The organism is Geothermobacter hydrogeniphilus, from assembly GCF_002093115.1.
Taxonomy (GTDB): Bacteria; Desulfobacterota; Desulfuromonadia; order Desulfuromonadales; family Geothermobacteraceae; genus Geothermobacter_A; species Geothermobacter_A hydrogeniphilus.
Window position 1 is genome coordinate 57,672 of sequence record NZ_NAAD01000001.1, and the last position, 115,343, is coordinate 173,014.

At 57.5% G+C, this 115,343-nt stretch carries 98 protein-coding genes and 2 tRNA genes (2 of these 100 cut by a window edge); 81 read left to right on the plus strand and 19 right to left on the minus strand.

What is annotated here, in order from left to right:
* From rnc to holA, 21 genes are all read left to right on the plus strand, one after another.
* Nucleotides 1-606, plus strand: partial view of a ribonuclease III gene (gene rnc, locus B5V00_RS00255; RefSeq protein ID WP_085008315.1) — the 3' portion only. 75 nt of this gene lie to the left of the window's left edge; the window shows 606 of its 681 coding nt (coding positions 76-681); its start codon lies beyond the left edge, outside the window; its stop codon occupies nucleotides 604-606.
* The gene (locus B5V00_RS00260; protein WP_085008317.1) at nucleotides 603-1,634 is read left to right on the plus strand and encodes an elongator complex protein 3; all 1,032 of its coding nucleotides are present in this window, start codon (nucleotides 603-605) and stop codon (nucleotides 1,632-1,634) included. Before rnc ends, B5V00_RS00260 begins: the two co-directional genes overlap by 4 nt.
* On the plus strand, nucleotides 1,624-2,523 hold the full coding sequence (gene era, locus B5V00_RS00265; protein WP_085008319.1) for a GTPase Era: 900 nt from the start codon (nucleotides 1,624-1,626) through the stop codon (nucleotides 2,521-2,523). Before B5V00_RS00260 ends, era begins: the two co-directional genes overlap by 11 nt.
* Nucleotides 2,524-2,622: 99 nt before the next feature.
* Entirely contained in the window at nucleotides 2,623-3,936 is a 1,314-nt protein-coding gene (gene der, locus B5V00_RS00270) for a ribosome biogenesis GTPase Der (protein ID WP_085008321.1), read from the plus strand.
* Nucleotides 3,937-4,198: 262 nt separating this feature from the next.
* Nucleotides 4,199-5,917: a response regulator gene (locus B5V00_RS00275; RefSeq protein ID WP_085008323.1), complete on the plus strand. Its 1,719-nt coding sequence runs from the start codon at nucleotides 4,199-4,201 to the stop codon at nucleotides 5,915-5,917.
* A gap of 54 nt (nucleotides 5,918-5,971) precedes the next feature.
* Nucleotides 5,972-6,349 carry a response regulator gene (locus tag B5V00_RS00280; protein ID WP_139800600.1) on the plus strand — a complete coding sequence of 126 codons (378 nt, stop codon included), beginning with the start codon at nucleotides 5,972-5,974 and terminating at the stop codon, nucleotides 6,347-6,349.
* Between the two features lies 1 nt (nucleotide 6,350).
* Nucleotides 6,351-8,426 carry a chemotaxis protein CheA gene (locus tag B5V00_RS00285; protein WP_245803878.1) on the plus strand — a complete coding sequence of 692 codons (2,076 nt, stop codon included), beginning with the start codon at nucleotides 6,351-6,353 and terminating at the stop codon, nucleotides 8,424-8,426.
* A complete protein-coding gene (locus B5V00_RS00290) occupies nucleotides 8,419-9,225 on the plus strand; it encodes an ExeA family protein (protein WP_085008326.1) in 807 nt (268 codons plus the stop codon). The genes B5V00_RS00285 and B5V00_RS00290 overlap by 8 nt, the downstream gene beginning before the upstream one ends.
* A 39-nt stretch (nucleotides 9,226-9,264) precedes the next feature.
* Entirely contained in the window at nucleotides 9,265-10,044 is a 780-nt protein-coding gene (locus B5V00_RS00295; RefSeq protein ID WP_085008328.1) for a chemotaxis protein CheW, read from the plus strand.
* On the plus strand, nucleotides 10,026-10,394 hold the full coding sequence (locus B5V00_RS00300) for a response regulator transcription factor (RefSeq protein ID WP_085008330.1): 369 nt from the start codon (nucleotides 10,026-10,028) through the stop codon (nucleotides 10,392-10,394). Before B5V00_RS00295 ends, B5V00_RS00300 begins: the two co-directional genes overlap by 19 nt.
* The gene (locus tag B5V00_RS00305; RefSeq protein ID WP_085008333.1) at nucleotides 10,391-10,921 is read left to right on the plus strand and encodes a chemotaxis protein CheW; all 531 of its coding nucleotides are present in this window, start codon (nucleotides 10,391-10,393) and stop codon (nucleotides 10,919-10,921) included. The genes B5V00_RS00300 and B5V00_RS00305 overlap by 4 nt, the downstream gene beginning before the upstream one ends.
* A 35-nt stretch (nucleotides 10,922-10,956) precedes the next feature.
* Nucleotides 10,957-11,808, plus strand: a complete 852-nt coding sequence (locus B5V00_RS00310; protein ID WP_085008942.1) for a response regulator — start codon at nucleotides 10,957-10,959, stop codon at nucleotides 11,806-11,808.
* Between the two features lie 15 nt (nucleotides 11,809-11,823).
* A complete protein-coding gene (locus tag B5V00_RS00315; protein ID WP_085008334.1) occupies nucleotides 11,824-13,836 on the plus strand; it encodes a HEAT repeat domain-containing protein in 2,013 nt (670 codons plus the stop codon).
* Nucleotides 13,837-13,842: 6 nt separating this feature from the next.
* Nucleotides 13,843-14,718, plus strand: a complete 876-nt coding sequence (locus B5V00_RS00320) for a CheR family methyltransferase (RefSeq protein WP_085008336.1) — start codon at nucleotides 13,843-13,845, stop codon at nucleotides 14,716-14,718.
* Nucleotides 14,715-15,773, plus strand: coding sequence for a chemotaxis-specific protein-glutamate methyltransferase CheB (gene cheB / locus B5V00_RS00325; RefSeq protein WP_085008338.1), 1,059 nt, complete (start codon nucleotides 14,715-14,717; stop codon nucleotides 15,771-15,773). The genes B5V00_RS00320 and cheB overlap by 4 nt, the downstream gene beginning before the upstream one ends.
* 108 nt (nucleotides 15,774-15,881) lie before the next feature.
* Entirely contained in the window at nucleotides 15,882-16,709 is an 828-nt protein-coding gene (locus B5V00_RS00330) for a GAF domain-containing protein (RefSeq protein ID WP_085008341.1), read from the plus strand.
* A 17-nt stretch (nucleotides 16,710-16,726) separates the two neighbouring features.
* Nucleotides 16,727-17,107, plus strand: a complete 381-nt coding sequence (locus B5V00_RS00335) for a response regulator (protein ID WP_085008944.1) — start codon at nucleotides 16,727-16,729, stop codon at nucleotides 17,105-17,107.
* A gap of 101 nt (nucleotides 17,108-17,208) precedes the next feature.
* Nucleotides 17,209-17,427 (plus strand): translation initiation factor IF-1, encoded by a 219-nt coding sequence (infA, locus tag B5V00_RS00340; protein WP_085008343.1) that lies wholly within the window; start codon nucleotides 17,209-17,211, stop codon nucleotides 17,425-17,427.
* Nucleotides 17,428-17,618: 191 nt separating this feature from the next.
* On the plus strand, nucleotides 17,619-20,180 hold the full coding sequence (gene leuS / locus B5V00_RS00345; protein ID WP_085008345.1) for a leucine--tRNA ligase: 2,562 nt from the start codon (nucleotides 17,619-17,621) through the stop codon (nucleotides 20,178-20,180).
* Nucleotides 20,177-20,704, plus strand: a complete 528-nt coding sequence (gene lptE / locus B5V00_RS00350) for an LPS assembly lipoprotein LptE (RefSeq protein ID WP_085008347.1) — start codon at nucleotides 20,177-20,179, stop codon at nucleotides 20,702-20,704. Before leuS ends, lptE begins: the two co-directional genes overlap by 4 nt.
* Nucleotides 20,705-20,715: 11 nt before the next feature.
* The gene (holA, locus tag B5V00_RS00355) at nucleotides 20,716-21,705 is read left to right on the plus strand and encodes a DNA polymerase III subunit delta (RefSeq protein ID WP_085008350.1); all 990 of its coding nucleotides are present in this window, start codon (nucleotides 20,716-20,718) and stop codon (nucleotides 21,703-21,705) included.
* An 84-nt stretch (nucleotides 21,706-21,789) separates the two neighbouring features.
* Here holA and rpsT read toward each other — a convergent pair whose 3' ends face one another.
* Nucleotides 21,790-22,059 carry a 30S ribosomal protein S20 gene (gene rpsT / locus B5V00_RS00360; RefSeq protein ID WP_085008352.1) on the minus strand — a complete coding sequence of 90 codons (270 nt, stop codon included), beginning with the start codon at nucleotides 22,057-22,059 and terminating at the stop codon, nucleotides 21,790-21,792.
* A 246-nt stretch (nucleotides 22,060-22,305) separates the two neighbouring features.
* Here rpsT and murJ point away from each other — a divergent pair, with 246 nt between their 5' ends.
* The gene (gene murJ, locus B5V00_RS00365; protein WP_085008354.1) at nucleotides 22,306-23,880 is read left to right on the plus strand and encodes a murein biosynthesis integral membrane protein MurJ; all 1,575 of its coding nucleotides are present in this window, start codon (nucleotides 22,306-22,308) and stop codon (nucleotides 23,878-23,880) included.
* Between the two features lie 91 nt (nucleotides 23,881-23,971).
* Here murJ and B5V00_RS00370 read toward each other — a convergent pair whose 3' ends face one another.
* Complete coding sequence (locus tag B5V00_RS00370; protein ID WP_085008356.1) at nucleotides 23,972-24,445, minus strand: tRNA (cytidine(34)-2'-O)-methyltransferase; 474 nt, start codon at nucleotides 24,443-24,445, stop codon at nucleotides 23,972-23,974.
* 142 nt (nucleotides 24,446-24,587) lie between these two features.
* Nucleotides 24,588-27,815 carry a c-type cytochrome gene (locus B5V00_RS00375; protein WP_085008358.1) on the minus strand — a complete coding sequence of 1,076 codons (3,228 nt, stop codon included), beginning with the start codon at nucleotides 27,813-27,815 and terminating at the stop codon, nucleotides 24,588-24,590.
* Between the two features lie 320 nt (nucleotides 27,816-28,135).
* Between B5V00_RS00375 and B5V00_RS17075 the strand changes: the two genes are divergently transcribed.
* On the plus strand, nucleotides 28,136-28,279 hold the full coding sequence (locus B5V00_RS17075; RefSeq protein ID WP_172399553.1) for a hypothetical protein: 144 nt from the start codon (nucleotides 28,136-28,138) through the stop codon (nucleotides 28,277-28,279).
* Nucleotides 28,280-28,299: 20 nt separating this feature from the next.
* Here the strand turns inward: B5V00_RS17075 and B5V00_RS00385 are convergent, their stop codons facing one another.
* Complete coding sequence (locus B5V00_RS00385; RefSeq protein WP_085008362.1) at nucleotides 28,300-29,589, minus strand: homocysteine synthase; 1,290 nt, start codon at nucleotides 29,587-29,589, stop codon at nucleotides 28,300-28,302.
* Between the two features lie 423 nt (nucleotides 29,590-30,012).
* Here B5V00_RS00385 and B5V00_RS00390 point away from each other — a divergent pair, with 423 nt between their 5' ends.
* The 50 genes from B5V00_RS00390 (at nucleotide 30,013) to B5V00_RS16805 (ending at nucleotide 91,311) form a co-directional block, all read left to right on the plus strand.
* Nucleotides 30,013-31,470, plus strand: coding sequence for an Rqc2 family fibronectin-binding protein (locus B5V00_RS00390; protein WP_172399554.1), 1,458 nt, complete (start codon nucleotides 30,013-30,015; stop codon nucleotides 31,468-31,470).
* Nucleotides 31,471-31,553: 83 nt separating this feature from the next.
* A tRNA-Leu gene (locus B5V00_RS00395) sits at nucleotides 31,554-31,640 on the plus strand.
* A 512-nt stretch (nucleotides 31,641-32,152) separates the two neighbouring features.
* Nucleotides 32,153-32,326, plus strand: coding sequence for a hypothetical protein (locus B5V00_RS17080; RefSeq protein WP_172399555.1), 174 nt, complete (start codon nucleotides 32,153-32,155; stop codon nucleotides 32,324-32,326).
* Between the two features lie 48 nt (nucleotides 32,327-32,374).
* Entirely contained in the window at nucleotides 32,375-33,043 is a 669-nt protein-coding gene (locus B5V00_RS00400; RefSeq protein ID WP_085008366.1) for a Crp/Fnr family transcriptional regulator, read from the plus strand.
* Nucleotides 33,044-33,514: 471 nt separating this feature from the next.
* A complete protein-coding gene (locus B5V00_RS00405; RefSeq protein ID WP_085008368.1) occupies nucleotides 33,515-36,088 on the plus strand; it encodes a PAS domain S-box protein in 2,574 nt (857 codons plus the stop codon).
* A gap of 133 nt (nucleotides 36,089-36,221) precedes the next feature.
* A complete protein-coding gene (locus B5V00_RS00410; RefSeq protein WP_085008370.1) occupies nucleotides 36,222-38,390 on the plus strand; it encodes a sensor histidine kinase in 2,169 nt (722 codons plus the stop codon).
* On the plus strand, nucleotides 38,387-40,981 hold the full coding sequence (locus B5V00_RS00415) for a PAS domain S-box protein (RefSeq protein WP_172399556.1): 2,595 nt from the start codon (nucleotides 38,387-38,389) through the stop codon (nucleotides 40,979-40,981). The genes B5V00_RS00410 and B5V00_RS00415 overlap by 4 nt, the downstream gene beginning before the upstream one ends.
* Before the next feature lie 20 nt (nucleotides 40,982-41,001).
* Nucleotides 41,002-41,847, plus strand: a complete 846-nt coding sequence (locus B5V00_RS00420) for a response regulator (RefSeq protein WP_085008374.1) — start codon at nucleotides 41,002-41,004, stop codon at nucleotides 41,845-41,847.
* A gap of 15 nt (nucleotides 41,848-41,862) precedes the next feature.
* A complete protein-coding gene (nosR, locus tag B5V00_RS00425; RefSeq protein WP_085008376.1) occupies nucleotides 41,863-43,197 on the plus strand; it encodes a response regulator c-di-GMP phosphodiesterase, NosR family in 1,335 nt (444 codons plus the stop codon).
* Between the two features lie 168 nt (nucleotides 43,198-43,365).
* Nucleotides 43,366-44,058 carry a GTP-binding protein gene (locus tag B5V00_RS00430; protein ID WP_085008378.1) on the plus strand — a complete coding sequence of 231 codons (693 nt, stop codon included), beginning with the start codon at nucleotides 43,366-43,368 and terminating at the stop codon, nucleotides 44,056-44,058.
* Nucleotides 44,055-45,362 carry a sensor histidine kinase gene (locus tag B5V00_RS00435; protein ID WP_085008380.1) on the plus strand — a complete coding sequence of 436 codons (1,308 nt, stop codon included), beginning with the start codon at nucleotides 44,055-44,057 and terminating at the stop codon, nucleotides 45,360-45,362. Before B5V00_RS00430 ends, B5V00_RS00435 begins: the two co-directional genes overlap by 4 nt.
* Nucleotides 45,352-47,832, plus strand: a complete 2,481-nt coding sequence (locus tag B5V00_RS00440; protein ID WP_245803880.1) for an ATPase, T2SS/T4P/T4SS family — start codon at nucleotides 45,352-45,354, stop codon at nucleotides 47,830-47,832. Before B5V00_RS00435 ends, B5V00_RS00440 begins: the two co-directional genes overlap by 11 nt.
* Nucleotides 47,829-48,407, plus strand: a complete 579-nt coding sequence (locus B5V00_RS00445; protein ID WP_085008384.1) for a response regulator — start codon at nucleotides 47,829-47,831, stop codon at nucleotides 48,405-48,407. Before B5V00_RS00440 ends, B5V00_RS00445 begins: the two co-directional genes overlap by 4 nt.
* 87 nt (nucleotides 48,408-48,494) lie before the next feature.
* A complete protein-coding gene (locus B5V00_RS00450) occupies nucleotides 48,495-49,289 on the plus strand; it encodes a substrate-binding domain-containing protein (RefSeq protein ID WP_139800601.1) in 795 nt (264 codons plus the stop codon).
* A gap of 2 nt (nucleotides 49,290-49,291) precedes the next feature.
* Complete coding sequence (locus B5V00_RS00455) at nucleotides 49,292-50,731, plus strand: HAMP domain-containing protein (protein WP_085008387.1); 1,440 nt, start codon at nucleotides 49,292-49,294, stop codon at nucleotides 50,729-50,731.
* Nucleotides 50,732-50,885: 154 nt separating this feature from the next.
* Nucleotides 50,886-52,019, plus strand: a complete 1,134-nt coding sequence (locus B5V00_RS00460; RefSeq protein ID WP_139800603.1) for an alpha/beta hydrolase — start codon at nucleotides 50,886-50,888, stop codon at nucleotides 52,017-52,019.
* Nucleotides 52,016-53,308, plus strand: coding sequence for a multiheme c-type cytochrome (locus B5V00_RS00465; RefSeq protein WP_085008391.1), 1,293 nt, complete (start codon nucleotides 52,016-52,018; stop codon nucleotides 53,306-53,308). Before B5V00_RS00460 ends, B5V00_RS00465 begins: the two co-directional genes overlap by 4 nt.
* An 89-nt stretch (nucleotides 53,309-53,397) precedes the next feature.
* Nucleotides 53,398-53,775 carry a nitrous oxide-stimulated promoter family protein gene (locus tag B5V00_RS00470; protein WP_085008393.1) on the plus strand — a complete coding sequence of 126 codons (378 nt, stop codon included), beginning with the start codon at nucleotides 53,398-53,400 and terminating at the stop codon, nucleotides 53,773-53,775.
* 67 nt (nucleotides 53,776-53,842) lie between these two features.
* Nucleotides 53,843-54,550, plus strand: coding sequence for an ATP-binding protein (locus B5V00_RS00475; RefSeq protein WP_085008395.1), 708 nt, complete (start codon nucleotides 53,843-53,845; stop codon nucleotides 54,548-54,550).
* 151 nt (nucleotides 54,551-54,701) lie between these two features.
* Nucleotides 54,702-55,367, plus strand: a complete 666-nt coding sequence (locus B5V00_RS00480) for a DUF4126 domain-containing protein (protein ID WP_085008397.1) — start codon at nucleotides 54,702-54,704, stop codon at nucleotides 55,365-55,367.
* Nucleotides 55,368-55,371: 4 nt separating this feature from the next.
* Nucleotides 55,372-55,983, plus strand: a complete 612-nt coding sequence (locus B5V00_RS00485) for a lysophospholipid acyltransferase family protein (RefSeq protein ID WP_085008398.1) — start codon at nucleotides 55,372-55,374, stop codon at nucleotides 55,981-55,983.
* Between the two features lie 237 nt (nucleotides 55,984-56,220).
* Entirely contained in the window at nucleotides 56,221-56,628 is a 408-nt protein-coding gene (locus B5V00_RS00490) for a bacteriohemerythrin (RefSeq protein WP_085008400.1), read from the plus strand.
* Between the two features lie 53 nt (nucleotides 56,629-56,681).
* Nucleotides 56,682-57,467 (plus strand): PilZ domain-containing protein, encoded by a 786-nt coding sequence (locus B5V00_RS00495; protein WP_085008403.1) that lies wholly within the window; start codon nucleotides 56,682-56,684, stop codon nucleotides 57,465-57,467.
* Between the two features lie 797 nt (nucleotides 57,468-58,264).
* Complete coding sequence (prsT, locus tag B5V00_RS00500; RefSeq protein ID WP_085008405.1) at nucleotides 58,265-60,922, plus strand: XrtA/PEP-CTERM system TPR-repeat protein PrsT; 2,658 nt, start codon at nucleotides 58,265-58,267, stop codon at nucleotides 60,920-60,922.
* A gap of 73 nt (nucleotides 60,923-60,995) precedes the next feature.
* Complete coding sequence (locus B5V00_RS00505; protein ID WP_085008407.1) at nucleotides 60,996-62,360, plus strand: TIGR03013 family XrtA/PEP-CTERM system glycosyltransferase; 1,365 nt, start codon at nucleotides 60,996-60,998, stop codon at nucleotides 62,358-62,360.
* Between the two features lie 2 nt (nucleotides 62,361-62,362).
* Nucleotides 62,363-63,187 (plus strand): polysaccharide biosynthesis/export family protein, encoded by an 825-nt coding sequence (locus tag B5V00_RS00510; protein WP_085008409.1) that lies wholly within the window; start codon nucleotides 62,363-62,365, stop codon nucleotides 63,185-63,187.
* A 3-nt stretch (nucleotides 63,188-63,190) separates the two neighbouring features.
* Nucleotides 63,191-64,684: an XrtA system polysaccharide chain length determinant gene (locus tag B5V00_RS00515; RefSeq protein WP_085008411.1), complete on the plus strand. Its 1,494-nt coding sequence runs from the start codon at nucleotides 63,191-63,193 to the stop codon at nucleotides 64,682-64,684.
* A gap of 17 nt (nucleotides 64,685-64,701) precedes the next feature.
* Complete coding sequence (locus B5V00_RS00520) at nucleotides 64,702-65,511, plus strand: polysaccharide biosynthesis tyrosine autokinase (RefSeq protein WP_085008413.1); 810 nt, start codon at nucleotides 64,702-64,704, stop codon at nucleotides 65,509-65,511.
* A 1-nt stretch (nucleotide 65,512) separates the two neighbouring features.
* The gene (locus tag B5V00_RS00525) at nucleotides 65,513-66,793 is read left to right on the plus strand and encodes a porin family protein (RefSeq protein ID WP_085008415.1); all 1,281 of its coding nucleotides are present in this window, start codon (nucleotides 65,513-65,515) and stop codon (nucleotides 66,791-66,793) included.
* Entirely contained in the window at nucleotides 66,793-67,938 is a 1,146-nt protein-coding gene (locus tag B5V00_RS00530; RefSeq protein WP_085008417.1) for an XrtA/PEP-CTERM system-associated ATPase, read from the plus strand. Before B5V00_RS00525 ends, B5V00_RS00530 begins: the two co-directional genes overlap by 1 nt.
* 24 nt (nucleotides 67,939-67,962) lie before the next feature.
* Entirely contained in the window at nucleotides 67,963-68,838 is an 876-nt protein-coding gene (locus tag B5V00_RS00535; protein WP_085008419.1) for an XrtA system polysaccharide deacetylase, read from the plus strand.
* Nucleotides 68,839-68,883: 45 nt separating this feature from the next.
* On the plus strand, nucleotides 68,884-69,849 hold the full coding sequence (locus B5V00_RS00540; protein ID WP_085008421.1) for a formyl transferase: 966 nt from the start codon (nucleotides 68,884-68,886) through the stop codon (nucleotides 69,847-69,849).
* A complete protein-coding gene (locus B5V00_RS00545) occupies nucleotides 69,834-70,865 on the plus strand; it encodes a FemAB family XrtA/PEP-CTERM system-associated protein (protein ID WP_085008423.1) in 1,032 nt (343 codons plus the stop codon). Before B5V00_RS00540 ends, B5V00_RS00545 begins: the two co-directional genes overlap by 16 nt.
* Before the next feature lie 13 nt (nucleotides 70,866-70,878).
* A complete protein-coding gene (locus B5V00_RS00550; RefSeq protein ID WP_085008425.1) occupies nucleotides 70,879-72,174 on the plus strand; it encodes a DegT/DnrJ/EryC1/StrS family aminotransferase in 1,296 nt (431 codons plus the stop codon).
* Nucleotides 72,141-72,992, plus strand: a complete 852-nt coding sequence (locus B5V00_RS00555; protein WP_085008427.1) for an exosortase/archaeosortase family protein — start codon at nucleotides 72,141-72,143, stop codon at nucleotides 72,990-72,992. The genes B5V00_RS00550 and B5V00_RS00555 overlap by 34 nt, the downstream gene beginning before the upstream one ends.
* A complete protein-coding gene (locus B5V00_RS00560) occupies nucleotides 72,989-73,651 on the plus strand; it encodes an exosortase C-terminal domain/associated protein EpsI (RefSeq protein ID WP_085008428.1) in 663 nt (220 codons plus the stop codon). The genes B5V00_RS00555 and B5V00_RS00560 overlap by 4 nt, the downstream gene beginning before the upstream one ends.
* The gene (locus B5V00_RS00565; protein ID WP_085008430.1) at nucleotides 73,651-74,805 is read left to right on the plus strand and encodes a GNAT family N-acetyltransferase; all 1,155 of its coding nucleotides are present in this window, start codon (nucleotides 73,651-73,653) and stop codon (nucleotides 74,803-74,805) included. The genes B5V00_RS00560 and B5V00_RS00565 overlap by 1 nt, the downstream gene beginning before the upstream one ends.
* Nucleotides 74,792-75,955, plus strand: a complete 1,164-nt coding sequence (locus B5V00_RS00570; RefSeq protein WP_085008432.1) for a radical SAM protein — start codon at nucleotides 74,792-74,794, stop codon at nucleotides 75,953-75,955. Before B5V00_RS00565 ends, B5V00_RS00570 begins: the two co-directional genes overlap by 14 nt.
* A gap of 8 nt (nucleotides 75,956-75,963) precedes the next feature.
* On the plus strand, nucleotides 75,964-77,148 hold the full coding sequence (locus tag B5V00_RS00575) for a DUF362 domain-containing protein (protein ID WP_085008434.1): 1,185 nt from the start codon (nucleotides 75,964-75,966) through the stop codon (nucleotides 77,146-77,148).
* Between the two features lie 54 nt (nucleotides 77,149-77,202).
* Nucleotides 77,203-79,002, plus strand: coding sequence for an ABC transporter ATP-binding protein (locus B5V00_RS00580; protein WP_085008436.1), 1,800 nt, complete (start codon nucleotides 77,203-77,205; stop codon nucleotides 79,000-79,002).
* A gap of 19 nt (nucleotides 79,003-79,021) precedes the next feature.
* Entirely contained in the window at nucleotides 79,022-80,086 is a 1,065-nt protein-coding gene (locus B5V00_RS00585) for a glycosyltransferase (RefSeq protein WP_085008438.1), read from the plus strand.
* Nucleotides 80,087-80,097: 11 nt separating this feature from the next.
* Nucleotides 80,098-81,306 (plus strand): glycosyltransferase family 4 protein, encoded by a 1,209-nt coding sequence (locus B5V00_RS00590; RefSeq protein ID WP_085008440.1) that lies wholly within the window; start codon nucleotides 80,098-80,100, stop codon nucleotides 81,304-81,306.
* Between the two features lie 19 nt (nucleotides 81,307-81,325).
* Complete coding sequence (locus tag B5V00_RS00595; protein ID WP_085008442.1) at nucleotides 81,326-82,468, plus strand: glycosyltransferase family 4 protein; 1,143 nt, start codon at nucleotides 81,326-81,328, stop codon at nucleotides 82,466-82,468.
* Nucleotides 82,469-82,478: 10 nt separating this feature from the next.
* On the plus strand, nucleotides 82,479-83,486 hold the full coding sequence (locus B5V00_RS00600; protein ID WP_085008444.1) for a polysaccharide deacetylase family protein: 1,008 nt from the start codon (nucleotides 82,479-82,481) through the stop codon (nucleotides 83,484-83,486).
* Between the two features lie 5 nt (nucleotides 83,487-83,491).
* Nucleotides 83,492-84,730 (plus strand): carboxylate--amine ligase, encoded by a 1,239-nt coding sequence (locus tag B5V00_RS00605; RefSeq protein WP_085008446.1) that lies wholly within the window; start codon nucleotides 83,492-83,494, stop codon nucleotides 84,728-84,730.
* Between the two features lie 14 nt (nucleotides 84,731-84,744).
* A complete protein-coding gene (locus tag B5V00_RS00610; protein WP_172399557.1) occupies nucleotides 84,745-85,869 on the plus strand; it encodes a glycosyltransferase in 1,125 nt (374 codons plus the stop codon).
* Between the two features lie 147 nt (nucleotides 85,870-86,016).
* Entirely contained in the window at nucleotides 86,017-87,345 is a 1,329-nt protein-coding gene (locus B5V00_RS00615; RefSeq protein ID WP_085008450.1) for an O-antigen ligase family protein, read from the plus strand.
* Complete coding sequence (locus B5V00_RS00620) at nucleotides 87,342-88,982, plus strand: arsenate reductase/protein-tyrosine-phosphatase family protein (RefSeq protein WP_085008452.1); 1,641 nt, start codon at nucleotides 87,342-87,344, stop codon at nucleotides 88,980-88,982. Before B5V00_RS00615 ends, B5V00_RS00620 begins: the two co-directional genes overlap by 4 nt.
* Nucleotides 88,983-89,960 carry a glycosyltransferase family protein gene (locus B5V00_RS00625; protein ID WP_085008454.1) on the plus strand — a complete coding sequence of 326 codons (978 nt, stop codon included), beginning with the start codon at nucleotides 88,983-88,985 and terminating at the stop codon, nucleotides 89,958-89,960.
* 16 nt (nucleotides 89,961-89,976) lie between these two features.
* Nucleotides 89,977-91,311, plus strand: a complete 1,335-nt coding sequence (locus B5V00_RS16805; protein ID WP_139800604.1) for a phenylacetate--CoA ligase family protein — start codon at nucleotides 89,977-89,979, stop codon at nucleotides 91,309-91,311.
* Here B5V00_RS16805 and B5V00_RS16810 read toward each other — a convergent pair.
* Nucleotides 91,308-92,867, minus strand: coding sequence for an Ig domain-containing protein (locus B5V00_RS16810; RefSeq protein WP_139800605.1), 1,560 nt, complete (start codon nucleotides 92,865-92,867; stop codon nucleotides 91,308-91,310). The two genes, B5V00_RS16805 and B5V00_RS16810, sit on opposite strands and share 4 nt — an antisense overlap.
* Before the next feature lie 578 nt (nucleotides 92,868-93,445).
* Between B5V00_RS16810 and B5V00_RS00630 the strand changes: the two genes are divergently transcribed.
* Genes B5V00_RS00630 through prsR form a run of 4 tightly spaced genes read left to right on the plus strand, consistent with a single transcriptional unit; the run spans nucleotide 93,446 to nucleotide 99,337 of the window.
* The gene (locus B5V00_RS00630; protein WP_245803881.1) at nucleotides 93,446-94,570 is read left to right on the plus strand and encodes a glycosyltransferase family 4 protein; all 1,125 of its coding nucleotides are present in this window, start codon (nucleotides 93,446-93,448) and stop codon (nucleotides 94,568-94,570) included.
* A 10-nt stretch (nucleotides 94,571-94,580) separates the two neighbouring features.
* Nucleotides 94,581-95,711, plus strand: a complete 1,131-nt coding sequence (locus tag B5V00_RS00635; RefSeq protein ID WP_085008458.1) for a glycosyltransferase family 2 protein — start codon at nucleotides 94,581-94,583, stop codon at nucleotides 95,709-95,711.
* A gap of 22 nt (nucleotides 95,712-95,733) precedes the next feature.
* A complete protein-coding gene (gene prsK / locus B5V00_RS00640; protein WP_172399558.1) occupies nucleotides 95,734-97,875 on the plus strand; it encodes an XrtA/PEP-CTERM system histidine kinase PrsK in 2,142 nt (713 codons plus the stop codon).
* A 52-nt stretch (nucleotides 97,876-97,927) separates the two neighbouring features.
* On the plus strand, nucleotides 97,928-99,337 hold the full coding sequence (prsR, locus tag B5V00_RS00645; protein WP_085008462.1) for a PEP-CTERM-box response regulator transcription factor: 1,410 nt from the start codon (nucleotides 97,928-97,930) through the stop codon (nucleotides 99,335-99,337).
* Nucleotides 99,338-99,395: 58 nt separating this feature from the next.
* Here prsR and B5V00_RS00650 read toward each other — a convergent pair whose 3' ends face one another.
* From B5V00_RS00650 to B5V00_RS00660, 3 genes are all read right to left on the minus strand, one after another.
* Nucleotides 99,396-100,238, minus strand: coding sequence for a fibronectin type III domain-containing protein (locus B5V00_RS00650; RefSeq protein WP_085008464.1), 843 nt, complete (start codon nucleotides 100,236-100,238; stop codon nucleotides 99,396-99,398).
* Nucleotides 100,239-100,798: 560 nt separating this feature from the next.
* Entirely contained in the window at nucleotides 100,799-102,184 is a 1,386-nt protein-coding gene (locus B5V00_RS00655; RefSeq protein WP_085008467.1) for an ATP-binding protein, read from the minus strand.
* A 280-nt stretch (nucleotides 102,185-102,464) separates the two neighbouring features.
* Nucleotides 102,465-102,539: transfer RNA gene (locus B5V00_RS00660), tRNA-Val, on the minus strand.
* A gap of 283 nt (nucleotides 102,540-102,822) precedes the next feature.
* On the opposite strand from B5V00_RS00660, the gene B5V00_RS00665 reads away from it, so the two are divergent.
* From B5V00_RS00665 to B5V00_RS00680, 4 genes are read left to right on the plus strand one after another with little or no spacing between them, the layout of a single operon-like run.
* Entirely contained in the window at nucleotides 102,823-104,421 is a 1,599-nt protein-coding gene (locus B5V00_RS00665) for an NERD domain-containing protein (protein ID WP_085008469.1), read from the plus strand.
* A 33-nt stretch (nucleotides 104,422-104,454) separates the two neighbouring features.
* A complete protein-coding gene (locus B5V00_RS00670; RefSeq protein WP_085008471.1) occupies nucleotides 104,455-105,033 on the plus strand; it encodes a class I SAM-dependent methyltransferase in 579 nt (192 codons plus the stop codon).
* A 1-nt stretch (nucleotide 105,034) separates the two neighbouring features.
* Nucleotides 105,035-108,148 (plus strand): DEAD/DEAH box helicase family protein, encoded by a 3,114-nt coding sequence (locus tag B5V00_RS00675; protein WP_085008473.1) that lies wholly within the window; start codon nucleotides 105,035-105,037, stop codon nucleotides 108,146-108,148.
* Nucleotides 108,149-108,189: 41 nt separating this feature from the next.
* A complete protein-coding gene (locus B5V00_RS00680; protein WP_085008475.1) occupies nucleotides 108,190-108,420 on the plus strand; it encodes a hypothetical protein in 231 nt (76 codons plus the stop codon).
* Nucleotides 108,421-108,434: 14 nt separating this feature from the next.
* Here the strand turns inward: B5V00_RS00680 and B5V00_RS00685 are convergent, their stop codons facing one another.
* From B5V00_RS00685 to B5V00_RS00735, 11 genes are all read right to left on the minus strand, one after another.
* Complete coding sequence (locus B5V00_RS00685; protein WP_085008477.1) at nucleotides 108,435-109,730, minus strand: MFS transporter; 1,296 nt, start codon at nucleotides 109,728-109,730, stop codon at nucleotides 108,435-108,437.
* A 133-nt stretch (nucleotides 109,731-109,863) separates the two neighbouring features.
* Nucleotides 109,864-110,184, minus strand: coding sequence for a CxxCxxCC domain-containing protein (locus B5V00_RS00690; RefSeq protein ID WP_085008479.1), 321 nt, complete (start codon nucleotides 110,182-110,184; stop codon nucleotides 109,864-109,866).
* Nucleotides 110,177-110,932 carry a hypothetical protein gene (locus B5V00_RS00695; protein WP_085008481.1) on the minus strand — a complete coding sequence of 252 codons (756 nt, stop codon included), beginning with the start codon at nucleotides 110,930-110,932 and terminating at the stop codon, nucleotides 110,177-110,179. Before B5V00_RS00695 ends, B5V00_RS00690 begins: the two co-directional genes overlap by 8 nt.
* Before the next feature lie 33 nt (nucleotides 110,933-110,965).
* Nucleotides 110,966-111,592, minus strand: a complete 627-nt coding sequence (locus B5V00_RS00700) for a LysE family translocator (protein WP_085008483.1) — start codon at nucleotides 111,590-111,592, stop codon at nucleotides 110,966-110,968.
* Between the two features lie 21 nt (nucleotides 111,593-111,613).
* On the minus strand, nucleotides 111,614-112,060 hold the full coding sequence (locus tag B5V00_RS00705; RefSeq protein ID WP_085008485.1) for a hypothetical protein: 447 nt from the start codon (nucleotides 112,058-112,060) through the stop codon (nucleotides 111,614-111,616).
* The gene (locus B5V00_RS00710; RefSeq protein ID WP_085008488.1) at nucleotides 112,041-112,493 is read right to left on the minus strand and encodes a DUF302 domain-containing protein; all 453 of its coding nucleotides are present in this window, start codon (nucleotides 112,491-112,493) and stop codon (nucleotides 112,041-112,043) included. The genes B5V00_RS00705 and B5V00_RS00710 overlap by 20 nt, the downstream gene beginning before the upstream one ends.
* A gap of 85 nt (nucleotides 112,494-112,578) precedes the next feature.
* On the minus strand, nucleotides 112,579-113,070 hold the full coding sequence (locus B5V00_RS00715; protein WP_245803882.1) for a cupin domain-containing protein: 492 nt from the start codon (nucleotides 113,068-113,070) through the stop codon (nucleotides 112,579-112,581).
* On the minus strand, nucleotides 113,070-113,417 hold the full coding sequence (locus B5V00_RS17355; protein WP_085008490.1) for a TraR/DksA family transcriptional regulator: 348 nt from the start codon (nucleotides 113,415-113,417) through the stop codon (nucleotides 113,070-113,072). The genes B5V00_RS00715 and B5V00_RS17355 overlap by 1 nt, the downstream gene beginning before the upstream one ends.
* Before the next feature lie 106 nt (nucleotides 113,418-113,523).
* Complete coding sequence (arfB, locus tag B5V00_RS00725; protein ID WP_085008492.1) at nucleotides 113,524-113,943, minus strand: alternative ribosome rescue aminoacyl-tRNA hydrolase ArfB; 420 nt, start codon at nucleotides 113,941-113,943, stop codon at nucleotides 113,524-113,526.
* Between the two features lie 8 nt (nucleotides 113,944-113,951).
* Nucleotides 113,952-114,314, minus strand: coding sequence for a cupin domain-containing protein (locus tag B5V00_RS00730; RefSeq protein ID WP_085008494.1), 363 nt, complete (start codon nucleotides 114,312-114,314; stop codon nucleotides 113,952-113,954).
* Nucleotides 114,311-115,343, minus strand: partial view of a TlpA family protein disulfide reductase gene (locus tag B5V00_RS00735; RefSeq protein WP_085008495.1) — the 3' portion only. 77 nt of this gene lie beyond the right edge of the window; 1,033 of the gene's 1,110 nt are visible here — the last part of the coding sequence; its start codon lies beyond the right edge, outside the window — the gene reads right to left on this strand; the stop codon is at nucleotides 114,311-114,313. The genes B5V00_RS00730 and B5V00_RS00735 overlap by 4 nt, the downstream gene beginning before the upstream one ends.

Consider the following 115,343-nt stretch of genomic DNA (forward strand, 5'->3'; position numbering starts at 1 on the left):
TCCTATGCCAACGAGCACCGTCCCGAAGAGGCGCAGGACAACGAGCGGCTTGAGTTTCTCGGTGACGCGGTTCTCGACCTGGTGGTCAGTGAAGCACTGCACAGCCGACAGCCGCTTCTCAGCGAAGGGGAGATGACCAGGATTCGTGCCGAGGTGGTCAGTGAAAAAGGACTCAGTTTCCTGGCGCGCGACCTGGGTGTCGGCAAGCGGTTGCGGTTGGGCCGGGGGGAGGAGTTGACCGGCGGTCGGGACAAGGACAGCCTGTTGGCCGACGCGACCGAGGCCTTGTTTGGAGCGGTCTTCTGCGACGGCGGATTCGACGCGGCACGGAAGGTGATTCTCGGGTTGCTGGAGCAGTTGATCACGCGCGCCGTCGACACCAAGTCAGGTCTGGACGCCAAAACCCGCCTGCAGGAAATTCTGCAGGCGCGCCATGGCCAGTTGCCGAGTTATGTTCTGGCCGGCAGTGAAGGGCCTGACCATGACCGCAGTTATCTGGTTGAAGTCCGGTTTCAGGGGGAAACGATCGCCGCCGGACGCGGCCGAACCAAGAAACAGGCGGAACAGCAGGCCGCCGCCAGAGCTCTGCGGCAGCTGGAGTCGTGAAGTGCCGGTCGATTTACCCGATTTTCCTGTCCCGTTATGGCTGTCGCAGCCGGTGCGTCTATTGCCGGCAGGAAATACATTCTGACGGCGACCGGTCCTGGAGCCCGGAGCAGGTTCAGCAGACGCTGGCGACCTGGCTGCCGGAACGCGGAGCCGGCGAGATCGCTTATTACGGCGGCAGTTTCAGCCTGTTGCCGTTATCCCTGCAGCGGGCGTACCTGGATGTTGCCGGTGTCTTTGTCGCAGCCGGCCGCGTCCGGGGGATCAGGATTTCAACGCACCCCGCAGGGCTGGGCGACGCGCAGCTTGAAATCCTGCACGGCCGGCCGGTCAGTTGCGTGGAGGTCGGCTGCCAGAGTTTCTCCGACCGGGTTCTTGAACGGGCCGGTCGGGGGCATGACGCGGCCGATATCCGGGCCGGGGTGGCGCGCCTGCATTCCCTGAAGGTCAGGATCGGTCTGCAGTTGATGCCCGGGTTGCCGGGCGGGGACCGGGCCGAGGCGCTGGCATCCCTGCGTCAGGCCCTGCAGTTGCGGCCCGACTTTATCCGCATCTACCCGACCGTCGTGCTGCCCGGAACGCCGCTGGAGGAGATGCTGCTCCGTGGCCGTTACCGGGCCTGGAGTCTGGATGAGGCGGTTGAAACCTGTGCTGACATGCTGCTGACCTGTCTGCGGGCCGGGATTCCGGTCATTCGTATCGGCCTGCCGCCGCTGGACGTGCCGGCTGTTGCCGGGCCCCGGCATCCGGCCCTGGGGCAATTGGTCATCTGTCGCCTGTGGCGCCGTGCGCTGGCCGCCGCCCTGGAACAAAAAAATGGTACTATCCAGGTGTCACCCGTCAGCCTGAGTGATGTCCTCGGTCACCGCAGGTCGAATCTCCGTTTTCTGCAGGAGAGATTCGGCCCCCTGGCTGTCAGGACATCCAGGACCCTGGACCGGCATTCTTTTCTGGTCGGTTCCGAACTCTTTTCCTGGCCCGAGATGGCTGCGGCGGGTTCCCATAGTGAGGCATATTATGCAGCATGAAGTTCATCGCGGCGGTTACGTCGCCCTGGTGGGGCGTCCCAATGTCGGCAAATCGACCCTGCTCAACCGTATTCTCGGGCAGAAGATCGCCATCACCTCGCCCAAACCCCAGACCACCCGCAACCGGATTCTCGGCATCCTGCATCGTCCTGATGCCCAGGTGATGTTTCTCGATACGCCCGGCATTCACCATGCGGCCGGCAACAAGCTCAACCGTTACATGGTCAGCCAGGCGCACGGCGCCATGAATGATGTTGACTGCATCATGCTGCTGGTTGAAGCGGACCGCCCGGTGACGGCGGCCGAAGAGTCCGTTATTCGTTCCATCTCCCAGTCCGGTCGTCCGGCACTGCTGGTGATCAACAAGATCGACCGGGTCGCGCCGCCGGCCCTGCTCGACCTGATCCGGCGCTACAGCGAATTGCACGATTTTCTTGAAATCGTGCCGGTGTCGGCTCTCAAGGGAGATGGTATCGAACAACTGCTTGACGCTCTGCTGCCCCATCTTCCGGAAGGTCCGCCGCTCTATCCCGAAGAGATGGTGACCGACCAGCCGGAACGATTCATCGTTGCCGAGATGATTCGCGAGCAGGTGCTGAAAAAACTGCAGAAGGAAATCCCCTACGGGACCGCGGTGCAGATTGAACTGTTCGAAGATCAGCCGGAGCGGGATCTGGTGGAGATCCATGCCGTCATTCACGTTGAACGGGAACCGCACAAACGTATTCTGGTCGGCAAGGGGGGCAGCATGATCCGTTCCATCGGACAGGCCGCCCGGTTCGACATCGAGCGCCTGCTCGACACCAGGGTGTTTCTCAAACTCTTTGTCCGCGTCGATCGCGACTGGACCCGGTCCGATCGCCTGTTGCGTGAATTCGGATACGAGTGACGTGATCAGCAAACTGAAAACTGTAAGCTGTAAGCTGTAAACTATATGAATTAGAGAAGTTCAGGTGTCCTGTGACACTTGGAGAAAGTTGGAGTTTCCATGTTGCCTGTGGTTGCCATTGTCGGCCGGCCCAATGTCGGTAAATCGACCCTGTTCAATCGTCTGCTCGGTCAACGCAAGGCGATTGTCGAGGATGTTCCCGGTGTGACCAGGGATCGCAATTATGCGCGGGTCGATCGTTTCGACCGTCCATTCATGCTGATTGATACCGGCGGGTTCGAGCCTGCCAGCGAAGACCGGCTGCTGACGCAGATGCGGGAACAGTCGCAGCTGGCGATCGAAGAGGCCGATATCATCCTGCTGGTTTTCGATGGTCGTGAGGGGTTGACGCCCTCCGATGAAGAGGTCGCGGCGATGCTGCGCCGGGTTGAGAAGCCGGTGCTGTTCCTGGTCAACAAGATCGATGGTGACAGCCAGGAACTGGCGCTGGGAGAATTCTACAGCCTCGGTCTGGACGACCTGCTGCCGATCTCCTCGGCCCATGGCCGTGGTGTCGGTGAGTTGATCGACCGCCTTCACCAGTTGATGCCGGAAGAGGTGCCTCCGCGGGAATCTGAGCAGGAGACACGCCTGGCGGTCATCGGTCGTCCCAATGTCGGTAAAAGTTCGCTGATCAACAGGATGCTGGGGGTGGAGAGGGTGGTTGCCAATCCAACCGCCGGTACGACACGCGACAGTGTCGACACCCCTTTTGTCTACAACCGTAAAAACTACCTGATGATCGATACCGCGGGCATCAGGCGCAAGGGCAAGGTCAGTCAGAAACTGGAAAAATTCAGTGTCGTCCAGGCGCTGAAAGCGATGGAGAGAGCCCATATCGTGCTGGTGGTGATCGACGCCGGCGAGGGGGTGACGGATCAGGACCTGACCGTTGCCGGCTATGCCGAAGAGAAGGGACGGGCGGTGCTGCTGGTGGTCAACAAGTGGGACCTGGTTGAAAAGGATCACACCACCATGGGGCAGTATATCAAGGACCTGCGCGGCAAATTCAAGTTCCTGCCCGATGCGCCGGTGGTCTTCATTTCCGCCCTGACCGGCCAGCGGGTTTCAAAAATCATGACCGAGGTTGAAAAGCTGAGCGAGGAGTTCAATCGCAAGCTCTCGACCTCCGCCATCAACAAGGTTCTGCAGGAGGCGACGGAAGCGCACCCGCCGAGCATTTTCCGCGGCAAGAGGCTGAAATTCTTTTACGCGACCCAGACCGGGGTGCGGCCCCCGACCATCACCATCTTCGTCAACCGTTCAGACGGGGTGCATTTTTCCTATCAACGCTACCTGGCCAACCAGTTCCGCCGGGCGTTGCGGCTGACCGGGTCACCGTTGCGGATCCGCTATCAGGACCGCCGCCATTGAGGTTGTTCCGAGGCCCAAATCCACCGGCAATTTCGGTATTCGGGTGTCGTCACGGATGAATCTTGCTTCGTTGCCTTTACCGGTTCGGTGCCTCGCATCTCCACCCGTCCCGTCACCCTCGGTTCGCAAAACAGCCGGTGGATTTGGGCGGGGGAAAGGACTTTACTTGTCCCCAACCCTGGGATATATTTATTTTCATTTAATTTTTCGCCTTTCTACGGGTATTCCGGGACCTTTCCCGGCCCCCTGACACCAGAGATTTATGAGTCTAGTCGGTAACCTCGAAGACCTCGGCCTGGGGGATATCCTCCAGATCGTCAGCCTCAGTCGCAAGTCCGGCGTACTGACCCTGAGCAGTCGCGGCCGCGAAGGGAAGGTCATTTTCTATAATGGCCAGGTTATTCGCGCTACCTCCAGTGTTTATCGCGAGAATCTCGGTCATCTGCTGTTGCGCAAGGAACTGGTGGATCTCGATACCCTGCGTCGGGCGCTTGAACTGCAGGCCGGTTCGACGGAGCGGGAGCGGCTCGGCACCATTCTCTCGGAACAGTTCGGGATTTCCCGTGATGCCATCGAAGAGGTGGTCAAAGAGCAGGTGGAGAAGATCGTTTACAGCTTCTTTGCCTGGACCGAGGGCGCCTTTTCCTTCGAACTCGGAGAGCAGGAAGATCCCGCCCAGGTCCATGTCAATCCCCTGCAATTCATGCTCGACCAGGGGCTCAACCCCCAATGGCTGGCCATGGAGGGCAGTCGCATCATCGATGAAAAAAGGCATCGTGGCGAAGATCCCGAAGAGACGCCGATTGAGCCGGTCACCGATCTTGAGGAACTGCTCGGCGATCTGGTCGCTGTCAAGGAACAGGCGGGCGGTGCCGAAAGTGAACTTCCGCTTGACGAAGGAGATCTGCTTCTTGCCCCGACCGGTGATGAAAAACAACCGATTCTGCTGGTTGATGATGACGACTTGACCCGTGAACTGCTCGCCGAGGCGTTGGCGGAACGGGGGCGCAATGTGCGCTCCTTCGCCGATGGTCGTGCCTTTCTCAAGGCACTGGGAGATGTTGCCGGCAGTGGCGGTCGACCGGTTCTGGTCGTGGATCTGATCATGCCGCGCATGGATGGCAGCGGCATCCTCGGCGGCCTGGAGCTGGCCGACCGGATTGCCGATATCTGTCCCGAAGCGAAGGCCTACGTGCTGACCGATCATCCCAATCAGGATGCCGAGAAAAAATTGCGTGAAAAAGGTTTCCCGGCGGTTCTCGCGAAACCGAAAAAAGATGTTCTTCGCTCCGGTGACGGGAAACGGGAACTGCAGCTTTTGGCTGACCGGATCATCGCCGGTGACGGAGCCGGGGAACCCGGCGTCGAGAGGCCGCCATCCGGAGACTATCACAATATCGGACGGGAACTGATCGCCGAGCTGGGGGATGATGCGGGACTCAGCTCTTCCAGGGGGCCTGAGTCGCCCGGACTCCATCTGCTCAAGGGCATGTTGCAGGAACTCAACAACCCGTCCCTTGGCGGCGGTATCATCCTGCTGGTACTGCGGTTTGCCAGCGAGTTGATGAACCGGGCCGTTATTTTCCTGGTCAAGGACGATATTGTCGTCGGGTTGGGCCAGTTCGGCATCGAACTCAAGAGTTCCTCCGCGGACCTGAATGTTCGCCGCATTGCCATTCCTCGTCAGGAATCGTCGGTTCTGGCGTCGGCCCTGAAAATGATGACGCCGCTCAAGGCCGAGCCCGGCGAGACCGAGTGGGATCGTTACCTGCAGGAACAGCTGGGGGGCGGTCGCCCCAAGGAAATTTTCCTTGGGCCGATCCTCAGCGAAGGCAAGGTGGTGGCCCTGCTTTATGGCGACAACCTTCCGGAAAAGACCCCCATCGGTGATACTGAATCGCTGGAAATCTTTCTTTCCCAGGCCGGTTTGGCGATGGAGAAGGCGCTGCTTGAACGACGTTTGAAACTGCAGGATGTATGAACGATGAAGTTGGCGTTGCTTGTTCCGAACCGGTGCTGATCGAGAGAGGATGCTGTGGCTGCCAAAATCCTGATTGCCGAAGATTCGCCGACCATGCGCTCGCTGATCGTTTCGACCATTGCCGCCCTCGGTGACTATGAAATCGTTGAGGCGGCCAACGGCTTTGAGGCCCTGCGGATTCTTCCTCGGGAAAAAGTCGATCTGGTCATCACCGATATCAATATGCCGGATATCAACGGTCTCGAACTGGTCAGCTTTGTCAAGAACAACCCCAATTACCAGAACACTCCGCTGTTTATTATCAGCACCGAAAGCAGTGAGCGTGACCGTGAAAAAGGCATGGCTCTCGGTGCGGATGCCTACCTGGTCAAACCCTTCTCCCCGGAAGAATTGCAGTCCCTGATCCGGCAGTATCTCCCGCAGGAGGCCTGAGGTGAGCGATCATTCCTCATCCCGGGCGATCCACGAGTTCCTCGCCGAGGCCGAAGAGATTATTGAAAATCTCAATCGTGGACTGGTTTCCATGGGAGAGCAGGTTGAGTCCGGAGAGATTGACCCGGATACGGTCAATGCCATTTTCCGTGAGGCCCATTCCATCAAGGGGCTTTCCGGGATGTTCGGCTTTGATGACATCTCCCAGCTGTCCCACCAGATGGAAAACCTGCTCGACAGCCTGCGCCTCGGCAAGTTGTCACTCTCCCGGCAGATGCTCGAGGTCCTGTTCCAGGGAGTTGAAACCCTCGCCCGGCTGGTTTCCGGCAAGGCGGACGATGACGCCTTCCAGCTCGATCTCGGCCCGGTCATGGCTCTTATCGAGAACCTCCTTGAAGGAGAGCCTGATCCTGCCGCCGATCTGCTGGACGGCATCGATCTCGACTCCTCGCTGCTCAATGTCCTGACGGAATACGAGGAACATCGCCTGCGTGAGAATCTTTCGCGGGGACGCCGCCTGCTGCTGGTCAAAGCCAACTTCAGCCTGGCCAGTTTTGACCAGGAACTCGCCGAGTTGACAGACGCCCTCAAGAAAACCGGTGAGCTTATCAGTACCCTGCCGAGTCCCGGAGATGCCGATGATCGCATCGGCTTTCAGCTGCTGGTCGGTACCGACCGGGAATTGTCCGAGGTCTCAGCGGCCATCGATCGCGATTCGGTCAAGTTTGAAGAGGTCCATCGCAAGCCGCCGTCTTCCGGCGCCCATCCGACGACAGCGAATCCGACCGTCACCAACGCGGAGGTAGAGGACGTCGCGACCGGAAGCGAGTTGACCGATCCCGTTGCCGGCGCCGATGAACAGGCCGCGTCACTGCGGTCTTTCAGCCGTACGGTCCGGGTCGATATCGAAAAACTCGACAACCTGATGAATATTGTCGGCGAACTGGTTCTTTCCAAAGGGGCCATCCAGCGCATTGCCGAAGAGATCAAGGACAAGGTCAGCAATGACCTGGCTGCCGATCTGCACAAGGCGACGCGCGGTCTTGAACGCCGCCTTGATGAACTTCAGGCCGGGGTTATGGAGGTGCGGATGGTGCCGATTTCGCAGCTCTTCGACAAGATGACCAGGATTGTCCGCCGGGTCGCCAATGAACACGGCAAGAGTGTTTCTCTTGACATCCGCGGGGCCGAAACGGAGCTTGACAAGTTGATTGTCGAGGATCTGACCGATCCCCTGATGCACATCATCCGCAATGCCATCGACCACGGGATCGAGACTCCCGAGGAGCGCAAGTCCGCGGGAAAAGAAGAAAGGGCCAGGATCTCTCTCCATGCGTCACAGAAAGGGAACCATGTTGTTATCGAAGTTCAGGATGATGGCCGGGGGATTGATCCGCAGCGGGTGAGACAAAAGGCGATCGAAAAAGGACTGATTTCGAGCGAGGTGGTGCTGAGTCGCGAGGAAGTTCATGACCTGCTTTTCATGCCCGGGTTCTCCACCCGCGATGAAGTCAGCGATCTTTCCGGACGCGGCGTCGGCATGGATGTGGTGAAAAACAATATTGCCGCGCTCTCCGGCATGATCGAGATCGACAGCGAGCCGGGGCAGGGGACCACCATGACCATCACCCTGCCGATCACGCTGGCCATCATCAAGGCGTTGATCGTGCGGGCCAGCGGTCAGACCTACGCGGTCCCGATCAACTCGGTTCTCGAGACTCTGATGCTTGATCCCGCGGTGATCGAGACCATTGAGCGCCGGGAAGTGATAGAATTGCGCAACAGCACTCTGCCGTTGCTGCGGTTGAGTGAAGCCTTTGATCTTCCTTTGAACGAACACCATGAAGAGAAGCTCTTTGTCGCCGTGGTCGGCCTGGCTGAAAAACGGTTGGGGATCGTCGTCGATGAGCTGCTCGGACAGCAGGATGTGGTCATCAAGTCCCTGGGGCGCACGCTTTCTTTTGTCAAGGGGATTGCCGGAGCCGCTGATCTCGGCAGCCAGCGGACGATTCTGGTGCTTGATGTCGGCGGCCTGATGAGTGAGGCTCTGCGCGCTGAGGTTGGTGCCCATGTATAAGGAATTTTACGGACTTGCAGAACGGCCTTTCAGCAAAACCCCCGATCCGCGCTTCCTCTACCTCAGCCGCGGACACAAGGAAGCCCTGGCGCGGCTGGTGTACGCCGTGGAAGAGAGTGACCTGGTCCTGCTGACCGGAGAAATCGGCTGCGGCAAGACCACCCTCTCCCGGGCCCTGATTGATGAACTGGAGGAAAACCGCAAGGTGATCCTGTTTATCAATCCGCGGTTGACGCCGATGGAGTTTCTCAAAACCCTGGCTCTTCGGCTGGGGGTGAAGAAGCCGTCCCGCAGCAAGTCCGATCTGCTCGATCAGATCGGTGCTGAACTCTATCGCAGCCATGAAGCCGGGCAATGTCCGGTCCTGGTGATTGATGAAGCGCAGCTGGTGCCGCATAAGGAAACCTTTGATGAAATCAGGCTGCTGACCAATTTCCAGCTGGATGACCAGAACCTGATCTGCGTCGTGTTGATGGGGCAGCCGGAATTGCGCAAGCGCCTGCTGCATCGCGCCTATGAACCGCTGCGCCAGCGCATCGGCATGCAGTACAATCTGCAGCCGCTCTGTCTGGAGGAAACGCGCGCCTATCTGCAGCACCGGCTTCAGGTTGCCGGTGGTGATCCGCAACTCTTCAGTGAAGAGGCGGTACGGGTTGTGCAAGAATTTTCGGGAGGCGTGCCGCGACGCATCAACCATGTCGCCGCCCTGGCCTTACTGGAGGGGTTCGGTCGTGAAGCCCCGCAAATCGACGGCGACGTGATGAATGCCGTGATGGACGAGTTGGCAATGGCCATTTAGCTGTCCGTGCCACGCGGGCAGGGTTGAAAGACTGTTTCTATGGACCTGGTGGAAATTCGCAGGAAAGCCGGACGCAAAAAGCAGGGGCGCAAAGATCCGCGACCGGAACCGTTGACCGCGACGAAGGTTGAAGAATCGATCCCGGAACCGCCGGTCGATGCCGCCGAGGCCGTTACGGAGCCGACCCCTTCTTCTTCCGCGGCTGCGGCCGACGACCTCGAACACGCGCTGGAGACACGGCCCGGGGAGGATGCCCTGGAACAACTTTTCACGGCCCAGCAGGATCTCGCGCTGGCGACCGAAGAGAGTTACCTGCAGGCATTCCAGGGGGGGGACAACGAAACGCGGCTTGATCTGCAGCGGTGGCTGGCATTTTCTCTCGGCAACGAACGATACGCGGTCAATATCGAGTTCGTCAACGAGATCATCAAGCCGCGAGAGGTAACGGAAATTCCCAGGGTGCCGGATTTCCTGCTGGGAATCATCTCGTTGCGGGGTATCATCGTGCCGGTTGTGGATCTGCGGCGTCGGCTGAACCTGGGTGTTGTTGTTGCTGACGATCGGGCCCGGATCCTGGTCTGTGAAGAAAAAGATCGCATTGTCGGCCTGCTGGTTGACAATATTACACAGGTGATTCAGCTCGGTGCAGACGAGATTGAACCACCGCCCGCCATTCTCACCGGGCTGAATCGGGAATTGGTGGAGGGGGTCGGCCGTATCAGGGGCCAGATGGTGATTTTGCTTGATCTGCCGCAGGTCCTGGATATGGAAATGCACGGAACCGAAGAAAGGAGCGGGGCGTGGGAAAGAAAATACTGATTGTTGAGGATGAGGAAAGCCTGCTTAAGCTGGAGAGCATCCTGCTGACATCCAAGGGATTCGAGGTGCGGGGTGTGGCCAATGGCACCGAGGCTCTGGAGGCGATTGCGGAGGAACCGCCGGACCTGGTCCTGCTCGACATCATGCTGCCCGAACTGGATGGTTTCGAGGTCTGTCGCCGCATCAAGGAGCAGGAAGCGACCCGCGGCATTCCGGTCATCATGCTGACGGCCAAGAAAAGCCGCGAGGACATGTCCCGGGGAGAAGAGGTCGGCGCCGACTGGTATATCACCAAGCCGTTCAAGTCGGCCATGGTCATTGAAACCATCCAGCGATTCCTGGCCCGATGAATCCGTTACCGACGATCCGCAAGGATAGCCTTGAAGAGGCTGCCGAGGTGCGCCGGGAACTGCAGCTCGCCTGCTTTCGGGTCGGGGTGCTGCACTACGGACTCGACATCATGCGGATCCGGGAGATTATCCGGCCGCTCAGGATTACTCCGATTCCCAAGTCGCCAACCTTTGTTGAAGGGGTGATCAACCTGCGTGGCGCGGTGATTCCGGTTGTTGATCTGCGGCGGAGATTTGACCTGGACATCCCCCCCGATGACCGTCAAACGCGGATCATCATCTGCGCCCTCGGCGGGCGGGTGATCGGACTGAAGGTTGACGAGGTCGCCGAGGTCCGGCGTTATGTTCGCCAGGACATCCAGCCGGCTCCCCATTTTATCAAGGGGCGGGATGCCGAGTTCTTTCTCGGGGTCTGCCGGAGGGACGAAGACCTGGTGATGATTCTGGATCTGGACCGGGTTCTTTCGTCAGAAGAAAAGATCGACCTTGCGGACCTGCAGTCCGCTGTTACGGCAGAGAAAAACTGAGATCTGCCGGCAACCAGGGAGCTTGATGCTGTTCGATGATTGTTGATTGTCCCGCCTGTTCGGCGCGTTTCCGGTTTGCCGCGGAACGCCATGCCGGGAAACGAATCCGCCTGCGCTGTTCACGCTGCAGGGAAGTCTTTGCCGTTGAGGTCGCCGCCGCTCCCCACGTTCTGGTGGCGCATAGTGACCCGTCTCTGTGCGCCACCGTCACGGATCTTCTCTCCGAGGTTGGAATTTCCAGCGAGACATGCCATTCCGGCAATGATGCTCTGGCCGCGATGGCCCTGCGGCCCCCCGATGTTGCCCTGGTTGATGTCGCCTTGCCCGGACTTTATGCCTTCGAGATCGTCGACAAGGTTCGGGCCCTGCCCGGTCTGGACCGGGTCAAGGTGATCCTGCTCTCATCGGTCTACAATAAGGCGGCCTACAAACGGCGTCCGACGTCACTCTACGGCGCCGACGACTACATCGAAAAACACCATATCCCTGATGACCTGGTCCGAAAAGTACTGCATCTTTCATCCGGACGGCGGCCGGAACCGCCCGGTGGGCCGGAGTCGGAGACTCAGCAGCAGGCCTGGGACGCGGTCAATGAACGACTGCAGCAGGCCGAAAATGAAGAGGTCAGACAGACACGGGGGTTCGATCTCGGACAGGCCCGGCGGCTGGCCAGGATTGTTGCTTCCGATATCGCTCTCTATCATCAGGACAAGGTGGAGGAGGGAATCCGCAGCGGTCGTTTTTTCGACCTGATGGCCACGGAAATCAGGGAAGGGGAACGGCTCTTTATCGAACGTTTCGGTGACCGGAACGGGATCGGCCACCGGCTGTTGCGGGAGGCGTTTGAAGAATTGATCGCCAGCCGAAGGATTGGTGAACAGCAATGAGGGCAGGGGGATTTCATGGCTGATGAACAACAGCTGATGGAAATGTGTTCGGCCACCGGCGAGGAGGAGCGCCTGCAGGGTCTCAAGGGGCTCGGGCGTTATGGCATTGAACGATTCCTGCCGCAACTCTACCGGGCGCTTGGTGATGAAAGCTGGAGGGTTCGCAAGGAGGCGACCGAACTTTTTCTCGCGCTTCCCCGCGCCGGCGAGCTCGCCGGAGATATCATCGAACTGCTGCACTCTCAGGATAATGCCGGGTTGCGCAATACCGCGGTCGATATTCTCGTCCGCCTTGGTCACTGCGCCGTCCCCCGACTGCTTGAAGAGTTGTCCTGTCCCGATCATGACGTGCGCAAATTCATTCTCGATATTTTTGGTGCCGTGAGGGCTGAAGAGGCCATGCCGGGAATGCTTGCGGCTCTCGCCGACAGTGACTCCAACGTTCGGGCCGCCGCCGCGGAAAACCTCGGCCGCATGCAGCTCCCCGAGGCTGTTCCGGCACTGCTGGAAGCCATGGCCGATGCCGACCTGATGTTGCGTTTTACCATCCTGGAAGCCCTGGCGCAGATCGGGGGGGAAGTTTCCGTTGAGGAACTGCTGCCCTACCATGAAGAAAAACTTCTTCGTCAGGCGCTGTTTGACTGCCTCGGTCATGTCGGCAACGGTGACGCGCTGCCGGTTCTGATCGAGGGACTGACTGACAGTATGCGCAATGTGCGCGAAGCGGCCTGTCTGGCCATACAGCGTATCGCCCTGCGTCACCCCGAAATGGTGCAGCGGGTCATGACCCGGCAACGGGAGACCGGTTTTATCGATTCGCTCGGCGAGCTGCTGGCCAGTCGTCGTGTCGATGTCCGACGCGGCGCGGTCCATCTGCTCGGCTGGATCGGTCATGCCGAAACCGCTGAACGGTTGCTGCCCCTGTTGCGTGACGAGGACCTTTCACGGGAAGCGGCCGCGGCTCTGATCTCCATCGGCAGCGAATCGGCCTGTTCCCTGACCGGGTTGTGGCCCGGGGCTGACGCTCAGACACGTGCCTGCCTCGCCTATATCCTCGGCGAGGCCCGCTGTCGTGACTGTGAGGACCTGCTGCTTGCCGCTCTGCAGGATCCGTCTGCCGATCTGCAGCAGGCCGCCGCCCATGCCCTGGGACTGGTTGGTGGTGAGCGGAGCCCGCGGGCTTTGGCGGAGTGCCTGTCGAAGTGTGATCAGCAGGTGGCCGATACGCTGGTCCAGTCCCTGTCGCAGCTGGCCGCGCGCTTCCCGGAGCAGGTGCTGGCGGCCATCGGTCATCTGTTGGAAGCTGAGGCCGAAGCGGTTCGCGCTCAGGCCGTAAGCGTCCTCGGCGCCCTTGCTGACGATCGCGTTGATGCCCTTATCGGCATGGCGCTCAAGGATGTCGCTGCCGCTGTTCGCGCGGCCGCCGTCAGGGCCTGTGATGGTCGTACGGGTGAACGGCAGCGGCAGGCACTGCTGATTGCCCTGACGGACGAAGAGAGCGAAGTGCGCCGCCTGGCTGTCGAGGTGATCGGTGCCGGTGAAGGTGAAGAGGTTGTAGAGGCCCTGCAGCTGGCCATGCAAGATGAGGACATGTGGGTTCGGGCCGCGGCGGTTCGCTCCCTTGCCCGTCAGTCCCCGGAAATAGCTGTTGTTCTGCTGGATCGGGCGTTGTCCGACAAGGTCGGGCTGGTGGTCATCGCGGCCCTGGAAACCCTCGGGGAACTTGACCCCGACGCGGCCTGTTCACGACTGCTCGCCATCCTTGAACACCCCGATGAGGAGGTGGTCAACGCCGCCCTCAAGCAATTGGCCTGTTCCGGCCGTTCTGACTGGGTAGCTGAACGGGGGGAAGCCCTGCTCAATCATGGCAATTGGGAAGTGCGCCTGACGGCTTCCCGGACCCTGGCCGAGCTGGCTCCCGAAACAGCTCTCCGACTGATGGAAAAACGACTCCTGGTCGAAGAAGAAGATCTGGTCCGGCAACAATTCAGTGAATTGATCGACGCGCTGCGCGCCGCGCAAGGATAGTCCCGGATGTTCGTCTTTACTCCAGATATCCCGATGAGCCAGGAAGAATTCAGGCTGTTGCGGGACTATGTCTACCAGTATTGCGGACTGCACTTCTCCGAAGAATCGAAATATATCCTGGAAAAACGGCTGGCCCGACGTCTTCAGCATCATCGGCTGAAATCATTCAAGGATTATTATTACCTGTTGCGCTACAACAGCAGCAAGGACCAGGAACTGACCGAACTGATCAACCTGCTGACCACCAATGAAACCTATTTTTTCCGTGAAGATTTCCAACTGAAAAGTTTCACCGAGGAGATCATTCCGGAAATATGCCGTCGTAAAGAGCAGGAGGGCAACCGTCGCCTGCGTATCTGGAGCGCCGGCTGTTCGACCGGGGAAGAACCCTACACGATTGCCATGCTGCTGCTTGAAAAACCCGAGTTGCGTGACTGGCAGATCGACATCATCGGCACCGACATCAGCCAGCAGGTGCTGAAGGTCGCCCGGCGCGGACTCTACGGGGAAAATTCATTCCGCAGCACTGAAGAGTCCTACCGGAGGAAATATTTTCGTTCGCAGGACGGCAAATGGTTGATCGATGACCGGGTGAAAAAACTGGTCACCATCAGTCATCTCAACCTGTTTGATGCCCCCAGGGTCAGCCTGCTGGGTAAAATGGATGTTATTTTCTGCCGCAATGTCATCATTTATTTTGACCTGGCCGCAAAAAGAAGAGTTATTGAAACCTTTCACCGCCGCCTGCAGCCTCAGGGTTTTCTGCTGCTTGGCCATTCTGAATCACTGATGAATATTTCAACCGCCTTTGAATTGCGTCATCTGCGGCATGACATGGTCTACCAGAAACCTCTTGCCAGCCTTTCAGGGGCCGGCCTATGAGTGAGCGGGTTGTCCGGGTTCTGGTGGTCGATGACTCAGCCTATAACCGGCGCACCATCATCCGGATGTTGGAAGAGATTCCCGGTATCCAGGTGCTGGGGTATGCCTGCAATGGTGAAGAAGGTCTGCGCAAGGTCTTCGACCTCAAGCCCGACCTGATCACTCTTGACCTGGAAATGCCGCGCATGGACGGATTTTCCTTTCTGCGCATCCTGATGCAGAATCGTCCCACGCCGGTCATCGTTATTTCTTCACGCTCCGGCGACGAGGATGTTTTCAAGGCACTCGATTTCGGCGCGGTGGAGTTTGTTTCCAAGCCGAGCGCGCAGATTTCTCCTGAGCTGTTCAATATCCGTGATGACCTGTTGCGCAAGGTACGCGAGGTGGCCGGGACCGATATGCGCAAGGTTCTGCAACGCAGCAAGGCGCGCCATAAAGATGCCGGACTGCCGGCCAGGACATCTCCCAGGGTTTTTCCGAGCGGACTTACCCAGGTGGTGATCGGTGCCTCGACCGGGGGGCCGCCGGCTCTGCAGACCCTTTTTACCGCGATCCGGTCACGGGTCGAGATAGGGTTCGCCGTCTCCCAGCACATGCCGCCCGGTTTTACCAGGGCCTTTGCTGACCGTTTGAACAAAATCGGCTCACTTGAAATCAAGGAGGCGGAAAACGGCGACCTGATGAAGCCGGGGCGGGTTCTTGTCGCCCCCGGCGGCAGGAACCTGACCTTTCGCCGGCGTGGTGGTGACGTGATTGCCCAGGTTGGCGAGCCTTCGCCTGACCAGCGTTACACCCCTTCTGTGGATGCCATGTTTCAATCCTCCAGTGAAATTTTCGGCGATCAACTGCTGGCCGTGGTTCTGACCGGCATGGGCAATGACGGCGCGCGCGGGGTCAGGCTGGTCAAGCAACGGGGCGGACAGGTCCTGGCCGAGGCGGAGGAGTCGAGCGTTGTTTTCGGCATGCCCAAGGAGGCGATTGCCACGGGGATGGTTGATCGGGTCGTTCCGCTTGCTGAGCTCAGTCGCGAAATTCTGATACGCTGCGGTTATTGATCTCCGACCTGAATCATGTGGGTTCATGTATAACAGTGGATATTTTGTCGCTGGATTGCTAGAATACCAAAGATTTACTCATTTTCATTTGCTTTGAGGAGCAGGTATATGGCTGGCATTGAAGATCATCACGGGGGGACCAACCGCGCTGAAGAATTTCTGCAGATCTTTAAGAAGGGTGCCGAATTCACCCAGGATCTGCTCAAGGAAAACGAACGACTGAGATTCCAGATTCTCAAGCTCGAAGAAAAAGAGCGTCAGGAGCCGGGAGCTCCCAGTGACGACGCGACGGTGCGCAAACTGCAGGAGAAAATCGCCGCGCTTGAAGAAGAAAAGGCCCAGATCCTCGATCGTATCAGGGAGGTTGAGGAGGAAAATCTCGATTTCGCCAATCGTTATGTCGATATCGAAAACGAGAACAACATGCTGGCCAATCTCTATATCGCTTCCTACCAGCTGCATTCGACCCTCGATTTCAACGAAGTTCTGCAGATCATCCTCGAAATTGTCATCAATCTGATCGGCGCTGAACAATTCGGTGTCATGCTGCTTGATGAGAAGACCAACTCGCTGCGCGCGGTCGGTTCCGAGGGGATTGAGCGGGATGAACTGCCGGTTATTGAACTCGGTGAAGGGGTCATCGGACAGATGGCCAAAACCGGAGAAAATTATTTTGTCGATGACCTGGAGCATTACCAGAAAGACCTGACCAATCCGATGGTCTGCATCCCGTTGAAAATCAAGGAGCACGTTATCGGTGTCATTGTTATTTACTCGCTTCTGGAGCAGAAAAGCAGGTTTGCCGAAGTTGATTACGAATTGTTCACCCTGCTTGCCGGTCACGCCGCCACGGCCATCTTTTCGTCCAAGCTCTATTCCGAATCGGAACGAAAGTTGACGACGATTCAGGGCTTTATCGATCTGATGACCAAGTAATGGCCTGGGAGGGAAAAATGTCAGCCTTTAAAGTCCTGATAGTGGAAGATTCTCCAACCATGCGCCAGTTGATCGTCTTCGCCCTGAAGAGGATTCGCGGGTTGCAGATCAGTGAAGCCAATGACGGCGTTGACGGTCTGAAAAAACTTTCCGCCGAACGTTTTGACCTGATTTTCACTGACATCAACATGCCGATCATGGATGGCCTGAAGCTGGTCTCACTGGTGAGGAACGATCCCGGCTACAAGGATGTGCCGATTGTCATCATCACCACCGAGGGGGCCAACGAGGATCGTGAACGGGCCCTGGCTCTGGGTGCCAACGAATATATCACCAAGCCGATCCAGACGACCAAGATCATGGACGCCGCCCGGCGTCTGCTGCCGCTTACGGTTTAGCCGGGATTGCGCCGTTGGGCTTGACAACCGGCCCGACTGTCGAGTTAAATAGCCGAAATCCCCGGCGGGCAACAGCACCGCCGGTTTGCAAGGAGGAACAATTGGCCAAAGAAGAAGCCATCGAAGTTGAAGGGGAAGTTGTTGAACCGCTTCCCAATGCCATGTTTCGGGTCAAGCTCGAAAACGGTCATGTCGTTCTGGCCCATATTTCCGGAAAAATGCGCAAATATTATATCCGCATTCTCCCCGGGGACCGGGTCACGGTTGAACTTTCCCCCTACGACCTCACCCGTGGACGGATAACCTACCGGGAAAAATAATCCGTGGCCTGTACCGGGCTCCGGGTTCGTTATGGTCATCATGCCGGGTGGTGGAATCGCCCGGCTGAAACGGAAAAGCCGGCTTGTGCCGGTTTTCCTTTTTACGGCGACCGCGGCGGCTGGAAAATCCAGGGCTGCGGACGTGTCCTGGTCAACACGGGTGATAAGTCAGGATCTATTCAGGAGGACGTATGCAAGAGCGCTATGATGCCGGCGCCATCGAACAGAAGTGGCAGGCCCATTGGGAGAAAACCGGAGCCTTCAAGGCGGAGATGGATCCGTCCCGACCGAAGTACTACCTGCTTGAAATGTTTCCCTATCCTTCAGGCCGGATTCATATGGGGCATGTCCGCAACTATTCCATCGGTGACGTGGTCGCTCGTTTCAAGGCCCTGCAGGGTTTCAACGTGCTGCACCCGATGGGCTGGGATGCCTTCGGCATGCCGGCGGAAAATGCCGCCATTCAGCATGGCACCCATCCGGCCAGGTGGACCTGGGAAAATATCGACAACATGCGTTCCCAGCTCAGGAAAATGGGGCTGTCGTATGACTGGAGCCGGGAGTTCGCAACCTGCGATGAGGAGTATTATCGCTGGGAACAGCTGATTTTCCTGCGCATGCTGGAGCGTGGGCTGGCCTACAAGAAAAGTTCGACCGTCAACTGGTGTCCCACCTGCCGGACCGTGCTGGCCAATGAACAGGTCGAGGATGATTGCTGCTGGCGTTGCGACTCGGAGGTCGAGGGAAAAGAACTGGAACAGTGGTTCTTCAAGATCACCGATTACGCCCAGGAACTGCTGGACGAAATCGACAACCTCAAGGGCTGGCCCGATTCGGTTCTGACCATGCAGCGCAACTGGATCGGTCGCAGTGTCGGTTGTGAAATCAATTTCCCCCTTGAGGGCAGTGAAAAATCGATTCGTGTCTTTACCACCCGCCAGGACACTCTCTATGGCGCCACCTTCATGAGTCTTGCGCCCGAACACCCGATGGCGGCAGAGCTGGTGACAGCCGAGCATGAACAGGAGGTTGCCGCCTTTATCGCCAAGGTGCGTAAACAGGATAAAAACAAGCGTACCGCCGACGATTACGAAAAAGAGGGTGTCTTTACCGGCAGTTACTGTGTCAATCCAGTCAGCGGCCGCCGGATGCCGGTTTTCCTGGCCAATTTCGTTTTGATGGACTACGGCACCGGAGCGGTGATGGCGGTGCCGACTCATGACCAGCGTGATTTCGAGTTCGCCCGCAAGTACGATCTGCCGCTGGTGGTCGTGATCCAGCCGGAGGGTGATGCGCTCGTTCCGGAACAGATGGAAGCAGCCTGGACCGGATCCGGTCGGCTGGTCAATTCAGACCGATTTGACGGTCTGGACAACGAGGCGGCCAAGGAACAAATCGCCGATTATCTGACCGCCGAAGGGATCGGCAAGGCGACGGTGAATTTCCGGCTGCGCGACTGGGGTGTCTCCCGCCAGCGCTACTGGGGTACCCCGATTCCGATCATCTACTGTGACGATTGCGGTACGGTACCGGTTCCGGAAAAGGATCTGCCGGTTGTCCTGCCGCAGGATGTGGAATTGACCGGGGAAGGGGGCAGCCCTCTCGCCCGGACCGAATCCTTCACGGCCGTGCCCTGCCCGCAATGCGGCAAGACCGCCCGGCGGGAGACCGACACCTTCGATACGTTTGTCGAATCCTCCTGGTATTTTGCCCGTTACGCTTCCCCGCGGGAGCAGGAAGCTCCTCTCGATAAGGAGCAGGTCAAGTACTGGCTGCCGGTTGATCAGTATATCGGCGGGGTCGAGCATGCCGTCATGCACCTGCTCTATGCCCGTTTCTTCACCAAAATTCTCCGTGACCTGAAATTTGTCGAGGGTGGTTTCAATGAGCCGTTCACCAACCTGCTGACCCAGGGAATGGTCTGCATGGAGACCCGCTCCTGCCCCGAGCACGGCTGGCTCTACCCCGAGCAGGTCGCAGACGGCAAGTGCAGTCAGTGTGGTCAGCCGGCGGTGGTTGGACGCACCGAGAAGATGAGCAAGTCGAAGATGAATGTCGTTGACCCCGACCATTTGATTGCCCGCTACGGAGCCGATACCGCGCGACTGTTTTCACTTTTCGCCGCTCCCCCGGAAAAAGACCTGGAGTGGAATGAGCAGGGGGTTGAGGGCTGCTACCGGTTCCTCAACCGGGTCTGGCGGGCGGTCTTTGATCATGTCGAACTGCTGCGGCAGGCCGGAGAGCCCGAGGATCTGCCCGGAGCGCCGCGTGACCTTCGTCGACAGACCCACCGCACCATCAAGAAGGTGACCGAGGATGTCGATGGCCGCTTCCACTTCAATACCGCCATCGCCGCGATTATGGAACTGGTCAACGCCATCTACGCGTTCAAGCAAGCGCAGCAGGCCCCGGGTGTGATGAAGGAAGCCCTGGAAACGGTGGTCCGCCTGCTCAACCCCTTCGTTCCGCATATCGCTGCCGAGCTCTGGTGCTGCCTCGGCCATGACGAGGAACTCAATTCCCTCGGTTGGCCGGCATGGGATGAAGCGGCGCTGGTCGAGGAGCAGAAGCAGATTGTCGTTCAGGTCAATGGCAAGGTGCGCGGCAAGGTGCTGGTGGCCGCCGACGCCGACCAGGCAAGCGTGGAACAGGCGGCCCTTAAGGAAGATAACGTGGCCCGTTTTCTGGAAGGAAAGACGGTGCGCAAGGTGATCGTTGTCCCGGGACGGCTGGTCAACGTGGTGGCGAATTGAAGTTCGTTCCGGTCAGAGCATTGTTGCTGGGGGCGTTGCTGCTCTGTCTGCTGGCCGCCGGATGCGGATACCGGTTTCGCGGCCAGGGCAACAGCCTGCCGGGCGGGGTCCATTCGGTTTATATCGAGATGTTTGTCAACCGGACCACCGAGCCGTTTCTTGAAAATCGTCTGACCAACGCCGTAACCCGCCGTTTTGCCCGCAAGAGAGAGGTTGAGGTCGCCGCCCATCGTAGCGGGGCGGAGGCCGTGCTTTCAGGGGAGATCACCGTATACGAGACCGAACCGATTTCCTACGATCGTAACGATAAAGTTACAGAATATCGTTCCATTATGACAGTTACCGTGGTTCTGAGTCGCCTCGACAGCGGGAAGACGCTCTGGAAAGGGACCCTCTCCTGGTCGGAAGAGTATCTGGCTGATGCCGACAAGGCGATTCAGGATGACCGCGAGCTGGCGGCTGAGGTTCAGATCAGTGATCGATTGTCGGACGAGATCCTGTCGCACCTGCTGGAAAACTTTTAAGGTTGTCCGCGATGAAAACCGCTGAATTGCGCCAGGCACTGGAAAAAGGATCCTGCCCGCCGTTGATCTGCCTGTTCGGTGAGGAAACCTTTCGCCGTGACCAGGTGCTGCAGATGATCATCGACCGGGTTGTTCCCGAAGACGCGAGGGATTTCAACCTGGCGGTTTTCCAGGGGAAGGAAGCCTCCGGACAGGCCATGCTTGAGCAGTTGCAGACCCTGCCTGTCTTTTCCCCCCGCCGTCTGGTACTGGTCAAGGATTTTTCGGCGGTGCCGGCCGCCGAAAGTGAAAAACTCCTTGATTATCTCGTCGCGCCGCTCTCGGAAACAATTCTGGTGCTGGTCGCGGACAAGATTGATCGTCGCCGCAAGTTCTTTCAGGTTTTCGGCAAGAAGGGCGTCCTGATCGAGTTCAAGCCCCTTTACCCGAACCAGATTCCCGCCTTTGTTGAACAGCAGGTTCTGGCTGCCGGTAAACGCATGACCGAAGACGCGATGGCTTTTTTCTGCCGCCGGGTCGGAACCAACCTGCAGGAAATTCATGGGGAGTTGGAAAAACTCTGCAGTTATCTCGGAGACCGCAACCTGGTCGATGTCGATGATGTTCGCGCGGTGGTTTCCGATATCCGGGCCGACAGTGTCTTCGACCTGACCAATGCCCTGGGCAAAAAACAGACCAGCGAAGCTCTGCGGCTGCTCGGCCGGTTGCTGGCGGATGGCATGGCTCCGGTGCTGGTCCTCAGCATGATGGTGCGCCACTTCCGCCAGTTGTGGAAGACCAGTGAATTGCTGGCGCAGGGCGGGGGGCGCAAGGACATTGCTGCCGCAATCAGGGTGAACCCCTATTTTGTCGATGGATTGATTCGTCAGGCGCGACAATTCCGGACGGCTCAATTTGAGGCCTGGTTTGAACTTTTTCTGGAGGCCGATCTGAAACTCAAATCGAGCGGCAGTAATCCCCGGGCGATTCTGGAAGCGCTGGTGATGAAACTGGCCACCTGAGCCCGGCAGCAGCAGGCCGATTCAGGAGGACAAAAAAAGGCCCCGAAGACGGGGCCTTTTCAATTCTGGTCAACTGATTGCGCTTCAGGACGCCGACATGGCGTTGACCAACCGGGTCAGGCGGGAGATCTTGCGGCTGGCAGTCGCCTTATGGATGACGCCCTTGGTGGCCGCCTTGTCGATATAGGGAACGGCTTTGGCCAGGCTGGCCTGTGCCGCTTCCGGGTCGCCCGCCGCGACGGCGGTCCGGACCTGCTTGACAAGGGTTCGCATGGTGGAACGGATATGGGTGTTACGGGCATTGCGGATCTGATTCTGGCGGTTGCGCTTCAGCGCGGACTTGTGATTAGCCAATTGGGCCTCCTGTGACAAGCATTGTTTTCTTCAGTGGCCGTTTTATATCACCGGCACCCCCCTTCGTCAAGATAAAAACTGTCAAATGTTAAATAGAAAATACCACAAAAACAAGTAGTTGAATTGCGAATGTCGAGGATTAATAAAAAATAATCCCAGCGACTGATGGTCCTCTTGTCCTGTCCGGCGATATCGCGCCGGAGGAAGTCGTTGCCAGCGCAAAATCCCTGTGTTAATCCTTGCGCCATGACTGATCGCCAACAAATCACCCGATCCACCGGTATCCTCGGCGCGGCCACCGGGCTCAGCCGTATCGGCGGACTGGTTCGTGATGTGGTTGTGGCCGGTCTCTTCGGTGCCGGTTTCGCCACCGACGCCTTTTTCATGGCTTTCACCATCCCCAACCTGCTGCGCCGGTTCTTTGCCGAAGGGTCTCTGACCGCTGCCTTTGTCCCCACTTACAGCGAGATCTATCACCTGCAGGGGGAGGACGAGGCCCGCCGGGTGGCCAATATCTGCTGGACCCTGCTGACCCTGGTCATGGCGGTGGTGGTCGCGGCAGGGATTTTCGCCTCTCCCTGGCTGGTCGGTGCCATCGGTCACGGGTTTGCCGCCACACCGGGCAAATTGGCCCTGACCGATATGCTCAACCGGTTGATGTTTCCCTACATTTTCTTTGTCAGCCTGTTGGCGCTGGCAACCGGCATTCTCAACGTCCGCGGTCATTTTTTCCTGCCGGCGGTTTCACCGCTGGTACTCAATCTTTCGATGATTACCAGCGGGCTGCTGTTTTCCGGCTGGTGTGATCCGCCGATTCTGTCACTGGCGTTCGGGGTTATTCTCGGTGGCCTGCTGCAGTTGTTGATGCAGATTCCCGTTCTGCGCCGGCATCGCCAACTGCCGAAACCCGATTTTCATTTTTTCGATCCGGCGGTCAGGAAAATCACCCGGTTGATGATCCCGGGCCTGTTCGGTGTCGCCATCTATCAGGTCAACGTCATTATCACCCGACTTCTGGCCTCGTTTCTCCCGGAGGGGAGCGTCAGTTATCTTTATTACGGACAGCGTTTGTTCGAGTTCCCGCAGGGGATTTTTATCGTTTCACTGGCCCAGGCGGTGCTGCCGACATTGAGCCGTCAGGCGGCGGAAAATGATCGGCCGGCTCTGGCCGAGTCGGTCCGTTTTGCCCTGATGCTGATGCTGGTCGGTATCCTGCCGGCAACCGTCGGCCTGATTCTCTGCGCCGAACCGGTCTACAGCCTTTTTTTCATGCGCGGTCAGTTCGGCAGCAACGCCGTTCATCAATCGGCCCTGGCCCTGGCGGCCTACGCGCCGGGATTGCTCTGCGTCGGTTTCAGCCGGGTGCTGGCTCCGACCTTTTACGCGCTCAAGGACACCCGGACCCCGGTGCTGATTTCCTTCTGGACCCTGCTGATCAACGTCGGGCTCGGATTGCTGCTGATGGGGCCCATGCGCCATGTCGGGCTGGCGCTGGCTCTGTCCGTCGCCTCGCTGTTCAATGCCCTGCTGCTGGGGGGCGTGCTGCTGCGGCGGTTGCCTGAACTGAACCTCCGGCCGATGTTGCCGGCACTGATGAAACTGATTGTCCCGGTCATGGTGATGGGACTGGCCGTCTGGAGCATTCTCGGCAGCGTTGACTGGCTGCAGCCGGGCAACCTGCTCCACAAGGGGGTTGTCCTCACGCTGGCGGTGACGGCCGGTCTGCTGCTCTATGGCGGTGGTTGTCTGCTGTTCAGAGTGGAGGGGGCCGACCGGGTCGGGGAGATCATCCGCAGGAAGTTGTTCAGGGGGAAGGGGTGAAGCCCGCCCTGTTGCCGGGATGTCGCCGCAGGTTGACAGCCGGGAGGCTGCAGCGGCGGTCGGGCTTCTCGGAAAACGTTTTCAGCCGGATTTAACCAGCGGTCATCCCCAACTGCCGCAACGCCTCGTAGGCGACGATTCCGGCAGCCGTTGAGAGATTCAGGCTGCGGACGCTTTCGGTGAAGATCGGGATGCGGATCGCCCGCCCTCCGGCTTCAGCCAGGATGTCTTCCGGAAGACCTTTGGTCTCCTTGCCGAACACCAGAAAATCCCCTTTTTGATAGTCGACACTTGTGTAGCTGTTTCCGGCCTTCTTCGAAGTGTACCAGAAACGGGCTCGTGGATAAGCGGCCTGCAGTGTCGGGAAGTCATCCCATCGCCGCAGCTGTACGGCAGGCCAGTAATCCAGTCCGGCTCGTTTCAGGTAACGGTCGTCGAGGGAAAAACCGAGCCTGCCGACCAGATGCAGGTGGATGCCGGTCGCGGCGCAGAGGCGGGCGATGTTGCCGGTGTTCGGCGGGATCTCCGGCTCGATCAGGACGATGTGGAGAGGTGGCTGTTTCATGGTGGGGGACTATAGCACAAAGTCGAACAGGCCGGGAGATGGACCTGAATCAATGACTTGTACTCTCTGTCGACAAGGGACTCACCGATCCTGGGTGAAGAAAAAGGGGGACCCGTTCGGGTCCCCCTGGATTACGCAGGGATCAGTCGTCGTCACCGTTCCAGCTTTCGGAACCATGACATTGGATGCTCGAACATTTGCCGTTTGCATAGCTGCCGACCCTGGTTGATCCCCCGCCGATGGTGGCGGCCGGACTGGTTTCAAAGGCCGGAGTGGTCAGGTCGCCGAAGTGGTTGTCCATTTTGGCGGTGTTGTGGCAGACGGTGCAGGCGAAGCCTTCCCGGATATGTTTGGAATGTTTTCCGGAATTGTAGCTGTTGTATTCGCCGGTCCCGGACGCGTGGCAGCTGGTACACTGGCTGTTGACCGCAATCGAGCCGGACCACCAGTCGGGCGTGGTCTTGCCGCCGTGACAGCTGATGTTGCTGCACTGACCGTTCTGATTGTCGGTCGCCGTGGCGTTTTTCGAATCATACGCGGCCGGGAAACCGAGATCTACCTGGCCGTTATGGTCGCGACCGGTGTGACAGACCGAGCAATCGGTGCCGACGCCCGGCAGGGCCTTGTGGGCGGCATGGGCACCGGCGGTATTGGGTGCCGTGCTCCCGTTCGGCGGTTGCCCGTGGCAGGCCGTGCAGTCACTGTAGTCGGACCCGCCGCCACCGGCGTTGCCGGCCGGCAGGGCGTCGGCAATCGCCTGGACCTCGGTGGCGGAGAGGGTTGCGAGGAAGCCCATGCCGCCGGTGTTACCGTCGATGGCATTCTGGATGTCGGTGGCGGTGCGGCCCGGCTTGCTGGTGCTGGCGAGGCTGCCGTGACATCCGGCGCAGTTGCTGCTGTAGAGGGCGGCACCGTCAACCGGTCCCGGGGTCGGAGCCGGGGAAGCGGGCAGGGCGTCGGCGATCGCCTGGACCTCGGTGGCGGAGAGGGTTGCGAGGAATCCCATGCCGCCGGTGTTGCCGTCGATGGCGTTCTGGATGTCGGTGGCGGTGCGGCCCGGTTTGCTGGTGCTTGCGAGGCTGCCGTGACACCCGGCGCAGTTGCTGCCGTAGAGGGCGGCGCCGTCAACCGGTCCCGGGGTCGGAGCCGGAGGAGCCGGCAGGGCGTCGGCAATCGCCTGGACCTCGGTGGTGGAGAGAGTGGCGAGGAAACCCATGCCGCCGGTGTTGCCGTCGATGGCATTCTGGATGTCGGTGGCGGTACGGCCCGGTTTGCTGGTGCCGGCCAGGTTGCCGTGACATCCGGCGCAGTTGCTGCCGTAGAGGGCGGCGCCGTCAACCGGTCCCGGGGTCGGAGTCGGAGGAGTCGGTAGGGCGTCGGCAATGGCCTGGACCTCGGTGGCGGAGAGGGTGGCGAGGAAACCCATGCCGCCGGTGTTGCCGTCGATGGCATTCTGGATGTCGGTGGCGGTACGGCCCGGTTTGCCGGTGTTGGCGAGGTTGCCGTGACATCCGGCGCAGTTGCTGCCGTAGAGGGCGGCGCCGTCAACCGGTCCCGGGGTCGGTGCCGGAGGAGCCGGCAGGGCGTCGGCAATCGCCTGAATCTCCGCGGTGGTCAGGTTGCCGAGATAGCCCATGCCGCCGCGGTTGGTGTCGATGGCTCCCTGGATGTCAGCCGCGGTGCGGCCCGGTTTGCTGGTATTGGCCAGGTTGCCGTGACAGCCGGCGCATTCGTTGTTGTAAAGGGCGATGCCGTCGGGCGGCAGGGTCGGGTCAACCGGGGGGGCTGCCGGCAGAGCATCGGCGATTGCCTGCACTTCCTGCATCGTCAGGTTGCTGAGATAGCCCATGCCGCCGGTATTGCTGTCGATGGCGGCCTGGATCTGGGTTGAGGTACGGCCCGGTTTGACGGTGTTGGCAAGGTCGCCGTGACACCCGGCGCAATTGGCACCATAGAGTGTCGTACCGTCGGCAGGCATGGACCCACCATTATTGCCGCCGCCATTGCCGCTGCCGTTGCTGTTGCCGGCCAGCGCGTCAGCGATGGACTGCACCTCGGTCGCGGTGAGACTGCTGAGAAAATTCATGCCGCCGGTGTTGTTGTCGATGGCCGCCTGGATGGCCGCCGCGCCGCGTCCGGCTTTGCTGCTGGTGTCGAGGCCGCCGTGACATCCGGCGCAATTGTTCGCATAGAGGGTTGTTCCGTCGGCAGGCATGTTTCCGCCATTATTGCCGCTGCCGTTACCCGGGGGCGTGGCGCCGCCGGGGTTGTCGAGATAACCGGTCAGTGCGGTCAGTTCATCGGCGGTCAGATGGCGGTTGTTGTGTCCACCGCTGATCTTGGCCTGGGCTTTGGTTCCCTTGCCGGTCAAATCCATGGTGCCGCCGTTGCCGATGTTATGGCACATGGAACAGTTGTCGGTGAACACGGTCCGGCCGTCAACGGGCGGCATATTGCTGTTGGCATCCTGCCTTTTCTGCACGTAATTGCGAACGACCTGCTGCAGTTGACCCTTCATCAGGTTCAGGTCGGAGGCGAACTGAGCGCGGTCGAAATGCCCGCCGTTGCCCTGCATGTGGGAGCGGGTTTTCTGCACCAGGTTCTGGACCTGGTCAACAGTGGAATGGACCAGGTCGTTCAAATGGAGGGGTTCGGTGAGGGTCGGGTCCGTCGCCAGTTGAGCGGCGAGACTGGTGAACTCACCGCTGTTCAGCATCCCTTTTACCGCCTGACCCATGTCCTGGAGGACTTCAAAATTGGCGGCCGAATTGGCTTCAGCCGGCCCCATGTCAAAATTCCCGGTCGCGACCATGAAGGCGTTGAGAGCCATGTTGGCGCGCAGCTTTTCCAGCCTGCTGTCGGGAACCTGGCCTTTGACGTTGTCCAGACCCAGCATCGGGTTGCTGTAGATCTGGTTTTTATCAACCTGGAAGCCGGCATCGGTCAGCAGTTTGGCGACCTCGGTTTCATTCATGCCGTTGGCGACCAGGGTGGTCATCGGGCTGACAACAATCTGTCCGACATCTTCAGGCAGAACCTTGCGTTTCAGCATTCCTTCGAAGGGGGCACTGACGTGGGTGCCGCGTTGACTGATTTTCAGCCGCACCGTTGAGCCCGGAGTCAGCGCCCTGGGGAAGGTGAACTGCCCCTGGTCGTCGGAGGGCGTGGATGCCGGTTGGAGAATCCTGCCGTCAGCCGAAATTTCTTCGAAGACGGCGCCGACGATGTACGGATCGACGGCGATACCGCTGGTGACGCCGCCGGTTACCGGCGTGCTGCCGGTGGCAGATGATCCGCCATCACTGCCGCAGGCGGCGAGGATGAGGGTGGCCAATGCGGCCAGAATGAGTGTTGCCAATCGTCTTGACATGATCAAAAAGCTCCTTTCAGGATACTTGCCGGCGGACAGATCAAAGTCTGTCCGGATGAAGTTCAGGCTAAAGCTCCCCGTTTCATGAGCAAGGATCCGGCCTGAAAATGGGCTGCCGCGTGTTTCGTGCGGGCAAACGCAGACGATTGCTTTCAGATCAACTTTGGCTGACTGTGCGCATTGACAGGCAAAGTGTCGCGGTTCGCGCAGCGGAAGGTTTCATGGTTTTGATCCATGACCGGATCTGTTATGAATTTCAGGGTGTTGGCCGGGGGCGGTGGAAAAGGTGGTGGTCAGGAGCAGAAGATGGGTGAACAGGAATGTTTGGTGAACAGCAGACGGGTGAACAGGTGAACGTGGAAAGTCTTCAAATAATAACGTTTTTTGGCGATGCTGATGGCGGCGGAATGACGGTTGTCCGTCGTCCGGAAGAGGCGGGAGAAGAAATCGGGGGTGGCCCCTGACGGAACCACCCCCGTGAATGTCAGGACTGGCTGGCCTTGAGCGCCTGGTCGAGATCTGACAGGATGTCGTCGATATCCTCGATGCCGACCGAAACGCGGACGAAATCGGCGGTTACGCCGGCCGCTTCCTGCTCTTCGGCTGAAAGCTGCTGGTGGGTGGTGGTCGCCGGGTGAATAACCAGGGTCTTGGCGTCGCCGATGTTGGCCAGGTGACTGGCGAGCTTGACATTGTCGATGAATTTCGCACCGGCTTCGGCGCCGCCCCTGATACCGAAACCGAGGATCGCGCCCTGCCCCTTCGGCAGGTACTTGCGGGCGCGGTCATAGTCGGGATGGCTTTCCAGACCCGGGTAGTTGACCCAGGAAACACAGGGATGGCCATCGAGAAATTTAGCCACTGCCAGGGCGTTTTCGCAATGGCGCGGCATCCGTACATGCAGGGTTTCCAGCCCCTGAAGGAACTGGAAAGCGTTGAACGGCGACAGGCAGGGTCCCATGTCGCGCAGCAGGGTGAGGCGCATCTTCAGGATGTAGGCGAGTTCACCGAGCGCCTCGTGGTAAACCAGACCATGATAGCTGGGGTCCGGAGTGGTGTATTCAGGGAACCGGCCGCTTGACCAGTCGAATTTTCCGCTGTCAACCACCGCGCCGCCGATGCTGGTGCCGTGTCCGCCGATGAACTTGGTCAGTGAATAGCAGACGATGTCGGCGCCGTGTTCGATGGGACGGAACAGGACCGGGGTGGCGACAGTATTGTCGACGATGAACGGCAGGCCGTTGTCGTGGGCAATGGCGGCCAGGGTTTCGAAGTCATCGACATTGTTTTTCGGGTTGCCGATGGTCTCGGTATAGACCGCCTTGGTGTTGTCGTCGATGGCGGCGGCAACGGCCTGCGGATCCGAGGTGTCGACGAATTTAACCTTGATTCCCATGCGGGCGAAGGTATGGTGAAAGAGATTGTAGGTGCCGCCGTAGAGGTAGCTGCTGGCGACGATGTTGTCACCGGCCTTGGCGAGGTTGAGAATCGCCAGAGTGACGGCCGCCGAGCCGGAGGCCAGGGCCAGGGCGCCGACCCCGCCGTCCATCTCCGCCAGGCGTTTTTCCAGTACGTCGCTGGTCGGGTTCATCAGGCGGGTGTAGATATTCCCCATCTCCTTGAGACCGAACAGGTTGGCGGCGTGTTCCGAGGAATTGAAGGTGTAGGACGAGGTCTGGTAGATCGGGACCGCCCGGGCATTGGTGGTCGGGTCCGTGACTTGCCCCGCGTGCAGGGCCTTGGTGCCGAGTTGATAGCTGGTTTCGTCTGACATGGTCTCTGCTCCCTTGGAAATAATCCTGAATATGACCTGAATCAGTGAGCCCCTTGTTGGCGGAGAACACAAGTCATTGACCTGCCTGGGCTTTCCAGAAATTACCAGCGAACCTGCGGGTGCGCTTCAAATTTTTGAAAACCTCATTCAGGCCAAGCACCTGCACTCTCCATCCAACAGGAACTCACTGATTCAGGTATGAAATCGATTGTGGGAAGAAAAACAAAATAAAGTAAAAAAGTCAAGAAGTTGAAAATTAAAACACATGGAACAGTTGTAGAATTCTGTGACATTCAGCCATGAACTGACAGCAGAGCACCATCTGAGCTGATGTCGGCAATGAAAGGTCTACGTGAACCTGCTGACTCCAGCCAGTACTGATTGTCGGGCATGGATTCATTGCTCCCGGGAAGATTGTTATTTGTGAATATCCTGCTGTTTGAAAAAACGATCGCTGAACTCAGGCCACTGCTTGCCGGGGCCCGGGTCGCCAAGATCCATCAACCGACCGCCGATACCCTGGTGCTTCGGCTGTGGACCGGCAGGGAGAACCTGCGCCTGTTGATCAGTGTCGGGTCCCTGGCCCGCATTCACCTGACCGAAAAAACCTATCCCAATCCCTACACTCCGCCTCGCTTCTGCCAGTTGCTGCGGGCCCGCCTGAGAAGGATCGATGCGATCACCCGGGTCGATGGTGACCGGATTGCCATTCTGGATGTCACCGGTCCGGACGGGTCGCTGCGTCTTTATATTGAACTTTTCGGCTCTCCGGGCAATCTGTTGCTGGTCGATGGGGACGGAATCATCATCGACGCTCTGGTGCGCAAAAAGAGCGATCGGAACGGGCGCTGTCTGCAGCCGGGGGAACGTTACCATTTGCCGGAACCTCCCGGTCGTGTACCGGCCCGGTCGTTTCCCGAGGCACTCGGGGCGCTGGAATCCGTTTCCGGCCGGGCTCTCTGGCTGCGGCTCGATGACTATTATTATCCTCTGCAGTTTCAGGCCGGCCAACTCGGCGATCGTGGTGAATTGCAGCGGGTCGTTGCCCGTGAGCGGAAGCGGCTCACGAAACGCCTCGCCAATATCGCCCGGGAAGGAGAAGACAAGGAATCCTTTGCCGAGCGCCGCCGGCTCGGAGAGTTGCTGCTTGCCAACCTGCACCTGGTTCGCAAGGGAATGGATTCGGTCCGGGTGATTGACTACAGTGACGATCCCCCGGTTGAGGTGGAGATTGCTCTCGACCCGCGCCTGAATCCCCAGGAGAACGCCCAGGCGCTGTTCAAGCGCTACAAGAAAGAGAAGCGTGGCATTGATCATGTCCGGCGTCGCCGGGAAGAAACCGAACAGCAACTGGCCTGGCTCGAACAGGTTCAGTTGGCTCTCGATGAAGCCGTCCTGCCCGAAGATCTGCGGGAGATCGCCGAGGAATTGCGGCAGGCCGGTCTCTACCGCCCGACCCGGCATGAACCGGCGACCCGTCGTCGTCTGAGCGGTGTCCCCACCCTGCGGCGAACGGTCAGTCCGGGTGGACATCCGATTCTCTGGGGCCGGAACAACCGCGCCAACGACTATCTCACCACCCGGGTCGCCGCGGCCCACGATTACTGGTTTCATGCCCGGGGCGTTCCCGGTTGTCACCTGTTGCTGAAGCGCGACAGCCCGCAGGTTGAGGTGGCCGACGACGACCTGCGGCATGCTGCCCGTATCGCTGCTGGTTATTCCCGCGCAAAGGGAGACGGGAAGGTGGAGGTGATCTGCTGCCTGGCGGCGGATGTCTACAAGGTCAAGGGGGCCCACCCGGGGCAGGTCCACCTGCGCCGTTTCGAAACCCTGACGGTGCAGCCTTTGCGGCTGGAGGTCGAAGCCGAAGGTGAATCCTGAACCGGGAATGAAAAAATTCACCTGCGGCGGAAAAATTTTGTTGCATTGCCCGAACCGGTTTGATATAAATTCCCACGCTTCACGCCGAAGTGGTGGAATTGGTAGACACGCTAGGTTCAGGGTCTAGTGTCCGTAGGGACGTGGGAGTTCGAGTCTCCCCTTCGGCACCAGAAAAAGTCAAAGCCCGGTCACGCAAGTGACCGGGCTTTCAATTTGCGCCGAAGGGGGGACTCGAAGCGCAGCGAGCGCGTCCAGTGGACGAAAAGCGGGCAGGGATGCCCGCGTCAGCGAGCGGAGGGGAGCCGACGCAGGCGACGCCGTGATGGCGGCGGCGTAGTGGGCGAGTCTCGGCACCAGAAAAAGTCAAAGCCCGGTCGCGCAAGTGACCGGGCTTTTATCGTATAGCCGAAGGGGAGATTCGAAGCGCAGTGTCGTCCAGCCTGGTTTTCGAAATCGATAACCGGAAAAAACATCCTGTGCTATAGTGGCCCAGAATCCGTGAGCCCCTTGTCGGTGGACAGCACAAGTCATTGACCTGCCTGAGTTTCTCAAAAATCACCAGCGAACCTGTGGGTGCGCTTCAGGTTTTTGGAAATCCCATTCAGTCCAGGTACTTGCAGTCTCCATCCAAGAGGACCTCCCTGATTCAGGGTCGCGCCATCCCCATCCTTCTGGAGGTTCCATGCAATTGTTTATTTTCTGGCTTGTCTTTCCCGCCGCCGCTGCCTCGTTGGCCAAAAGCAAGGGCAAAAGTGTTCCCCTCTGGGTCGTGCTCGGCCTGCTGCTCGGTCCCTTCGCCATTCTGGCGGTGGCCCTGACCAAGTCTGGAGAGGGCGCGGACAAAAGCTATCATTGACGCGTTGACTGTTTTTTATCCCCTGCTCCCATCTCTCGGAAATTGATTATGGATACCAGACAGTTGCTGAAGCAGAATTTCCTCTTTGCCGGTGTCAGCGAAGAGGACCTGGATGAATTGCTGGCGATCTGCCGGAAAAAAAACCACACCCGCGGCGACCTGCTGTTTTCCGATGGTGATGAAGCCGAAGGGTTCTTCATCGTCGGCAGCGGCAAGGTCAAGGTCTTCAAGCTCTCGCCGGAGGGCAAGGAGCGCATCCTGCACATCGTCCACCCCGGTTCCAGTTTCGCCGAGGCGGCCATTTTCGGCAACGGTCTCTATCCCGCCTATGCCGAACCGCTGGAAAAGTCCCAGCTCCTCTTCTTTCCCCGTGACGAATTTCTCGGTCTGCTGCACCGCCGCAGCCAGCTTGCCATCAACATGATCGGCGGTCTCTCCCGCTTTCTGCGCCAGTTTGCCTCGCAGATCGAGGAGTTGACCTTCAAGGATGTGCCGGCCCGCCTGGCGCGCTACCTGCTTGATCTGGCCGGGGATCAGTCATCCTTCGATCTGCCGATTTCCAAGACCCAGCTCGCCTCCAACCTCGGCACCGTCAGCGAAACCCTTTCGCGCACTCTGCGCAAGTTCTCTGATGAAGGCTGTATCAAGGTCGAAGGTAAAAAAATCACCATTCTCGACGCCGACCGGCTCGAAGACCTGGCGGAGAGTTACACCTGAATCAGTGAACCCCTTGTCGGCGGATAGCACAAGTCATTGATCTGTCTGAGGTTCCCAATAATCACCAGCGAACCTTTGGGTGCGCTTCAGATTTTTGGAAACCTCATCCAGACCAAGCACTTGCACTCTCCATCCAACCGGAGTTCACTGATTCAGGTTACAAAGAATAGTCCTTCCTGATCCATCCACATTTAAGTTTCCTCCGCATTCCGCCGAAGAGAGACTGAAACCTGAATCCGCGAGCCCCTTGTCGGCGGACAGCACAAGTCATTGGTCTGCCTGAGCTTCCCAAAAATCACCAGCGAACCTTTGGGTGCGCTTCAGATTTTTGAAAATCTCATTCAGGCCAGGCACTTGCCCTCTCCATCCAACAGGAACTCACGGATTCAGGTGAAAGCTCTGTGACGTTTTCGTTCGTATGCCGTATCCCTGCGTCACCAGGGCAACCGGTAAAACTGGCTGGAGGTCGGGGTGCGAAACTGGATCAGGGCGCGTCTGTCGCGCAAAATTATCTTCTCTGTCACCGGTGTCGTCTGTCTGCTGATGGGGTTGTTCGCCGTGGTCATCGTCAGCGAACGGTCACGGGCGCTCGAAAAACTGATGTTCGACAAGGCCCGCACTGACGCCCTGGTCGGTGCCCGCGCGGCTCAGAACATCCTTGAAGGGCTGGTGACCGACGGTCGGCTGTCGATCGATGATCTTTTCGATACCGACTACCGGCACATTGAATCGGGACCGTTGGCCGGCAGCGCGATTCCCAAATACCACACCCGCTACGATACTCTGCTCGATTTACGCCTCCGTGCCCTTGAAGACACCTTTCTCAACGATGACAGTGTCGTTTTCGCCGTACTGGTCGATCGCAACGGTTACCTGCCGACTCACAACAGCACCTATTCCAGACCTCTGACCGGAGATGATGCGGTTGACATCACCGGTAATCGCACCAAGCGGCTTTTCAACGACCCGGTCGGCCTGCGGGCGGCACGCTTCACCGGAGAAAATGGCGAACCCGTCCTCCGCCAGGTCTACCATCGTGATACCGGCGTCACCATGTGGGATGTCAGTGCTCCGGTTTTTGTCTTCGGCGAACACTGGGGCGGGTTCCGCATCGGCCTGTCGATGCAGAATGTTGAGGCGCAGGTGGCGGCCCTGGTTCGGTTCGTGGTCGGTTCCTTTTGTATCCTGTTCATTGTTGCCGCCCTGACCATCTGGTGGACGGTCAAGGGTGGGACAAAGCGGCTTGATCACCTGACCCGGGAAATCGAAGCTTTTTCCCGTGATGGCAACTTCGGGCGATTGAAAATCACGGCCCCGGATGAAATCGGCACCCTGACCGCCGCCTTCAACCATATGCTCGACTCCCTTGATGCGGTTACCGTCAGTCGCGACTACCTCGACCGCATTCTTGATTCAATGAACGATTCGCTGATGGTGGTGGGGGCCGACGGCACCATCCGCAAGGCGAATCGCGCCAGCTGCAGAATGCTCGGGTACCAATCGGAGGAACTGCTCGGCATGAGCATTGAGAAGATTTTCGCCGAGCGCAGCGATACGGCGGATTCCTGGTTCGATCATTTCATCGACAGCCGCGACGGCGAGCAGGTCGAACTCGAATACCGGACTCGTTCCGGCAATCTGGTTCCGGTCCTCTTTTCCAGCGCCCCATTGACCGGAGAGGACGGAGAGGGCGATGCCCTTATCTGCCTCGCCCAGGATATAACCGACCGCAAGATCGCCGAGGAGAAAATCCGCAGTGGCAAGCGTTTCCTGGAGACGGTACTCGACAGTCTTCAGGAAGAGATGATGATTCTCGACGCGAACAGCCTGATCATTCTCAAGGCCAATAAGGCCTTTGTGGAGTCCTGCGGGGAAAGCTACGAGTCGGTTGTCGGGCAACCCTGCTACAAGCTCACCCATGGTCTGGATCAGCCTTGTGACGGTATCGATCATCTCTGTCCGGTGATGGAGGTGCTTGAATTCGGCAAGGTCGAAATCTGTGAACATCTGCATCACACCCCGGATGGAAATATCCAGTATGTTGAAATTCAGCTGACCCCGGTGATGGATGAAGCGGGTGAACCCCGCTACCTGATTCACATGGCCCGGGATATCACCCAGCGCAAGAGAGCCGAAATGGAGCTGCAGCATTTCGCTGCCGAACTGGAGAACAACAACCTGGCCCTGGCCGAGAAGACGGCCGCGCTGGAAGAGGCCCATTCCGAGTTGAAAGCCAGTCAGTCGCGTATTCTGCAGCAGGAGAAGATGGCCTCCATCGGTCAGCTCAGTGCCGGGGTCGCCCACGAGATCAACAACCCGATCGGTTTCATCAGCAGCAACCTGACCACTCTCGGCAAGTATGCCGGCCGCATCATCGACTACCTCGATGAGCAGGAGCGGTTGTGGCGTGAAAAGGGGAGGAATGAAATCGGTGACGATCTGGCGGCCCTGCGGAAAAAGCTGAAAATCGACTATATCGTCCATGATCTGAAAGACCTGATCGACGAATCCCTGGAGGGGGCCGACCGGGTCAAGAAAATCGTCCTCGACCTCAAGGGATTCTCGCGCGTCGATGATGCCGACTGCAAGGAAGTCGACCTGCATGAATGTCTCGAAAGCACCATCAACATCGCCTGGAACGAGATCAAGTACAAGGCGACGTTGAAAAAGGAATTCGGCGATATCCCACGGCTGCGCTGCTATCCGCAGCAGCTCAACCAGGTGTTCATGAACCTGCTGGTCAATGCCGCTCACGCGATTGAGGACCAGGGAGAAATAACCGTTCGGACCTGGCGGGATGGAGAGGGAATCCGGGTGGCGATTTCCGACACCGGCAGCGGTATTTCAGAGAAGGCCCGCGAGCGGATTTTCGAGCCTTTCTTCACCACCAAGGAGGTCGGCAAGGGAACCGGGCTGGGGTTGTCGATCAGTTACGACATCATCAAGAAACACCATGGCGAAATCAGTGTTGAAAGCCGACTCGGGGAAGGAACGACCTTCACGATTTTCCTGCCTCTGCAGAGCAAGGAGGCGCTCGCATGCTGATACCACGAAGCCCGGGGGAGCGAAATTATTGTTCAGCCAGCAAAAGAGTATCCGCGAAAGCATCAAAGTCCGGTGAAGATGAGTTTCCGACCCTTCACCGTCAGGCTGTCGTTGCGGGCCGGGGAGCGGGGATATGAATCTGCGGCATAAGACATCATTGTTGTTGGGGGTTGTTGTCTCCCTGGCGTTGACAATCAGCGGCTTCTGCATGCATTTCCTGTACGAAAAGGCCCTGCGCGCGTCGGTCTACAGCAGTGTTGACATGGTCGCCCAGAGCACCGCCGCCACCATCGCCAATTACCTCGAGAGCGGTTTCCGCGAGGCCCGGGCGATCGCCGTGACTCTGCCGCTTGACGCCCTGAAAAACAACCACCCCGCGGCTCTGGAAAGGCAGCTCCGGATGATGGCCGAATCCTTTCCGAATTTCCGCAATGGTCTGTTTATTTTGAATGCTCAGGGAGATCTGCTGGTCGACTGGCCGCCCCACCCGGAAAAACGCGGCCGGAATTTCGCTTTTCGTCCCTATTTCAAACGCACCCGCGACGCCCGTCACGGCATTATCGGTGAACCCTACCGTTCGGCCCGTACCGGGCAGCCGGTGCTGACCTTTACCGCCTATCTTCAGGATCGCCAGGGCAATTTTCTCGGGGTCCTGGGCTGCTCGGCGCAGCTGCTCGATCCCGCCGGACTCGGCGCCCTGCGGCAGAAAAGGCTCGGACAGTCCGGGTATATCTATGTCTTCGATATCTCGCGGAAAATCATTCTGCACCCGGATGAGAAAAGAATTCTGGTCAGCGATGTGCCCCTCGGCGCCAACCCGATGTTCGATCGGGCCATCGAGGGAGTTGACGGAGTCGGAGAAACCGTCAACTCCCGTGGCATTTCGATGTTGCTGGCGCTGCGCAGGGTTGCCGGTTCGACCTGGATCGTGGGAGCCCAGGAGCCGCGGGACGAAGCCTTGAGCCATATCAATCGGGTTGAATTTCGGATCGCTCTGGCGGGTCTTGCCTGCGCCCTGCTGGCGGCGATTATCGGCTGGATCGCTGTCGGCCGTTTGATGCGTCCGTTGCGCGACCTGGAAAATATCGTTGAGCATCTTCAGCTCCCGGCAGAAGACGGCGTCGATGACGATGTTAAGGGGAGGACTCCGGGCCGTCTGTTGCCGTTGCAGAAAAATCCCGATATCGGCGGCCTGGCGCGGGTGATCTACGCGCTTTATATGGAGCTGTCCGAGGCGCTGGTCGATTCCCGTAAGGCCAACAGTGAACTGCAGTCGGCTCAGAGTGACCTGGCCCAGGCGCTTGACGCGTCCTGGCAGCTGACCGAACAGCTGGAATCAAATCACCGCATCTTGTCCGAACAGGCGGCCGCCCTCGAAGAGGCCAATCGTCAGCTGAAGGACACTCAATCGCAGATGCTGCAGCAGGAAAAGATGGCCTCCATCGGTCAGCTGGCGGCCGGGGTGGCGCATGAGATCAACAACCCGATGGGGTTTGTCACCAGCAACCTCAATACCCTTGGAAAATACCTTGCCAAGCTCCGGGCCGCCGACAAGGAACAGGCCGCCCTGTTGGCTGATCTGATGGACGAAGAACAGGCCGAAGCCTACCTGCGACAGCGACGCAAGTCCAAGGTCGACATGGTTTTCGAGGATATTCCCGAACTGCTCGATGAATCCCTCGACGGAGCGAAGCGGGTGCGCGATATCGTCCAGAACCTGAAGACCTTTTCGCGGGTTGACCAGGCCGAAGAGACTGAGGTCAACATCAACGACTGTCTCGACAGCACCCTGAAGATCGTCTGGAACGAACTCAAATACAAGGCCGAGGTGAAAAAAGATTTTGGTGAACTGCCGTCGCTCAAATGTCATCCGCAGCAGCTCAACCAGGTGTTCATGAATATCCTCGTCAATGCCGCCCACGCCATCGAAGAGCGCGGCGAAATTCGCATCCGCACCTGGTGCGAGCGGCAGCAGGTCAAGGTTGCCATTACCGACAATGGCTGCGGTATTCCCGACGAGGTGCGGGAACGGATCTTTGAACCCTTCTTCACCACCAAGGAGGTCGGCAAGGGAACCGGTCTCGGAATGAGTATTGCCTACGAAATTATCCAGAAGCACGGTGGGCGGATAGAGATCGACAGCCGGGTCGGTGAGGGAACCACCTTCACCATCATTCTTCCCCTTGATAAAACGGCGGTCGATGATTCTGCAACGGATGATCAGCCTGCTGATCATGGACAGGGAGAGGTCAGGACATGGGAGAAGTTGTTGGAAGAATCACGGACTCAGGAGACCGGATGACCCTCGACTGGAAAACCCTGGCGCGGCTGAATGTGCCTCTGGTCGAGGTGACCGGGGATCATCGTATCGCCCGTTGCACGGCGCGCATGGCTGAGATGCTCGGGCAGACGCCGGACGAACTGATCGGGCGGCCCTGCAATCAGTACTTTTGTCATGGGGCCGATGTCGGTGACGACTGTTTCTGCCTGCAGCCGCTGTCCGCCGAGGGGGAGTTGCCGAGCAGACGGTTTGTTATTCGTGATGGCGACGGGCATTCCAGCCTGCTGGTTGGTCAGGCTCTTCCCCATACCGAAGGCGCGTTTCTGCTGCTGCAGGATATGACCGCGCAGGTTCAGATCCAGCGTCAGCTGCAGCACCATGAGCAGCAGAGCGAATTTCTGTCCCGCGTCTCCAATCGCATGATCACCCTGCCGGCGGATCGGGCTGACGAGGGGATCAATCTCGCCCTGGAAGAACTCGGCCGGTTCCTCCAGGTGGACCGTTGTTACCTGTTTCGTTTCAACAGCGAACGGCAGACCATCAGCAATTGCCACGCATGGGTGTCGGATCGCTGTCGGCCCGAGTTGGAGAACCTGCAGGATCTTCCGGTAACCGGGCTGCCCTGGTTCTGGGAGATCATGGCCGCCCACCGGCCGCTGATGGTGAAGGATACTGCCGACCTTCCGCCGGAAGCGGGCGCTGAACAACAGCTCTGGCGGGAGCAGAAGATCGGGGCGCTGATGGTGGTACCGCTGGTCGAAAATGACCAGGTTTGCGGTTTTCTCGGTGTTGATGTGGTCGCGCAGTGTCGAAGATGGCAGAAATCGGACCAGGAGCTATTGTCTCTGGTCGGCGACCTGGTACGCGGCCTGATTTCCAGGAAGCAGGGCATCGAGGCCCTGGAGAACAGTTCCCGTCGTTTTGCCACCCTGGCCGACGCGGTGCCGGCACTGATCTGGGAAACCGGAGTGGATGGACGGCTTTGTTACGGCAACCGGCACTGGCAGCAGTTTACCGGCTGGACGGCTGAGCGGAGAGACCAGGGCTGGGACGCGTTCGTCCATGCCGATGACCTGGCGAAAATGGTGATCAAGACCGATGCCTGCCTGCAGAAAGGGCGTCTTTTCAGTCTGGAGCTGCGACTGAAACGGGCCGACGGTGAATACCGCTGGATGGAGATCAATGGTGCGCCGATCAAGGCAGGAGACCGGATCTGCGGCATGATCGGTTCCGCCTTCGATATCACCGACCACAAGATGGTCGAGGAACAGTTGCTGGCCCTGAACGATTCGTTGGAACAGCGGGTTGAAGAACGGACCGCTGCGCTGCAGAAACTCAACAATGAAATGCGCACCCTGTCGCAGGCGGTGGAGCAGTCTCCCTGTTCGATTATCATTACTGACCTTGACGGCTGTATCGAATATGTCAATCCCAAGTTCAGTGAAGTGACCGGTTACACAGAGGAGGAGGTCCGGGAGAAGAATCTGCGGGTCCTCAAGGGGGAGGACGGCTGTTCTGACGACAGCCTGCTTTGGAAGACCCTGACCGCCGGAGAGGAATGGCGCGGCGAATTTCACAATCGGCGCAAGAACGGTGAGTTTTTCTGGGAGATGGCCAGTATCACGCCGATCGCCGACAGTGACGGCAATATCCGCCATTACCTGGCGGTGAAGGAGGACATTACCAAACGCAAAGAGCTTGAACAGGCCGTTCTGCACGAGCGGGATGAGCTGCAGGAAGCCCAGCGGGAACTGCAGCGGGCCTACAACGAGCTGAAGGCGACCCAGTCGCAGATGCTGCAGCAGGAGAAAATGGCCTCCATCGGCCAGCTGGCGGCCGGGGTGGCGCATGAAATCAACAACCCGGTCGGATTCATCAAGAGCAACCTGGCGACCCTCGGCAAGTACGTCGACAAGCTGCGCCAGTTCATCGAGTTGCAGGCTGAGATCCTGGCGGAGCAGGTTCCTGCGGAGAAGCGCGAGGCGCTGAAGGCCATGGAGAAGAAACTCAAGATCCGCTACCTGCTCGATGACATTCCCGACCTGATCGCCGAATCCCTCGACGGTGCCGAACGGGTCAAGACCATTGTCCAGAACCTGAAGAGCTTCTCCCGCGTCGACCAGAGTGAATACAGTGAGGCCGATATCAACGAATGCCTGGAAAGTACGATCAATATTGTCTGGAACGAGTTGAAGTACAAGGTCACGCTGGAGCGGGACCTGGCCGAACTGCCGCGCGTCAAATGCTACCCGCAGCAGCTCAACCAGGTGTTCATGAATATTCTCGTCAATGCTGCCCAGGCGATCGAAACCAAAGGGAAAATTGTCGTCCAGACGGCTGTCGAGGGCGCTTTTGTCGTGGTCCGCATCAGCGACGACGGCTGCGGTATCCCGGAAGAAAACCTGGCGCGGATTTTCGAGCCTTTCTTTACCACCAAGGAGGTCGGCAAGGGCACCGGGCTGGGGATGAGCATCTCCTATGAAATCATCAAGAAACATGGTGGTGATATCGAGGTGGACAGTCGGGTCGGCGAGGGGACGACTTTCCGTATCAGCCTGCCGCTTGACGGTGCTCCGGCGCCGGAGACAGATGACGATCAGGTCAGCAACTGACGCGCAGAGAGGATCAGACCATGGAACAGCAGATCAATTTGCAGGAACAACAGGTTCGTATCCTTTGCGTTGACGATGAACGCAATGTCCTGCGGGCTCTGCAGCGGATATTTCTCGATGATGACTATGAGATCTTCACCGCCGAATCGGCCGAAGAGGGATTGACAATTCTGGAGGAGGAAGAGGACTTTCAGCTGGTCATTTCCGATTACCGGATGCCGGGACAGAACGGCGTCGATTTTCTGCGCGAGGTTTGTCGCCGGCGTCCGGAAACGGTTCGTATCGTCCTTTCCGGTTACGCCGATGCCGGGGCGATCGTTTCGGCCATCAACGAGGGTCAGATCTACAAGTTCATTCCCAAACCATGGAACGACGACGAACTGAAAAATACTCTCGACGCCGCCCTGCAGCTCTATTTTCTGCAGCAGCGGAACCGGCAGTTGATGACCGAACTGCAGGAGAGCAACGATAAATTGCAGGAGATGAATGAAAACCTTGAAGAACTGGTGGCTGAGCGAACCCAGAGTCTCGAGTTCAAGAACCAGGCCCTCGGCATTTCCCAGAATATTCTCGACGCTCTGCCGGTCGCGGTGATCGGTTTCGACGTTGACGGCACCATCGTCAAGACCAACCAGGCGTTAAGTGAAATTCTCGGCATGCCCGACCAGCACCTGGTGGGGTTGCCGCGGGCAGATTTTCTGCCGGATTGTCTCAACCGGCTTGTCGATGAATCGGGTGATGAGGGGGCAGGCTGCCGGAAGGTTGAGATCAGCGGCCGAAACCTTCTGGCCTGGGTTTCCCGCATGGCTTCGGGAGATCAGGAGGGGATCATACTGACCCTGGTGAACGGGGATTGCGGCAGTTGACGCGGAGTGAAAACCATGAGTGATGCGAATACCCCCGTAGAGATCAAGGTCCTGTTCGTCGATGACGAGAAGAATATCCTCTCTTCGTTGCGCCGGCTGACCATGGATGAGGATTTCGAAACCCTGGTCGCCGGTTCGGGCGCCGAGGGACTGGAGATCCTGGCGCGGGAAGAGAATATCGGGCTGGTGGTTTCCGACCAGCGCATGCCGGAAATGACCGGTGCCGAGTTCCTCGCCCGGGCGCGGGAGCTGCATCCCGATATCCCCCGGATCGTGCTGACCGGCTACGCTGATGTCAGTGCCGCCATCGACGCCATCAACAAGGGCGGAGCCTGTCGTTACATCAAGAAGCCCTGGGAGGACCAGGAACTGCTGCAGATTATCCGCAGTGAAGTCGACCGTTTTCGCCTGCAGCAGGAGAATAAACGTCTGCAGGATATTATCCGGGCCAAGAATGAGGAACTGGAAGACTGGAACCGGCGACTCAAGGCCCGGGTGTTGGAACAGACCGGCGAGATCCGCAAGAAAAACGAAAAACTCTATGCCCATAACACGCGGCTCAAAAAGACCCTGCGCGGCATTATCGAGGCGCTGTCAAACCTGATTGAACTGCGTGACAAGTCACTCAACAGCCATGCCGAAAATGTCGCGGCTCTGGCCCGGGAGATGGCGACCGGCATGAACCTTCCCGAGGCGGAGAGAGACTGCATCTATGAAGCCGCGCTGCTGCATGATATCGGCAAGATCGGCATTCCCGACGAATTGCTGCACGGCAGGATAGAAGATATGTCGGCTCCTGATGTCGAACGTTACATGCAGCACGCCATCCTCGGGCAGACGGCGATAGACGGCATCATCGATCTGCGTCCCGCCGGGGTGCTGATCCGGCATCACCATGAATGGTATGACGGCAGCGGCTATCCCGAAGGCCGCAGGGGGGATGATATCCCGCTCGGGGCGCGGATCATCGCCATGGCGGATTATGCCGACCGCCTGCTCGGTCCCAGCCCGAGCCAGGCAGCGGTGAAGAAGGCCATCGGTTCGATCAAAGAGCTGTGCCGCAGCCGTTTCGATCCCGAATTGCTGCCGCATCTGGAAAAACCGCTGCTGGAACTTTACGGCCAGGTCGTCTATGCCGACGGCAAGGTCGGTATGATTCTCGATCCCAAAGAGCTGCGTCCCGGGATGCTGCTGGCTGAGGATCTTTACAGCGGCACCGGTCTGATGCTCCTGAAAAAAGGCACCAACCTGCAGGAGCCGCAGATCGAATCGATTCATCGCTACCACCTGCTCGATCCCTTCCCCGGGGGGGTGACGGTGCTGGTGGCAGAGGACGACCTGAATCAGTGAGACCCTTGTCAGCGGACAGCACAGGTCATTGCCCCGCCTGGGCTTCCCGAAAATCACCAGCGAACCCGGGGGGCGCTTCAGATTTTTGGCAATCCCGTTCAGGCCAGGCACTTGTACTCTCTATCGAACAGGAACTCACTGATTCAGGGAACAGAAAGCCGAGGATGCGTGATCGCGTACGATGACATAGAGCGAAAAATGGTTCTCAAGCTGGTCTATTACGGGCCGGCCATGTCAGGAAAGACCACCAATCTGCTGCAGCTTCACGAGCAGTTGCAGCGGAATGGCCGCGGGGATCTGATGGTGCTCGACACCCGGGATGACCGCACCATCTTCTTTGATCTGCTGCCCTTCTTCCTGGTGGCGCCAAGCGGTCTGAAGATCAAGGTCAAGGTCTATACCGTGCCCGGCCAGGTCAAGCATGACGCCACCCGCAAGGCGGTGCTGCAGCGAGCCGACGGAGTCGCTTTCATCGCCGATTCACAGAATCGTGAACGGGCCAACAACGTCAACAGTTTCAGCAACCTGGAGGACAACCTGGCGCTGGTCGGTCTCGATATCGACACCCTGCCGCTGGTGGTGCAGTACAATAAACGCGACCTTCCCGACATTGTCAGTGAAGAGGAGATTCACAACAGCTGGCAGTCGACCGGCATCCCGGTCTTCTGTGCTTCGGCCCTCAAGGGATGGGGCGTGGTGGAGACTTTCCGCCAGCTGGTTGCCCTGACCTACGCGCGGTTGGACAGCCGTTTTCGCCTGGCGGAGAGACATGGTCTCGATCGGGACGCTTTTGTCGCCGGGCTGGTCAGGCCGCGCGGGCCGCGACCGGTGTCGGTGGACGGGGAGGGGAGGTATGAATGAGTGAACGGGAAAATATTGACTATGTCGTCGGAGAAGAGAAACGGCTCATTGACCTGTTGACCGGTGACGATGTCATGCCGCTGCTGCAGGCCGCCTGTCGTGCCGGAGCCAGCCGGGTTGAAGTGCGGGATGCGGCTCAGGGTACCTTGTGGGATCATGGCCTTTCAGCAGGTTCCGTCGGCAGCGGTACGCTGCCCGGGTTTGTCAGCGCCGCTGAGGAACTGCTGGTCGAAGGCGAGCCGGTCGGAGACGTTCGTCTGCTGGCGCCCGAGAGTTGCGCCGGTGTTCTCAAAACCATCCTGGCATTGGTCGGCGGCGCGCTGAATACGGTGATCACCAGTAACCTGAAGAGGATGCTGACAACGGAAATTCATACCCGGGTCATCAACCAGAGCTACGATGAGCTGCTGGCCATCAACGCCCGGCTGACGGAATCGGAGCGAAATTATCGTGAATTGGCGGAAAACCTTGAAACCAGGGTGCAGCAGCGGACCGCTGAACTGAAGCAGGCCTATGCCGGTCTGGTCGCCCAGCAGCAGATGGCCTCGGTAGGGCGGCTCGCCGCCGGCGTGGCCCATGAAATCAACAACCCGCTCGGTTTTGTGCACAGCAACCTGCACTCGCTGCAGACCTACCTGCAGCGCCTGGTCGAAATGCTGCGGTTCTACCGTGCCCGGTACACCGCCGATGGGGAGACGGTCGCTGAAGCCGAGGCGCTGTGGCGGAAACTTAAACTGGATTTCATCCTGGAGGATCTGGATGATCTTTTCCGGGAGAGCATTGACGGTGCCGAACGCGTCAAATCGATTGTCTCCGATCTGAAGAGTTTTTCGCATATCGACGCCCTCGGGGCGGAAAAGATCGAACTGGATGTCGAAGTCGACCGGGCTCTGGGTCTGCTGGCTCACGAAACCCCGCCCGGAACCAGGATTGTCCGCGACTACCGGACCATCACCCCGGTCACCTGTGTCGGTGGGCAGTTGAGCCAGGTTCTGCTCAACCTGTTGCGCAACGCGCTGCAGAGCCGCAGAGAAGGTCTTCTGCTGGAAGTCGCCACCGGTTTTTCCGGCGATCAGGTCTGGTTGTCGATCGCCGATAACGGCAGCGGCATCCCGGAGGAGCTTCGAAGCCGGGTGTTCGAGCCTTTTTTCACCACCCGCGAGGTCGGCGGCGGCATCGGGCTGGGTTTGACGGTGGTCCACAATATTCTCGAACAGTGGGGGGGGCGGGTCGACATTTCCAGTCGACCCGAAGGTGGAACCCGGGTCGAGGTTTGCTGGCCGCGGGGAGCTGATGATGGCTAGGTATGCCGGGCTGTTCAACGGCGCTCCGTTGCCGACCGCCCTCCCTGGGGAAGAGCAAGGACGTTGTTCTCCGCGCGAAGTCGACTCCGTCCGCGCAAACCGGGACGAGAAGGTCTTCAGGCTGCTGTTTGTCGATGACGAAGAGCCGGTTCTCAAGTCCCTGCAGCGGATCTTTCTTGATGAAAACTATCAGATTGTCACTGCGGCCAGTGCCGAGCAGGCTCTCGAACTGCTTGCTTCCCAGTCTTTTCAGCTGATCATTTCCGATCACCGCATGCCGGGCATGAGCGGCGCCGATCTGCTCAAGGAGGTCAAGCGGCAGTGGCCCGAGATCATCCGCATCATGCTGACCGGACACGCCGATGTGCAGTCCATCATGGGAGCCGTCAACGAAGGGGCGGTCTACAAGTTCATCACCAAACCCTGGAATGACGAGGATCTGCGGCTGACCGTCAGCCTGGCCCTGCAGCAGTACCTGCTGATCCAGGAGAATCGCAACCTGCGGCTCGTCACCCGTGAACAAAAAGAGAAGCTGAAAAAGGTCACTCAGCTGCTGGGAGAAAATCATGCTTTCCTTGGCAACCTGCTGGTTCGCGCCGGCCTGATCGAGGAGGCCGATTTCCAGCAGGCGCTGCATGATCGCAGACCGGATGAATTTATCACCGAGACCCTGGCGCGTCTCGGCCTGGCGAGCGAGAACCGCATTTTCAGAACACTGCAGGAACGGCTTCACCTGGAAGGTCTCGACCTGCGGGAGGTCAGTCTCAGCCGTGAAGTGGTCTGCCTGCTGCCGCGGGAGCTGTGTGAAAAACACTGTATGCTGCCGATTCGGCTTGAAGGCCGGGAGATGGCGCTGGCGCTGGCCGATCCGAGTGATATCTACAAGCTTGATGATCTCTCGCGGATGACCGGATTTAAAATCAGACCGATCGTGGCGCGGGCCAGTGAGGTGCGTCAGCAGCTGCTGGCGGTCTATGGCAGTGTTGATGAGCGTGGTGTTGATTTTGACGGCATTCCCGACCTGGAACCGATCGACGAGGTCGATATTGTCATCGAAGATGAGGACTTCGACGAGAATGTCCAGGAGCTGCTCAACTCCTCCGAGGTCCCGCCGATCATTCGTATTGTCAACGCCATCATCTCCGAGGCGATCCGTTACCGGGCCAGCGACATTCATATCGAACCGAAAACCAAGTACACGGTGGTGCGGATGCGCATTGACGGCATGCTGCACGACAAGATCAGAATTCCGGTCGATCTGCATCCGGCGACGGTTTCCCGGGTCAAGATTCTCGCCCGGCTCGATATTTCAGAGCGCCGCGTCCCGCAGGACGGCAGGATTACCGTCAAGTCGGGAACGCGGATGGTCGATCTGCGGGTTTCGACCATGCCGTCGATCAACGGCGAAAAAGTGGTCATGCGCATCCTCGACAAAAGCTCGTCGGTGAAATCTCTCGACGAGCTGGGGCTGCTCGACAGCGATCTGAAAGCTATCCGCGGGCTGACCCGCAAGCCGCAGGGCATCATCATTGCCACCGGCCCGACCGGCAGCGGCAAGACCACGCTGCTCTACTCGCTGCTTGGTGAGATGCTGGACCGCACGCGGAATTTTGAAACCATCGAGGATCCGGTTGAATATTTTCTCGAAGAGGCCAACCAGGTCCATGTCAGGGAAAAAACCGGTCTCAACTTCGCATCGGTGCTGCGCGCCACCCTGCGCCAGGATCCGGATGTCATCCTGGTCGGCGAGGTTCGTGACCTGGAAACCGCTGATGTCGCCTTCAAGGCGGCCCTGACCGGGCACATGGTTCTCACCACGCTGCACACCAACAGCTCCATCGCCTCCATCACCCGGCTGATCGATATCGGCATCAAGCCCTACCTGATCGGCTCCGCCCTCGAAGGCGTCATCGCTCAGCGGCTGGTCAGAACCCTCTGCCCCCACTGCCGACGCCCCGGTGTTCCCGATCCGGAGGTCAGTGAGATGCTGAGGATTTCTGCGCAACTGTTTCCTGACGGCATCTGGACGGCGGAGGGGTGCCGGCGCTGCAATGACACCGGCTATCTCGGGCGGACCGGGATCTATGAAATCTTCATGATGAATGATGATTACCGTCACCTGGTCAGTGAAGGCTGCCGTGAATCCCAGTTGCTCGAAATGGCACGCACCAACGGTTTTAAAACCCTGCTCGAAGACGGGCTGGAAAAGGTTCGGCGGGGTGTAACCACGCTGGAGGAACTGCTGCGGGTTGTCGGTCCGCAGGTGCGCCATGAACGAACCTGTGAAAACTGTCGCCGGGTGATCGATGTCAAATATCTCTATTGTCCCTATTGCGGCAATTTCAAGCACAACGTCTGCATGCAGTGCAGAATGCCCCTTGAAGACGATTGGAAGATCTGCGTCTCCTGCGGAGCGGAACGGACACTGTCACCCCTGCCGGTGAAGTCACAGCGAAAGGAAAAGTCATGAACGAAGACAGGATCCTGCTGGTCGATGACGAGCCCCATGTTCTCAAGGCCCTGACGCGCTGTCTGCTGGATGACGGCTACCGGATCGAAACGGCGCAGAGCGGTGATGCCGCCCTTGAACTGGCCGCCCGCCGGACCTTCAAGGTCGTTATCTCCGACGAACGGATGCCGGGCATGTGCGGTTCCGAATTTCTCACCCTGCTCAGCCTGCGGGCGCCGCAGACGGTGCGCATCCTGCTGACCGGGCATGCCAGCATCGAGGCGGCGATGTCGGCTGTCAACGAGGGTCAGATCTACCGTTTCCTGGTCAAGCCCTGGGATGATCTCACGCTGCGGCTGGCGGTCCGCAGTGGCATCGAAAAATTTGATCTGGAGATGGAAAACAGGCGATTGCTGGCGATTGTCCGCACTCAGGGTCGACAGCTGGTTGACCTGGAGGAGCGGCATCCCGGTGCCGTCCAGGTCGAACGGGGTCGGGACGGCAGTTACCGGGTGCCGGAGTTGAACGAGGATGAAATCGAGGAAATTCTGCGCGAGTGTGCCGTTGAGACGCGGGGACCGGGATCTGCCGGTTGACTTTGACGCCAGATCATCGAAAATGATCAGAGCAGGTTCCCGAACAACCGCAGCGGAGGGGCCCCCTTGGTTCAGGCGTTTCGTTTCATGCTGTTATTGTTTGTCGGCTGCGCTGTCGCGGGGCATGCCGGCACCGCCGCGGGCGAAATCATTTTCATTCCCGGCACCGGGGACAGTCAGAAACTGCTGCGTGATCTCGGGGAACTCTACGGTGCCCGACAGTCCGACCTGGTCATTATCCCGGAAAGCATCGGCAGCAGCGGAGGGATCAGGCAGGTGCTGCGCGGCAAGGCGGTTCTGGCGCGGGTGGCCCGCCGTCTGACCGCGACTGAACGGGCCGCCGGTCTGCGCTGGAAACAGTTCGCTTTTTCACCGGTGGTCTTTGCCACCCATGTTGATCAGAAGGATGTCAGTAACCTGACCACCGCCCAGGTGGAAGCGGTTTTTTCCGGCGTGATCAGAGACTGGAGCGAACTGGGAGGGGGCGCGGGCAAGATCTATCTTGCCGAAAGGGAAGCCGGCGACTCCTGCCGCCTGGTGCTGGCGGAATTTTCCCCGGTTTTCGACCTTGGACGTCCTCCCGTCGGCAAGATTCTCTATTCGACTTCGGAAATGATTCGTGTTCTCATCCGCCATCGTCAGACGCTCGGCTACCTGCCCCTCTCAGCCACGTTTGGCACATCCATCCGCAGCCTGTCATTGAACGGCGTGAGACCCACCGCCGAGAGCCTGCGGGACGGCAGCTATCCGCTCTGGCTGCCGCTGGCAGTGACCTGGAAGGGAGAATTGAAAGGTCCGGCGCGTCGTTTTGTCGATTTCCTGTTTTCCCCCGCGGCACGCGGCCGGATTAAGGCTTTCGGGCTGGTGCCGGCGAGGCCGTGACCATGCTGGTCTCGATCCGTTCCCGGATGATAGCCTCCCATTTCGGGATGATGCTGCTGGCGATGCTGATCCTCGGACCCTCCAGCTATATGCTGATGAAATACTATCTGCAGCAGCAGCGCAGCGCCGACCTGCAGTTTATCGCCAGGCACGTGGCCGGGATGCTGGACCAGCGACTGCTCGACAGCGGCCAGCGTCTCCGGCAGATTGCCGAGGGGAGGGTGGTCAGAGAGTTTCCGGAAACGGCCCGCCTGGCCGCGGCCGGAGAATATTTCAGCCGCTTCCGGCAGCGTTTTCCGGTGATCGCCTACCTTGACGAAAATGGCTGGGAAGAGGTCAAGGTTGTTGAGGGAAAACGCCTCCCCTATCTTGAAGATCAGTCGTCCAACCCGCTTTTCAAACTGGCCAGAAAACACCCCAACCGGGCCCTGCTCGGGCCGTTGGCACCGGCTCCTGAAAACGGGCAGCCGATGCTGACCCTGATTTACGGGATTCAGCGGTATTTCGGTGATGAATTCGTCGGGGCCCTGTTGGCCCGTATGCCGTTGAGTGAGCTTACCCGCATCCTGGATGACATTGAAGTTGGCAAGAGTGGTTACCTGGTGCTGATTGAGAACAGCGGCCGAATCCTTGCCTATCCCGATCCGCAACGCATTATGCAGCAGCTTCCCAAGTCGGCGTTGAGGGAGAAAGCGGTTCGGTCGGCCCTGAACGGCGATGTCGGCGGCCTGGAAGGTACGGTTCTCGGTGTCCATGGCCTGGTGGCCTACGCTCCCCTGCGTCAGCTTGATGCCAGCCTGATAGTGGTTCTGCCCTATGGTGAGTTTATTGCCGGACCGGTTGAGGTCCGGAATACCATCTTTCTGATCCTGCTCGGCATCTCCCTGCTCGGGGTGCTGGTCGCTATTCTGCTCGCCAACCGGTTGACCCGTCCGATTCTTGATCTGACCGCGGCGGCCCTGCGTATTTCCCATGGGGATTTTTCCGCCCGGCTCAAAGATGACGGAGAAGGGGAAATCAGCGCCCTGGTCAAGGCCTTCAACCGCATGGTGCGGGAGTTGCGCAACTCGACCGTGTCGCGACAGTATTTCGATCGTATTGTCGAACATATGCAGCAGGGACTTCTGCTGGTCGGTCTCGACGGCAAGGTTCACAATGTCAACCGCGCGGCCTGCCGCCTGTTCGGGATGGAGGCGGATGACCTGCTCGGCGTGCCCCTGGAACAGCTGATCGCTGAACCGGGGGCCGACCGGACCGACTGGCTGCAGACCCTGCTGTCGAACCCCGGCGTCAGGGAGAGTGAAAAAGTTCTGCTGACCCCTGACGGCCGGGTGCGTGTCAGGCTGAGCTGGACGGTCCTCGAGGATGGCTCGGGCACCGTCAGGGAAATTGCCTGTCTCTTCTCCCCCGTAGCGGACCAACCCGCGAAAGGGAATTCCTGAATCAGTGAGCACCTTGTCGGCGGATAGCACAAGGGGCTCACTGATTCAGGGAATTGACTTTCATCAAGGAGTGTCGGTCGCGAGCCGGTTATGCTGCATGGTGCCGATGTCTCTTTATTTGAGTCCATCACTGAACAGATTTTATGGGATCCGGATGATTCGAAATTGTCGAAGCCTGTTGTTTGTCGCCGTCGTCCTGCTGCTGAGTGCCGCCTGCGCCCCACCACTGCCGCCACCGGAACTTCCGGCCGGTGTTGATCTCCGGGTCCTCGGCCGGTCGCCTGGGGCGATGCTGCTCCGCTGGTCTCCTGATGGCCGTCTGCTGGCTGTCGCTGGAAAGGGACTCGATATCTATGAACCCGCCGGGTCCATGCGTCGGCACCTGCTGGACGAGCAGGTTTCCGCCATCGCCTGGACGTCTGACAGCAGAACATTGCTGGTTGCGGTCGGCACGGCGATGAGCAGCCGTCTGGAAACCTGGAGCCGTGACGGTCGCAAGCTGTCCGGCCGCGATCTGGACGGATACGCGGCCGACCTGTTGCGGACGAAGAATGGTCTGCTGCTGATCGAGGGACGGATGCAAAATTATCGCTTCGGCAGCAATCTCCGGGTCGTGTTGAAGGAGCTTTCCGACCGGGAGGAGGGGCCGTCCCGGGTTCTCTATGAAAACACCCTGCCACCTGATACGGCCGCCTGGCTTGCGCAACATCCTCGGGCGTTGAGCGGAGCGGTCCTCAACCCGACCGGCGATATGCTCGCCTATTTTCAGTTCCGTGACCCGCCGGCTTTTCCCCCCGCCCAGCAACTGATGGTTCGTCATCTGCCGAGCCGGCGGCAATGGAGCGTGGCGGAGCTGTCTCCTCCGGCCGGCAGTCCGGCTTTTACGCCTGATGGAGAGCGACTCCTGGTGGTTGACGGCAAAGGACGTCTGCTTTCGCTGGATATCTGGGACGGGCAGGCCGAGCCCGTCCCGAATGGACCGGGGCGGGCGGTTGCCGTTGCCCGGTTCGGCAATGCGTCGTTGCTGGCCGGTCGCCTGGCAGTGGCAGGGGAAACCACCGGGGTGGCGGTCAAGGTCGATGTGGCCGCCTTTGATCCCGCCGGACGACAGCTTGCCTGGCTGCGTGCCTCGCAACTGGAAGTCCTCGACCTTGCGGCGGGGATGCCGCCGCAAGGCGGGGACGGGGTGCCGACCGAACGCCTTGAGTCTCTTCATGACTGGCGCGCCCGCGGCCTGATCGATGCCGATGACTACCGTATCCAGCGCCAAAGGATGATGAATCAATGAGGATGCTGCTTACCCTGGTGTTGCTGTTGTCGGCGGTGCCGGTTCTTGCCGCCGACCGGGACTGCCTCGACTGTCATCGCGAGGAAACCCCCGCGGCCGTACGCCAGTGGCAACAGAGCGCCCACGCATCTTCTGGTGTCGGCTGCGCCGATTGCCATGGAGAGGACCATGACCTGATCCTGCAGGGCAAGGCCGTTGTCGGTGCCGAGGTCTGTGGTGCCTGCCACCGGCAGGCGCTGGCGGAGCATCGGCGCAGTCGGCATGGCCAGGGACTCCATTCCGGGTGGGGTTGCACCCGCAACATGCCCGATCGCAACAGCGCCGAGTGCGGTTTCTGCCACCAGGAGGGGAGCAGTCTGCCGGTCAGTACCGTTCACTGCGCCCGCTTTCTTGAACAGAGTGGGGAGATGCGGCAGAACGGCTGCAACCGCTGTCACAGCGTCGAAAACAGTTGTGGCAGCTGTCACGGCAATCATCTGACCGATCTTGCCCTGGTCCGTGATCCGCAGGTCTGCGCCAAGTGTCACATGGGTCCCGATCATCCGCAGTGGGAGATGTGGACCGCCAGCCAGCATGGTCAGATCAATAAAGTTCGCGGCCGCGTCGACGGACCCGATTGCCAGAGCTGTCACCTGGCCGCCGGGGGACACGATGTGTCGCGGGGGATTACCGTCTCACCGGGCGGGAAGCCGTATTCCGAACAAGCGGTCAAGGCTGAGCGCAAGGCGATGCTCGCCGTCTGCGTCAGCTGTCACGCGCGCGGTTTTGCCATGCGGGAGCTGCAGCGCGGTGACCGCATTCGCGAGCAGGCGCGGGCTCTCGTTGACCAGGCCCGGGCCATCATCGAGGATCTCAACGATCGCGGTCTGCTGCGGCCGGGACCGGAAGATCGTCCGGCCCATCCCCTGCGCGGCAGGACGCTGGTTCTGGATGGGCAGATGCTCTACGAGAACATCTCCCACATCGAACGATTGTTCTTCAAAATGCAGAAATATGATTTTGCCCGGACCTGGAAGGGGGCTTATCATCAGAACCCCGACTACACCCACTGGTACGGCAACGCCGAACTGAAAATGGACCTGGTCGATATCCGCAGCGAGGCGGACCGCCTGTTGAATTTCGCCGAGCCGAAAACGGGGACGGCTGAACCGGGGGCCGGGCAGGTTCCGGGGGATCCGACGAAAGAACTGGAACGGCTCAGGAAACGCTTTGATCGCGGCGGCATGAGTGACGAGGCGTATCGGGCCGAAAAACAACACCTGCTTGACAACTGGAGCAGGAACAAGTGAATGTGTGCCGTCTCTAGCCATGATGGCTAGGCCCAGGAATTTGATATGAGTCAAGGTCTTGTCGGACGGTGGGGTTGTAGAGTGCAGCAATGAAGACTGTTGCCGGTCAAACGACATCATTGAGCCGCCGGGAAATCAAGGATCTGCTGGTCCTGATCCGTTTCACCGAAGTTTATTGCGCCGCCAAGCATACTGAGCAGCGGCAGCCGTTGCCGGCTGATCTTGAACTGTCCGGTATCGCCGACCTGCAGCGTTACCGCTTCTGTGCCGACTGCGGTGGTTTTCTTCAGTACGCCATCGAACGACGTCTGCGTTGCCCGCTTGATCCTAAACCGGCCTGCAAGCATTGCCAGGTTCATTGCTATAAAGCGGAGATGCGCGAGAAGGTTCGCGAGGTGATGCGGTTTTCCGGGCCCGCCCTGATCAAGCGCGGGCGGCTGGATCTTCTTTGGCATTATTTCTTCTGAACCCACAGTTACAGTTTAACCTGAATCAGGTTTATCCCCTGTCAACCCCGTTCAAGGAGTTTCCACGATGATTCGAGAAGTTGTGAAAATTGATGAAGAAAAATGCAACGGCTGTGGTGAATGCGTGCCCGCCTGCGCCGAGGGGGCCATCCAGATCATCGACGGCAAGGCGAAGCTGCTGGCCGACAATCTCTGTGACGGCCTCGGCGCCTGCTTGGGAGAGTGCCCGATGGATGCTATCAGCATCGAGCAGCGCGAAGCCGACGAGTTTGATGAGGAAGCCGTTGAGGCCCACCTTGGCAAGACCGCTCCCGTGGCTCACGCTCCGACCGGCGGTTGCCCGTCGGCGGCGGTGAAAAGTTTTGCGTCGTCCGCGGAGCCGGCGACCACTGAGGCTCCGAGCCGACCGTCACAATTGCGCCAATGGCCGGTCGAGCTGCAGCTGGTTCCGCCGACCGCGCCCTTCCTGCAGGGGGCGGATGTCCTGCTGGCTGCCGATTGCGTTCCTTTTGCCTACGCTGACTTTCACAAGGATTTTCTCGCTGGTAAAGCTCTGCTGGTGGCCTGTCCGAAGCTGGATGACACCGTTCCCTACCTCGACAAGTTGACCACCATGCTGCAGCAGAGCCATCTCCGCAGCCTGACGGTGATTCACATGGAGGTCCCCTGTTGTGGGGGGCTGGTTGCCCTGGCCCGCCAGGCGATAGCCGCCAGTGGTGTCGAGGTCCCGTTCGAGACCATCAAAATCGGCATCCAGGGAGATCGTCTCGACTGAAACCTGATTCAGGTGAAAGGGTTGTAGTGACGAACCGGAATTTTCCGTCGCGGGAAAATCTTCGATTCACGAAAGGGGCGCTGATCGGGTAATATTCTGAAGCGGTGAGTTCATCATCACTGCAGAATAGGGTCGCAGCAAAGGAGAGAACATGGATCAGCTTGACCAGATCGCCGCCCTGATCGCCTTGACCATGGGCGCCGCCTGGGCCAGCGGCATCAACCTGTATGCCGCCATCCTGATGCTCGGCCTGCTCGGTTCATCCGGCAACCTGGCCCTGCCGCCCAATCTTGAAATTCTGACCAATCCGCTGGTGATTTTTGCTGCCGGGGCCATGTACCTGGTCGAGTTTTTCGCCGACAAGGTGCCTGGAGTCGACAACACCTGGGATGCCCTGCATACTTTTATCCGTATCCCCGCCGGGTCCGCCCTGGCGGCCGGCGCCGTCGGCAATCTCGATCCGGCGGTCGGTCTGGCAGCCGCCATCGTCGGTGGCGGACTGGCCGCGGGAACCCATGCGGCCAAGGCCGGAACCAGGGTGTTGATCAATACCTCGCCCGAGCCTTTTTCCAACTGGGCGGCTTCAATCGGTGAGGATGTCGTTGTGGTGACCGGCCTGTGGACGGCGCTGCATTATCCGTGGCTTTTTATCGCTCTGCTGATCGTTTTTGTCCTGTTGCTGATCTGGCTGCTGCCGAAGCTCTGGAGCGGCATCCGGATGGTCTTGTCCCGGTTGGCCAGCCTGTTTCGGGGCGGGGACAGCAATCCGCCCGCTCCCGGCTCGGGTCCTCCGGTGAGTCCTCCTCATTCGTCCTGAGATCATGTCGTTGCCTCTTTTTGACCCCGCCGTGGTGCCTTCCGGAGTACCTGTTCGCGGCAACCGTTTTTCGCGCTGGTTCGGACGCCTGCTGATGCGTCTCGGCGGCTGGCGCATCGAGGGCCGTTTTCCCGACGCGCCGAAAATGCAGATTATTGTCGTGCCGCATACCTCCAACTGGGATTTCGTTGTCGGCATCCAGGCGGTTATCGCGCTCGGCATTGATGCCCACTGGCTGGCCAAGCACACCCTGTTCGAATCCTGTCTCGGCCCGGTGCTGCGCCGGCTCGGCGGCATCCCCGTCAATCGGCAGGCTCCCCGGGGAGCGGTTGAACAGATCGTTGAACTGTTCAACACCCGCCCCGCCCTGATGCTGGCCATCACCCCGGAAGGAACGCGCCGCAAGGTTCAGCACTGGAAGAGCGGTTTCTACCGCATTGCCTGGCGGGCCGGGGTTCCCCTGGTGCCGGTTTTCATCGATTATCGCCGCAAGGTCATCGGTATTCTGCCGCCCCATCCGCTCAGCGGGGACTATGATGCCGACCTTCCCGTCATTCGCAAGCTGTTCGCCGACGTCACCCCGAAACGTCCTTCCTGTTTTCAGAAGCCGGGTTGATACCGTCATCACAATAAAGCTTTCTCCGCCATCCGCCGATAAGGTCTATACCTGAATCAGTGAGCACCTTGTCGGCGGATAGCACCCGTCATTGATCTGCCTGAGTTTCCCAAAAATCACCAGTGAACCTATGGGGGCGCTTCAGATTTTTGGAAATCTCACTCAGATCAAACACTTGCACCCTCTCTTCAGCAGGAACTCACTGATTCAGGCTATACAGACCTGTCAGGGGGCATTATGGAGATTGTCAAGTGGCGCGCAGAGTACGCGACCCTGGTGGCGGAGTTTGATGAAGAGCACAAGCAGATCGTGCGATTGATCAATGAGCTTTACAACGGCCTGAAGGAAGAACAGGCAGAGGAGGTTGTGAAGGATGCTCTGCAGGAGCTGGTCGAATACACGCATTTTCATTTCGATCATGAAGAGCGGCTGATGAGGCGTTTTCTCTATCCCGGCTATACCGAACAGAAACGTCAGCACGATTCCTTCCGCAGCACTATCAATGATGTCAACGCCATGGTCGAGCAGGGGGTGACCGGGATGGGGCTTCCCCTGCTGCAGATGTTGCGTGAATGGCTTGTGACACACATCCTTGAAGTCGACAAGAAGTATGGAACCTTTTTTCGGGACAAGGGCTTTGGTTGAGTTCTGATGCGGGGCGGACTGATGGTTTCCAGAATTTATCCCGGGGACAGACTGTGAAACAGCGCCAGGTGGTCATGCTGGTCGATGAAAGCCGTTTTTTTATCGACGTCATGCGTCAGTTTTTACGTTATTCACACGTCAAGATTCTTTCCCTCGCGGATCCGCAGATGTTGCCCGAGGTGGTCGTCGAGAAGCGGCCGGACCTGATCTTCCTCGATCGTGGAGCGCCCGGACTGGAGGGTATTCACCTCTGCGCCCGGATGAAGTCGGAGCCCGGGTCGGCAGGGATTCCGCTGGTTATGCTCGCCGAAAACGGAAACGTGCGAGAACGGGATCTCTGTCTCAAGGCCGGCTGCGACGGCTTGTTGACCAAGCCCATTGATCGCAAGGCTTTTCTGGCCATGGGGCGACGCTTTCTGCCGGGGATCGAACGCCGCCAGGAGCGGGTTCTGTGCCACGTCACGGTCTTTTATCGGACCCTCAGTCATCAATATTACGGCCACACGGTCGACATCAGTACCGGCGGCATGTTTATCGAGACTCCTGTCCTGCCGGCTGTCGATGAGCGGCTTCGACTTTCCTTCAATATTCCCGGCGTTGCCGATATGACAGTGGATTTTGAAGCCCGCGTGGTCTGGCTCAACCGATCGGAAAAACCGGCCAGGATCAGTTTTCCGACCGGTTTCGGGGTTGAATTCATCGATCCCAGCCCTCGCGCCCGGAGTCTGATCCGTCAATTTGTCGAGGAACACAGTCCCCGCCAGACGCTGATCCGGGAAAATCAGTGGACTCAGTCCCGGCCGCATCTCCCGCCGCGCGGGGAAACTCACCAATGTTGAAACCGGTCGAGAGTCTTTTCCGGGTGCTGTTGCGCGGTGCCTGTCGCGAACAATTCTGAAGCTTCGGGTCCACTGCGTCGGCCGTCTGCTCCGTCGCCTGTCCATGTCCTTTCTCCCCGGTTGTCGGAAAAACTGACACTTTGCGGCTGATCCTGGTTTTTCCGGAAAATCCCCCCGTTTCAACGTCGAAAAATTTTACAAACCCGTTGTTCTTCTGTCTTGTCTTTAAAAAATACCCTGAAAACAGCTAGTTGTGTCCTGGTATGACACTTGCTTTTTATCGTTGGCAATGGGACGTAACTCTATTTGCGTCTTGCCGTTTTCAAAGTGTTTGAGTTGCTAGATGGTGAAGTAAATACGTATAATCATTAATGTCTGTTCTGATATTCTTTGATTGTGCGTAACATAATTATTGTAAAAAATGACCCATAACGATCTTGTTGTGTTTGTAAAAATGACAAGTCTTATGGGTTTTTGCGTCAAGTATTTATTGTGATCTGTAAAATACTTAATGTTGCGGTTGCATAATCAGTATTAGTCGTTATAATTCAATTCCATTTGCCATGAAAAGGTTTGGTAAAAAGGTTTTCGGGATCAGAGATCGCTTGAGTTTCTGGAATATTCAGTTCGGTTGTGGCGGCATTTGCCGCCGGGGTCAGACAGACTCCGTTTTCAATGATGGTTCGTCTGTATTTTCGGTTGTTGTGTCGTGTTGTAGAGAAGTTCAGGCCAGGTGAATTGCCGATCCCGGAGTACGTTGACTGATCGGTTGTTCCTACAGGTCCAAAGGGGGGAGCATGGCCTTTCGGAAACCTTTCATTTTGACGCTGGTGGTCTTTCTGCTGCTTGCCTGCGGGCAGCAGAGCAAGGAACAGTTGCTGCAGACCGGTGTTGAGCAGATGGCGCAAGGCAATGTGCGTGGTGCCATTGTTCTGTTCAGGAACGCTCTCGAAAAAGACGCCAACTTTTGTGCCGCCCGCTACCAGTTGGCCTCTGCCTACCTGAAAATCGGGAAATTCGATAAGGCCGAGAAGGAGCTCAGCAAGGTTGACCGGCAAAATCCGAATTTTCCCGACCTGCCCCTCAAGTTCGCCAGTCTCTACAACCGGACCAATCGTCCGAAACTTGCCATCCAGGCGTTGAAGGATTTTCACGCCGATCATCCGCAGACGTCGGAAAGTCTCGACCTGCTCGGCCGCGCTCACGCGGTTGCGGGAGATTATGCGCGTGCGGAAAACTATTTCCGCCAGGCTCTGACCCTTGATCCGAACAACAATTCAGCCGCTCTTCACCTCGCCGGAAGTTTATGGAAAATGCAGCAGCCGGAACGCTCCCGGCAACTGTTGCAGGATCTTGCCGCCCGTTCCCCCGATTTCGAACCTGCCTGGCAGATGCTCGGCGATCTTGAAATCCGGACCGGCCATCCCGCCCGTGCCCTTGAGGTTTACCGCCAGTACGCAACCACCCTGAAAGCGGATGCCGGCAGCCTTTTCATGCTCGGTATCCTGGAGCTGCAGGCGGGTGAACGGGGGGCGGCAAAAAAAGTGATCGGCGAATTGTCAAAAAGGTTTTCCCGAGATTATCGAACTGCGCTGCTGAACGGGTTGTTGCTCTACCGGCAGGAGAGGTACGACGATGCCGCACTCGATTTCTCCCGTTCACTGCAACAACGAAAAACCCCGCTGGCCACCTGTTTTCTCGGACTCAGTCAGTTGCAGCAGGGCAAGCTTGAGCAGGCCGTCAGCAGCTTTCAGCAGGTTCTGAACCTGACCCCGGAATCGCAGCAGGCCCGCATTCTTCTGGCCATGACGTTTCTGCGCCAGAAACGGGTTGACGATGCTATCGATCAACTGCGTGCCACCCTTGAGAAATTTCCGGATAACGCCTGGGCCTACAATATTCTCGGCAGCGCGCTGATCGCCAGGGGAGAATTTCAGGCTGGGCTGGAAGCATTGGATGCTGCCCTGAGGATCGACCCGGAACTGGCCGAGGCTCATTTGAAAAAGGGTCTGTTCATGGTGGCCCGCGGTCAGGAAGACGAGGGTGGGGCAGAGCTTGTCAGGGCGGTTGCGGTGTCGCCCGATACCCTCGACAGTCGTCTGCTGCTGGGACAGTATTATCTGCGCCAGGAGAATTTTTCCGAGGCGGAAAAGGTTCTCGCTGCCGGCCTGCGGCAGAATCCCCGGGACGCGCTGATTTACAACGCGCTTTCCGCTGTTGCTTTTGCGCGCGGGAACAGTGGGCAGGGTGTTGACCTGCTGCGGAAGGCGATCGTCTCCAACCCCGATTTCGCCACCCCCTATCTCAATCTGGCCCGCTACTATTTTTCCTCCCGCCTGAACGAAAAAGCCGAACAGGTTCTTCGCCGGCTGCTCGAAAAAGTTCCCCGGCAGCGCCAGGGGACCATGCAGCTCGGCCTGTTGCTGGAGATGCGCGGTGATGAAGAGGCTGCACGAGATCTTTATCAGACGGTTGCCGATGACGGTTGGCCGGAAGGATTTGTCGCCCTGGCGCAACTCCGTGTCGGTCACCGGGACCGGGCCGGCGCGATACGGATTCTTGCCAAGGCCCCTCTGCGGGGACGTGCCGATCTTCCCGGGCAGGCGATGCTCGCGCGGCTCTACCTGGAGATCGGACAATCCGATTCCGCGATTCAGGTGTTTCACGCGATGGAGGCTCTGGTTCCAGGAAGCGGTTATCCGCAAATTGTCAGGTTGTGGCTGGCGGACGGTCAGAAGGGGCGGGCGTTTGATCTCGCTGATCGGGTTGTTCGCGACAATCCGGACAGCCCCTACGGTTATGTTCTGAAAAGTCGCATCCATCTGTTCCTTGGTGACGCGAAGGCTGCCGGGCGGGATATCGCCGCCGGGCTGGAGGCTGTTCCCGGCAATCTGGTCTTGCGGATGAAGGCGGCGGAGATGCTTGGACGGGACGGGGATGAACCCGCGGCATTTCGCGAATATGAGGCCCTCTGGAAACAGCAGCCCGATTTCATCCCGGCCGGATTTGCCGTCGCCGCCTACAACGATCAGCACGGTCGCAAAAAAAGCGCTCTGGAACTCTATCGTAAAATTCTGGAACGGTCTCCGAACTATACCCCTGTGCTCAATAACCTCGCCTACCTGCTGGTCAACAATTATGACAATGATCGCGAGGCGTTCGACCTGGTGCTGCGTGCTTATCGAAACGAGCCGCAGAACCCGGCGGTGCTGGACACACTTGGTTACGTTCTGCTGAAAAAGGGGCAGGTGAAAGAGTCGATTGCCGTTCTTGAGAAAGCGTATCGAACCGATGCGGAGAACAAAACCATCGGTCTGCATCTGGCGGACGCCTACCGTACTGCCGGGAATTACGTTCAGGCACGAAATATTCTGCGGCCGCTGGCCGCGGATGAAAAATTCGCCGAGGTCGGCGAGGTGAGGAAAATGCTGGCGCAGCTTGAGAAGGCTCAATGAATTCAATGACGGTTATCAACGCGGATTCCCGCGGGTTGCGGAAATATTCCGCGACGGAAGGTACGGGGGCACTATGAAGAAGCCGAATCTTATTCTGGCAGGTGGAGATTTTCTCCTGGCGGCACTTATTCCGGCATTGGTGGGGATGTTTCTCGCCATGCGATCGGGGGGCGGCATGCCGGTGTCTTTTTCGCACGGCCTGGGCCAGAGCCTGGTTTTCGGGTTGGCGGTCGTTTTTTCCACCTACTTTGCCGAACTCTACCGGGGGGACCGACGGTTCAGGTGGAAAGAGACCTGTGTCCGGATCCTGATCGCCGGTCTGATGGCGTTTCTGATCCTGCTGCTCTTCTATGCCGTGACTCCCCAGTCGCAGTGGCTGCCGGGGCAGCTTGTCCTGGTGCTGGCCGGTGTCGGTCTGGCCCAGCTTCTGTGGCACTACCGATACCCGATTCTTTTGCGCTTCCCCTGGATATCCCAGAACGTGATGGTTCTCGGGACCGGGGCCCGCGCCCGTGAAGTGGCCGGTTTGATCGACGGTGAGCAGAACCCGTTTGTTTTCAAGGGCTATATTCACCCGGAAAATGTTGTTGATGAGAGCGCTGAAGAAAGTGTCTGTTGCAAGATGGAGAAGCTGAAGGAGCTGATTCGCCGCAACCAGGTGAAAAAGCTGGTTCTTGCCCTGACCGAAAGACGGGGCGTGCTGCCGGTCGGCGATATTCTCTGGTGTAAATTGCACGGTGTCGAGGTTATCGACTCGGTCACCTTCTATGAAAAGGTGACCGGTAAGTTGAAACTTGAGGATATCACCCCGAGCTGGTTCATCTTCTCCGACGGGTTCTGCGTCACCCGCTACGTGCTGTGGCAGAAACGCATGTTTTCGATCCTGCTTTCAGGAGTCGGGATCCTGCTGGCACTGCCGATCTTCCCCCTGGTGGCGCTCCTGATCAAGCTCGAGTCCCCGGGGCCGGTTTTCTTCTGCCAGGAGCGGGTCGGATTCGGCGGCCGGGTTTTCCGAACCTTCAAGTTCCGCACCATGCGCCAGGATGCCGAACAGGAGACCGGAGCGGTCTGGGCGCAGAGCAATGACCCGAGAATTACCCGTGTCGGCCGCTTCCTGCGAAAATCCCGTATCGATGAAATTCCCCAGTTGTTCAATGTCTTCAAGGGGGATATGAGCTTTGTCGGTCCCCGTCCGGAGCGGCCCGAGTTTGTCGCCATGCTCACCCGCAAGATTCCCTACTATGGCAGCCGGCATGCCGTCAAGCCGGGTCTGACCGGTTGGGCCCAGGTCAAGTATCCCTACGGGGCATCGGTCGAAGACGCCCTGGAAAAGCTTCGCTACGATCTTTATTACATCAAGAATTATTCGCCGTTTCTTGACATCGTCATCGTTCTGGAGACGGTCAAGGTGGTCCTTTTCGCCCGTGGGAGCCGATAGTCATGAAACGATTATTCACATTCCTGTCCTGCATGTTGCTGACGTTCCTCGTCGTCGCCGCACCGGCCCTTGCGGGAGACTACCTTATCGGCGACGGGGATGTGTTGTCCATCTCGGTCTGGGGAGTTGAAAACCTCAGTAGTGACGTGGTGGTGCGTCCGGACGGGAAAATATCGATTCCGGCCGCGGGTGATGTCGAAGCGTCGGGTCTTTCTCCTACGCAACTGGGAAAAGAGCTGGAGAAAAAACTTTCAGCGCTGGTCAAAAAACCGTTGGTCACAGTGACCGTCAACACGGTGACCAACAACCGGGTTTACGTTTCCGGGGGAGGAGTGCCGGCCGAGGTGGTTCAGCTGCCGGGACGGACCTCGCTTTTCAAGTTTCTCTGTCGTTTCGGTGACCTGACCGGCGCGGATTTGAAACGTGCCTGGCTGATGCGTGACGGGAAACGGGTGCCGGTAGCGATGGATGCCCTGTTTGTCGACGGGGATCTGTCCCAGGACCTGGTCCTGCAGCCCGAAGACATCCTGTTTATTCCTCCCAACGAGATAAACAAGGTTTATGTCGTCGGCGCGGTCAAGGAGCCGAAGTTCATCATTTACCGGCCCGGGCTTAAAGTGCTCGACGCCATCCTTGAGGCCGGTGGATTTTCGGACTATGCCGACCGCAGCAGGGTGGATGTGCTGCGCAGCAATTCGGCCCGGCTGGGAGACAAGGCCAATGCCATCGAGGTCAATATCAAAGATCTTATCGACAACCGCCGTTTCGATCTGAATCTGGCCCTTAAACCGGGTGACTATGTCACGGTCAAGGAAAGCATGTTCTGAGCCATGAAAGAACTTTTTCGCTATCTTGAAATGATTTATGAGCGCCGGACGCTGTTCGTCCTGACGACGATCCTCGCCACCGTTGTTTTCATCTGCGGCAGTTATCTTCTGCCCCGTAAGTACGAGGCAGACAGTACTGTTTTTATTGAAAAAAGTGTGATCAACAACCTGGTCAAGGGATTGGCGATCACGCCGGATATGGATGACCGGATCCGGGTTCTCAAATACGCGCTGCTGAGTCGCGGCCTGATCACCCGGGTCCTGAAAGACCTGGATATGGATACGCTCCATCCGGATGCCGGGGATTTTCAGGGACTGGTTTCAAGCCTGCAGGTGCGGACCAAGATCGAGGTGAAGGGAAAAGACCTGTTTACCGTATCACTGGTCGACCGGGACCCGAAGTTCGCCCAGCAGTATGTCAATCGTCTTGTCAGCGCCTATGTCGAGGAGAACCTCTCGGGGAAACGAGAGGAAACCTACGGCGCCAACCGGTTTCTGCAGGATCAGCTGACCCATTTCAAGAAAAAGCTGGATACCGCGGAGGACGCGATTATCGCCTTCCGGAAAAAACAGGGGATCTTTCTCTCCCAGGATGAAGCCGGCAGCCTTGCCGATCTCAAGGATTATCAGAAACAGATCGAGCAGATCGGCATTCAGCTCAACACTCTCAAGGCCAGGAAAACCAAACTGGCGGGACAGATGCGCAGCCTGGAGCCGACCATCGCGGTCTTCAGCGAAAAACAGCGTGATGACCGGATCAGTTTCCTGGAGGCACGGCTGCAGCAGCTGTTGTTGACCTATACCGAAAATTACCCGGATGTCGTGCGCCTGAAGGCGGAGATGGAAGATCTGAAAGCCCGGGACGCGATTGTAGACGTCAAGGAACCGGTCAAGTCGCAAATGATGGTCAGCAACCCGGTCTACCAGGATGTTCAGCAGAAAATGCTGGCCATTGAGGCTGAAATCGGCGCCTTGACCAGCCATCGAAAAAGCCTGCGGAAGATCATCGCCGACCGCAAGGCCGCCCTGCAGAATGTCCCGGTGAGCAGGAAAAAACTGGCGGTCTTGACCCAGGAACGGGATTCCTACCGGAAAATTTACCAGGAGCTGCTGCTGCGGCTCGGCCAGGCCGAGGTTTCGAAGCAGATGGAGATCGGTGACAAGGCCACCACGTTCAGGATTGTCGATCCGGCCTATCTGCCGACCCGACCGATTTTCCCCAATCGGATCAAGATGATCTTGCTGGCGGTCTGTGCCGCAATCGGCGTCGGTGCCGGGCTGGTGATTCTGCTTGAGAGCCTGAAAGGAGCGATTCGCTCAGCCGATGAGCTGACCCTTGCCGGGCTGCCGATCATCGGCGTGATCCCGATCATTGTCGACAGTGAGTCGCAGACGGCCCTGGTTCGCGGCAACAGGATACTGGGTATGGTGGTCGTTCTTTATTTTGCCGGAATCGCGACCGTTCTGGCCTGTGAAATGTTTCTTCCCCGGGGTTGAAGAAAGGCGCGGATGTTATGAGTCGAATCGACAGGGCCATCGAGATTGCCGCCGACATTCAGGCACGCAGGGTTCCCGAGTCCGCCGGCAGCAGGGTCGCCGCGGAACGGACCGCGGATCGGGTGGGTTGCTATCCGGTGGTTGCTCCGATTCAGGTTGAATCCGAGTGGCTGGTCGCGCTGCATCAGCCGAACGGGGTCGTTGCCGAAGAATACAAGAAACTGATGACCCAGATCCTGCAGACGATGAGCGAGGGAGCGTGTCGGAACAGCCTGCTGATCACCAGTTCCGTGACCGGCGAAGGGAAATCCCTGACCGCGGCCAACCTGGCGCTTTCCCTGGCGCGGCAACTTGATCACAGCGTGCTGCTGATTGATGCCGACCTGCGGCGGCCTCACCTGCATGAAGTCTTCGGTATCAGGCAGAGTCCGGGGCTGGTGGAATGTCTCGCCGGGGAGGCTGATCTTGCCGAGGCCATGGTACACACCGGGCTTGGCAAACTGGCCATCCTGCCGGCCGGTACGCCCTCCGCCAACCCCCAGGAACTGATTTCCTCCCACCAGATGAAAGCATTCGTCGAAGAGATCAAACAGCGCTACCGGGACCGTTACGTGGTGTTCGACAGCCCGCCGGTGCTTCCCTTCGCCGACGCGACGATTCTCGGACCGCTGGTGGACGGCGTTCTCTACGTGGTGCGGGAGAAAGTGGCCAATATCGTCGAGGTTAGGGAGGGACTGGAGCAGCTGCGGGGAAGCCAGATCCTGGGAACGGTCTACAACTGTGCCGCAAGCCTGAAACGTCCGGGGTATGGAGGCTATGGCTATTGACATGAAACGATCCGGTTGCCGCTGGGGACTGTTTCTGGGCTGCCTGATGACGGCTGTCATCGGCGTGCTGCCGGACAGCACGGCCGAGGCCCGCATGTCGGTGGCCTCCAGCATCACCCTGCGCGAGGAATACACCGACAATGTTTTTCTCGACCCGTTTCGTGAGCAGGACGATCTGATCAGCACCCTTGCCCCGTCTTTGATCCTGGGGCTGGACAATCGGCTGGTGACCGGGGAGCTGACCTATGGACTCGAATTCAGGAAATATCTGGATCACGACGGCCTGGACGAAACCGCTCTGAAGGATATTCAGCGCGGCCAGATGGACCTGATACTGTTGCCGACGGGAGATTTTTCCATCCTCGCCCATGGCATTATTGACCGGGTTGTGATCGATGACCGTCGTGAAATCTCCGACCGCACCAGCCTGGTGAACAAGACCAACCGTTCCCTGGTCAGGCTTCGGCCCCAGTATCGGCGCAACTTCACGCCGACCCTGACGGGGGAACTGGCCTTCCCTTTCGACAAGACCAGGTATGAATCGTCCGCCGGGGACGATACCCAGGGATATGGTGTCGAGTTGCTGATCGAGAAGAGCCTGAGCCCGCGGCTGAACAGTGACCTGAAAGGGATCTGGAGCCGGCAGAAGGCCGACCTGACCGAGGACTACAAACGTCTTGACCTGACGCTCGGCTGTCGTTGGAATCCCAATCCGGTTTGGGGGCTGAGTGCCCGGGGAGGCGCCATTCAACTCGATTATGACCATCGTGACGCCGCCGTCTACGGTCTGGGAACGCTGGAGTTGACCTTTGGCGAGTCGAAACCATGGCAGCTGGTTCTGCTCGGCAGCCAGGACTATCTGCAGTCTGCCGATGACGGCCTGAAAAGAAGACGCAACGCTGAACTGAGACTGGTGCGGGAGGCTCGGCTGAGCGGCGAGCTGGTTTTTTACCAGCTGCTCGACAATTTCCAGGCGGTCGACCGGGAAGACCGCTATTACGGTGGCCGGATGCAGGTCGGTTACCATTTCAGCCGAGCCCTGGAAGGCAGTCTCAGGGGACATTACCGGTACCAGAAATATCTGCCCGAAAATGAACGCGGTCATCGTTATGGCGGCGGCGGTGAACTTGCCTTTTCGGGGAAGATCTATCGCGTCGCCGTCGGCTATACCTACACGGAGAACACGTCGTCAATTTCAACCAACAGTTACCGTGAAAACCTGGTTTACCTGGAAGGCAGCCTGACGTTCGGAACCCGTCCCCCGGCCCGTGGAGAGAAATGATGTATGAGCAGTTTTTTCACCTGCAGTGCAAGCCCTTTGAACTGGTGCCCAATCCGGCTTTTTTCTACCTCAGCCGGACCCATCGCAAAGCGCTCAGTTATCTCGAATACGGCATTCGGGAACGGGCCGGTTTCGTGTTGTTGACGGGAGAAGTCGGTTCCGGCAAGACCACCCTGATTCACAATATTCTCAGTCGGCTTGAGGGGGAAATCGTCACCGCGCGGGTGTTCAACACCCGTGTCGATCCGACCCAGTTGCTGACCATGATCAACGAGGACTTCGGGCTGTCGGTTGAGAACCGGCAGAAAATCGACCTGTTGCGTGATCTCAACGAATTCCTGGTTTCTCAGTACGCTGAACGCCGGCAACCGGTGTTGATCATTGACGAGGCGCAGAATCTGTCTCCCGACAGTCTCGAAGAAATACGCCTGCTTTCCAACCTGGAGGCGGTCGACCGAAAATTGCTGCAGATCGTTCTGGTCGGCCAGCCTGAGCTGAAGACCATCATCCGCCGTCCCGAACTCAGGCAATTGCGCCAGCGGATCAACATCAGCTGTCACCTCGGACCGCTCAACGAGAAGGAAACGGAAGAATATTTTTTCCACCGGCTGGAGTGCGCCGGCAACGCCGCCGCGGTCACCCTGCCGGGCGGTGCCTTCAGCCGCATTCATCGGCGTACCGACGGGTTGCCGCGTCTGGTGAATATTGTCGGGGATTATCTGTTGCTGGCCGCCTTTACCGAGGGGGACGCCGATCTCAACATCGAACTGATCGACGAGGTTCTTGCCGACCTGGCGGACGGTGTGACTTTTGCCGGTTCCTGCGAGTGTGTTGCCGGAACGGTTGATGCCGATGACTGTCATAACCGCCTGAACACCCTGGAAAAAATGATTGGAAAGTCGGAGAACGCTGACAGGGAGCGGGGCTCGATTCAGGAAAGATTGCTGAAACACGAAAATATCCTTCGCAAGGTCATCTCCGGGCAACGGGAACAGCTGGCCGGACTGCACACCGAGCTGGAAAAAGTCTGTCTGCGCATGGAAGGAATCGAGGACCGGCTCGACCGGGTGCTGAAACTCCAGGACCGGGAACGGGGCGCGCACAAGGATCGTGCCCGGACATTACTGGCCAAATTAAGCGGTTGAGCGGCGTCGACAGGCGGAGGAACCATGGCGAATTACCTGAGCATTGATGTCGAGGATTACTTCCAGGTGGCGGCCTTTGAAAAGGTGTCGCCGCCCGGCTCCTGGCCGCAGCGGGAATTGCGTGTCCGGGAGAATACCGACAGGATTCTGCAGATGCTCGACCAGGCGGAGGTCAAGGCTACTTTTTTTGTCCTCGGCTGGATCGCCGAACGTTGCCGGGAGTTGGTCGAAACAATCGCCGCCGAAGGACACGAAGTGGCCAGCCATGGTTACTGGCATCAGCGCGTCGGCACCCGGGACCGGACACTGTTTCGTCAGGACGTGGTCCGCAGCAAACACCTGCTGGAGGATCTCACCGGTCGTCCGGTACTTGGCTATCGCGCGCCGAGCTACTCGATTTCACCGCAGACCGCCTGGGCGTTCGATGAGCTTTACCAGGCGGGCTATGGCTATGATTCCAGTATTTTCCCGGTGCGGCACGATCTTTACGGCTTTCGTGATTTTCCGCGCTTCGCCAGCCGGTTGACGCGCAGCCGGGAGGGCGTCTGGTCGGTCGGCGGTGACACGGCGGATGCCGGTGACGGCGCGCTGCTGGAAATTCCCATCACCACTCTCCGCTATGCCGAACGCAACATCCCGATCGCCGGGGGAGGGTATTTCCGGCTCCATCCCTATGCCTTCACCCGCTGGGGGCTGAACCATATCAATCGGGTCGAGCGCAAACCGTTCGTGTTCTATCTCCATCCCTGGGAACTCGACCCGGAACAGCCGCGTATCGGCGGTGCGGGATGGAAAAGTCATATCAGGCATTACCTGAACCTGGGAAAAACCGAAGGTCGCTTTCGTCGTCTGCTGCGGGATTTCAGCTTTACTCCGATGCGCGAAGCTCTGGCCCTCTGATCTCCAGCGGGGACCGCGTTTACGGAAACGGGTTATTGAGGTCGCATGAAGCCATTGAGAATCGTCATCCTGGTCAGTGAAGACCGGTCCGACATCTACTTCGCCAACCGATTGGCCGAACGTTTTCCGGTGGCGGGTATTTTTGTCGAAACCCAGTATGGAAACACGCCGACGTCCCTGGCTGCGAGACTGAAGAAGGGGCTGGGATACGCGGTTTCTCCCGGCAGGTTGGCGGCCAGGTTCGCGGAACGAAAAATCCTCAGGGATTATGGCCAACTCGCCCATGACGCCTGGCTTTCCACCTGCGGCAGGACGGAAACCCTGGAAGCGATTCCGGAGAACTGCCGCATTGTCCGCACCCGGGGCGTCAGGGATATCAATGATCCACTCTACGTCCGGCAGATCGCATCCCTGCGTCCCGATCTTATCGCCGTCTGCGGTTGTTCGATCCTCGGACCGGAGATTCTCGCCATTCCTCCCCTGGGGGTTCTGAATCTGCACGGCGGTCTGTCGCAACATTATCGCGGCGTCTGGACCACGCTCTGGGCGGTTCATAACGAAGAACCGGAATATGTCGGGGCGACGGTTCACTATGTCAGTTCCGGCATTGATGACGGAGACATCATTTTTCAGGGTCGGCCGGTGATCTGCCCGGGTGACAACCCGGAAACCCTTTACGCCAAGGTTGTCCGGCTGGGAGTGCGGATGATGAACCGCGCCATCGCGGATGTCCGGGACGGGAGGGTTGTACGCCACCCGCTGGAGCGCAAGGGGACCCTGTACTTCAATCGGCAGGTCACGCCGGCTGTTTTGAAATCCGCCCTGGCCAAGATCGATCGCGGCCTTATCGATCACTATCTCGCCGAAAAGGCGCAGCGTGACGAACCGGTGATTCAAACGATGTACGGGCATTTTCAGTCCGATCCGCATCTTGGCCGTCCGCTGTCGACGGTGTCGTCGGTGGAGTGGGCGGCAGCACGGAAGGGGACACGGCCATGCGTATCCGGATAGCCCGGGAATCTGATCGCGAAGGATGGGACAACTATGTGCTGGCCCATCCCGAGGGGGTCGCCTATCACCGTTTCGCCTGGCAGGAGGCGGTGCAGCGGGCCTACGGGTTCCCCGCCCATTATCTGCTGGCAGAGGTGGAGGGGCAGGTGAGGGGGGTGCTGCCGCTGATCGCCTTCAAACAGCCGTTCCGCAGTCCGCGCCTGGTTTCCCTGCCCTACTGTGATCTCGGCGGGGTGCTGGCCGATGACCGGGAAACCGCGTCCGCCCTGGTCGGGGCGGCTCTGCGGAGTGCGGAACAAATCGGCGCCGACGGGGTCGAGATCAGGATGACGGACGAGACGGGGCGGATGGAGACGCCTGGCGCGAAGGTACGCATGGTCATGGACCTGCCCGACAGCGCGGAGCGGTTGCTCGCCGGTTTCAAGGCCAAGCTTCGCAGCCAGGTGAAAAAGCCCGCGCGTGACGGCTTGCGGGCCGAACTCGGCGGGGCCGGGCTGGTGGCCCCCTTTTACCGGGTTTTCGCTGAAAACATGAGGGCTCTCGGCTCGCCGGTCCATAGCCGGGGCTGGCTGGACGCGGTCGTTGCAGGGTATGGCGAGCAGTGCCGGGTCGGCCTGGTGACCACCGCCGATGGAACGGTCGCGGCGGGCGGCATCATGCTGCTGCATGGACGAACCGTATCGATCCCCTGGGCTTCGGCGCTGCGCCGCTACAACAGCTTGAATCCCAATATGCTGCTCTACTGGACCTTCCTCGCCTACGCCGCGGACCATGGTTTCCGCTGTTTTGATTTCGGTCGTTCAACCCCGGATTCGGGGACGTTCAGGTTCAAACGGCAGTGGGGGGCACGCCCGGTGCCGATCGCCCGGGTGCATTACGGCGTTGACGGCAAAAGCGTCCGGCAGGCGACGCCCGGCGGGGCCGCGCGCGGGGTGGCCGGGGCGCTCTGGCAGAAAATTCCGCGCCCGGTCTGTAATCGTCTTGGACCGGTGTTGAGACGCTGCATCAGTCTGTAGAAGGGGTATGGAGATGAGAATCGGACGCACTTTGCCACCGGCCGCCGCACCGCTGAGGTGGAAACATATTGTCGCCGGCTTGAACGGCTGGCGTCGGGGTGCGGATGAAGTGCGGCGTTTCGAGAATGAAATCCGTTCCTTTTTCGATGTGCCTTGCTGTTTTCTTTTGTCCTCCGGCAAGGCGGCGCTGACCCTCATCCTGGAAGCGTTGAAGGCGTTGCACGCGGAGAGGGACGAGGTGTTGATTCCGGCTTTCTGCTGTTACTCGGTCCCTTCGGCCATCATTCGGGCGGGGCTCAAGGTCAGGTTCTGCGACCTCGATCCCGAAACCCTGGATTTTGATTTTGCCTTGCTGGCGCCGAAGTTGAACAACCCGCGACTGCTGGCGGTGGTTTCCGTCCATCAGTTCGGGGCTCCGGCCCGCGTCGCCGAGCTGCTCAGCCTGGCGGCGGGAACGGGGGTCACCGTTATCGAAGATGCCGCCCAGGGTTTCGGCGGATACCAGCGGGATCAGAAGCTCGGCACCCTGGCCCCGGTGGCCCTGTTCAGCCTGGGCCGGGGCAAGGCCCTGTCGACCGTTGAAGGAGGGGTCATTCTCACCCGCGACGCGTCTCTTGCCCGGGTGATCCGTCGTCGGGCGGCAACGCTTCCAGCCTATCGACCGGGCGAAATGCTGCGGCTGCTCGTCTACGCGGTGGCGCTGGTGCTTCTGCTGAAACCGTCCCGTTTCTGGTTGCCGCGTTCCCTGCCTTTCCTGAAGTTGGGTGAAACCCGTTTCGACCCGGATTTCAAGATCCGGAAGCTGTCCGCGTTTCAGGCCGGTCTCGCGCGGGGATGGCGGTCGCGCATTGCCCGGCTGCGGCGGGTCCGTGCGGTCAACTCCTGTCACTGGGCGGAGATCCTGGATGTTTCGGGAGGGCGGCATTTCGGTTCCGTCCGGGTCAATGACATGCCCGCTTTTCTCCGCTTTCCCTGGCGGATCGACGATCCCGAGCAACGGGCCCGGCTGTTGCGGCGCAGTTTTGAAAAGGGCCTGGGAATCGCCGCAACCTACCCGGCTCCGGTCACCGGCGTTCCGGAACTGATGACCGATAACCGGGGTGAAGGCTGTCCGGTGGCAGAGCGGCTCTGCCGGACGCTGGTCACCCTGCCGGTTCACAACCTGATGACGCCACGGGATCTGGCGAACATTGAGTCCAACATTGAAGCCTTCGCAAAGAAGCATCAAACTTTTGAACCGGTGACCGAAGGAGGTCATCGGAGGCGGAGTCCCGAGTGGGAAACAGAACCAGAACAGCTATCCTCCTGATCCTTCTGGCGGCGGTGTTCTACCCGGTTTATCCGGAGTTGTTCTCCGCCTGGATTCATCAGGCCGACAGTTCTCACGGGCTGCTGGTGCCGTTGGTGTCGCTGTACTTTGTCTGGACCTGTCGTGAGCGTCTGAAACAGGCTGAGACGTCCAGTTCGGCAGCCGGGCTGGTGTTGCTGTCGGTGAGCCTGATCGTCTATCTGCTGGCCCTGGTGGGGGATATCGCGGTTGTCGCCCGGGCGATGATCGTCTTCTCCCTGGCGGGACTGGTGCTCTACCTGTACGGCGGAAAGGTTTTCCGGATTCTCGCCTTTCCCCTGTTTTTCCTGCTGTTCATGGTACCGGTTCCGGTTTCGATCATCGGCCTGGTCGCTCTGCCGCTGCAGACGCTGGCGACGATGATCTCCTCGTCCCTGATCCAGTTGTGTTCAATCCCGGTTTTGCGGGAAGGGAACATGCTTTATTTCGTCCAGACCCAGCTGGAGGTGGCGGAGGCCTGCAGCGGCATCCGCTCGATTGTCGCGCTGATCATGCTGGGTACCGTTTTCGTCTACTTCTCGAAATTGGGGACGACCCGCAAGATCATTCTTCTCTGTTCGGCGGTTCCTGTCGCCATGGTTGCCAACATCCTGCGCATCAGCGGGACCGGCATTCTCGCGCATTTTTATGGTGACCAGGTGGCGCGGGGATTCCTGCACGAGTTTTCCGGTCTGGCGGTGTTTATGTTCGGGCTGCTGGTGCTGGGGATGGAAAATGTTCTGCTCAGCAGGGGGCTGAGGTTCTGGCGGCCGAGGTTCATGGACGGGGGGGAAAGATGAACAACAGAACGTTTACCGTCGCGGCGGTGGTGCTGCTGCTGGCCCTGGGTGGCGCCTTTCTCTCCACCACGCGGGGCAGTCCGGTGGTGATCAGCACCAACCTTGAACGGCTGCCGATGGTGATTGACGGTTACCGGGCGGTGGAGGATCGTTTTCCGCAGGCGGTCTACGACGAGTTGAACGCCGACAAGCATGTCTACCGCCACTACAGCGATGCTGAAGGCCACCAGGTGACTCTCTACATCGGGTATTACGGCACCGCCAAGGGAGGACGCACCGGGCACAATCCCTATGCCTGCCTGCCGGGGGCGGGGTGGGCCATTCTCGACTCCGGAAAAGAATCACTGGAACAGCCGGGCGTGGATGGCGGCGGTCCGCAGCAGGTGCGGGTGAATTACATCCTGGCCGGCAAGGATGGTCGTTATGAAACGGTGCTGCACTGGTACCAGACCGACCGGGACAAGGTTCTGGCAACCGGTTTCGAGCAGAACATCCAGCGGTTTCTGGGCCGGGTGCTGCGGAATCGCAATGACGGCGCATTTGTGCGCATCACCACCTCCTGCGACGAAGCAGGGATCGCCGAGGCGAAGAGGCTGACCCGGGGATTCGCCGAGAAGATCCTGGCGCTGCTCCCCGCTTACTGGCCGGAAGAGGGCTGATGACAAAGACACTTGATCTGCAGATTGTCTCCGACCGTGAAGAACTGGAATCTCTCGGCCGCGAATGGAACGCCTGCCTGGCCGCCAGCGCCGGTGAGGTTCTTCACCTGCGGCACGAGTGGTTTCTCGCCGGCGTGGACTGTTTCAATGCCGACAGCGAACTGCATGTCATGCTGGTGCGGGACGGGGAGGGGGTTGTCACGGCGGTTGCGCCGCTGCTCATTGCCCGGAGACGTTATCGCTGGGTGCCGGTGAGAGTTCTCGGGTTCGCTGACAACGGCCAGTCGCCGTTCAACGATTTCATTCTGCGCAAGGGGGCAGAGCGCGAATCCCTGGCCGTGCTGCTGGCCGGTATCGCCGCCTTCAGTCACTGGGACCTGGTCGATCTGCGGAAAATACGTAAGGGCGGTCTGCTGGACAACGCGGTGATTACGGGCGATGTTCTGTCCGGTTTCCGGCGTGGCAGCAAAGAGAATATTGACAGCCCCTACGTCACCATTGACGGCGACTGGGAACGGTTTCTGGCCAACCGATCGACCCGCTTTCGGAAAACTCTGCGCAACAAACTCAACCGGGTTCGCCTGGCCGGCGATGTCTGCGTGCGTCACTACCCGATCGACAGCGGCGACCACGATCTGCTCGACGAAATGTTCCGGGTGTCGGGACGCAGCTGGAAAAGGGAGGCCGGAACCGATCTGCTCGGTAACCCGGCGAGTCAGCAGTTTTACCGCCGCATCTGTCATGCTTTCGGTCCCGAAGGCAGGGTGCTGCTCTGGGTGTTGCTCAAGGGGGCGCAGGTGGTGGCGTTTGAATTTCATCTGCAGGACAACGGTGTCTGCTATCCGATTCGCGCCGATTACGATGCCTCGTTCGGGGACCTGTCGCCCGGCTCCGTCCTTGAATATCACATTCTGAAAAGTCTTTTCGAGGAGGGTGAGGTCCGGGAGTACAACTCCTGCGGCCATCATTATTCCTACCTGCTCAACTGGTCCAGAACCACCAGACAGCACGAGAATGCCGAAGTGTTCAGCCGGGCTCTGAAGATGCGCTTTCTCTACATCCTCGAATACCGGATTCTACCGTTTCTCAGAAAAATGCGTGTGAACCGGGCCGTTCGGTCGGTCAAAAGGTGGATCAGTTATGCGGGCGCGTAAAGTCATCAACGGCATCAGGGTGGTCGGCGGCGATTGCCGGGCGATCGTCAGTCGGGAGATCGGTTTCTACCGGGTCCGGCCGAAGATTGCCACCCTGTTTCTGACCTACCGCTGCGACTCGCGCTGCAAGACCTGCAGCCGCTGGCAGCTGCCTCAGGAACAGCTGGCGGAATGGGAACTCGATTACGACGGCTGGACAATCATCATCGACAAGCTGGCGGCGGCCGGTATCCGGGTGGTCGAGGTATTCGGCGGCAATGTCCTGCTGAGAAAAGAGCTGCTGCTGCAGGTGCTGGCCGGACTGCACGAGAAGGGGATGTCGATTCATCTGCCGACCAACCAGATAGGTCTCGATGACGAGGTGGCCGAGGCGATGGCCCGGTATGTTGACACCGTCTATGTCTCAACCGACGGCCTGCCCGAACAGCAGAATGAGATCCGCGGGCTGGATGACGCCTCGCGAAACGTCGTGCAGGCGATCACCCGCCTGACCCGGGCGCGTGAAAACCAGGGCTCCTGCGCGCGTCCGGTGCGACTGGTCTGCAACTGTACCGTCTCCAGGTTCAACGCCGACGTTCTTGAAGAGCTGGCGGATTACGCGCTGCTGATGGGTTTTGACGAGATCCACTATGAATACGCCGGGGAATTCCTGCCCGAGGATGTCGCGCGGACCCGCCTCGACGGGGTGGTCCCCGATCCGCACTACATCCGGCGTGAGCAGACCATTCTGGTCGATCAGGACGCCGCGGCCGGGGTCAAGGAGGCGATCCGGACCATCAAGAAGAAATTCAGGGACCGGCCGCTGCGCGTGGCGACCATCAATATCGACACCCGTTCCGAGGAGAGCCTGTGGAGCGGGCGGATACCGCACCGGAAATGCTACGTGATGCGCAACGAGGTGACCGTCGACCCGGCGGGGCAGATTGTTCTCTGTCCCTTCATCACCAATGTCGGGCTGGGGGACCTGGTCGCCGACGCGTTCGACACCATCTGGGACAATGCCCGCCACCGTCGGCTGCGCGCTCAGCACGACCGGGGAGGGATGCCGATGTGCGCGACCTGCATCCTCGGCGTGGAACGCAATCCCGGCATCAAGCAATCCCTGAAACGGGTTTATTTTACGCGCATTGAACCGGTGCTGAACAGGTGAGCTGACCGATGATGAAACGACGCCTCTTCCTTCGTTCCCTGCTGACGACCTGCCTGGCGCTGGCCATGCCCTGGCGCTGGTCCGCGCGGGCCGGGTTGACGCGGAGGGATGAGGTCGTGAAACCCGGGGCGCGGGCCGTAAGCCGGGTGCTGCGGGTCCATGATCCGGCGGCGTGTCGTTGGGACTTCGGCCCCGGTGACTACACCACCGGCATCGATTCGGCCGCGGTCAGGCGGATGCTGGCCGCTGGACTGACCGCTTTGACCGGCGCCGCGGATGCCGCGTCTGCCTGGCGGGCGCTGATCCCCCAGCGTCAGGGCGACCGGATCGTGATCAAGCCGAACCTTGGCAATATTCACGTTGGCTACGGGGAGGTGATCATGACCTCGCCGCAACTGCTGGCGGCCCTGGTAGCGAGCCTGCTGGAGGCCGGTTTTCCGGCCGAATCGATCACCGTCTTTGATCTGACGGCGCCGGAAAGTGACGTGATGCGGCAATGGCTCGGGCCCTTCGGTGTGCGCACCGTTTTCATGAAACGGTCGTCAAACCTGTTTGACAAGCTCACCGCCAGGGTGTTCCCGGGGCCCGCCGCGGCCGACAGAGGGGCGCCGGTTGTCATGCGGAACCCGGTTCGCGACAAGCATGGCGCGGAGGTGGAGTGCTTCATGCCCGAAATTCTCACCGAGGCTGACCACCTGATCAACGTGCCGGTGTTGAAGGGACACCAGTATCTGCTGCAGTCGAGCGCGTTGAAGAACCATTTCGGCACCGTGCGCTTCAGCAACCGCAACGCCTACCCGGTGGTGCTGCATGGTGAATATCTTGAATCCCATATCGTCGATCTCAACGACAACCCGCACATTCGCGACAAGACCCGGCTGTGCGTGGTCGACGCCCTGCTCGGGGCCGCCTGTTTCACCCTCGGCGATAACGACCGCCGGCCCTCGCCATGGACATCTCCGGGGCTCGACAGGGTGCCGGGCAGCCTCTTTTTCTCCCGCGACCCGGTCGCCCTGGAATCGGTGATCGGCGACCTGGTGGCGGCGGAACAGCGGGCGAACGGGTTCGAGCCGTTGTCTCACCGCTACCTGCACGAAGCCGCGCAAAGAGGGCTGGGGGTGCATGAGCATCGGGACGGAACGGGTGGCTATGAAAATATAGATTTCAGGGCTCTGGTTATGGGGGCTGTTTGATTCCTTGAAACAATGACCTGGTTGTTGGTCCAGGTTTTAATGTGATGAGGGTTTATGTTCAAAGTTGTCCGAAAAATTTATTCGCTGCTGGATCACAGTGAGCGTCGGCGGTTTCTGGTACTGATACTGTCCATGATCGCGGTCGGGTTGATTGATGTCGCCGGTATTGCCTCGATCATGCCGTTTATGGCGGTAGTTTCCAACCCTGAAGTTGTTTCCAGCAACCATTACCTGCACTGGGTCTATCAGACATTCGGGTTCAGTTCAGAGAACCATTTTCTGATTTTCCTCGGCTTGCTGGTTTTTTTCATGCTTCTGTTCAGCAATGCGATGAAGGCTATGGTGCTGTGGTTGGATCTCAATTTCGCCCATTTCCGCCTTTACAGCCTTTCCCGGCGCCTGTTCAGCAGTTACCTGTCTCAACCCTACGGATTTTTCATCAATCAGAACACTTCGATTCTGCACAAGAATATCCTGCAGGAAGTGGCCAAGTTCACCCATGAAGTGTTGCGGCCGTGTACGCAGATTTTTTCCAGATTGGTCGCAGCCCTGTTCATTTTCGGTTTGCTGCTGGTCATCGATCCATTGCTGGCGCTGATCATCTTTTCCTCGATGGGAACGGTCTACCTGTCGATTTACTTCCTGGCCCAGCGCAGGCTGGTGGTGATTGGTGAAGAACGCTTTGAAGCCAATGCCCAGCGGTCCAAAATTGCCGGGGAGGCTTTTGGCGGCATCAAGGATCTGAAAATTCTGAACCGGGAAGCATTTTTCTTTGACCAGTTCTCAGAACACGCTCATAAGGCTGAGAGCCGCATGGTCGCTCATGGGCTGTTTTCGCAACTGCCGAGTTTCTTCATGGAAGTTGTGGCTTTCGGAGGGATTCTGATTATCGTCATATACTACCTGGTGGTAAAACAGAACATTGGACAAACTCTGCCGGTTATTGCCCTCTACGCTTTTGCCGGTTATCGGCTGATGCCGGCCCTGCAGGGTATTTTTTCGGCGGCCAGTCTGCTTCGTTTCAACCTTCCGGTACTGGATCGACTCCATCAGGACATCAATGCGAACCCATGCGCCCGTCCGATATTGTCACGACAACAGGTTCCAATCCTCCCCTTTAAGGAGAGGATTCAACTACAGGCGGTTACATTTTCTTATCCAGGTTCGGATTGTCCGATTCTTAAATCATTTGATCTGAGTATCGAAAAAAATACCAGTATTGGTTTGGTCGGCGCGACGGGTGCTGGAAAAACCACTGTTGTTGATCTTCTCCTTGGTTTGTTCAGCCCGGACCAGGGACAACTGTTGGTGGACGGGATGCCTGTAAAGGCAGAGACGATGGCTGGATGGCAGCTAAACATCGGTTACGTGCCGCAGTCGATTTTCCTGAGCGACGATTCTCTGGCAAACAACATCGCTTTCGGTGTTCCTGCGGACCAGATCGACATGGCAGCCGTCGAGAGGGCAGGGAAGATCGCGAATATTCATGATTTTGTGATCAAGCAGTTGCCGAACGGTTATCAGACACCGGTAGGGGAACGGGGTGTCAGGCTGAGCGGGGGACAGCGACAACGGATCGGCATTGCCAGAGCTCTTTATCGCGACCCGGCAGTGTTGATCATGGATGAGGCGACCAGCGCCCTGGATGGGATTACTGAAGAAGTGGTGACCCAGGCGATCAGGACTCTTGCCGGGAAGAAAACGATTATCACCATAGCCCACCGTCTGACGACCTTGAAGGATTGCGACCTGATCTATGTCTTGGAAGAGGGGCGAATTGTTGAGCAGGGGAGTTATGAGGAATTGTCGGGTAGCTCAAACAGATTCCGTGCCATGTCAAGATCGGCAATCTGATCTGAGGAGAGTGGTTCAAATGAAAATTATTTACCTGGGGCTTAATGACAGGGAGAAAACGATAAGAAAAATCGAAAACGGTGAATTGCCGTCCAATCAGATGTACGGACTGATTGAGTTGAGAAAAATGGGATTTGCGGTTACACAATCGAGTACGGGGCCAACTGGAAAGTTTGAGAAAATATTTGATAAACTAAACAAAAAATTAGGGACAAATATACCGACATTAAAAGTTGTTACATATATTTATAATAATGATGTCATTGTCGTCAACGGGCCAATATCTACAATAATTACAATACTGTGCAAGATATTAAATAAGAAGATAATTTACCTTGATTCAGTTCTTAGGCCGCAGGCAAATTATTTGAGAAGAATGGTTTACAGGTTAAATATCAAAATGGCCAATGGAACAATTCTTTATTCTGAAGCGCAGAAACAACATTGTTCACAACTTTACAGGGTTCCTGCTTCGTGTTTCAAACTGCTACGATTTTCAATCGATATGCCCTTTTTTTTACGACATGCAGGGCAGACGAAAACTCCAGAAACAGGTGGTGAAAAATATGTTTTGTCTGTTGGTCGGGACCAGGCGCGTGATTATGGAACTCTGATCAAGGCAATGGACGGGATTGGAGTGAAACTTAAGATTGTCACGGTTCCTTATCTTCTAAAAGACGTAAATGTCGATTTGCCATTTGTTGAGGTTTTTGAAAATTTATCTTATGACGAATTGTTTGGACTTTATGAAGGGGCTTCACTGGTAGTGATTCCTTTAAAACGGTGGGGGACACAATATTCTTCAGGTACTACAAGCCTCCTTGAAGCCATAGCGCTTGGCAAACGCATTCTTGCTACAAAATCAGTACCAATGATGGAGTATGCTGATTCAGAAAATGGCGTTGTATATGTAGAGTCTGAAAATATGGGTGAGCTTAGAAATGCCATTATCGATTGTTTGAAAGATAAAAATATAAATAATTACAATTCATTAAATTTAAATAGAGAAATCATTGAATTGTATGACATGAAAAAATTCGCAACACAGTTTGGTGCATACATCGAAGAAATTATGGAAAGTTAGGGTATGTTTTCATGTTGATTTATATTTTTGCAGAACATTATCCAAACCCGTACAAACCGCAGTTTGATACTGAGTTTGCCTATTTTATTCGCCAGGGGCATGAGATCAGAATTTTTGTCAGTGGACAATATTGCAGTACTTTGCATCCACGTGTCAGGGAATACGGATTGGACAAGTTGACATCCTGCTTCCCGACAACTCTAAAGACGTTGCCAGGTTTCCTTGGTGCGATGGTACGGCGATTTTTCGGTTCGCCCCTGCAATATCTGAAACGAAGCGTTGCCATCTTTGACTCCAGGCACTCCCTGAAGATCAATTTGCTCAAGATGGCGAGGATGTTGATGTTGCCGCTTGCCCCCCCGGATCTGTGTTACATCCATAATCTTGCCACTGCGTCGATGGTTGATTTTCTGCCGCATATTTATCCTGCGAGTCGTGTCTTCATGTATTTCCATGGTGGCGAGGTTGGTGGCGTCAACAGGGTGGCCCGGGAGAAAGAACTTTTTTCCCGGATGCGAGTGGTCTTGACAAATACCGATTTCAGTAGAAAACAGGCGATCAGGCGTGGTGCCCCGGATGAAAGAACCGTGGTCGCCCCGGTCTGTTTCGATATGGCAGATTATCCTGATGTTGCTCATAAAAAATATAGAGAATCCGGACTGTTGCATTTGATTTCTATTGGTCGACTCAGTGAAGAAAAAGGATTGCTGCATTCCCTTGAGGCGATTCGGTCTCTGGTTGATGAAGGGGTGCGAAATTTTGTTTACACAATAGTCGGCAGGGGGATGCAGGAACAGGAACTGAAAAAATATGTGCAAACGCATTCCCTGGGCGATTTTGTCAAATTTGCCGGGGAGTTGGACAAGTCACAGGTTGTGGACTGCCTGCGTCGGTCCGATGTCCTGGTTCTGCCGAGTTTGGTAACCGAAACATGGGCGGAAACCCAGGCGGCCGTGGTGCAGGAAGCGATGCTTATGCGGGTTCTTGTTATCGCAACTGAAGCCGGTGGGGTGCCAGAGTCTACGGCACCGGCTTTGCGCCAGTTTTCAGTTCCGGTTGGCGATTCGTGGGCTATTGCTGAAAAGATAAAGCAGATCATGGCTCTGCCGGAAGTTGAAGTCTGCTTGCTGGGTGAGGAGGCTCGTCGTTTCGCTGTCGATCGCTACGATATCAATCTTAACGGGCATAAGTATCTTGAATATGTCGCTGACTGTCTCTGAGCATTTGTGAAAGGTTGACATGGAAAACAATGCTCCCGGAAATATTTTGATTGTCGCGAATTACCCGTCGGATGTCGGGTATGCCTGGTGGCTTATGGAGAATTTCTGGGTGGCAATAGGGGAACAGTTTGGGGCTGCAGGGAAACATACAATTCTGATGTATCCGCAGTTAGGTATGGTCCCGGATAATATCCGGAACTCCGGTATTCGTGTCATTGAGGGATCTTTTATGGGCTCAGGTATCTCCGGACTGTGTTCCCTGGTGAAAACCATTAGGGAGCATCGGGTGAAATACATATATCTAACTGATAGGCCTTATTTTTCTTTCATATATATGATTCTAAGATTGTGCGGAGTAAAAAAAATAGTCAATCATGACCATATGCCTGGTGAACGTAATAATATTATTTTCTATAAAAAAATGATTAAAAAACTTATTCATGATTTTGGAATATTCTCATGTGACTTTTATTTTGCTGTGTCAGAATTTGTCAAAGACAGGCTTGTTAACATTGCATGTGTTCCTGCGGATAAATGTGTCTCTATTCACAACGGCATCAAAATTTTCGACAACGAAAAAACCGATTACGCGAATCGGACGTTCGATATTCCGGAAGGTTCAACCATCATTGTTTCAACCGGCAGGGCTGTCTTCTACAAGGGAATCGACACTCTGATCGAAGTCGCCGGGGAACTGGTCCGTCATAAAAACAGGGAGCATGTTTATTTCCTCTATGTCGGTGATGGTCCTGATATCGATACATTCAAGAGCATGGTTGTTGAGAGGGGACTTTCGTCCCGGTTTATCTTTGCCGGTTACCGCAAAGATGTCAGCAGGATCCTCCCCTCCTGTGACATCGGTATCCAGGTGTCGCACGGGGAGGCTTTCTCTCTGTCGCTCATCGAGTACCTGTGTGCCGGACTGGTCACCCTGGCGCCAGGACACTGCGGCAACGGCGAGGCGATAGACGACGGTCGCAACGGCCTGCTCTTCACGCCCGGTGATGTCGCTGAAATCGTCGAAAAAATTGAATTTGTCCTTGATCACCGGGAGGAGGCGCGCCGCCTGGCCGGGGAGGCGCGGAAGACGGCCGTGGAAAAGTTTTCCCTTGAGGCCTGCAATGAAAAATTCATCGCTCTGTTGCGGCAACAGTTCATCTAGGTGGTGATGCGTGGGATTTAAACGATCGGTCAAATATCATGCTGCCGCCCTGTTCCATGAAACGGGCGTTCTGAAACGCCTTTGTCGGGCGGCTGCCGCGAACGGCGCTCTGGTTCTCGCCTACCACCGGGTTCTTCCGTCGCTGGCGGACGAGAAGCATTACATCCAGCCCGGCATGTATGTCAGCGTGGACAGTTTTGAAAAGCATCTCGACTGTCTGCGTACCCGGTTTAACGTGATCCCCCTTGCCGAGCTGCGGCGACGTCTCTCCGACGGGGAGGATATCTCGGGGTGCTGTTGCCTGACCTTTGATGACGGCTGGCTGGATAATTACCGCTATGCCTTTGCGGTCCTGGAGAAATATCAACTGCCGGCGACGGTTTTTCTGGCGACCGGGTTTGTCGGCAGCGAACGCCTCTTCTGGCCCGACGAGCTTGCCTTTTTTCTCGCCGGGATGACCGTTGAGGAACTGGTGAGAAAAACGCCTGAGCTGGCGGAGCCCTTGAAGAGGAGCGGACACCGTCCCCAACGGCCGGTACCGCTCGATGAGGTGATCGAGTTGCTGAAAACCTGGCCGCAGGACGACAGGGAACGTTTTCTCGCGGTGCTGCGCCGGGATGGCGGGGCGGCTTATCCCGAGCGGCTGTTGATGTCCTGGGACGAAGTCCGGAGCATGCAGGCGAGCGGCCTGGTTGATTTCGGTTCTCATACTCAAAACCATGTGCTGCTCGATCAGGCTTCCGTTCCGGAGGTTGAGCGGGAACTTGAACAGTCCCGTCGTGATATTCATGACCAGCTCGGTGTTGAAACCGATCTGTTTGCCTATCCCAACGGCAATTACACACCGGCTCATCTGTCGGCCCTGACGCGAGCCGGTTACCGGGCCGCGGTGACCACCCGCAAGGGGTGGGTGAGCCGTCGGGACAATCCTTACGAGATCTCACGGATCTGCATGCATGAGGATGTCAGCCATACCATTCCGCTGTTTTTGTCGCGGCTACATTTTCGGGGGTTTTGACGTCGATGAAAGTGCTGATCACAGATGGAAGCAACCGCTCCGCTCTGGCTGCCGTGCGCTCTCTCGGTCGCCGCGGACACGACATCTTCGTCGCCGGCAGCAGCCCCCGGACCCTGGCCTCCTGCTCCCGATTCTGCCGCGCCGCGGTTGAGGTTCCCAATCCTCACTGGCGGGGAGAAGATTATGTCGACGAGATCAATACGTTTGTCAAAAAAGAGGGGATTGATGTCATTCTGCCGATGACTGACCAGACCATCCAGCTGCTCAGCGCCGCCCGTTCCCTCTTCCCGACGGGGGTCGTTGTCGCCTGTCCCGATCATGACAAGGTCCAGGCGGTTTCCGACAAGTACCGTTTGTTCGAGCTGGCCCGGGATCTTGACGTCCCGATCCCGAAAACGATTTTTCTGCGGGGGGCGGATGGCCTGCACGATGTCATCGATCAGATCGAAAGCTACCCGGTGGTGGTGAAGCCGGCCTTTTCCCGGAAAAAGGAGGGGCAGAGCTTTCTGGCGGCCAGTGTCAGTTATGCCGACAGCCGCGAGCAACTGGAATCTCTCTATGCCACCGAACGGGCGCTGCGCTATCCGTCATTGATCCAGGAGAAAATTGAAGGACCGGGGACCGGCCTGTTCACGCTTTTCGACCGGGACCGGCATCTCACACTTTTTTCCCACCAGCGATTGCGGGAAAAACCGCCGTCGGGGGGAGCAAGTGTCGTCTGCCGAAGTGTCCCCCTCGATGAAGAGATGGTTGAGGCCGCGCGCCGGCTGTTGTCCGCCGTTGGATGGCAGGGTGTGGCGATGGTGGAGTTCAAGCGTGACCTGCGTGATGGCAAAGCGAAGCTGATGGAAATCAACGGTCGTTTCTGGGGGTCGCTGCAGCTGGCGGTGACCTGCGGGGTGGATTTCCCGGGATTACTGGTCGATTTCCTCAACGGAAAGCTCATTGACAATCAGGGTGATTATCGCTGTGGCGTCAGGATGAAATGGCTTTTTGGCACCCTGGATCACCTGTTGATCCGACTTCGAAACAGCCGCGAACAGTTGCACCTGCCGGCTGCCGCGCCGTCGAAGGCGGGGGCGGTCATGGACTTTCTGAAGATCTGGGAACAGGACTCCTCTTTTGATGTTTTCGACCCGCGGGACCTTGGCCCTTTCAGGTTTGAGGCGGCCTGCTGGCTGCGCCATGCCGTGGGAAGAAAGCCGAAAATTGAAACCGTGCCATGCCTGGACAGGAACAGGTGACGAGAGGAAATCGGGTGATTCTGCATCTGATAGAAACAGGTGGACCGGGGGGCGCCGAGCAGATGTTGCTGCGGCTGGCGGAGGAATACCGTCGGCGGGGAATCGAGCAGATGGTCTGCCTGCGTAAAGAGGGCTGGCTGGCCGGAGAGGTTCGGCGCCGCAATCTGCCCCTGGTCATCAGTCCTCTCGGGCGCCTGCCCGATCTTGCCTGGTTGCGGCGGATGCGCGGGATCGCCCTCGAGAAAGGGGTCTCCGGGATTCACGCGCATGAATTTGCCATGAATGTCCGTGGCGGACTGTTGGCCTCCCGGTTGCGCGTCCCCTGCGTGGCAACGGTACACGGTCGGGGCTATTTCGATCAGAAGAGGAGCCGTCGTCTTGCTTACCGGGTGACCAGCCGTCTGGCCGGTCTGGTAGCGGTTTCAGAGGATATCCGGCAACAGCTGATCGCGTCGGGGGTGTCTCCGAAACGGGTCAGGGTGCTTGCCAACGGCGTCGATGTCGGACGGTTTGCTTTTGATCCGGAAAAACGCAGGCGGGTCCGGGCCGGGTTCGGATTTACGGACCAGGATGTCCTGCTGGGAAGCGTCGGCAGTTATTACCCGGTCAAGGGGCATCGACATCTCGTGACCGCGATGAAGACGCTGGCCGAAACCTTCAGCCGGGTGCGGCTGGTGCTGGCGGGACAGGGACCGCTGGCTGAAGACCTGCGGAAACAGGCGGCGGGGCTCGGACTGACGTCCAGGGTGCAGGTCACAGGTTATGTCGAAGATACCGTCGGGCTGTTGAGCGCCCTTGATCTGTTTGTGCTGCCATCCCTGTCCGAAGGACAGCCGCTGGCGTTGCTGGAGGCGGGGGCCAACGGCCGCTGCATTGTCGCTTCCCGCGTCGGCGGGGTGCCGGAAATCCTCACTGATCGGGAGAACGCGCTGCTGGTCGAGCCAGGCAGTGCGGATCTGCTGGCCCAGGCCCTGGCGCACCTGATTGCGAACAGGTCAGAGCGGGAGCGCCTGGGCGCAAACGCGGAGCGTACCATCCGCTGTCACTGGTCGATCCGCTCGGTGGCGGACCGCTACCTCGAACTGCTGTTGCCGGATCCTGATCTGAAAAAAAGCGGTCTTGAGCAGGCCCGGGATTGAAGGCGCGACAAGGGCCGGTTTTTTGGTGCAGCGAAGGAATGAAGATTGATACGTACACAACCACTATCTGAGCCTGTTCTGAACAGGAACACTACCGTCCCGGCGGGCACCGATCGCCTTCCCGGAGGAGACCTTCGGGGCGGCGTCGTGTCCGAACGGCAATCCCTTGCCGGTTCGCTGAAATTGATCTGCAGCGGGTTCCGGCATCAGCATGCCGCCTTCATCCTGACGTGTATTTACCTGATTTTTGAATACAACCGGCCGCAGCAGGTTTATCCGGTACTCAACTTCCTGCCCTGGGGGAAGGTGCTGCTGCTGCTCGGGGCATTGTTTGCTTTTGCCGACCGGGATACCGGCGCGCCTCCCGCCCAAGCGGTGCGGCCCATGTCTCTCTTTGCGGTCTGTGTGTTGCTGTCGACTCTGTTCGCTTTTTCTCCGGGGACCGCCGTCAATGACTGGATGATGTTTTTCAGCTGGATGTTCGTGGTGCTGCTGCTCACCAGCGTGGTCAACAGCCGGTCACGACTGTTCCTGTTTATGACGGTCTATTTTCTCGCCAACCTGAAAATGGCTCAGCACGGATTTCGTTCCTGGGCCATGGGCGGTTTCGGGTTCTCCGGGTGGGGGGTGACGGGGTCGCCGGGGTGGTTTCAGAATTCCGGTGAATTCAGCCTGCAGATGGTGGTTTTTCTGCCCCTGGTTTTTTCCTATATCGCGTTTTTCCGTCGCCGGTGGTCGGTCGGGGTGCGCCTGTTCTTCTATCTTTTGGCGGTGATGGCCGTCGGCTCGATTATCGCCTCCGGATCGCGCGGAGCCATCCTCGGCCTGGCCATGGTCGGTCTGTGGTGCCTGCTCTTTTCGCGTCAGCGGGTCAAGGCCCTTATCCTGGTGGTCCTGCTGGGGATCCTGATCAGCCTGGTGATGCCGGCCGGTTTCAAAGCCCGTTTTGACACTGTGGGCAAAGATAAGACGTCTCTTGCGCGGCTGACTTACTGGCAGGCTGGAGTCAGCGCCGTGGGGAAGCATCCATGGACCGGGGTCGGTTTCCGCAACTGGACGGTCTGGGTTCGTGACGAGCATCCGGAGTTGATGAAAAAGGTCGGGACCACTCTGCACGCGGAGGTCATCCACAACACCTACCTTGAGGCGGCGGTCGAACTGGGCCTGCCGGGGCTGGCGGTTTACCTGCTGCTGTTGCTGCAGGTGTTTTTCTCCAACCTGAAGACCGCACGGGTTGCCCGGCTGCTGGATGATCGTTTTCTTGAATCCACGGCCAGGGGGCTGAACGGCGGACTGCTCGGGTTCCTCGCGCCAAGCTATTTCATGTCGGTGCTTTATTATCCCTATGTCTGGATGTTTCTGGTGTTGTCCGTCAGCTGTTCAGTTGTCTGCGGGCGGATGTCTCGCGAAAAACGACTGGCGGCTGCTCCCGCGATGGCGGCCGGGTCAGTGCCCGGCGGCAGGGGGGTGGTATGAAAGGTGTCCGGCTCAAGCCGTCGATAAAGCGCCTGCTGGGCAGTGTCGTGTCAACGGCCGCGGGGCGAAAGCTGGTGAATCGTTGTTCCCCGGGATTCGCCACGGTTTTTCTGCTGCATCGGGCCGCGGGAATCCATCCCGGCATTCATGGCCACGATCCGGAGGGGCTCGAACAGATCCTGATCGGCCTGAAAAAGCGCAGGTTCAACCTGGTTCCCCTGGACGCCGTCGTCTCCGCGGCGCGGGGGACGACGACCCTGCCGAATCAATCGGTGGCTTTTACCATGGATGACGGTTACTGGGATCAGCTGGAAGTCCTGGCGCCGGTCTTTGTCCGCCATGGCGTGCCCTTGACCGTCTTTTTAACAACGGGACTTCTGGACGGGGAGTTATGGCCGTGGGATGCCAAGATTCATTGGTTGATGATGCGGTTTGATCGGCAGCAACTTGAGATTCCAGTGGGGCGGCAACGGATTTGCTGGCCCACCGGATCGGCTCAGGAACGGCGTTCGGCACGCCGAGAACTGCAGGCCATCGCTGCGGCTATATCATCCGAACAATTGCCGTCTTTTCTCTCGTCCTTGGAAGACGCGGTCGGGATTAAGCTCCCGAAGAACGCGCCAGAGGAATTTCAGCCGGCAAGCTGGGATCAGGTCCGGTCGCTTGAGGCCGAAGGGGTGCGTTTTGCTCCTCACACCCATTCCCATCGAATTCTGAGCAGGCTCTCGGAGGAGGGAGCCCGCAGGGAATTGCTGCGCTCGCTGGACAGGGTCAGGTCCTGCACCAAACAAGCATTGCCGGTGATGGCCTATCCGGTCGGGATGGAGGCGCATTTTGGTTCGCGGGAGATGACGCTGGCGAAGGGGCTGGGTTATGCGGCGGCCTTCTCCGTCTGCGGGGAATACCTGCGCTGGAAGCGCGCTGATGGTGTGAGCGACAGCCGCTGTTATTCCATCCCTCGGTACGCGCTCCCGTCGAAGATTTCCGATGCGATGTGGATTGCCGGTGGTGTCGAACTGTTCAAGTGGAGTTCGGTGTCCCTGATGAGTCATATGGGGGAACTGGTGTATGGGCATGGTAGGCGGACAGGGCGTGTAGGTCGCAGGGTTTTTTTGAGAAGCCAATTGAGGAAACTGGCCTTATCCCTGGGGCAGTATTCGAGATTCAGGGAAATTGACCCGGGGCGGATAAAGAGACTGGTTTTCGTTTGTCGGGGGAATGTGTGCAGAAGTCCCTATGCTGAGAAGGTTGCGCAAAGACTTGGATTTCCGGCCGTCAGTTGTGGGACTGAGGTTCTGCATTCATCGCCGGCGGAACAAATGGCTGTTCGCGCGGCACTGATGAGGGGTGAAGATTTGTCAGAGCATATGTCGAAGAGTATTTTTGATAACAATTTTCAATACACTGATTGTCTCATCGTTATGGACCCGTCACAAATACAAGTTGCACAAAAAGTGGCAGATAGAGTTAATTGTCAAGTTTCTTTGTTGGGTATGTGGAATATTCAAAAAACACCAGAGATATACGATCCTTATGGTAGGTCGATCGAATCATTTAATGAATGCTTTATGTTTATCAGTAACTGTATAGACAAATTAGTATTACATTTAAATTCTGATAATGGAATGGTGGATTGAATGATGGAAAATGGAAAAAAAATTTGGATAACATGGGAGCATCAACGTAGGTCTATAGTTTTGTCAAAAGAGTTTGGGTGTAAACTATATATCTATGACAAAAATTATTCAAATAAGGCTCTAAGGTATTTGTCGGCAATCTTATTCACATTTATTGTTGTTATCAGAAACAGGCCGGAAATAATATTTTGTCAGAACCCATCTGTTGTCTTGGCCTTTCAACTTTCATTATTGAAGACATTTTTTACGTATAAACTTATAGTTGATAGGCACTCAAATTTTATGTTTAATCTTGAAGATTCATTTAAAAAGAAAATTTTTACTATTGTTAGTGATTATTCAATAAGGGTTGCGGATTTGACGATCGTAACAAATGAGTTTTTGAAAAATAATTATATCGAGAATAAAAATGGAAGAGGAGTTGTTCTTCAAGATAAGATACCAGACATGGGTAAAATTTTAAAAGAAACTGACAGAAGTAGAAAAACTGTTTTTTTTATTACCTCGTTTAGTAGGGATGAGCCAATATTGGAAGTTCTTGAGGCAATTGATGGTTTAGGTAGCGAATACTATTTTTATTTTTCTGGTGATTACAAAAAGTTGAATGAAGACATCCCAGTAAAGGGTGTGAATTATGAATTTACTGGATTTATTGATGAAGATAAGTTTTGTTCGGTATTGGACTCGTCACATGCCGTTATGGTTTTTACAAAACATGAGCACACATTGACATGCGGCGCTTATGAGGGGTTAGCAAAAGGCAAGCCTCTGATTTTGTCGAATACTAAGGCTATCAAAGATTATTTCAAGTCAGGTAGTGTTTATTGTGATATGAATTCAGCATCAATAAAGAGAGGGATTGTTGAATGCTTTGAAAATTATAGTGAATTGAAGATGCAGGTGTTAGAGTTAAGATTAGAATTGGAAAAATCTTGGAATGAAAAGTTCAATGACATAAGGACATCTATTTTTCAGTAGGCAGTTGGGAGTAATAATGAATAAGAATGTTTCTAAATACTTATTTTATTATCCATCTACTGTAGTAAAGGGTGAGATGGTGTTTAAATATTTAAATGAATATCGAAGTTTTCAGTGGAGAGATATCGATAATATACGATCCTATCAACTCGAAAAGTTGAAGAAAATAATCCGCTTTTCTCGATCTCATAGCGGATTTTATAAAAAACTATATCGTAATATAGATGATGATTTTATTAATAATCTAACGTTCGATAGTTTTAAACATTTGCCGTGTATTGACAAGGTTGATTTGATTAGGTCTGGAAAATGTATGTCAACTTGTTGGAAATATTTTTCTGGAACAAAAACAACGGGTGGGTCGACAGGGCAACCAGTTCGGGTAAAAAAAAATCCAAATGCTCTTGCCCGTGAGAGGGCTGCTACTTGGCGTTCGTATGAGTGGGCAGGTATTGAAGTTGGGGATCGGCAGGCAAGATTTTGGGGGGTGCCGCATTCAGTGTCTGGCCGGGCTAAGGCTTTGTTGACTGATTTTTTGACTAATAGGATTCGTTTGTCGGCCTTCGATTTGTCAGAGGAGAAGATGGCTTTATATTATGAAATGGCAATGTCGTTTAGACCACGATATTTGTATGGTTATGTAAGTGTCTTAAAAATGTTTACAAAGTATATAGAAGATATTAATTTACCAATCATAGATAGTGTAAAATCGATTATTACAACTTCAGAAATATTGACCACTAAAGATTCCTTGTATATTGGTAGTGTGCATGGTTGTAATGTCTATAATGAATATGGTTGTGGTGAGGTTGGGTCAATAGCTCATACTTGTGAAAATGGTAATCTTCATTTGATGGCCGATAATGCATATGTCGAAATATTTGATCAGGGTAATGGTGGAGGCGAGATATATGTTACAGATCTGCATAATTTAGCTACACCATTAATTAGATATCGACTTGGTGATTATGCTATGGCATCAAATGAAAAATGCTCATGCGGCAGGGGGTTGCCAATAATAAAAGCAGTCTGCGGTCGTGCATACGATATGTTGACAATCGAAAATGGAAAAAAAATACATCCAGAAGCTGTAATTTATGTATTCGAAGGTATCCAAAAAGATAAAAATGTTTTTAATCAATTTCAAGTTATTCAAACAGATTTATCTAAAATTACAATTAAGATTGTTCCGGCAGATGAATGGGATGATTCAGTTGTAGATATAATATTGAAAGAACTGAAAAATAATATTTCCAATAGTATTGACTACAACTTTGAATTCTGTTCTGCCATTGACAGAGAAGCGTCAGGTAAAATGCGCATTGTTAAAGGCTTGGTTGAATCCGATTAATAGGTAACTATTTTTAAGTTTGTTGGTGCTGCTATAAATATGGGTTGTTGTTCTAATGATGTCTGCCATCCAGCATAACCAAGGATAGAAATGTAATTGTCAGTAAGATCTCCATTGTTGTCTATTATGTTATCAGAGTAAGAGCCATGAATATTGTTCGATAAAGTGATACAGTTACTCGGATTATTTTTTGACAGTGTTGAATGATACATTAATGGGCTTTTGAAATAATATGAAGGTTCCCCTTGGTATCCGGACCCTGTTATGAAAATATTGTCTTTAATTATAGCGTCTCCGATTTCACCGCATTTTGTCCCATCAACTCTGTCGAACCCTAGATAGCCCGATATTGTATTTCTATAATAGTAAACGTTCTTTTGTGGTTTGTCTGATCTTTGAAAAAAACTTCCTATGTATGAGCTTCCTGTCATCTCGAAAAAGTTAAAAGATATATCAATATCGTTTGTGTAAGCCATAATAGAATTCATTGAATGCCCAAGGACCCATCCTGTAGACATTATAATTTTATTTTTTCTTATTGACATTCTGTCGATATATTCTTTTGGAGATATGGCGCTATTGATACCTGTTACACCCTTTCCTCCAGGTGAATGTATGTAGTTGCTTTCAATAAGTGCTTTATATAGTGAATAAAGGCTTCCGATAGCTGAAGCTCCAGCAAAGTTCTTGAACTCATTGTCTTGTATGACAAAAAACGCACCTGATGGACTTCCCTTGGTAGTATAAATGAATCCTTGGTTTATATTTATTGATTCATTTGATACGAGATTGTTGAAACTACAACGACGTATAGTTTGGTAATTATGGCCTCCATATAATTGGATCGCATATCTTGAAAAATCATTAAAATTCAAGTTATCGAAATATGGCCCAATATTCCAAGAACGTAGAAAATGACCTGCTCCATAGATGTTGACAGTCTCTTCAGGAAAGCCAATCCAGTTGTGTGGAGAGTTATTGAGAGACATCTCATCGTTAGATCCAAATAGTTTGTAGTTGCCTTTTCGAAAGTAAACGATATCAGTTATGTTTTCAGATGTCGTATTGTTTATCAAACTTTGTATGGATGCATATGGTTGATTTATGCTTCCAGTTTCCACTCCACTATAAGAGCTGTCCACAAACAAAAACCCATTCGTCGTTACATCAATAGACCATGTTGTAGATACGGTGGTATTTTCAGAATCTGTCACCGTCAAGGTTATTGGCCCAGCGCTAGACTGTGGGTTCGGCCAGCTGATCTCGCCGGTAGCTGGATTGATGGTCATTCCCGGGGGAGCATTCTTCAGGCTATAGGTAAAGGGATAAAGCCCACCGATTACGGCAGCTCTGATGTTGTATTCAATCCCTGGATATGCCCTGAAAATCCGGTTTGTTGCCGGGATCGCCGGTGAGCCGGTTCCGGCAGGCTTGATATTGATTATCTCAAGCGGGAAAAATGCTGCGTAACTGAATCCGGCTGTCCCCACCACCAGAAAAGCAACCATCAAAAGCAATTGAACAATTGTTGGTTTTTTGTGTTTCCGTGTCTTCATAGCTCAAACCTTTTTCTGCCTGTTTGTTTGTCGGCCCGACCGGCAGTCGTCTGATACGTATCTTGATATGTCGTCCGGACCATATTTCGGCCTGACAATGGTTCCGTGATTCACAGTTCCAACTTCAGGAGGCAGGGGGAGAGGAGGGTAGTGGTTCGTTGGAATACCGGGATGAATCCTAGTCGCAGCTTTCAATCCGGTCAATACGCATTAGCACAGAACTGTTTTTCGTGTATCGACGCCCGTTTCCGGATGATTGCGGTGCTCTTGCTGCCTTGATGTAACAGCAAAAAAAGTGCCATCATTGTGTCGTTGGCGCATTGTTTTCTTAGTGCCGGGAATCATTCGTGTTTTTCGGGTGATTTGTTTTCCGCGCCTTTCCCGTGTCACTTTTTCAGCTGTCCATAGCGATTTTTTGACACTTAAAGACCTCGCACCGTTGTCTAAAACCCTCGTAAGACAGTATTTTTTCGACGAAAAATTATTTCTTTGAGCTTTCAATCAGCGCCGGCTGTGATACGATTTTAACATTCTTGTTTCTATGTCGGGGGGATTGGGTTTTGGTGCGAGTGTGTCATGTGATATCGGGCGACCTGTGGGCCGGCGCCGAGGTGATGGCTTGTCACCTGTTGCGGCATCTGCAGAATGAGCCGGGGATCGCGTTGCGGGTTGTTCTGCTCAACCGGGGGCGCTTGGCTGATGAGTTGCGTTCCGCCGGTATCACGGTTGATGTTGTCGAAGAAAACAACCTGTCGTTCCGGCAGCTTGTCTGTTCCATTCACGCTCTTCTGAAAGCCGCTCCGCCGCACATTCTGCATTCTCATCGCTACAAGGAAAACCTGGTCGTGTTCCTTGTCTCCAGGCGGTTGTCGGGGGTACGTCTGGTCGCTTCGCAGCATGGACTCCCCGAGACACCGGGGGGGCATTCCGGTTGGCGGCACAGAATCAAGTCGAGGATCAACTTCTTTGTCATGGCCCGCTTTTTCCACCGGGTCGTCCCGGTTTCCCGGGACATCATGACCCTTTTTGTCAGTGACCTCGGTTTTTGTGCGGAGCGAATCAGCGTGATTCCCAATGGTGTTGAGCTGCCGGTATTGCCGGACCGGGCGGAGGACGTTGACGTCGTGACGCTGGGATCTTCAGGGAGGTTGTTTCCGGTCAAGGATTATCCCCTGATGGTCCGGGTGGTCAAAGAGATCGGTGCCGCCGAGAAGGTCCGCGCGCTTCTGGCGGGTGAGGGGCCGGAGCGAAGCCGCATCGAACGCGGCATCGCGGAAAACGACCTGGAGGGTGCCTTCCGGCTGGTCGGTCACCTGGATGCCATGGACGATTTTTATCGCGGGCTCGATATCTATCTCAATACCTCGGTGCATGAAGGCATACCGATGACCATCCTCGAGGCCATGGCTCATGGTCTGCCGGTGATTGCCCCCGCGGTCGGCGGCATTCCGGAAATCATCGAGGATGGCGTTGAAGGGTTCCTGGTTGCCGAGCGTTCGCCGAAAAAATATGCCGAGAAATGTCTGCTGCTGATCCGCGATTCACGGTTGCGCAGGCGGATGGGGGCGGCCGCCCGCCAGAGAGTCGAGACCTGTTTTTCGGCTGCCGCGATGGCTGCCGAATACGCGACCTTGTATCGAAGGATGAACAGTACAGCCGAAACGGCGATCGTCGGAGATGTCTCTGATAGGTCCGCCGTCTGAGGGAGGGGCGATGCTGATCCTGTTTTACGGTTCCATTTTCATGATTGCCTTTGCCTACTTCGGCTATCCGTTGTCGCTTCTGCTGTTGTCACGGTTCCGTTCCCGACCGGTGGCGCGGCGGGCGATCGCGCCTTCCGTCACCCTGATCATCACTGTCTTCAACGAGGAGGCGCGCATTCGTCCCAAGCTGGAGAATACCCTCGCTCTTGACTACCCGCGAGAAAAACTGCAGGTCCTGGTCGCCTCCGACGGCTCGACCGACGCGACCAACAGCATTGTCGAAAGCTACCGTGATCGGGGGATTGAACTGCTTCCGGTCAGAACCCGCGGCGGCAAGGAGAATGCCCAGAAAGAGGCCGTTGAGCAGGCGCGGGGGGATGTGCTGGTCTTTTCCGATGTCGCGACCATGCTTGATCCGGAGGGATTGCGGAAGATGGTCGCCAACTTCGCCGACCCCGCCGTCGGCTGCGTCAGCAGCGTTGACCGGGTGCTGGACAAGGAAGGGCGTCCCGGCGGTGAGGGAGCCTATGTCCGCTACGAGATGTGGCTGCGTTCGCTGGAATCTTCGGTGCATTCCCTGGTCGGTCTGAGCGGGTCCTTCTTCGCCGCCAGGCGGGAGGTCTGCAGCGATTTTTCCGCCGACATGCAGAGCGATTTCCGCACCCTGCTGAACAGCATGCGCCTGGGACTCAGGGGGGTGAGTGACCCGCAGGTGGTCGGCTATTACCTTGATGTCGCTGACCAGCGCCGGGAATTCGACCGCAAGGTGCGCACGGTGCTGCGGGGGCTGACGGTCTTTTTTCGCAACCTTGAATTTCTCAACCCCCGGCGCTACGGTTTTTTCTCCTACCAGTATTTTTGCCACAAGCTGCTGCGCTGGCTGGTTCCGCTGTTCATGGCGACGGCCCTGATTTCAAACCTCTGGCTGGCCTCGGGGTCGGTCTTTTACAGCCTGCTGTTCTGCGTCCACTTCGGTTGCTACCTGGCTGTCGGATGGAGCTGGTGGCGCCGGGCCCTGCCGGTCTGGACGCCATTGAAGATTCCCGTTTATTTCGTGGTTGTCAATGCCGCCATCCTGCTGGCCTGGTGGCGGTACCTCGGTGGTCGGCGACAGGTCATGTGGACCCCGTCACAACGGTGACCATCGGTTCAAGGGAGCATTTATGTTCATCCTGATATGTTCAGCGGCCGCGATCTCCATGGCCGGGCTGGGGGCTCTCTACCTGGCTTCGGGATGGCGTACGTCTTCCGACCGGCTGCTGCTCGCCGCTCCGCTGCTGCTGTCGGGGGCCCTTGAACTGTTTGACCTGCTCAGTCTGCGGATTCCGGATTCCCTCTCTCTCTGGTGGCCGGCGTCCTTTGTCTGCGAGAGCCTGCTCGCCCCGGCCTGGCTGCTGGTCGGTCATGCCATGTGCGGCCCACCGGCGAATGCCCGCGTGCGTTACCTCCGGCGGATACTGCTGGGAGCCTCCTTCCTGCTGCTTCCCGTGGCGCTGTTCGGTTCCGGACATCTGACCATGTTCAGCCCCGATTTCGACCAGGAAAGGATCGTGTTTCTGAGTCGGGCCAGTTACCTGTTCTATCTCGGACTGGGATTTTTCCTGGTCAGCGCCCTGGTTCTGCTGGAGCGCGGTCTTGTCTCTCACCAGGGACTCAACCGCTGGCGGGTCAAGCTCGAAACCGTCGGCATCGGCACCATTGTCGCCTCGCAGTTCTTCTTCTACAGCCAGGCGCTGCTGTACCGTTCCCTTGACTACAACCTGCTCCCGGTCCGCTCGGCGGCCCTGGTCCTCGGCTGCGGCATGGTCGTCTATTCACGTCTGCGGCGGGGAGATCCTCCGAAAATCCGGATCTCCCGCCGGATGACCTACCGCTCCATCGTCATTCTGATCGTCGGCCTGTATCTCTTTTCGCTGGGCCTGGCGGGCGAGGGAATGCGCTATTTCGGTAATCATTCACAACGCTACTTTGTCGGTCTGCTCGGATTGTTCGGCGGGGTGGCGGTGCTGATGCTGGTCCTGTCCGGCACCCATCGGCGCCGCCTGCAGGTTTTCATCAACAAGAATTTTTTCAAGGAAAAGTATGACTACCGTAATCACTGGCTCGATTTCACCCGCCGTCTCGCGTCGACCAGTTCGCTGGAGAGCGTGGCCCGGTCGGCGCTGGATTTCTATGTTGAAACCTTTTCCCTCCACGGAGGAGCCATTTACCTGCTGTCGAACGACCGTAATCTCTATCAGCCCTACGTGGTCGTCGATCATTCCCTGCCGACCGAAACGATTGACGTCGACAGTCCTCTCGTCCACCTGTTCCGTGAAAAAGGCTGGGTCTTCAATCGTGAAGACGGTCAGGAGGATATTCTGCAGGTTCATCATGACCTGTTCCGTCCCTATCGCTACAGTTTTGCCGTGCCGTTGTTCGTTGAAGAATCGATCGAAGGAATCATCCTGCTCGGTGAACGGGTTGACCGCGATGAACATCTGAATTACGAAGATTTCGATCTGATGAAGACCCTGGCCGTGCAGACCATGGCCATGCTGCAGAATTATCGACTCGGTGAGCAGCTTTCCATCAACAGGGAACTGGCGGCGATTGGGAAAGTCTCGGCGTTCATCATGCACGACCTGAAAAATCTCGTCACCAATCTCGGCCTGGTTGTTGAGAATTCCAAGGACCACCTGCACGATCCCGAGTTTCAACGGGATATGATCGACACCCTGGATGGCACCGTGGACCGCATGAAGGGGCTGATCGGCCGGCTGCAGAAATTTGGTGCCGGGCAGCCCCTGAATCTCTGCCTGACCGATCTGCGAACCCTCGCCGGCGAAGTGATCGCTGAATTCGCCGCCGGCGGGATAAGGTTTTCCGGTGAGTCGACGCCGGTGCGGGTGGACCGGGCGGAAATACGCAAGGTGCTGCTCAACCTGCTGCTCAATGCCGTTGAGGCATCGACCGGGGAAGAGGGGATCGAACTGCGGGTCTGCAATGAACCCCGACCCTGCATCCTGGTCCGTGACCGTGGTTGCGGCATGTCCGAGGCTTTCATGCGGGACCGGCTGTTCCGGCCTTTTGAAACAACCAAAGACAGCGGTTTCGGAATCGGCCTGTTTCAATGCCGACAGATTGTCGAGGCTCACGGAGGGCGTATCGAGGTCGAGAGCCGGGTCGGCGAGGGGACCGAATTCAGAATTCTGCTGCCTGCCGTGACCTCTCCCGCTGAACAGGTGGAGCGGTCACCGCTTGCGGAAGATCCCTACGCGGCTGCTGATGTTCTCAATGCCGCGCCGTTGCTGAAAAAGGACTGAACCCGGATGGAGACGAACAGATGGCTGTGCGGTTGATGACAGGGGGAAGAAGATGAACAGGCTGCTTATCGTCGATGACAATCCCGAGATCCGCAAGCAGTTGAAGTGGGGGCTTTCCGGTGATTACAGCCTGCTGTTCGCCGAAGACCGGAAGAGCGCGCTGGCCCATTTTCAGCGCTATCAGCCGGCTGTTGTACTGCTGGATCTCGGCCTTCCTCCGGCGGCCGAAGGTGTTTCCGAAGGGATGCAGACCCTGGAAGAGATTCTTGATCGCGATCCGTTCTGCAAGGTGATCGTCGTGACCGGGCGCGATGAGAAAGACCACGCGCTGCAGGCGGTTTCCCTGGGAGCGCACGATTTCTATGCCAAGCCGATCGATCTGACCGAAATCAGGATCATCCTGCAGCGGGTTTTCTACCTGGCCCGCCTGGAAGAAGAGAATGACCGCCTGCAGCAGGAACAGCAGACCTGCGGGCGGGATTCGGGTCTGTTGGGACAATGTCCGCAGATGCTGGAGGTCTATAAAACGGTACGCAAGGTCGCGACCACCGATGTCCCGGTACTGGTGCTGGGCGAGAGTGGTTCCGGCAAAGAGATGGTGGCACGTTCCATTCACTGCCAGGGGTTGCGCCGCGACAAGCCGTTTATCGCGCTGAACTGCGGGGCGATTCCGGAAACACTGCTTGAGGCCGAATTGTTCGGCCATGAAAAAGGGGCGTTCACCGGCGCCATTAAAAAGGTTCTCGGCAAGATTGAATCCGCCGAGGGGGGAACCCTGTTCCTGGATGAAATCGGAGAAATGTCGCCCGCCCTGCAGGTGAAGCTGCTGCGTTTTCTGCAGGACAAGATTATCCAGCGGGTCGGCGGCCGGGCCGACATTCCGGTGGACGCGCGGATTATCGCCGCGACCAATGTCGACATTCACCAGGCCATTGAAAATCAGAGCTTCCGTGAAGACCTTTTCTACCGGATCAGCGTTGTCAGCATCGAATTGCCGCCGCTGCGTGAGCGGGGGGATGACATCCTGCTGCTGGCCAACCTCTTTTTATCCCGTTACGCCACGGAGTTCAATAAACGCATCCGTTCCTTCAGTACCGCCGCGGTGCGCAGCCTCTATGAGCATGACTGGCCGGGAAATGTTCGGGAACTGGAAAACAAGGTCAAGCGGTCGGTGGTGATGAGCGATCGGTCGGTGATCTCGCCCGATGCCCTCGGTTTCAGTGCCCCGCGGGAGGATGAGGAAAGCACCAGGGAGGGTACAACCGCGGTGCCCGGCGAGATGGACCTGGACGGGTTGACGCTCCGGGAAGCGCGCAGCCTGGTCGAGCGGGATCTTCTGCTGCGGGTGATCGAGCGCGAGCAGGGCAACCTGGCGCGCAGCGCCGAAATGCTGGGAGTGAGCCGACCGACCCTCTACGACCTGATAAAAAAACACGGTCTGCCCCACCTGAGCCAGTCCTGAATGGTTTTTTATCAACGACGTGGGGATGTGCTGTTTCAGGGCTGAGTAAAAATATCAGTTATTGCGCCTTGAAGGAGTGCGTCGCACTCGGATAACTGTTCCCCTGGTCATCCACCGCCACGACTTTCCAGTAGTAGTCCTGCCCAGGTTCCAGGTCATAGAGCAGCAGCTGGGTGTCGGTCAGATCCGGCACCACTTCGGTGTACAGGGGGGAGGGAGCGGCGCCGCCCGTGGAATTGCCCGTTACGCTGCCGTCGCTGCCGCAGCCGAATACCAGCAGGCAGGCGGTTGCCGCCAGCCCGGCACGCAGCGGATAGCCCGTTATTCCCTTCATCCGGCTTATAGCGAAGCCGGCAAGGGCGAGCAGGGCCAGCAGGGCGATGGCGGGCGACAGCGGGGGAGTGCTGCTGGAGGGAGGGGCCATCAGTCCCGCGGTCGCTGGATTCAGCTTCGGGTCGGTGCCGTAATAGAGGGTATAGGTGACGTTGTAGCTCGCCGGGGCGCGGCTCCAGACCAGGTTGACCGAGGCGGCTACGGCGCCGGCATCCGCCGGCGAAATCAGCAGCGGAATCCAGGCGCTGGCGACGGTTTCGGAATAGCCGCTTTCCACGTTCAGACTGTTGTAGGCGGTGGCGGCGAAGAAATAGACCTGGCCGTCATCCGGCAGGGTGAGGTCGATGGAGTTCCGGGACGGGTCGGCAACGACGATCGGTGAGGCACCCTGCGGCAGTCCCGTACCGTTGAACGGCAGGCTCTGGTCGCCGGCCTTGTAATAAATCTTGTAGCCGGCAACGTCCGGGTCCTGGCTCGGATCCCAGGTAAGGGTGATGTTTTTGGCGGAAGAAAGGGTGGGGATGCCAATCATCAGGAGCAAAAGCGCAGTAATGATTGATCTCGTCATATGTTTTGTCTTTCCAGACCGATGATCCACGGGGTCTGCGTGGCAATCAGGATGTTCATTTCAGCGATATCTATGCCAAAAGGCCGATTATTCGCACAACTGTCTTGAATCATTGATGTAAAATCTGCCCATGGACTGCGCGGAACATCTCACGTAGTCAGCAGGCAGGCACATTCATCATAAAATTGGCACCGGGCTCTGCTATTTTGCGTCACAGGAGGTGGATCGGGAAGGTGACTGCATATCAATGATCCGAACGTGATTCAGATCGAACTGCGATGGTTGTAAACCATGTCCCGGGATCGGCGCAATACGCATCACCCTGAAAATTCTGTGTGCATATGGACAGTTTGGAGAGATTTTCAATGAAGCTTCTTTTTCTTCACGGACTGGAGTCCGGTCCCCATGGGAGCAAGTACCAGGCGTTGAAGAACAGGTTTGGGATGGTTCTGGCACCGGACTGTACGGGCATCTTTGACGCGGATAAACGCCTTGAGGGAGGGGACGTTGTTTAAACGTTGAATGAAAATTTAACTTCAAAGCTATTCTTTGCATCAATCCTAACGATGGTTTTCATAGCTTTTCACAATCTCATCCAGTCGTTCCACCAGGTAGAGGGGCAGAGAAATGAGAGGATATTTTACCGGCTTACGCTCTTTATTTATGGTGATGATTGTTTCTATCTGCTGAACACTGGGCCGTTGGGTGTCGAACCGGATTGCAAGCGGTGTCTGCTTGCTGCCCATAAACTGGTGCAGGGATTTTAAAGATCCCGTTGCGCCGGATTTTACCTCGATGGGGACAATCTTTCCGCCCAGGGCAACGACAAAGTCCAGTTCCGCGTTGGCCGATTTACCCTCGCGCAGCCAGTAGTTCAATTCCCGGTTTGGCTTGTCGGCAAGCAGAGCCTGCAGGTGCTGGCCGACAAACTGTTCGGCAATCGCTCCCTGGTTGATCAGCTTCACGTCATCCATCTGCGACAGCTCTCGCCAGTCGAGGCCACAGATCGCGTTCATCAGGCCGATATCGAGAAAGATGAGTTTGTAAACCTTTTCTTCAAGGTCGGCCTGCAGCGGCAGGCCCGAACAGTGGCTGTGGACCACCTTGCCGATCACCCTGGCCATGGCCAGTAGTTCGATATCTTTCTTTATGGTGACACTCTGGTCATGGCGTGAAATGTTGCTGTATTTGATCTTGATGCCTACATTTCGGGCTGCAAAATTGAAGACGTTAAGCATTCGATTCAGGTTGCGTGAACCGGCATATTTGGGGAAGTCGTCGCGGTAGGTATCGATAATGGAGCAATGGACTTTGCTGACGGTTTTATAGCTGTGCGTCTCTGTGAAAACGGCAACGGCTTCCGGCATTCCGCCGATGAAATAATAGGACCTGAGCAATTCGAGCAGGCGCTGATGGGGGATCTCGCCGATTTCCCGTCCCAGTTCATAATGGCTGATCAGCTCATAGAGCCGCTCTTCGCCCATGGCCTGTAAAAACTCACTGAATGTCATCGGCCCCATGTGCAGATACTGAATTCTGCCGACAGGCATGGAAAAAGAATGGTCCGCAAGGGCAAATTCCAGCAGAGACCCCGCGCTGATGACCGGCAGCTCTGGCTTGTCCTCGTAAAAATAACGCAAGGCCGCAATCGCTTCGGGAACGGCCTGTATTTCGTCCAGAAACAGCAGCGTTTCGTTGCTGATGCTTCCCTGCCGCGGCAGAAACTCAATCTGCTGAATAATCTGTTCAGGATTTTTGCCGGAAAAAACCCCGGCCAGTTCCGGGTGACGTTCCAGGTTGACGCTGCGCAACGGCAGCCGGTTCTGTCGGGCAAACAGTTCGACCAATGTTGATTTGCCCACCTGTCGGGCCCCACGAATGATCAGTGGTTTGCGGTTTGGATCCTGCAGCCAGTTGTTGAGAATATTCAGCTGTTGGCGTTGCATGGGACAGCCCTCCTGGGAAATGATGATCCCGAAACACTGCCACATTATCATAATTCAATTATTGTTTCAATGGGGTGTTTTGGTGGTGTGGAGAAGTTTTTGCCTTTCTCAGGAGCAAACCATACAGGGGGCTTTATGCTCGCGGAAGAAATTCAGCAACGGACATCCGCTGTCACAGCACGGGCAGGGGGCAAATTTTCGGCTGGGCACAGAATGGGCACGGGGTGGGCACAAAACGCAACAAGGGGTTAGCGATTGTTCGCTAACCCCTTGATATTTATGGTGGGCGTTACTGGGATTGAACCAGTGACCCTTGCCGTGTGAAGGCAATGCTCTCCCGCTGAGCTAAACGCCCGTTTGTATTGTGCTGAGGCCGAAATTTATAGCAAGAGCATGAGCGGGTGTCAACAGGTTTCATGAAATTCGCCGGTGGGGCAGGAAGGATGTCGAGCCCGCTCCCGCCAATGTTTTCACTGACATTGACTTTTGAATTTTAAAAACGTAAATTGCTAATTGATTTTGAGTGTTTGCAGGATTGTAGAGGGGACTGATTTGGTTATCAATCTGTACGTTCCGGGCCGCCATCTATCCGCTTCAGCAGCGGGTTTTCGGCGGCCTTTTGTTGTTGGGATGGGGGAGTGAAGAGGGGACTCTGGCCGAGACAACAGCCGCGACCGACTGATTCGCATGCCGAACAGAAAGTTTTCGCGGCCCTGCAGAAACAGCTTCCACAGAACTGGACGGCCTGGCATTCATTGCGTATTCGTACCGCTGACGGTCTTGAAGGTGAGGGCGATTTTGTCCTGGCCATCCCGCAGCGGGGCTTTCTGGTGCTGGAGGTCAAGGGTGGCCACATTGAGCAGCGCGATGGCCGCTGGTACCAGAACGGTCATCCTTTGAGCCGCGGGCCGAGGGAGCAGGCGCTCGGTTTTGCCAAAAAGCTGTCCGCCCGTTTGAAAGAGGCAGGTTCACAGTCGGTTCCGTATGCGGTGCTGACGATCTTTCCCGACACTGCGTTCTCCAATCCTCCCGGTCAGGATGATCTCGGCGCTCTTGTTCTTGGTGAGCAGGACCTTCCCTGGCTGGTTGACTCAATTCAGGCCAAACTCGACAAAGCGTTCCCCGCGGATTTTCTCCTCCCCGAGAACAACTGGGTCGGTCTGCTGCACCGCTTCTGGGGCGAGAGCTGGGTTCCCAAACTCAAGTTGGGCCACAAGGCGATGATTGACGCCGAACAGCGGCTCAAACTCGATGCCGAACAGCTACGGCTGATCGACGGTCTGCTCGGCAACCGCCGGTTGCTGGTGGAGGGCGTTGCCGGATCGGGAAAAACCCTGATAGCCCGCGAGGCCGCTCTGAACATGGCTCGACAAGGCCGTCGGGTCTTGTATCTCTGCTTCACCGACGCGTTGGCCGAATGGTTGCGTCCGACTTTTGCCGAGAGCGGGGTCGAGGTTTTTACCGTCCCGCGATACGCGGTGCATCTGTTGCAACAGGCCGGTTTGATTGACGAGCCTGAAGCGACGCCGGAGTTCTGGTTCGATGTGGCGCTGCAGGCGGCTGCCGACGCTCTTCCCGAACCGGACCGGGCTCCCGAGGTGGTGATTCTGGATGAAGCACAGGATCTGACCGAAAACGACTGGGAACTGGTCGGCGTGCTGGCTGCCGATCGCATCTGCTGGATGTTTCATGATCCGGCCCAGTCTTTCTGGCAGGAGCGGAGTCTTCCTGAATGGACCGGGCAGGGTGGGCGTTTCAGTCTGACCCGCTGTTACCGCTGTCCTCCCGCGGTCATGGAATATTCCCGTAAGCTCCACGGTCGGTCCTGTGACGAGGCGTTGCTGCGCGAGGGATTCGACGAGGGGGTTCTCGGGGTTGTCAACGCGCCGAGCGAAACAGCGGTTTTGGGACGCATCGAAAATGAGATCGCCCGACTGCGTTCCGAAGGCTTCGCCCCGGAGGATATTGCGGTTCTGTCGCTGCGCGGCCAGACCGCCGCGGACGGCATCGCCAGGCTTGACCGGATCGGCAGTGTCCCGGTCGTCCGCGCCGATGACCCGGACATGGCTCAGAATGTTGTGGCCGACACCTTTCTCCGATTCAAGGGACTGGAACGGCCGGCGATCATCGTCACTGACCTGAGGTTGGTTAAGGATCGGGCGGATGTGCGGTTGCATATTGCGTTGACGCGGGCGACGGATGTGGTGCGGGTTGTGGGAAGTGAGATAGATCTCTGATCTTCCCGGTTGCGCGAAACAGGAAGTGAATTCATGCCGGACTTTTACGAAATTAATGCGCGGGAATATTTTGAAGCAACGGCGCGTATTGATCCCTCCTCTTTTCTGACTCCTTTTACAGAAACGCTTGGCCAGGGATCTGTTCTCGATATCGGGTGTGGCTCAGGAAGAGATCTTCGCTGGCTTAAACAACGGGGTTTTGACGTTGTCGGTTTTGAACGGTCCCCGAAGCTTGCAGCGCTGGCCAGGGAACATGCTGGTTGTCCGGTCATAGAGGGTGACTTCCTGACATTCGATTTTTCCTCTCTGGAATTCGATGCCTTGATTTTGGTTGGGGCGCTGGTTCATCTGGATCGAACGATGCTTCCGGTGGTACTCAATCGGGTTGTTCAGGCACTGTCAGGCACAGGGCTTTTGTATATGACATTGAAGGAAGGGGAGGGAGTTCGCCCTGGCAAGGATGGCCGTTCTTTTACGCTTTGGCAGCCCCAGGAGCTTGAAACAGTTTTTTCTTCAACGGGTTTGCAGATCTTGTCTTTTTCCCGTCAGATGTCGAAGCTTACTGAGACTGATGTCTGGTTGAGTTATCTGTTGCGACTGGGGCCGGAATGAAATGTTCGCCCTATCCCATTCCCTTCACGATGTCCTCGAATCCTTCGGTTTTACCATTCTCAAGACAATAGAGTCCGGGTTTGTATATGAAAATCGGGACGACACCTGCATTGTCGTAGATGTAGGCATCTGCGACCTTGAAGACTATCGTTACGTTGACTATACGTCGGTCCAGAATTCCCTATTCTTTGAGTACGAGCGGGTTTTCCGATTTTTCTATGAGGAAGGGCAGCCTGTTCAGTTGTTGAAGGCTGAAATCGATTTTTTTCTGAACGGAGCGGATGATCCTGAAAAGATCAACCGATTCGGTCGCAACCGGTCTGAACAGGATGTGGATCCGACCCGTCCTGAAGCCCTTTTTGAAGATTGCTTTATCGAGGCGTTCGGTGAATCCAACCGAGGTGTTCTGTTCCGGGAGTTCCCCTATGTCGATTGCGCCGGCAAGACCAGGTTTGTCGACTATGCCCTGTTCACCACCAGGCAGAAGATTGCGATCGAGCTCAATGGCGAATCATTCCATCATCCGACAGTCATAGGTGCAAAAAAATACTGTTCCCAGTTGTTCAAACAGAATTCCCTGGTCTCTGACGGGTTCAAGGTTTTCCGCTGGTCTGAGCGTGGCATGCGGGACCGGGAAAAATTCATTCAGGAGCTGAGGCTCTTCCTGGGGGCACCGCAGGAATTTGTTGAAAAGGCCCACCTGAAGGTTGACCGGCAACTGGCAACTATCGATCTGCATGACCACCAGCTGGATGTGCTGGAACAGCTAGCCAGTGAAAGAGCTTCCGGGCGTCATAATTTTCTCATTGTATTGCCCACAGGCACCGGCAAAACAGAAATATTCATCAAGGATATTGAAAGGCTGAAGAACAGGGACAGGGCGCTAAAGGTGCTTATTCTTGTCCCCAGCAGAAAACTCCGCTCCCAGACAATAGCCCGGCTGAAGTTACGACTTTCCGCATATCGGAATGTTATCGGTGACGACTGTTTCGGTGCGCAGGAAATCATTGTTCAGACCTACGCTTTTCTGCATCGACACTATTTCAAACTTCCCCGTGATGCTTTTGACTATATTGTCGTTGACGAGGCTCATCATTCTGTTGCTGTCGGTCTACGTAGCGTTCTGGAACATTTCAATCCCCGCCATCTGATTGGCGTGACCGCTACGCCGGAACGGTTTGATCAGCGTCGACTCGAAGAGGTTTTTGGAGAATATGAATCGTCTTTGACACTGCGGGAAGCTGTCGAGAAAGGGCTGGTGCCACCTGTCCGCTGTTATCGGATTCGTTCGAATGTCGATCTGTCAGCGGTGCGTTTTAATGGGCGCGAATATGTCAAAACCGATCTTCAACGTACCCTTCAAGTTCCGTCTCGGGATCTGCTGATAGCTGAAATCCTGAAAAAATATTTTTCCGGCCCCTTTTCCGACAAGCAAGGGGTGGTTTTCTGTGTGGACATTCAACATGCGAAAAGGATGGCCCGTTGTTTGAACCAGCACGGAATATCGTCCATTGCGGTGGACGGCCGTGACCGGAAAAGAGCCGATCTGGGACTGCAGTCATACATGAACGGTGATATCCGTTTTCTGTGTGCCTGTGATCTTCTGACTGAAGGATGGGACGCTCCTCAGACCAGCATTCTGGTCATGGCGAGGCCAACCTTTTCCAGAGTTCTGTATACCCAGCAGTTGGGCAGAGGTTTGCGTCATCATCCTGGGAAGGAAGCCCTTTATGTGCTCGATGTCGTAGATAGTTATGGTGCCAAACTTGCCCCGATATCTTTGCATGCTCTGTTTGGAATAAATCGTTATTGCCCCTTCGCGAATGTCATAGAGCCAGACCATGCTCCTGGAAATGGAGAACTTGTTGTTCTTGACGGTCTTTATGAAGGTGTTCGGCGGGTCGAGCCGGTGGATATCTTTTCTTTTGAGAGCATGTACGGAGATTTCCTCAACGAAGAACAGCTTGCCCGTGAACTTTTTGTCTCAACCGGCACAGTAAAAAACTGGTTGCGTAAGGGCAGGATACAGGCGGATTACTCACACCGGTTCGGCCGTTCGACGCTCTATTTTTTCAACCCGGAAAAAGTTGCTGAGGTACGTCAGCGTCTGGGACTTTCGGAGCATACGGAATCCACCAGGAAGAAGGACTTTCTGGAGTTTCTTGAAAACCGCGATTACACGTTCTCCTACAAAATCATTTTTCTGCTTGCCTTCCTGAAGGTCAGAAATGTTCGCCACGAAGCGTCATTGCCCGAACTCCTCGACCTTTATCAGCGATTCTATTTGCATATACTCGATAAACATGGCCGCTGTGAACGACCAAGCTGCCCTTATAACCGGGAGGATTATGTTCGGGACCAGGCGGGGCTGCAAAGGAGCCTGCTTGCTAATCCTTTTGAGAAATTTGAACGCAAGCGCTTTTTCCACCATTGCAAGGACCTGAACTATATCGGTCTGGATTCGGTGCTGAGCAGGCAGCTCGAAGAGTCCGACTACAGAACCATCGTCCAGCAGATGGAGAAGGATCTCAGCGAGTATTATCGCAAACTGGACATTAGTCTTGATGAAGAGGATTACGCATTCCTGCTTCCAGAAGATGACCAGATACCTGCAGATGAGAAAATTGTTTTTCAGGATGCACCTGCCGAAGAGGAAAAATTCCGAAGCGTTGTGCCGTTTTACCCGCTTGAAATAGCTGCCGGTTCCTTTATGGATTCTGCGCTTCCCGCGGAGCCTGAAAGCTGGGTAAAAATGGACGGGATTTCAGGACGGAAGTCTTTTGACGATTCGATGTTTGTCGCCAGGATCCAGGGTAATTCGATGGAGCCGGACATTGGGGATGGTAGTTATTGCCTTTTTACCACTCGGACAGGCGGCACACGACAAGGGAAAATCGTTCTGGCCCGACACGACAGCCTGCGGGATCCTGAGACCGGGGCAACATTTACGATAAAGCGGTATCATAGTCAAAAGCGAGTCGATCCCGGCATGGGATGGACACATGAACATATTGTTTTAAAGCCTGCTAATCCTGCATATAAAGATATTGTTATACCTGAAGATGAGGCCGATGCTTTTGCTATAGTAGCTTTTTTTGTAGAAGTCCTAGGGTAAACGGCCCCCAACAACATGTCGTTTTTCAAGGTTGACCAATCATGAAATTCCTCCTCAACATCCCTCTCCCCCTTCTGCTCATCGCCACGATCCTGATCGGTCTGGCGCCGTTTTCCCCCGAACCGCACCTGGTCGAGAAACTGCGGATGCTGTTTGCCGGGCACCTGAGCCGGCCGGCCGATATTTTTGACCTGGGGCTTCACGGGGCTCCGCTGGTTTTACTGTTGCTCAAGGGAGTGGCGGTGTGGCGGATGCGTACCGGCAAAGACTGAGGACTGAAACCTGTTCACCCCGCCTGATCAGATCCTTCCTCCCGCGCCAACTTCCTCCCCCGCTCGATATCCACCCGCGACAGCAGCCAGCCACCGAGAATGAACAGTACTGACAGGGCGATGATGGCGTTGCGGGTCGAGCCGGTGAGCTGGTTGATCAGGGCGAACAGGAAGGGACCGAGGATCGCCGCGAACTTGTTGCTGATGGCGAAAAAACCGAAGAACTCGGCATTCTTTCCCGCCGGGACCAGACTGCCGAACAGTGACCGGCTGAGGGCCTGGATGCCGCCGAGGATGGCGGCGACGATGACGCCGAGTGCCCAGAACTCCCAGCCGCGGGTCATGAAATAAGCCCAGCAGACCACCCCGAGAAACGCCCCGATAGCGAACAACAGAGTCCGGCGGGTGCCGAACCTCTCCGCCAGTCGGCCGCAGAGCAGGGTGCCGGGCAGGGCGAGAAACTGGATCATCAAAAAACAGCCGAGGATGCTTCCCTGCGACAGGCCGAGTTCCTGGCGGGCGAAGACCGCCGAGACGACGATCACGGTCTGCACGCCGTCGTTGTAGCAGAGAAAGGCGAGCAGGAAGCGGAACAGGTCGCTGTGGCGGCGCAGTTCGCGGAAGGTGGCCAGGTAGCTGCCGCGCCCCTCTGCGGGACGCGCCGGGGTGGCGGGCAGGTGCAGCAGCGCGGGCAGGGCGAAACCGGCCCACCAGAGGCCGGTGAGGGCGAAGCCGAGACGACCGGCGGCCGCTTTGTCGGGCAGGCCGAGCAGCTGCGAACCCTGGATCAGGCCGAACACCAGCAGCAGGGCGAGTCCGCCGCCGAGGTAGCCGAGGGCGTAACCGCGCGACGACAGGCGGTCCATCTCGTCCGGCGCGGCGAGGATCGGCAGGTAGGCGTTGTAGAAGATATTGCCGCCGGCGAAGGCGAGGTTGGCGAGGGCGAAAAAGAGCGCCGCCGGCAGCCAGGCGGAGGCGGCCGGCAGGGCCAGCAGCAGGCAGGCCGCGGCGCCGCCCAGGGCACAGAGCCGCAGCAGAGCGAGGTGATAGCCGCGGCGGTCGGCCCAGTGGCCGAGCTGCGGAGCGCAGAGGGCGACCAGCAGCAGCGACCCGGACACCAGGTAGCCCCAGAGAGCACTGGCCGCCAGGGGCGATGTCAGCCCGGGAATGTGGACGCCGCCGGGGGGAATCAGGCTGACGAAATAGACCGGAAAGACCGCCGTCAGGATGACGGTGGCAAAGGCGGAGTTGCCCCAGTCGTAGAGGCACCAGGCGCGCCAGAGCCGGGTTTTGGCTGCCGGGCCGTTCATTTCAGGCAAAAAAAGACCCCGGGCCCAAAGGAGGAGAAAGCGCCGGGGTCAATGTCGTGTTGTTGCTGAGTGAGAATTGCATGATGGGTGCCAATTTTTCCAAGTCTTTGGAATCCCGTGGCGACAGTCGTCTTCATCCTTTTCTCCGGTTTATTTTGACGGCCTGATGACACGCATGCGGCGTAATTTTGACACCCGGTTTCTGCATTTCACCGATAGCTTCGACATAGCCGCAGCTTCGTGGCAGCCATTGCACCGTGGCGACCACCTCGGGGGTCAACTGCACACAGTCTTCGCCGACCTCGAAGCGCTTGTGATAGACCTTGCAGCGGCGGGTGACGACATCCAGGTAGCGGCAGGCGGTTTCGGTTTCGACGATGGTGCCGTCCGCCTCGATCCGTTTTTCAAAACAGCAGCGGCCGCACTGTTTGCAGATTTTCTCCCAGTCACTCATTGACAAAGGACAGCGCCAGCCGGTTGTGGTCGACCACGATGCGTGTCGGGCGCTCCGGTTCAAGATCCGCCAGTTGCCAGCAGGTCCGGCGCAGCAGCGCGGTGGGGTTGTCCGGGGACTCGGCAAGCGGCCGCAGCAGCTGTTGCAGGATCTGCTTGACGCGCGGCGCGGAGAGGTCCGCCAGGTCGATGGTCAATGTCACCGGGGAGGCGGCGTCCCGGGTCGCGCTCAGCAGCAGCCATGGCCCGGTGCCGTCGGCATGAAGCCGTGGTTGCCGGAGCGTCGCGGCGGCCGCGGTATCATAATTGTCCAGGGTCAGGTCACGTTCGGCATTCCGCAGCGGAACCAGGAACAGGGTGCGACTGTCCGGAGCGGCATTCATCGGTCCGGACAGGGTTTCGAACAGGGTCAGCAGGGCGATGGCGCTCTCCGGCGGGGTCTGATCGCTCAGCAGCAGCCAGGCGTAGCGGGCGAAACCGGAAGCCGGCATCTCGCTCGTGGTCAGCGGTGCCCAGACCGGGTGCCGGGCGGCGGTGTCGACGGCTGCGGCGGCCTGTTCGCTGCGGACCCGCGCCAGTTCTTCCTGCAGTTCCTGCAGCTGCTGCTTGAGACGCTGCATGCTCTCCATGGTCTGCTGCCCGCCCGCCTCGTCGTCAGCGACCGGGGGTCCATGGTGTCGCGGCGGACGCGGATGACAGGCACTCAGGGTCAGCACAACCAGCAGGGTGGTGAGACAGCGGAACAGCATGACGTCATCCTCCTTTGGCCAGAAATGTCCAACTCAGCGTCCCGGCCAGGCGAGACGGATGCCGAGGGCGACAAGGATGGTTCCGGCGCCGCGATCCAGCCAGCGTCCGGTGCGTGGTCGACGCTGCAGCCAGGCACCGAGGCTGCCGGCGAAGAAGCCGATCAGGCCGAAGATCAGCAGTACCAGCACCACGAAGATACATCCGAGCAGCAGCATCTGCAAGGGGATCGCGTCGGCGTCGGCGGAGACGAACTGCGGGAAAAAGGCGATGAAGAAGACCGCGACCTTGGGGTTGAGGATGTTGGCGACAATCGACTGGCGGAAGATCAGGCCGGGGCGCACCGCCGGGAGGGCGTTTTCGGTGCGGATGGTGCCGGCGCTGCGCAGCATTTTAACGCCGATCCAGATCAGGTAACCGCCGCCGACCAGTTTGACCAGGCCGAACAGGGTTGCCGACGAGGCAAGCAGGGCGGACAGGCCGAGAATGGCGAACAGGGTATGCACCAGGTTGCCGAGGGCGAAACCGCTTGCCGCGGCCAGTGCCGCCAGGCGTCCCTGGGCGATGCCGCGGGTGAGAACGTAGATGTTGTCCGGCCCCGGGGTCAGGATCAGGGCGATGGAGGCGGCGCAGAAGAGAGAGAGGCGGGTCGGGTCGAGCATTCACAAGATCCTTTGGTCCGATTATTCCATTCCAGTTTCAGCCGGCAGCTTGTCGAGCCGGATGTGGTTGATACGGGGAAACCAGAGCCAGCGGCCGCGATAGCTGCCTTCCAGGCGCAGGTGGCCGTCGTCGGCGCGGTGCAGGGCGAAGGGAATCTCCAGGTCCCGGTAGCGCAACAGCAGTTTTCCCCCGGAGAATCTCACCTCACTCTGCCAGTCAGCGCGGTAGGACTCGTTGTGCCAGCGGCCGGTCGGCGGCGGTCCGGGTTCCAGGCTCAGACGGAGCCCGGTCTCCCAGCGTACACAGTCCTGCTGGTCGCAACTGGTCAGATCCCCCTGCCACTGTCCGACCAGATGCGGCAGGTCGGCCGGTCCCAGGGGGATCTCCTCCGCCCGGACCGTGGTCGCACAGAGTACCAGGAGAATCAGCAGCCTCGCGACGCCGCGCTCATGGTTTGGTCGCCGCATGAGCGAAATTGCTCAGAGCCTTGCTGATCTTGTTCAGAACCGGTTGGCAGGCGTCGAGTTGGTGACGTTTTCCGAGCCAGGCCGGATCATTGTAGCTCAGCTGGACCCTGCCGTCGGCATCTTTGTAGATCAGGGCCTTCATCGGCAGGTCGATGGCGGTCTGCTGGTCGCACTGCATCAGCTTGCTGCCGATTTTCGGGTTGCCGAAGATCACCAGCGTGGTCGGGCGCAGCTGCAGCCCCACTTTTGCCGCGCCGGCGGCATGATCGATGCGGTTGAAGACTGTCATCCCCTTGGCATGCAGGGCCGCTTCCAGCCGGTCGGCGGTCTGGCTGACGGAATGAGCGCTGGTGACGGTGATCAGGCCGCCCGCGGCATAGAGCAGCGAGCTGGTCGTCAGCAGCAGGATAGACATGAACAGGATGATTTTCATATCGGACATCCTTCTGTTTCAGGGGAACTTCTTGCGTGATCTGCGGTTGATGAACCCGCGGATTCAGGGGTAAGTATACCCTATCTCAGGAAGAGGGGCCGGGTTCGAGGTGAAGGGCCAGCCAGACCGTGTCCTCGTCGGCCGCGGTTGCTTCGACCCGGTGGCGGCGATGGGCGGGGATCAGCAGATGGTCGCCGGGCCGCAGGTCGATGAACTGTTCCGGATCGCTGAACCGCAGCCGGGCACTGCCGGCGACCAGCAGCACCCATTCATCCTGCGGTTGATCGTACCATTCCCCCGTGGGGGTGGCCTGTCCACGCGAGACGATTCGCTCCAGCCGGATACCGGGCCGCGTCAGCAGGGTGGTGAAGAGTTCTTCGGGCAACTGCTCGGGAATATTGTCCCACAGGCTGGTCGGACTAACCGGTGGGGCCTCGATCCAGTAGATCTGCTTATGCCCGCCGGCGGCGAGACGGTCCCGTTCTTTCTCCGCCGCGGCGCGGCTGGTGAAGTCGGCAACCGGGAAGCGAGCGCCATTGTCGTCCTGGCGCCACAGTCTGAAAGGAGCAGCTGACATTACCGCCGCTCCCGCCGTTCCTGGCAGTCGACGCAGAAGGGGCTCTCCGGCCGGGCCCGCAGCCGGTCCGGGTCGATTTCCTCTTCGCATGCGACGCAGATGCCGTACGCGTCCGCCTCGATGCGCTCAAGGGCGGCGGCGATCTGCCGCAGGCGCTGTTCGGCGATGCGGCGTCCGGCCAGGGTCATCTGTTGCTGCTGCATGGCGTCCATCCGCGACAGTCGGCCGATCGGCTGGTCGAGATCGACCGCCTCGGCGGATTCGGCGGAGTCAGCCAGTTGTTTTTCCAGCTCAGTGCGACGGGCAAGCAGTGCATCCCTGAATTTCCAGATATTGGCAATACTCATAAATGATAAACCCTTCTGGGCGCTGGGCGCTGGGCGCTTGGCCTCGAACCTCGAACCTCGAATCTCGAACCTTGAACCTTGAACCTTGAACCTTGAACCTCGAACCTTACTCCCGCACCCGCCCGCGCAGAGCCTTGGTCCGGCCGCGGCGGGTCTTGCGGTCGACGCGTTTTTTCTGTGCTGACTTGCTCGGTTTGGTCGGACGGCGTTTCTTGCGTACCTCGGAGGCTTTGAGCACCAGCTCTCTCAGGCGTTCCAGGGCTTCCCGCCGGTTCTGCTCCTGTGAACGATGGCTGCGGGAGGTGATGATCAATACCCCCTCGTTGCTGACCTGTCCTGAGGCGAGGCCGCGCAGGCGCTGCCGAATCCGTTCCGGCAGGGAAGAACGGGCGATATCGAAGCGGAGCTGGATGGCTGTCTGGCTGCGGTTGACGTGCTGGCCGCCGGGACCGCCGGCGGTGATGGCGCTGAAGGTGATTTCGTGCAACGGCAGGCGCAGGCCGGGTTTGATTTCGAGACAATCCATGGCAGCTGTCAATCCGTCACCAGTTCGATGGTGTCGGGCTGGTTCGGTACCAGGCACAGGAAACGAAACGGTTCATCACCGAGGGTGCGGTACCAGTGGGGAACTCCGGCGGGGATGAAGACCACATCACCGGCGTTGACCTGCAGTCGCTCGCCGCCGATGCTGACTTCGGCTGTACCGCTGAGGACATACTTCTCGTGTTCGACGCTGTTGGTGTGATTCGGCATTGAACCGCCTGCCTCGATGGTAAAGCAGCGCATGGCGAAGTTCGGGGTTTCATCCGGGGAGAGCAGCATCTGCATGCTGGTTTTCGTTCCTGCCGGAATCCCGGTTTTGGGTACATCCGCCAATTTCAGGACTTTCGCGTTCATGGCTTCTCCTTTACCGGCCAGAGACCTTTTTCCCGCAACTCGTCGAGCAGTTCCGGACCCTGTCCGAGGCTGTCGAAAATGATCGCCGAGGTCATGGTGGCGGCGGTGACGGCATCGACCTGCGGGTCGAAGACCGGCGGCGAGGTCAGCACGCTGCCGATCAGTCGCTTGCGCATTTTCTCCACTTCCTCGCGGTTCCAGTTGACGTTGCCCCAGCGGGTCAGCTGCAGCGGTTCGAAGCTGACCACCCGTGCGTTTTTGTCAAAGACATAGATGAAATGAACATCGTGGCAGATATCGCAGATCGACTGGCGGCTGGTGACCTCGGCGAACAGGGTATGGACCTGGTTGTCCCGGCGCATTCGGGCCATGTAGACCCGACGGCCGCTGCGCAGGTCGAGTTGGCGAAAGGCGACCAGGGTGCCGCCGAAGTCGATGAAGGCGGTGCGGACGCGGTATTCGAGGTCCTCCGGGGAGAGCAGCGGTTCGATGGCGGAGCGGACCTTCTTCGCCCTGGCGCCCTGATGTCGCAGGGTTTTGAGGTCGGTCCCCGCCAGGTCCTGGAACTCGTAGAAAAGATTTTCGTAATGGGTGTTCAGCCCGAGGTGAGTTCCGGCCACCACCCCCGGTTTACCCGGACGATCCTGGCGGACATAGATGGTGAACGGGGTGGCGGCACCGCCGATGGCCCGCCAGAAATTGAATTTCGGGTCGGGAATCACCGGGAAGGGGACGTTGAAGGCTCGGCGGAATCCTTCCACTTCACTCGGGATGTTGCCGACCGCCAAGCCGAGCATGTGGATGCGTCCCCGGGTTTTGGGGTCGGCCTCGATCATTTTGAACAGCTCGTTGTAGGAGGCGGTCTGCATCTGGCAGTGGGGACAGTGGGTGTTGAGCATTTCGATGACCAGCAGCTCGCCGGGAACCTGGCTCGGGGTGAAATGGTCTCCGTCCGGCAGGCCGAGGTAATCGCGATCGGCCTGCGCGGCGGGGACCGGCAGGCTGATTTCGGGAAAACTGTCGCCGAAG

Bases quoted from the DNA above. Each gene is read 5' to 3' on its own strand.
- B5V00_RS17075 (WP_172399553.1), top strand. From the start codon at position 28,136: ATGTTTGGTGAACAGCAGACGGGTGAACAGGTGAACGTGGAAAGTCTT.
- B5V00_RS00655 (WP_085008467.1), bottom strand. From the start codon at position 102,184: ATGCAACGCCAACAGCTGAATATTCTCAACAACTGGCTGCAGGATCCA.
- B5V00_RS16810 (WP_139800605.1), bottom strand. From the start codon at position 92,867: ATGAAGACACGGAAACACAAAAAACCAACAATTGTTCAATTGCTTTTG.
- B5V00_RS00445 (WP_085008384.1), top strand. From the start codon at position 47,829: ATGAACGAAGACAGGATCCTGCTGGTCGATGACGAGCCCCATGTTCTC.
- B5V00_RS00315 (WP_085008334.1), top strand. From the start codon at position 11,824: ATGGCTGATGAACAACAGCTGATGGAAATGTGTTCGGCCACCGGCGAG.
- B5V00_RS00400 (WP_085008366.1), top strand. From the start codon at position 32,375: ATGGATACCAGACAGTTGCTGAAGCAGAATTTCCTCTTTGCCGGTGTC.
- B5V00_RS00535 (WP_085008419.1), top strand. From the start codon at position 67,963: ATGGCGAATTACCTGAGCATTGATGTCGAGGATTACTTCCAGGTGGCG.
- B5V00_RS00595 (WP_085008442.1), top strand. From the start codon at position 81,326: ATGGAAAACAATGCTCCCGGAAATATTTTGATTGTCGCGAATTACCCG.
- B5V00_RS00625 (WP_085008454.1), top strand. From the start codon at position 88,983: ATGATGGAAAATGGAAAAAAAATTTGGATAACATGGGAGCATCAACGT.
- murJ (WP_085008354.1), top strand. From the start codon at position 22,306: ATGACTGATCGCCAACAAATCACCCGATCCACCGGTATCCTCGGCGCG.
- leuS (WP_085008345.1), top strand. From the start codon at position 17,619: ATGCAAGAGCGCTATGATGCCGGCGCCATCGAACAGAAGTGGCAGGCC.
- prsK (WP_172399558.1), top strand. From the start codon at position 95,734: ATGTTCATCCTGATATGTTCAGCGGCCGCGATCTCCATGGCCGGGCTG.
- B5V00_RS00525 (WP_085008415.1), top strand. From the start codon at position 65,513: ATGAAACGATCCGGTTGCCGCTGGGGACTGTTTCTGGGCTGCCTGATG.
- B5V00_RS00570 (WP_085008432.1), top strand. From the start codon at position 74,792: ATGCGGGCGCGTAAAGTCATCAACGGCATCAGGGTGGTCGGCGGCGAT.
- B5V00_RS00560 (WP_085008428.1), top strand. From the start codon at position 72,989: ATGAACAACAGAACGTTTACCGTCGCGGCGGTGGTGCTGCTGCTGGCC.
- era (WP_085008319.1), top strand. From the start codon at position 1,624: ATGCAGCATGAAGTTCATCGCGGCGGTTACGTCGCCCTGGTGGGGCGT.
- B5V00_RS00385 (WP_085008362.1), bottom strand. From the start codon at position 29,589: ATGTCAGACGAAACCAGCTATCAACTCGGCACCAAGGCCCTGCACGCG.
- nosR (WP_085008376.1), top strand. From the start codon at position 41,863: ATGAGTGATGCGAATACCCCCGTAGAGATCAAGGTCCTGTTCGTCGAT.
- B5V00_RS00515 (WP_085008411.1), top strand. From the start codon at position 63,191: ATGAAAGAACTTTTTCGCTATCTTGAAATGATTTATGAGCGCCGGACG.
- B5V00_RS00490 (WP_085008400.1), top strand. From the start codon at position 56,221: ATGGAGATTGTCAAGTGGCGCGCAGAGTACGCGACCCTGGTGGCGGAG.
- B5V00_RS00475 (WP_085008395.1), top strand. From the start codon at position 53,843: ATGATTCGAGAAGTTGTGAAAATTGATGAAGAAAAATGCAACGGCTGT.
- B5V00_RS00530 (WP_085008417.1), top strand. From the start codon at position 66,793: ATGTATGAGCAGTTTTTTCACCTGCAGTGCAAGCCCTTTGAACTGGTG.
- B5V00_RS00575 (WP_085008434.1), top strand. From the start codon at position 75,964: ATGATGAAACGACGCCTCTTCCTTCGTTCCCTGCTGACGACCTGCCTG.
- B5V00_RS00620 (WP_085008452.1), top strand. From the start codon at position 87,342: ATGAAAGGTGTCCGGCTCAAGCCGTCGATAAAGCGCCTGCTGGGCAGT.
- B5V00_RS00440 (WP_245803880.1), top strand. From the start codon at position 45,352: ATGATGGCTAGGTATGCCGGGCTGTTCAACGGCGCTCCGTTGCCGACC.
- B5V00_RS00695 (WP_085008481.1), bottom strand. From the start codon at position 110,932: ATGCTGTTCCGCTGTCTCACCACCCTGCTGGTTGTGCTGACCCTGAGT.
- arfB (WP_085008492.1), bottom strand. From the start codon at position 113,943: ATGGATTGTCTCGAAATCAAACCCGGCCTGCGCCTGCCGTTGCACGAA.
- B5V00_RS00680 (WP_085008475.1), top strand. From the start codon at position 108,190: ATGAAATTCCTCCTCAACATCCCTCTCCCCCTTCTGCTCATCGCCACG.
- B5V00_RS00375 (WP_085008358.1), bottom strand. From the start codon at position 27,815: ATGTCAAGACGATTGGCAACACTCATTCTGGCCGCATTGGCCACCCTC.
- B5V00_RS00460 (WP_139800603.1), top strand. From the start codon at position 50,886: ATGATTCGAAATTGTCGAAGCCTGTTGTTTGTCGCCGTCGTCCTGCTG.
- B5V00_RS00635 (WP_085008458.1), top strand. From the start codon at position 94,581: ATGCTGATCCTGTTTTACGGTTCCATTTTCATGATTGCCTTTGCCTAC.
- B5V00_RS00540 (WP_085008421.1), top strand. From the start codon at position 68,884: ATGAAGCCATTGAGAATCGTCATCCTGGTCAGTGAAGACCGGTCCGAC.
- B5V00_RS00700 (WP_085008483.1), bottom strand. From the start codon at position 111,592: ATGCTCGACCCGACCCGCCTCTCTCTCTTCTGCGCCGCCTCCATCGCC.
- B5V00_RS00580 (WP_085008436.1), top strand. From the start codon at position 77,203: ATGTTCAAAGTTGTCCGAAAAATTTATTCGCTGCTGGATCACAGTGAG.
- prsR (WP_085008462.1), top strand. From the start codon at position 97,928: ATGAACAGGCTGCTTATCGTCGATGACAATCCCGAGATCCGCAAGCAG.
- B5V00_RS00310 (WP_085008942.1), top strand. From the start codon at position 10,957: ATGATTGTTGATTGTCCCGCCTGTTCGGCGCGTTTCCGGTTTGCCGCG.
- B5V00_RS00465 (WP_085008391.1), top strand. From the start codon at position 52,016: ATGAGGATGCTGCTTACCCTGGTGTTGCTGTTGTCGGCGGTGCCGGTT.
- B5V00_RS00705 (WP_085008485.1), bottom strand. From the start codon at position 112,060: ATGCGGCGACCAAACCATGAGCGCGGCGTCGCGAGGCTGCTGATTCTC.
- B5V00_RS00305 (WP_085008333.1), top strand. From the start codon at position 10,391: ATGAATCCGTTACCGACGATCCGCAAGGATAGCCTTGAAGAGGCTGCC.
- B5V00_RS00710 (WP_085008488.1), bottom strand. From the start codon at position 112,493: ATGAAAATCATCCTGTTCATGTCTATCCTGCTGCTGACGACCAGCTCG.
- cheB (WP_085008338.1), top strand. From the start codon at position 14,715: ATGAGTGAGCGGGTTGTCCGGGTTCTGGTGGTCGATGACTCAGCCTAT.
- B5V00_RS00605 (WP_085008446.1), top strand. From the start codon at position 83,492: ATGAAAGTGCTGATCACAGATGGAAGCAACCGCTCCGCTCTGGCTGCC.
- B5V00_RS00650 (WP_085008464.1), bottom strand. From the start codon at position 100,238: ATGACGAGATCAATCATTACTGCGCTTTTGCTCCTGATGATTGGCATC.
- B5V00_RS17355 (WP_085008490.1), bottom strand. From the start codon at position 113,417: ATGAGTATTGCCAATATCTGGAAATTCAGGGATGCACTGCTTGCCCGT.
- B5V00_RS00670 (WP_085008471.1), top strand. From the start codon at position 104,455: ATGCCGGACTTTTACGAAATTAATGCGCGGGAATATTTTGAAGCAACG.
- B5V00_RS00415 (WP_172399556.1), top strand. From the start codon at position 38,387: ATGACCCTCGACTGGAAAACCCTGGCGCGGCTGAATGTGCCTCTGGTC.
- B5V00_RS00590 (WP_085008440.1), top strand. From the start codon at position 80,098: ATGTTGATTTATATTTTTGCAGAACATTATCCAAACCCGTACAAACCG.
- B5V00_RS00485 (WP_085008398.1), top strand. From the start codon at position 55,372: ATGTCGTTGCCTCTTTTTGACCCCGCCGTGGTGCCTTCCGGAGTACCT.
- B5V00_RS00690 (WP_085008479.1), bottom strand. From the start codon at position 110,184: ATGAGTGACTGGGAGAAAATCTGCAAACAGTGCGGCCGCTGCTGTTTT.
- B5V00_RS16805 (WP_139800604.1), top strand. From the start codon at position 89,977: ATGAATAAGAATGTTTCTAAATACTTATTTTATTATCCATCTACTGTA.
- B5V00_RS00480 (WP_085008397.1), top strand. From the start codon at position 54,702: ATGGATCAGCTTGACCAGATCGCCGCCCTGATCGCCTTGACCATGGGC.
- B5V00_RS00435 (WP_085008380.1), top strand. From the start codon at position 44,055: ATGAGTGAACGGGAAAATATTGACTATGTCGTCGGAGAAGAGAAACGG.
- B5V00_RS00510 (WP_085008409.1), top strand. From the start codon at position 62,363: ATGAAACGATTATTCACATTCCTGTCCTGCATGTTGCTGACGTTCCTC.
- B5V00_RS00715 (WP_245803882.1), bottom strand. From the start codon at position 113,070: ATGTCAGCTGCTCCTTTCAGACTGTGGCGCCAGGACGACAATGGCGCT.
- B5V00_RS00320 (WP_085008336.1), top strand. From the start codon at position 13,843: ATGTTCGTCTTTACTCCAGATATCCCGATGAGCCAGGAAGAATTCAGG.
- B5V00_RS00505 (WP_085008407.1), top strand. From the start codon at position 60,996: ATGAAGAAGCCGAATCTTATTCTGGCAGGTGGAGATTTTCTCCTGGCG.
- B5V00_RS00565 (WP_085008430.1), top strand. From the start codon at position 73,651: ATGACAAAGACACTTGATCTGCAGATTGTCTCCGACCGTGAAGAACTG.
- B5V00_RS00550 (WP_085008425.1), top strand. From the start codon at position 70,879: ATGAGAATCGGACGCACTTTGCCACCGGCCGCCGCACCGCTGAGGTGG.
- B5V00_RS00675 (WP_085008473.1), top strand. From the start codon at position 105,035: ATGTTCGCCCTATCCCATTCCCTTCACGATGTCCTCGAATCCTTCGGT.
- B5V00_RS00545 (WP_085008423.1), top strand. From the start codon at position 69,834: ATGCGTATCCGGATAGCCCGGGAATCTGATCGCGAAGGATGGGACAAC.
- B5V00_RS00410 (WP_085008370.1), top strand. From the start codon at position 36,222: ATGAATCTGCGGCATAAGACATCATTGTTGTTGGGGGTTGTTGTCTCC.
- B5V00_RS00585 (WP_085008438.1), top strand. From the start codon at position 79,022: ATGAAAATTATTTACCTGGGGCTTAATGACAGGGAGAAAACGATAAGA.
- B5V00_RS00470 (WP_085008393.1), top strand. From the start codon at position 53,398: ATGAAGACTGTTGCCGGTCAAACGACATCATTGAGCCGCCGGGAAATC.
- B5V00_RS00275 (WP_085008323.1), top strand. From the start codon at position 4,199: ATGAGTCTAGTCGGTAACCTCGAAGACCTCGGCCTGGGGGATATCCTC.
- B5V00_RS00295 (WP_085008328.1), top strand. From the start codon at position 9,265: ATGGACCTGGTGGAAATTCGCAGGAAAGCCGGACGCAAAAAGCAGGGG.
- B5V00_RS00520 (WP_085008413.1), top strand. From the start codon at position 64,702: ATGAGTCGAATCGACAGGGCCATCGAGATTGCCGCCGACATTCAGGCA.
- B5V00_RS00455 (WP_085008387.1), top strand. From the start codon at position 49,292: ATGCTGGTCTCGATCCGTTCCCGGATGATAGCCTCCCATTTCGGGATG.
- B5V00_RS00420 (WP_085008374.1), top strand. From the start codon at position 41,002: ATGGAACAGCAGATCAATTTGCAGGAACAACAGGTTCGTATCCTTTGC.
- prsT (WP_085008405.1), top strand. From the start codon at position 58,265: ATGGCCTTTCGGAAACCTTTCATTTTGACGCTGGTGGTCTTTCTGCTG.
- B5V00_RS00730 (WP_085008494.1), bottom strand. From the start codon at position 114,314: ATGAACGCGAAAGTCCTGAAATTGGCGGATGTACCCAAAACCGGGATT.
- B5V00_RS00330 (WP_085008341.1), top strand. From the start codon at position 15,882: ATGGCTGGCATTGAAGATCATCACGGGGGGACCAACCGCGCTGAAGAA.
- holA (WP_085008350.1), top strand. From the start codon at position 20,716: ATGAAAACCGCTGAATTGCGCCAGGCACTGGAAAAAGGATCCTGCCCG.
- der (WP_085008321.1), top strand. From the start codon at position 2,623: ATGTTGCCTGTGGTTGCCATTGTCGGCCGGCCCAATGTCGGTAAATCG.
- B5V00_RS00685 (WP_085008477.1), bottom strand. From the start codon at position 109,730: ATGAACGGCCCGGCAGCCAAAACCCGGCTCTGGCGCGCCTGGTGCCTC.
- B5V00_RS00370 (WP_085008356.1), bottom strand. From the start codon at position 24,445: ATGAAACAGCCACCTCTCCACATCGTCCTGATCGAGCCGGAGATCCCG.
- B5V00_RS00335 (WP_085008944.1), top strand. From the start codon at position 16,727: ATGTCAGCCTTTAAAGTCCTGATAGTGGAAGATTCTCCAACCATGCGC.
- B5V00_RS17080 (WP_172399555.1), top strand. From the start codon at position 32,153: ATGCAATTGTTTATTTTCTGGCTTGTCTTTCCCGCCGCCGCTGCCTCG.
- B5V00_RS00290 (WP_085008326.1), top strand. From the start codon at position 8,419: ATGTATAAGGAATTTTACGGACTTGCAGAACGGCCTTTCAGCAAAACC.
- B5V00_RS00450 (WP_139800601.1), top strand. From the start codon at position 48,495: ATGCTGTTATTGTTTGTCGGCTGCGCTGTCGCGGGGCATGCCGGCACC.